Source organism: Vibrio sp. 11986-1-5, assembly GCF_963878025.1.
Lineage (GTDB): Bacteria > Pseudomonadota > Gammaproteobacteria > Enterobacterales > Vibrionaceae > Vibrio > Vibrio injensis.
On record NZ_CAWNVW010000053.1, the window covers coordinates 1 to 115,343 of the forward strand.

The 115,343-nt window shown below is 43.8% G+C and carries 108 protein-coding genes, 1 other RNA gene and 3 pseudogenes (1 of these 112 running past the window's edge); 41 read left to right on the forward strand and 71 right to left on the reverse strand.

The window, feature by feature from the left end:
- The first annotated feature begins 240 nt into the window (after positions 1–240).
- Entirely contained in the window at positions 241–1,038 is a 798-nt protein-coding gene (locus AACS00_RS15165; RefSeq protein WP_110167886.1) for an AraC family transcriptional regulator, read from the forward strand.
- A gap of 4 nt (positions 1,039–1,042) precedes the next feature.
- Here AACS00_RS15165 and AACS00_RS15170 read toward each other — a convergent pair whose 3' ends face one another.
- The 3 genes from AACS00_RS15170 to AACS00_RS15180 form a co-directional block, all read right to left on the reverse strand.
- Complete coding sequence (locus AACS00_RS15170; protein ID WP_110167887.1) at positions 1,043–1,765, reverse strand: sulfite exporter TauE/SafE family protein; 723 nt, start codon at positions 1,763–1,765, stop codon at positions 1,043–1,045.
- Positions 1,766–1,928: 163 nt separating this feature from the next.
- Positions 1,929–2,054, reverse strand: a complete 126-nt coding sequence (locus AACS00_RS15175; protein WP_258306877.1) for a hypothetical protein — start codon at positions 2,052–2,054, stop codon at positions 1,929–1,931.
- Between the two features lies 1 nt (position 2,055).
- Positions 2,056–2,961, reverse strand: coding sequence for an EamA family transporter (locus AACS00_RS15180; protein ID WP_110167888.1), 906 nt, complete (start codon positions 2,959–2,961; stop codon positions 2,056–2,058).
- Positions 2,962–3,108: 147 nt separating this feature from the next.
- Here AACS00_RS15180 and AACS00_RS15185 point away from each other — a divergent pair, with 147 nt between their 5' ends.
- The 3 genes from AACS00_RS15185 (at position 3,109) to AACS00_RS15195 (ending at position 6,566) form a co-directional block, all read left to right on the forward strand.
- Positions 3,109–3,588, forward strand: coding sequence for a MarR family winged helix-turn-helix transcriptional regulator (locus AACS00_RS15185; protein WP_110167979.1), 480 nt, complete (start codon positions 3,109–3,111; stop codon positions 3,586–3,588).
- Between the two features lie 290 nt (positions 3,589–3,878).
- Positions 3,879–5,636 carry an AMP-binding protein gene (locus tag AACS00_RS15190; RefSeq protein ID WP_110167889.1) on the forward strand — a complete coding sequence of 586 codons (1,758 nt, stop codon included), beginning with the start codon at positions 3,879–3,881 and terminating at the stop codon, positions 5,634–5,636.
- Between the two features lie 9 nt (positions 5,637–5,645).
- A complete protein-coding gene (locus AACS00_RS15195; protein ID WP_110167890.1) occupies positions 5,646–6,566 on the forward strand; it encodes a bile acid:sodium symporter family protein in 921 nt (306 codons plus the stop codon).
- Positions 6,567–6,995: 429 nt separating this feature from the next.
- Here AACS00_RS15195 and AACS00_RS15200 read toward each other — a convergent pair whose 3' ends face one another.
- Both AACS00_RS15200 and AACS00_RS15205 read right to left on the reverse strand, forming a co-directional pair.
- The gene (locus AACS00_RS15200) at positions 6,996–8,045 is read right to left on the reverse strand and encodes a methionine synthase (RefSeq protein WP_072669340.1); all 1,050 of its coding nucleotides are present in this window, start codon (positions 8,043–8,045) and stop codon (positions 6,996–6,998) included.
- 31 nt (positions 8,046–8,076) lie between these two features.
- Positions 8,077–9,051: a DUF1852 domain-containing protein gene (locus tag AACS00_RS15205; protein WP_072669341.1), complete on the reverse strand. Its 975-nt coding sequence runs from the start codon at positions 9,049–9,051 to the stop codon at positions 8,077–8,079.
- 231 nt (positions 9,052–9,282) lie between these two features.
- On the opposite strand from AACS00_RS15205, the pseudogene AACS00_RS16785 reads away from it, so the two are divergent.
- Positions 9,283–9,408, forward strand: a pseudogene (locus tag AACS00_RS16785) (IS6 family transposase); the annotation flags it as partial.
- Between the two features lie 108 nt (positions 9,409–9,516).
- On the opposite strand, the gene AACS00_RS15210 reads toward AACS00_RS16785, so the two are convergent.
- A complete protein-coding gene (locus AACS00_RS15210; protein WP_110167891.1) occupies positions 9,517–10,962 on the reverse strand; it encodes a hypothetical protein in 1,446 nt (481 codons plus the stop codon).
- A gap of 163 nt (positions 10,963–11,125) precedes the next feature.
- Here AACS00_RS15210 and AACS00_RS15215 point away from each other — a divergent pair.
- Positions 11,126–11,282: pseudogene (locus tag AACS00_RS15215) on the forward strand (IS1 family transposase); the annotation flags it as partial.
- 144 nt (positions 11,283–11,426) lie between these two features.
- Here AACS00_RS15215 and AACS00_RS15220 read toward each other — a convergent pair.
- The 3 genes and pseudogenes from AACS00_RS15220 to AACS00_RS15230 all read right to left on the reverse strand — a co-directional run bounded on the left by AACS00_RS15220 (position 11,427) and on the right by AACS00_RS15230 (position 12,759).
- Positions 11,427–11,699 (reverse strand): annotated as a pseudogene (locus AACS00_RS15220) (Fis family transcriptional regulator).
- 55 nt (positions 11,700–11,754) lie between these two features.
- Positions 11,755–11,851: signal recognition particle sRNA small type (ffs, locus tag AACS00_RS15225), an RNA gene on the reverse strand.
- Between the two features lie 164 nt (positions 11,852–12,015).
- A complete protein-coding gene (locus AACS00_RS15230; protein WP_110167893.1) occupies positions 12,016–12,759 on the reverse strand; it encodes a hypothetical protein in 744 nt (247 codons plus the stop codon).
- A gap of 52 nt (positions 12,760–12,811) precedes the next feature.
- On the opposite strand from AACS00_RS15230, the gene AACS00_RS15235 reads away from it, so the two are divergent.
- Both AACS00_RS15235 and tesB read left to right on the forward strand, forming a co-directional pair.
- A complete protein-coding gene (locus tag AACS00_RS15235; protein ID WP_110167894.1) occupies positions 12,812–13,114 on the forward strand; it encodes an MGMT family protein in 303 nt (100 codons plus the stop codon).
- Between the two features lie 194 nt (positions 13,115–13,308).
- Complete coding sequence (tesB, locus tag AACS00_RS15240) at positions 13,309–14,166, forward strand: acyl-CoA thioesterase II (protein WP_110167895.1); 858 nt, start codon at positions 13,309–13,311, stop codon at positions 14,164–14,166.
- Between the two features lie 16 nt (positions 14,167–14,182).
- Here tesB and AACS00_RS15245 read toward each other — a convergent pair whose 3' ends face one another.
- Positions 14,183–14,635 (reverse strand): Lrp/AsnC family transcriptional regulator, encoded by a 453-nt coding sequence (locus tag AACS00_RS15245; protein WP_072669352.1) that lies wholly within the window; start codon positions 14,633–14,635, stop codon positions 14,183–14,185.
- Between the two features lie 158 nt (positions 14,636–14,793).
- On the opposite strand from AACS00_RS15245, the gene AACS00_RS15250 reads away from it, so the two are divergent.
- Together AACS00_RS15250 and AACS00_RS15255 are read left to right on the forward strand one after the other, a co-directional pair.
- Positions 14,794–15,861 (forward strand): PLP-dependent cysteine synthase family protein, encoded by a 1,068-nt coding sequence (locus tag AACS00_RS15250; RefSeq protein ID WP_110167896.1) that lies wholly within the window; start codon positions 14,794–14,796, stop codon positions 15,859–15,861.
- Between the two features lie 274 nt (positions 15,862–16,135).
- Positions 16,136–16,627: a copper resistance protein NlpE gene (locus tag AACS00_RS15255; RefSeq protein ID WP_181397607.1), complete on the forward strand. Its 492-nt coding sequence runs from the start codon at positions 16,136–16,138 to the stop codon at positions 16,625–16,627.
- Positions 16,628–16,700: 73 nt separating this feature from the next.
- Here AACS00_RS15255 and AACS00_RS15260 read toward each other — a convergent pair whose 3' ends face one another.
- The gene (locus tag AACS00_RS15260; RefSeq protein WP_072669354.1) at positions 16,701–17,021 is read right to left on the reverse strand and encodes a DUF1244 domain-containing protein; all 321 of its coding nucleotides are present in this window, start codon (positions 17,019–17,021) and stop codon (positions 16,701–16,703) included.
- Positions 17,022–17,121: 100 nt separating this feature from the next.
- Positions 17,122–17,991, reverse strand: coding sequence for a Tim44 domain-containing protein (locus AACS00_RS15265; protein ID WP_110167898.1), 870 nt, complete (start codon positions 17,989–17,991; stop codon positions 17,122–17,124).
- A 198-nt stretch (positions 17,992–18,189) separates the two neighbouring features.
- Between AACS00_RS15265 and AACS00_RS15270 the strand changes: the two genes are divergently transcribed.
- Positions 18,190–18,780 (forward strand): TetR/AcrR family transcriptional regulator, encoded by a 591-nt coding sequence (locus AACS00_RS15270; protein WP_110167899.1) that lies wholly within the window; start codon positions 18,190–18,192, stop codon positions 18,778–18,780.
- Positions 18,781–18,796: 16 nt separating this feature from the next.
- Positions 18,797–20,668, forward strand: coding sequence for an MFS transporter (locus AACS00_RS15275; protein WP_110167900.1), 1,872 nt, complete (start codon positions 18,797–18,799; stop codon positions 20,666–20,668).
- 5 nt (positions 20,669–20,673) lie between these two features.
- On the opposite strand, the gene menE is transcribed toward AACS00_RS15275, so the two are convergent.
- From menE to AACS00_RS15305, 6 genes are all read right to left on the reverse strand, one after another.
- Positions 20,674–22,128: an o-succinylbenzoate--CoA ligase gene (gene menE / locus AACS00_RS15280; RefSeq protein ID WP_110167901.1), complete on the reverse strand. Its 1,455-nt coding sequence runs from the start codon at positions 22,126–22,128 to the stop codon at positions 20,674–20,676.
- Entirely contained in the window at positions 22,128–23,117 is a 990-nt protein-coding gene (gene menC, locus AACS00_RS15285; RefSeq protein WP_110167902.1) for an o-succinylbenzoate synthase, read from the reverse strand. The genes menE and menC overlap by 1 nt, the downstream gene beginning before the upstream one ends.
- Positions 23,118–23,206: 89 nt before the next feature.
- Complete coding sequence (gene menB / locus AACS00_RS15290) at positions 23,207–24,073, reverse strand: 1,4-dihydroxy-2-naphthoyl-CoA synthase (protein WP_110167903.1); 867 nt, start codon at positions 24,071–24,073, stop codon at positions 23,207–23,209.
- Positions 24,074–24,106: 33 nt separating this feature from the next.
- Entirely contained in the window at positions 24,107–24,922 is an 816-nt protein-coding gene (menH, locus tag AACS00_RS15295; protein ID WP_110167904.1) for a 2-succinyl-6-hydroxy-2,4-cyclohexadiene-1-carboxylate synthase, read from the reverse strand.
- Positions 24,912–26,624 carry a 2-succinyl-5-enolpyruvyl-6-hydroxy-3-cyclohexene-1-carboxylic-acid synthase gene (gene menD / locus AACS00_RS15300; RefSeq protein ID WP_110167905.1) on the reverse strand — a complete coding sequence of 571 codons (1,713 nt, stop codon included), beginning with the start codon at positions 26,622–26,624 and terminating at the stop codon, positions 24,912–24,914. The genes menH and menD overlap by 11 nt, the downstream gene beginning before the upstream one ends.
- The gene (locus AACS00_RS15305) at positions 26,621–27,931 is read right to left on the reverse strand and encodes an isochorismate synthase (RefSeq protein WP_110167981.1); all 1,311 of its coding nucleotides are present in this window, start codon (positions 27,929–27,931) and stop codon (positions 26,621–26,623) included. Before AACS00_RS15305 ends, menD begins: the two co-directional genes overlap by 4 nt.
- 301 nt (positions 27,932–28,232) lie before the next feature.
- Here AACS00_RS15305 and AACS00_RS15310 point away from each other — a divergent pair, with 301 nt between their 5' ends.
- Positions 28,233–29,447, forward strand: coding sequence for a pyridoxal phosphate-dependent aminotransferase (locus tag AACS00_RS15310; RefSeq protein WP_110167906.1), 1,215 nt, complete (start codon positions 28,233–28,235; stop codon positions 29,445–29,447).
- A gap of 63 nt (positions 29,448–29,510) precedes the next feature.
- Here AACS00_RS15310 and AACS00_RS15315 read toward each other — a convergent pair whose 3' ends face one another.
- From AACS00_RS15315 to AACS00_RS15335, 5 genes are all read right to left on the reverse strand, one after another.
- The gene (locus AACS00_RS15315) at positions 29,511–29,960 is read right to left on the reverse strand and encodes a PTS sugar transporter subunit IIA (RefSeq protein ID WP_181397604.1); all 450 of its coding nucleotides are present in this window, start codon (positions 29,958–29,960) and stop codon (positions 29,511–29,513) included.
- The gene (locus AACS00_RS15320) at positions 29,957–31,213 is read right to left on the reverse strand and encodes a PTS ascorbate transporter subunit IIC (RefSeq protein ID WP_072668521.1); all 1,257 of its coding nucleotides are present in this window, start codon (positions 31,211–31,213) and stop codon (positions 29,957–29,959) included. Before AACS00_RS15320 ends, AACS00_RS15315 begins: the two co-directional genes overlap by 4 nt.
- A gap of 13 nt (positions 31,214–31,226) precedes the next feature.
- On the reverse strand, positions 31,227–31,496 hold the full coding sequence (locus AACS00_RS15325) for a PTS sugar transporter subunit IIB (RefSeq protein ID WP_004395565.1): 270 nt from the start codon (positions 31,494–31,496) through the stop codon (positions 31,227–31,229).
- A gap of 255 nt (positions 31,497–31,751) precedes the next feature.
- Positions 31,752–32,237: a hypothetical protein gene (locus AACS00_RS15330; RefSeq protein WP_072668522.1), complete on the reverse strand. Its 486-nt coding sequence runs from the start codon at positions 32,235–32,237 to the stop codon at positions 31,752–31,754.
- Positions 32,238–32,478: 241 nt separating this feature from the next.
- Complete coding sequence (locus AACS00_RS15335; protein WP_181397605.1) at positions 32,479–33,378, reverse strand: LysR family transcriptional regulator; 900 nt, start codon at positions 33,376–33,378, stop codon at positions 32,479–32,481.
- Between the two features lie 109 nt (positions 33,379–33,487).
- On the opposite strand from AACS00_RS15335, the gene accD reads away from it, so the two are divergent.
- The 4 genes from accD to AACS00_RS15355 all read left to right on the forward strand — a co-directional run bounded on the left by accD (position 33,488) and on the right by AACS00_RS15355 (position 37,960).
- The gene (gene accD / locus AACS00_RS15340) at positions 33,488–34,363 is read left to right on the forward strand and encodes an acetyl-CoA carboxylase, carboxyltransferase subunit beta (RefSeq protein ID WP_110167909.1); all 876 of its coding nucleotides are present in this window, start codon (positions 33,488–33,490) and stop codon (positions 34,361–34,363) included.
- Between the two features lie 296 nt (positions 34,364–34,659).
- Entirely contained in the window at positions 34,660–35,682 is a 1,023-nt protein-coding gene (trpS, locus tag AACS00_RS15345; RefSeq protein WP_110167910.1) for a tryptophan--tRNA ligase, read from the forward strand.
- Between the two features lie 271 nt (positions 35,683–35,953).
- A complete protein-coding gene (yfbR, locus tag AACS00_RS15350; protein ID WP_004395571.1) occupies positions 35,954–36,538 on the forward strand; it encodes a 5'-deoxynucleotidase in 585 nt (194 codons plus the stop codon).
- Positions 36,539–36,634: 96 nt separating this feature from the next.
- A complete protein-coding gene (locus AACS00_RS15355; RefSeq protein WP_110167911.1) occupies positions 36,635–37,960 on the forward strand; it encodes an anti-phage deoxyguanosine triphosphatase in 1,326 nt (441 codons plus the stop codon).
- Between the two features lie 11 nt (positions 37,961–37,971).
- Here the strand turns inward: AACS00_RS15355 and AACS00_RS15360 are convergent, their stop codons facing one another.
- Positions 37,972–38,583, reverse strand: a complete 612-nt coding sequence (locus tag AACS00_RS15360; RefSeq protein WP_110167912.1) for a tRNA-uridine aminocarboxypropyltransferase — start codon at positions 38,581–38,583, stop codon at positions 37,972–37,974.
- Between AACS00_RS15360 and rrtA the strand changes: the two genes are divergently transcribed.
- A complete protein-coding gene (gene rrtA, locus AACS00_RS15365; protein WP_110167913.1) occupies positions 38,548–39,156 on the forward strand; it encodes a rhombosortase in 609 nt (202 codons plus the stop codon). The two genes, AACS00_RS15360 and rrtA, sit on opposite strands and share 36 nt — an antisense overlap.
- 20 nt (positions 39,157–39,176) lie before the next feature.
- Here rrtA and sohB read toward each other — a convergent pair whose 3' ends face one another.
- A complete protein-coding gene (gene sohB / locus AACS00_RS15370; RefSeq protein WP_040904869.1) occupies positions 39,177–40,238 on the reverse strand; it encodes a protease SohB in 1,062 nt (353 codons plus the stop codon).
- Between the two features lie 135 nt (positions 40,239–40,373).
- Between sohB and AACS00_RS15375 the strand changes: the two genes are divergently transcribed.
- The gene (locus tag AACS00_RS15375; RefSeq protein ID WP_110167914.1) at positions 40,374–41,114 is read left to right on the forward strand and encodes a YciK family oxidoreductase; all 741 of its coding nucleotides are present in this window, start codon (positions 40,374–40,376) and stop codon (positions 41,112–41,114) included.
- 90 nt (positions 41,115–41,204) lie between these two features.
- On the opposite strand, the gene AACS00_RS15380 is transcribed toward AACS00_RS15375, so the two are convergent.
- Positions 41,205–42,146 (reverse strand): chemotaxis protein CheV, encoded by a 942-nt coding sequence (locus AACS00_RS15380; protein WP_040904416.1) that lies wholly within the window; start codon positions 42,144–42,146, stop codon positions 41,205–41,207.
- Between the two features lie 126 nt (positions 42,147–42,272).
- The gene (gene mlc / locus AACS00_RS15385) at positions 42,273–43,490 is read right to left on the reverse strand and encodes a sugar metabolism global transcriptional regulator Mlc (RefSeq protein ID WP_004395578.1); all 1,218 of its coding nucleotides are present in this window, start codon (positions 43,488–43,490) and stop codon (positions 42,273–42,275) included.
- 273 nt (positions 43,491–43,763) lie between these two features.
- On the opposite strand from mlc, the gene pyk reads away from it, so the two are divergent.
- Positions 43,764–45,209: a pyruvate kinase gene (gene pyk / locus AACS00_RS15390; protein WP_110167915.1), complete on the forward strand. Its 1,446-nt coding sequence runs from the start codon at positions 43,764–43,766 to the stop codon at positions 45,207–45,209.
- Positions 45,210–45,296: 87 nt separating this feature from the next.
- On the opposite strand, the gene AACS00_RS15395 is transcribed toward pyk, so the two are convergent.
- Entirely contained in the window at positions 45,297–46,487 is a 1,191-nt protein-coding gene (locus AACS00_RS15395; RefSeq protein ID WP_110167916.1) for a patatin-like phospholipase family protein, read from the reverse strand.
- A gap of 18 nt (positions 46,488–46,505) precedes the next feature.
- Positions 46,506–46,595, reverse strand: coding sequence for a cytochrome bd-I oxidase subunit CydH (gene cydH, locus AACS00_RS15400; RefSeq protein ID WP_110167917.1), 90 nt, complete (start codon positions 46,593–46,595; stop codon positions 46,506–46,508).
- A 217-nt stretch (positions 46,596–46,812) separates the two neighbouring features.
- Between cydH and AACS00_RS15405 the strand changes: the two genes are divergently transcribed.
- The 3 genes from AACS00_RS15405 (at position 46,813) to AACS00_RS15415 (ending at position 49,607) form a co-directional block, all read left to right on the forward strand.
- On the forward strand, positions 46,813–47,415 hold the full coding sequence (locus AACS00_RS15405) for a porin family protein (RefSeq protein ID WP_110167918.1): 603 nt from the start codon (positions 46,813–46,815) through the stop codon (positions 47,413–47,415).
- A gap of 630 nt (positions 47,416–48,045) precedes the next feature.
- Entirely contained in the window at positions 48,046–49,506 is a 1,461-nt protein-coding gene (locus AACS00_RS15410; protein ID WP_110167919.1) for a sodium-dependent transporter, read from the forward strand.
- Positions 49,506–49,607, forward strand: a complete 102-nt coding sequence (locus AACS00_RS15415) for a MetS family NSS transporter small subunit (protein WP_110167920.1) — start codon at positions 49,506–49,508, stop codon at positions 49,605–49,607. The genes AACS00_RS15410 and AACS00_RS15415 overlap by 1 nt, the downstream gene beginning before the upstream one ends.
- Positions 49,608–49,658: 51 nt before the next feature.
- Here the strand turns inward: AACS00_RS15415 and AACS00_RS15420 are convergent, their stop codons facing one another.
- The 15 genes from AACS00_RS15420 to yceD all read right to left on the reverse strand — a co-directional run bounded on the left by AACS00_RS15420 (position 49,659) and on the right by yceD (position 62,871).
- Positions 49,659–50,063 carry a hypothetical protein gene (locus AACS00_RS15420; RefSeq protein ID WP_110167921.1) on the reverse strand — a complete coding sequence of 135 codons (405 nt, stop codon included), beginning with the start codon at positions 50,061–50,063 and terminating at the stop codon, positions 49,659–49,661.
- 328 nt (positions 50,064–50,391) lie between these two features.
- Positions 50,392–51,888 (reverse strand): PTS glucose transporter subunit IIBC, encoded by a 1,497-nt coding sequence (gene ptsG, locus AACS00_RS15425; RefSeq protein ID WP_110167922.1) that lies wholly within the window; start codon positions 51,886–51,888, stop codon positions 50,392–50,394.
- Between the two features lie 444 nt (positions 51,889–52,332).
- Positions 52,333–53,100: a TatD family hydrolase gene (locus tag AACS00_RS15430; protein ID WP_110167923.1), complete on the reverse strand. Its 768-nt coding sequence runs from the start codon at positions 53,098–53,100 to the stop codon at positions 52,333–52,335.
- Positions 53,091–54,056, reverse strand: coding sequence for a DNA polymerase III subunit delta' (gene holB / locus AACS00_RS15435; RefSeq protein ID WP_110167924.1), 966 nt, complete (start codon positions 54,054–54,056; stop codon positions 53,091–53,093). Before holB ends, AACS00_RS15430 begins: the two co-directional genes overlap by 10 nt.
- 2 nt (positions 54,057–54,058) lie before the next feature.
- Positions 54,059–54,694, reverse strand: coding sequence for a dTMP kinase (tmk, locus tag AACS00_RS15440; protein ID WP_004395587.1), 636 nt, complete (start codon positions 54,692–54,694; stop codon positions 54,059–54,061).
- Positions 54,691–55,710 (reverse strand): endolytic transglycosylase MltG, encoded by a 1,020-nt coding sequence (mltG, locus tag AACS00_RS15445; protein WP_110167925.1) that lies wholly within the window; start codon positions 55,708–55,710, stop codon positions 54,691–54,693. Before mltG ends, tmk begins: the two co-directional genes overlap by 4 nt.
- Complete coding sequence (gene pabC, locus AACS00_RS15450) at positions 55,707–56,510, reverse strand: aminodeoxychorismate lyase (RefSeq protein WP_110167926.1); 804 nt, start codon at positions 56,508–56,510, stop codon at positions 55,707–55,709. The genes mltG and pabC overlap by 4 nt, the downstream gene beginning before the upstream one ends.
- 78 nt (positions 56,511–56,588) lie before the next feature.
- A complete protein-coding gene (gene fabF / locus AACS00_RS15455) occupies positions 56,589–57,833 on the reverse strand; it encodes a beta-ketoacyl-ACP synthase II (RefSeq protein WP_040904872.1) in 1,245 nt (414 codons plus the stop codon).
- Positions 57,834–57,920: 87 nt separating this feature from the next.
- Positions 57,921–58,157: an acyl carrier protein gene (acpP, locus tag AACS00_RS15460; RefSeq protein ID WP_000065130.1), complete on the reverse strand. Its 237-nt coding sequence runs from the start codon at positions 58,155–58,157 to the stop codon at positions 57,921–57,923.
- A 233-nt stretch (positions 58,158–58,390) separates the two neighbouring features.
- A complete protein-coding gene (gene fabG, locus AACS00_RS15465; protein WP_040904873.1) occupies positions 58,391–59,125 on the reverse strand; it encodes a 3-oxoacyl-ACP reductase FabG in 735 nt (244 codons plus the stop codon).
- A gap of 26 nt (positions 59,126–59,151) precedes the next feature.
- The gene (gene fabD / locus AACS00_RS15470; RefSeq protein ID WP_110167927.1) at positions 59,152–60,075 is read right to left on the reverse strand and encodes an ACP S-malonyltransferase; all 924 of its coding nucleotides are present in this window, start codon (positions 60,073–60,075) and stop codon (positions 59,152–59,154) included.
- Positions 60,076–60,150: 75 nt separating this feature from the next.
- The gene (locus tag AACS00_RS15475) at positions 60,151–61,101 is read right to left on the reverse strand and encodes a beta-ketoacyl-ACP synthase III (protein ID WP_072668543.1); all 951 of its coding nucleotides are present in this window, start codon (positions 61,099–61,101) and stop codon (positions 60,151–60,153) included.
- A gap of 5 nt (positions 61,102–61,106) precedes the next feature.
- Complete coding sequence (gene plsX, locus AACS00_RS15480; protein ID WP_110167928.1) at positions 61,107–62,132, reverse strand: phosphate acyltransferase PlsX; 1,026 nt, start codon at positions 62,130–62,132, stop codon at positions 61,107–61,109.
- A gap of 9 nt (positions 62,133–62,141) precedes the next feature.
- A complete protein-coding gene (gene rpmF / locus AACS00_RS15485) occupies positions 62,142–62,312 on the reverse strand; it encodes a 50S ribosomal protein L32 (RefSeq protein ID WP_072668545.1) in 171 nt (56 codons plus the stop codon).
- Positions 62,313–62,343: 31 nt separating this feature from the next.
- Positions 62,344–62,871: a 23S rRNA accumulation protein YceD gene (yceD, locus tag AACS00_RS15490; RefSeq protein WP_072668546.1), complete on the reverse strand. Its 528-nt coding sequence runs from the start codon at positions 62,869–62,871 to the stop codon at positions 62,344–62,346.
- Positions 62,872–63,088: 217 nt separating this feature from the next.
- On the opposite strand from yceD, the gene AACS00_RS15495 reads away from it, so the two are divergent.
- Positions 63,089–63,670 (forward strand): Maf family protein, encoded by a 582-nt coding sequence (locus AACS00_RS15495; RefSeq protein ID WP_110167929.1) that lies wholly within the window; start codon positions 63,089–63,091, stop codon positions 63,668–63,670.
- Between the two features lie 53 nt (positions 63,671–63,723).
- On the opposite strand, the gene rluC is transcribed toward AACS00_RS15495, so the two are convergent.
- Positions 63,724–64,671, reverse strand: a complete 948-nt coding sequence (gene rluC / locus AACS00_RS15500) for a 23S rRNA pseudouridine(955/2504/2580) synthase RluC (protein ID WP_072668945.1) — start codon at positions 64,669–64,671, stop codon at positions 63,724–63,726.
- Positions 64,672–65,279: 608 nt separating this feature from the next.
- Here rluC and rne point away from each other — a divergent pair.
- Positions 65,280–68,411: a ribonuclease E gene (rne, locus tag AACS00_RS15505; protein ID WP_208604763.1), complete on the forward strand. Its 3,132-nt coding sequence runs from the start codon at positions 65,280–65,282 to the stop codon at positions 68,409–68,411.
- 88 nt (positions 68,412–68,499) lie between these two features.
- Here rne and AACS00_RS15510 read toward each other — a convergent pair whose 3' ends face one another.
- The 7 genes from AACS00_RS15510 to hinT all read right to left on the reverse strand — a co-directional run bounded on the left by AACS00_RS15510 (position 68,500) and on the right by hinT (position 73,682).
- Positions 68,500–69,255, reverse strand: coding sequence for a DUF481 domain-containing protein (locus tag AACS00_RS15510; protein ID WP_110167930.1), 756 nt, complete (start codon positions 69,253–69,255; stop codon positions 68,500–68,502).
- A gap of 132 nt (positions 69,256–69,387) precedes the next feature.
- A complete protein-coding gene (ycfP, locus tag AACS00_RS15515) occupies positions 69,388–69,927 on the reverse strand; it encodes an alpha/beta hydrolase YcfP (RefSeq protein ID WP_072668947.1) in 540 nt (179 codons plus the stop codon).
- Positions 69,928–70,013: 86 nt separating this feature from the next.
- Complete coding sequence (locus tag AACS00_RS15520) at positions 70,014–70,883, reverse strand: phosphotransferase (protein WP_072668549.1); 870 nt, start codon at positions 70,881–70,883, stop codon at positions 70,014–70,016.
- Between the two features lie 21 nt (positions 70,884–70,904).
- The gene (gene lpoB / locus AACS00_RS15525; RefSeq protein ID WP_072668550.1) at positions 70,905–71,495 is read right to left on the reverse strand and encodes a penicillin-binding protein activator LpoB; all 591 of its coding nucleotides are present in this window, start codon (positions 71,493–71,495) and stop codon (positions 70,905–70,907) included.
- 26 nt (positions 71,496–71,521) lie between these two features.
- Entirely contained in the window at positions 71,522–71,911 is a 390-nt protein-coding gene (locus AACS00_RS15530; protein ID WP_110167931.1) for a YcfL family protein, read from the reverse strand.
- Entirely contained in the window at positions 71,911–73,332 is a 1,422-nt protein-coding gene (locus AACS00_RS15535) for a COG3014 family protein (protein WP_258306878.1), read from the reverse strand. Before AACS00_RS15535 ends, AACS00_RS15530 begins: the two co-directional genes overlap by 1 nt.
- Positions 73,332–73,682, reverse strand: a complete 351-nt coding sequence (gene hinT / locus AACS00_RS15540) for a purine nucleoside phosphoramidase (protein ID WP_004395614.1) — start codon at positions 73,680–73,682, stop codon at positions 73,332–73,334. The genes AACS00_RS15535 and hinT overlap by 1 nt, the downstream gene beginning before the upstream one ends.
- Positions 73,683–74,043: 361 nt before the next feature.
- Here hinT and AACS00_RS15545 point away from each other — a divergent pair, with 361 nt between their 5' ends.
- Together AACS00_RS15545 and AACS00_RS15550 are read left to right on the forward strand one after the other, a co-directional pair.
- A complete protein-coding gene (locus AACS00_RS15545; RefSeq protein ID WP_072668553.1) occupies positions 74,044–76,035 on the forward strand; it encodes a methyl-accepting chemotaxis protein in 1,992 nt (663 codons plus the stop codon).
- 269 nt (positions 76,036–76,304) lie between these two features.
- Complete coding sequence (locus AACS00_RS15550; RefSeq protein WP_110167933.1) at positions 76,305–77,465, forward strand: DUF1887 family protein; 1,161 nt, start codon at positions 76,305–76,307, stop codon at positions 77,463–77,465.
- Positions 77,466–77,563: 98 nt separating this feature from the next.
- Here AACS00_RS15550 and fadR read toward each other — a convergent pair whose 3' ends face one another.
- Positions 77,564–78,403, reverse strand: a complete 840-nt coding sequence (fadR, locus tag AACS00_RS15555) for a fatty acid metabolism transcriptional regulator FadR (RefSeq protein ID WP_072668555.1) — start codon at positions 78,401–78,403, stop codon at positions 77,564–77,566.
- Between the two features lie 339 nt (positions 78,404–78,742).
- On the opposite strand from fadR, the gene nhaB reads away from it, so the two are divergent.
- Together nhaB and dsbB are read left to right on the forward strand one after the other, a co-directional pair.
- Positions 78,743–80,329 carry a Na(+)/H(+) antiporter NhaB gene (nhaB, locus tag AACS00_RS15560; RefSeq protein ID WP_072668556.1) on the forward strand — a complete coding sequence of 529 codons (1,587 nt, stop codon included), beginning with the start codon at positions 78,743–78,745 and terminating at the stop codon, positions 80,327–80,329.
- 97 nt (positions 80,330–80,426) lie between these two features.
- On the forward strand, positions 80,427–80,945 hold the full coding sequence (dsbB, locus tag AACS00_RS15565) for a disulfide bond formation protein DsbB (protein WP_040904492.1): 519 nt from the start codon (positions 80,427–80,429) through the stop codon (positions 80,943–80,945).
- 49 nt (positions 80,946–80,994) lie between these two features.
- Here dsbB and AACS00_RS15570 read toward each other — a convergent pair whose 3' ends face one another.
- Positions 80,995–81,999 (reverse strand): carbohydrate porin, encoded by a 1,005-nt coding sequence (locus AACS00_RS15570; protein WP_110167934.1) that lies wholly within the window; start codon positions 81,997–81,999, stop codon positions 80,995–80,997.
- Positions 82,000–82,960: 961 nt separating this feature from the next.
- Between AACS00_RS15570 and cyoA the strand changes: the two genes are divergently transcribed.
- The 8 genes from cyoA to AACS00_RS15610 are packed head-to-tail and all read left to right on the forward strand — an operon-like array spanning position 82,961 to position 89,493.
- Entirely contained in the window at positions 82,961–83,845 is an 885-nt protein-coding gene (gene cyoA, locus AACS00_RS15575; RefSeq protein ID WP_110167936.1) for a ubiquinol oxidase subunit II, read from the forward strand.
- Positions 83,835–85,895, forward strand: a complete 2,061-nt coding sequence (cyoB, locus tag AACS00_RS15580) for a cytochrome o ubiquinol oxidase subunit I (protein ID WP_110167937.1) — start codon at positions 83,835–83,837, stop codon at positions 85,893–85,895. Before cyoA ends, cyoB begins: the two co-directional genes overlap by 11 nt.
- 16 nt (positions 85,896–85,911) lie before the next feature.
- Entirely contained in the window at positions 85,912–86,520 is a 609-nt protein-coding gene (gene cyoC, locus AACS00_RS15585) for a cytochrome o ubiquinol oxidase subunit III (RefSeq protein WP_110167938.1), read from the forward strand.
- Positions 86,520–86,858 (forward strand): cytochrome o ubiquinol oxidase subunit IV, encoded by a 339-nt coding sequence (cyoD, locus tag AACS00_RS15590; protein WP_110167939.1) that lies wholly within the window; start codon positions 86,520–86,522, stop codon positions 86,856–86,858. Before cyoC ends, cyoD begins: the two co-directional genes overlap by 1 nt.
- 9 nt (positions 86,859–86,867) lie before the next feature.
- On the forward strand, positions 86,868–87,788 hold the full coding sequence (cyoE, locus tag AACS00_RS15595; RefSeq protein ID WP_258306879.1) for a heme o synthase: 921 nt from the start codon (positions 86,868–86,870) through the stop codon (positions 87,786–87,788).
- On the forward strand, positions 87,785–88,411 hold the full coding sequence (locus AACS00_RS15600) for an SCO family protein (RefSeq protein ID WP_072668564.1): 627 nt from the start codon (positions 87,785–87,787) through the stop codon (positions 88,409–88,411). Before cyoE ends, AACS00_RS15600 begins: the two co-directional genes overlap by 4 nt.
- A gap of 2 nt (positions 88,412–88,413) precedes the next feature.
- Complete coding sequence (locus AACS00_RS15605; RefSeq protein ID WP_110167940.1) at positions 88,414–88,947, forward strand: copper chaperone PCu(A)C; 534 nt, start codon at positions 88,414–88,416, stop codon at positions 88,945–88,947.
- Between the two features lie 18 nt (positions 88,948–88,965).
- Positions 88,966–89,493 (forward strand): hypothetical protein, encoded by a 528-nt coding sequence (locus AACS00_RS15610; RefSeq protein ID WP_240004025.1) that lies wholly within the window; start codon positions 88,966–88,968, stop codon positions 89,491–89,493.
- Positions 89,494–89,567: 74 nt separating this feature from the next.
- On the opposite strand, the gene AACS00_RS15615 is transcribed toward AACS00_RS15610, so the two are convergent.
- Positions 89,568–92,384: a DNA translocase FtsK gene (locus tag AACS00_RS15615; protein WP_110167941.1), complete on the reverse strand. Its 2,817-nt coding sequence runs from the start codon at positions 92,382–92,384 to the stop codon at positions 89,568–89,570.
- A gap of 187 nt (positions 92,385–92,571) precedes the next feature.
- Positions 92,572–93,066 (reverse strand): leucine-responsive transcriptional regulator Lrp, encoded by a 495-nt coding sequence (gene lrp / locus AACS00_RS15620; RefSeq protein WP_072668567.1) that lies wholly within the window; start codon positions 93,064–93,066, stop codon positions 92,572–92,574.
- Positions 93,067–93,221: 155 nt separating this feature from the next.
- Here lrp and ald point away from each other — a divergent pair, with 155 nt between their 5' ends.
- Positions 93,222–94,346 carry an alanine dehydrogenase gene (gene ald / locus AACS00_RS15625; protein ID WP_110167942.1) on the forward strand — a complete coding sequence of 375 codons (1,125 nt, stop codon included), beginning with the start codon at positions 93,222–93,224 and terminating at the stop codon, positions 94,344–94,346.
- Positions 94,347–94,385: 39 nt separating this feature from the next.
- Here the strand turns inward: ald and AACS00_RS15630 are convergent, their stop codons facing one another.
- Positions 94,386–95,642 (reverse strand): methyltransferase, encoded by a 1,257-nt coding sequence (locus tag AACS00_RS15630; protein WP_110167943.1) that lies wholly within the window; start codon positions 95,640–95,642, stop codon positions 94,386–94,388.
- Between the two features lie 238 nt (positions 95,643–95,880).
- Here AACS00_RS15630 and AACS00_RS15635 point away from each other — a divergent pair, with 238 nt between their 5' ends.
- Both AACS00_RS15635 and miaE read left to right on the forward strand, forming a co-directional pair.
- Entirely contained in the window at positions 95,881–96,645 is a 765-nt protein-coding gene (locus AACS00_RS15635) for a DNA repair protein (protein ID WP_072668570.1), read from the forward strand.
- 217 nt (positions 96,646–96,862) lie between these two features.
- Positions 96,863–97,636: a tRNA isopentenyl-2-thiomethyl-A-37 hydroxylase MiaE gene (gene miaE / locus AACS00_RS15640; protein ID WP_181397612.1), complete on the forward strand. Its 774-nt coding sequence runs from the start codon at positions 96,863–96,865 to the stop codon at positions 97,634–97,636.
- A 17-nt stretch (positions 97,637–97,653) separates the two neighbouring features.
- Here miaE and pyrF read toward each other — a convergent pair whose 3' ends face one another.
- From pyrF to AACS00_RS15710, 14 genes are all read right to left on the reverse strand, one after another.
- Positions 97,654–98,355 (reverse strand): orotidine-5'-phosphate decarboxylase, encoded by a 702-nt coding sequence (pyrF, locus tag AACS00_RS15645; protein WP_110167944.1) that lies wholly within the window; start codon positions 98,353–98,355, stop codon positions 97,654–97,656.
- A gap of 101 nt (positions 98,356–98,456) precedes the next feature.
- Complete coding sequence (gene lapB, locus AACS00_RS15650; RefSeq protein ID WP_110167945.1) at positions 98,457–99,626, reverse strand: lipopolysaccharide assembly protein LapB; 1,170 nt, start codon at positions 99,624–99,626, stop codon at positions 98,457–98,459.
- A 3-nt stretch (positions 99,627–99,629) separates the two neighbouring features.
- Positions 99,630–99,914, reverse strand: a complete 285-nt coding sequence (locus AACS00_RS15655) for a LapA family protein (protein WP_110167946.1) — start codon at positions 99,912–99,914, stop codon at positions 99,630–99,632.
- Positions 99,915–100,072: 158 nt separating this feature from the next.
- Positions 100,073–100,357 carry an integration host factor subunit beta gene (gene ihfB, locus AACS00_RS15660; protein WP_004395638.1) on the reverse strand — a complete coding sequence of 95 codons (285 nt, stop codon included), beginning with the start codon at positions 100,355–100,357 and terminating at the stop codon, positions 100,073–100,075.
- A 131-nt stretch (positions 100,358–100,488) separates the two neighbouring features.
- A complete protein-coding gene (rpsA, locus tag AACS00_RS15665; RefSeq protein WP_004395639.1) occupies positions 100,489–102,159 on the reverse strand; it encodes a 30S ribosomal protein S1 in 1,671 nt (556 codons plus the stop codon).
- Positions 102,160–102,263: 104 nt separating this feature from the next.
- A complete protein-coding gene (cmk, locus tag AACS00_RS15670) occupies positions 102,264–102,944 on the reverse strand; it encodes a (d)CMP kinase (protein ID WP_040904501.1) in 681 nt (226 codons plus the stop codon).
- A gap of 157 nt (positions 102,945–103,101) precedes the next feature.
- Entirely contained in the window at positions 103,102–103,395 is a 294-nt protein-coding gene (locus AACS00_RS15675) for a ComEA family DNA-binding protein (protein ID WP_072668575.1), read from the reverse strand.
- A gap of 237 nt (positions 103,396–103,632) precedes the next feature.
- Positions 103,633–105,492, reverse strand: coding sequence for a peptidylprolyl isomerase (gene ppiD / locus AACS00_RS15680; protein WP_072668950.1), 1,860 nt, complete (start codon positions 105,490–105,492; stop codon positions 103,633–103,635).
- A 153-nt stretch (positions 105,493–105,645) separates the two neighbouring features.
- Positions 105,646–105,918: an HU family DNA-binding protein gene (locus tag AACS00_RS15685; RefSeq protein ID WP_004395643.1), complete on the reverse strand. Its 273-nt coding sequence runs from the start codon at positions 105,916–105,918 to the stop codon at positions 105,646–105,648.
- Between the two features lie 194 nt (positions 105,919–106,112).
- Entirely contained in the window at positions 106,113–108,464 is a 2,352-nt protein-coding gene (gene lon / locus AACS00_RS15690; protein WP_072668576.1) for an endopeptidase La, read from the reverse strand.
- Between the two features lie 120 nt (positions 108,465–108,584).
- On the reverse strand, positions 108,585–109,865 hold the full coding sequence (gene clpX, locus AACS00_RS15695; protein WP_072668577.1) for an ATP-dependent protease ATP-binding subunit ClpX: 1,281 nt from the start codon (positions 109,863–109,865) through the stop codon (positions 108,585–108,587).
- Positions 109,866–109,948: 83 nt separating this feature from the next.
- On the reverse strand, positions 109,949–110,575 hold the full coding sequence (gene clpP, locus AACS00_RS15700; protein WP_072668578.1) for an ATP-dependent Clp endopeptidase proteolytic subunit ClpP: 627 nt from the start codon (positions 110,573–110,575) through the stop codon (positions 109,949–109,951).
- A 111-nt stretch (positions 110,576–110,686) separates the two neighbouring features.
- Positions 110,687–111,988, reverse strand: coding sequence for a trigger factor (tig, locus tag AACS00_RS15705; RefSeq protein WP_072668579.1), 1,302 nt, complete (start codon positions 111,986–111,988; stop codon positions 110,687–110,689).
- Positions 111,989–112,564: 576 nt separating this feature from the next.
- Positions 112,565–114,034, reverse strand: a complete 1,470-nt coding sequence (locus tag AACS00_RS15710; protein ID WP_072668580.1) for a protein adenylyltransferase SelO — start codon at positions 114,032–114,034, stop codon at positions 112,565–112,567.
- A gap of 330 nt (positions 114,035–114,364) precedes the next feature.
- On the opposite strand from AACS00_RS15710, the gene AACS00_RS15715 reads away from it, so the two are divergent.
- Positions 114,365–115,343: the 5' portion of an L-serine ammonia-lyase gene (locus tag AACS00_RS15715; RefSeq protein WP_110167947.1), read on the forward strand. It continues 389 nt past the right edge of the window; only the first 979 of its 1,368 coding nucleotides appear in the window; the start codon lies at positions 114,365–114,367; its stop codon lies beyond the right edge, outside the window.

The following is a 115,343-nucleotide window of genomic DNA, read 5'->3' on the forward strand; positions in this document are numbered from 1 at the left end:
AAAATATCGAGTTCGCACATCTTGTTGTCTGGTTATTGATTTTTGGCGAAACCATTTGATCATACGACAAGATGTGTATCTACCTTAACTTGATGATTTTTATCAAAATCATTAGGGGATTCCTCAGGGTTTCGTATTCATATAAAGTCCTCATTATGAATCACATTGGCGCGCAGTATAAATCGGACTATCATTTCCCTATTAACAATAAAAAAACCAAAAACATCAAAATTCGGACAAATGGCACTTATTAATCAAGAAACTCACTTCGATCCTGATAGCTTAAATTCTAGCGTTGTTGGCATAGCCGCTAACGTTGGTAAACACGACTCTGGTAGGCATCAACATAAAAAAGGGCAATTACTTTTTGCTCCGCAAGGGTGTATGAGCTTTGCTTTAGACAATGCGATATGTATTTTACCGCCGACAAAAGCGGTTTGGATTCCGCCATCAACGCCACACCGTGCGACGATGACGAATGTTGTCGCTTATCGTTCGTTATACTTCGATTGCACTGATTTTGAATATCCAAATGACATCACCATAATTGAAGTAAATGCACTGCTAAAAGCACTGATTAATAAAATGTCGTTATGGTCATGGGATAAATCTGAACATGAAATGAAGAATACGACAGCTCTATTTTGGGAGGAGTTTTACGCTGCAAAACGTCATGCATTTCAAATTCCTCTACCAGTAGATCGTCGATTTAATAAATTCCGTGAGCAATTGATGAATGAATTTTTTTTAGTGCCAAGTCTGACCTCCATTGCCATCTCTATCGGAGCAAGCAGCAAAACTGTCACTAGGCTATTTAAATCAGAAACAGGGATGTCTTACCAAGACTGGAAACAGCAATGGCGTTTATTAAAAGCTATTGAATTACTTTCTAGAGGAATACAAGTGAACGACGTTGCCCATTGGCTAGATTTTTCTTCGGATAGTGCTTTTATTGCCTTTTTTAAGAAACAAACCGGACAGACACCTTTAAATTTCATAAGAAATAATATTGAGCACTTTGATGAAGGCGGTAGATAAATGGTCAAAATAATCCATGCCATACTGCGGTTGCGCCGCTGACTAAACAAAGTACCAGCGCTGCAACGCGGATTTTTTCTTTCGGCAATGAATACGTGGTTTTACGGGCTAACACATAGCCTAACCAAGCAGCGGGGATCAACGGTAAAGTCAGCAGTACATGGTGCCACGTTAAAAAACCCGTCGGCCACTGCACCATTAACGAGATGATCGAACTAAATACAAAGAAAGCCGATAAATTACCGCGCAGTTGATTAGCTTCTTGATGCTGAAGCAACAGCGCCATCGGAGGGCCACCGATGCCACTACTGGTACCAAATACGCCAGAGAAAAATCCCGCGATGCCCATCCGAGTTGGATTTGGTTCAATACGCAGCGGCAGCAAACTCACTGCTACCGCAAACAGCACTAGCAAACCCAGCCACAGAGCCAAGGCCTGAGTAGAAATCCACATCAACAGTAAACCACCGACAATCGAACCCGGTATACGCCAAATTAAGGCCATTTTTAACCCACCAATCGAAATGCTCTCGCGATGTTTCATCGCATTAAGCACCGAAATAAATAGCGCGACCAAACAGATCGGCGCTGGCACATAATCTGGAGAAATCAGGAACAACAACGGCGATGCAACCACAGCTAGCCCAAAGCCGATCGCGGTCTGTACAAAGGAGCCTATGAAAACCAACATTATGGCCATCCACACACTCGCGTCTAAATATTCCATTTCGTTGCCTTGAACTATCATGTATCGAATGGCACTGACGGTATCAGTTCAGCAATATTTCGCAATAGAAACGTTTTGCCCAAATTGACCATGTCACGGTGCACAGACGAAAGCGCTGTCTCGTAGGCACTCAGTAATCACTATTCTGCCAGACACCTTCATTCTAAAACGGTAAATCCAGTATTTCGATCTGATTAAAATGTGGTTCTGCAAGGCCTTTTAAGTAGTTCGCCACATTCAAACTTTGTGAGTGTGCGCTTTGACTGCCAAAAATAACAATCAGTTTCATATCAATTTCTTTTTAAACTGAAAGCCAGTGTTGTTGAATAAGTGGTTGAGATAGAACGCGGGATAGCCAGCACGATCGAGATAAAAATCGCTCCTGCCCCGAGAATTTGCGTCCAAGTGAGTGCTTGATCGAGAATGACATAACCCAGTAAGCAAGCCGAGACACTGCTCAAAAAACCAAGAAAAGACACAGTGACCGTTGGCAGTTGCTCAATACCACGGAACCAGAGAAAGTAAGCCAGCATAGCGCCAACCACACTCAGGTATCCGTAACCGAGGTAGTTAAGCACAGTAATTTGCTCTGGTACGCCTTCAATCCACAGGGTCGTGGGCAGCAAAAACAGGCCACCAAACAATAATTGCCAGCCGGTAAATCCGAGTGTGGACATGCCTTGAGGACGCCCCCATTTTTTGGTCAGTACTACGCCAGAGGCCATACTGAATGTTCCCAAACAGGCGATCAATAAACCTTGTATGCTCAAAGATGCGGTTTGATTAAGCACTAATAGTCCAATCCCAATAACACCTATTCCCCCCGCAGCCCACTGCAAAGGGGTGATGCGTGTGCTCAGAAGAATCCAACTCATCATCATCACCAACATAGGTTGGAATGACATCACCAATGCCGCCATTCCTCCTGGTAATTCAGTCGCTGCAAAAAATAAGCAGTAAAAGAAGAAACCAATATTAAAAAAGCCCAATACAGGTAAACGCCACCACCCATTTCCAGTTGGTAAAGTTCGAGCAAACAGTACTAGCAATATCCCAGCAGGCAGAGCTCGTACTAAAGAAGCCATGAGTGGCGAATTTGGCGGTAGTACTTCGGTGGTTACGATATAAGTGCTGCCCCATACGATAGGTGCGATAGCAGTAAGCAGCATCGTCTTGATTCCTGACGTTGTATTCATTTTTGACCCTATTTAGTAGCGTTAACTCCCATAAAAGTATCTCTTAAAAAAGATACTTTTTAGAAAATAATAGAGAAATGGTTTTTAATCAAGTATCTTTTCAGAAAGATATATTCAGAGGGAGAGATCATGTCATCAGATAACACCATGCCAAATGACAAAGTGGATGCCATTCTTGCACAGTGGCACAATGTCAGACCGGATCTAGATTGTTCTTCGATGGGCGTTGTTGGCCGATTAAACCGCACTTATGGACTTTGGAAACCTCAATTAGATCAAGTCTTCCAACGCTTTGATTTAAGCTCAGTTGAGTTTGATATTCTGGCGACCATCCGTCGTAGCAATACCGCCATCACGCCTACTGAACTATACCAAACCTTGATGCTCTCTTCCGGTGCGATCAGTACACGCATTGAACAACTGGTGCAACGCGGCTTAGTGCAGCGTATTGCCAGCGATCAAGACAGACGAAGTTGTAAGGTGATGTTGACCGAACAAGGACAAAGGTTGATCGACCAAGCCTTGAATACCCATGTCGACAATATGAATCGCATGTTAGAAGTGCTCACGGAACAAGAACAAATACAGTTAGAGCAGCTCTTAAAAAGAATTCTGCTGGCAGAATAAAACCGAAAGAGCAAAACTGATTAAGAAGGTGCGTAGATAGCAGATAAATAAGACAAAGAATGATCGGTGAGTAAGCTGCCTACGCCGATCAATCCTGTCAATCCAAGAGTAAATTCAAAGATGGCTAACCCTCTTCAACCAACACGACCACTTCAAGTCGTTAGGATAAATCACACTTACGAAGATAGAAATTCAGAAATTGCTGACTAAAATCAGCACCTTCTGTGGTTTGTGCTATACGTTAATGAGTCAGATATCAAAACAACGATAACTTATTAAGTGAGCACTTCATGTCTAACGATGCGATTTATGACCAAGCCCCTTGGGCCAAACTTTACACTCCAGAGCAATTAGCTTTGCATCAAGGTCATGCTAAAGCCAGCCATGCTTGGCGCAGTATTCCTGAAATGCTCAGTGAAGCAGCGGCCAAATACCGCCAACGTAAAGCTTTTACCACCTGCATGCCCAATGGCATGAATGGCTGCCTTACGTTTGGACAGGTGGATGAGATGTCAACCGCTTTTGCTCATTACCTACGCGGCGAGCTTGGCTTGCAAGCCGGTGATCGCGTTGCGGTGCAAATGCCAAACTGTTTAAGCTTACCCGTTGCCGTGATGGGCGTGCTCAAATCTGGCTGCATCTTAACCAGCGTTAACCCACTGTACAGCCGACGTGAAATGAGACATCAGTTCAGTGACGCTGGGGTAAAAGCCATTGTCATTTGTGATATGTTCACCGATAAACTGCAAGACGTCATCGAACAGACGCCGATCCAGCATGTTATCGTGACCTCTTTAGCCCAATGGTTTCCTCCGGTGGTACGCGGCATTCTTAAGCTGGTCTTGAAATATTGGAATAAAGTGATCCCCCCACATCAGTTAACTCATCATTCCATCGATCAAGCGATTCACCTTGGCCGTCTACGCCAAACCAACGACAAGCTCAATGTGGAAGAATATTGGCAAGATTTAACTCGCGATGACACCGCGCTACTACAATACACGGGCGGCACCACCGGCGTTGCGAAAGGGGCGATGCTCAGTCATGGTAACTTACTCGGTAACGTAGAGCAGATGGATAGCTTGGTCCAAGGGCATATCACGAGCGGCCAAGAAACCGTACTCACTGCCCTACCGCTGTATCATATTTTTGCTTTCAGCGTTAACTTGTTGGAGTTTTGGCATCAAGGGGCGCATAACATTCTAGTGCCGAGCCCAAGGCCGATCCAAAACTGTCAGCGCGCGTTTGATAACTACCCTATCAGTTGGATGACTGGCGTGAATACCTTGTATAACGCGCTACTCAATGAAGAGTGGTTCACGACCTTTCCGCCTAAACACCTTAAAGCTGCTTTAGCCGGAGGCACCGCTTTACATGCTACGGTTGCCGAACGCTGGCAAAAAGCCATTCACTGTCCGCTAGTGGAAGGTTATGGCCTAACCGAAAGCTCGCCAGTGCTCTGTTTTAATCCCTTAACCGATCCACGTCCTGACTGTATCGGCATTCCAACGCCTGGTACTCAGTTACGCTTAGTGGATGATGACGGTCATACTGTCCCGCTTGGCGAGCCGGGAGAACTGATTGCTAAGGGTGTGCAAATTATGCAGGGCTATTGGCAGCAACCGGAAGAAACCGCTCATGCGCTGCGCGAGGGTTGGTTATACACTGGCGATATCGCCATCATGCATCCCGATGGTCGCTTACGCTTAGTCGATCGGAAAAAAGATTTGATCCTTGTCAGTGGTTTTAATGTCTACCCCAACGAAGTGGAAGAAGCGATCGCCGGCTTAGAGCAAGTGATGGAGTCAGCCGTCGTCGGCGTTCCCGACCCGCTCACGGGCGAACAAGTTCAAGCTTATGTGGTGTTGCGTGAGCAAGGATTAGATGAAACCAGCGTGAAAAAACACTGTAAAAAAGAACTCGCCGCTTACAAGGTTCCGAAAAAAGTGGTCTTTGTTGATGAACTACCGAAAACGCCCGTAGGCAAGGTTCTGCGCAAAGATGTTCGTGCCATGGCCCTTGGCCAACCCACCCGTTCTGATCATTAGGAGACCACCATGTTAAGCGCTTTTGAAGAAACCCTATTATCAGTGATGATGATCATCATAATGTTTGGCATGGGTGCAAGCCTAACCTTTCGTGATTTTCGTATCGCCTTTAAACACCCTAGGGCTATCGTTGTTGGATTCAGCTCTCAGTACGCACTGATGCCTTTTATTGCTTTTGCTTTATCTTGGCTACTTAACCTCACCCCGGCGCAAACGGTCGGCATGGTATTGATTGGTTGTATGCCAGGTGGCACCACCTCAAATATCTTTGCTTACTTTTCACGCAGTCTACTTAGTTTGAGCATTATGATGACCATCTGCTCAACAATAGCGGCTTTTGTAATGGTTCCGTTGCTGATGCAATTCTATACCCAAGGAATTGATGACTCACTGCGTATCCCACCCGATCAAATTGGTCGCTTATTGTTTGCGCTCCTTATCCCCACTCTGATTGGTATCTGGTTGCGGCGTAAAAATGCCAATATTGGCGCTGTGGTTGAACTAACGGGTGGCGTGTTAGGGGCATTGGTGATTATATTCTTGCTGGCCACTTGGGTGCCACGTAACTGGCAACTGCTACTCACCACTCATTGGACGGTTTATGTTGCCGTTATCATGGTCGGGTTGATTGGTTTTAATTTTGGCTATTTCTTCTCACGCTTGCTTGGCCTTAATCCACAAAAAGCGCGCACGGTATCATTAGAAACGGGGATTCAAAATGGGCCTCTCGCGGCTTTGGTGGTTAGCTTAAGTTTTGCCGGAGAATTACAGCAACAAATCTTGTTAATTCCAGTCATGTATTCGCTGTTTATTGTTATCAACTCCACAGTAGTGACTTTCTTTTACCGTAAGCGCACCTTTAGTGAAGAGCTAGCACGCGATCAAGCAAAAATCGAACCTGCTAGTAGTACTAGCTCATCAAGCCAGTAAATATGGTTCTCACCTCAGTTATCTCTATCAAGGCCGCTAAGCGGCCTTTTTTATAACGAATGGCATATAAAAACTAGATACTAAAATCAACAGCTCTAATCGCAGTATTGATTGATGCCCATGGGGATTTATCTGTGCTTACCAGCAACAGTAAGTGATTGATGATGCAAGAACTAAAAGGTAAGCTTTATTGATAAGAAAAAGGATTAAATAACCAAGCTTAATCTTGGTTACCCAATTGTTTATCACACCATTTTTCAATATTGGGTGCATAGAGAGCTAATAAACCAATGCTCATCGCAATACCACAAATAATGTAAATCGCTATCATGTTGTCTCTCCGCGTTGTGTCTGCAAACCTATAAGCTGGCTGCCCTAGCAGCATGTGACTAAAACGCTCAGCGGTTTATATTCTAGCTAAATATATGTCTATTGGCTAACACACGACAACTTCGCTAACAGTTCGTTACGTACAATTTCAGCGCCAGCACTTAATGAGTGAAGTTTCGCTCGTGCAACCGATCGAGACAAGGGCGCCATACCACAGTTTGTACATGGATAAAGCTTATCGGCATCGACGTATTTCAGAGCATTACGCAGGGTAGCAGCCACTGCTTCTGGCGTTTCAATATGGTTTGTTGCAACATCGATAGCACCGACCATCACTTTTTTGCCGCGTACCAGTTCTAGTAACTCCATTGGCACATGAGAGTTATGACACTCTAAAGAAATAATATCGATATTCGATTGTTGCAGTTTAGGAAAAACCTCTTCGTATTGACGCCACTCACTGCCTAAGGTTTTTTTCCAATCCGTATTGGCTTTGATCCCGTAACCATAACAAATATGTACCGCGGTTTCGCATTTTAACCCATCGATGGCTCGCTCAAGCGCCTCAATTCCCCAATCATTGACTTCATCAAAAAAAACGTTGAACGCCGGCTCATCAAATTGAATGATATCGACACCAGCCGCTTCTAGCTCTTTGGCTTCTTCATTAAGAATTTTCGCAAACTCAAACGCCAGCTCTTTACGAGATTGATAATAACCATCGTACAGAGTATCAACCATCGTCATCGGCCCAGGCAGTGCCCACTTGATGGGCTTATCCGTTTGAGAACGCAAAAATTTTGCATCTTCTACAAACACCGATTTTTGCCGCGATACAGGGCCGACAACGCTTGGCACGCTAGCATCGTAACGGTCACGGATTTTCACCGTTTGTCGATTTTCAAAATCAACGCCATGCAAATGTTCGATAAAGGTCGTCACAAAGTGCTGACGGGTTTGTTCGCCGTCACTGACAATGTCTACTCCTGAGATTAATTGTTCATGTAAGGCAATACGCAAAGCGTCATATTTACCGTCTATTAGCTCTTGTTGCTCTAATTTCCAAGGTGACCAAAGCACTTCTGGCTGAGCTAACCAAGTCGGTTTTGGCAGACTACCTGCCGTCGAAGTTGGGAGTAATTTTGTCATAATGTTGGCTATTCTACTGTTTAGTTGACGATTAAGCGCACTGAGCGACCCATTGTTCAAGAACCGATTGATAAGGTTTGATGAAGACTTCTTCCGCATACTTACCTTGTTTTATCGCCAGTTGGGTGCGCTCTTCGCGGTCATAGACAATATCCGTTAACGAGTGGGCATCGCTTTTCAAGTTCGCTTCATAACGTTCACCAGCTACCTGGTTGGCAAAGTAAATCTCAGGGCGATAAATCTTTTGAAAAGTTTCCATGGTGCTGATGGTGCTAATCAGTTCCAAATTGGTGTAATCGTTCAGCAGATCGCCAAAGAAGTAGAAGGCAAAAGGCGCAACACTGTTTTTCGGCATAAAGTAACGAGCTTTTAAGCCCATTTTCTGGAAATACTGTTCCGTTAACGATAAATCCGTCGGCTGGTATTCCACCCCCAATATTGGGTGTTGGTTATTGGTGCGGTGATAGACTTTGCTGTCTGACACACTCAAACAAATCACGGGTGGCTTGGTGAAGTTTTGTTGGTAACCTTCTGAGTTAATGAATGATTTAAATAAGTTACCATGCAAAAGACCAAAATCTTCTGGTACAGAGAATTGCGCTTTGCCTTTATTGTAATCCAGTAGACGCACACTAAAATCGTAATCACGAACATAAGAAGAGAAGTTATTGCCGACAATACCTTCAATCCGTTGCCCCGTTTTGCTATCCAAAATACTGGTTTTTAGCACTTCAATCGATGGAATGGTTTCGCTGCTATTTTCTACTTTGATATTGGCGGAAATAATGTCTAACTCGACCGAGTAACGATCACCTGTTGGGTTATCCCAACAAGCCAACTCATTAAAACGTTGGTCTATCATGCGTAATACGCTACGCAAGTTCTGTTGACGATGTTCACCACGCGCTAAGTTAGCAAAGTTCGTGGTGATACGAGTGTTGTCTGCTGGATGATAATTTTCATCAAGACGAGTCTTTTTAATGGTAAAAGTAAAATGTTGAGTCATCAGCGTAATCTTCCGTGTCAATCAGATGAAACCAAATGATCATCCGTTCAATTCATGACTCAGTTATAACTCGCCCATGATTAAGTTAACAATGTTGTTACTTAATGTTGATTGTGAAAAAAATTCATGTTTGATGTGCTTCAATAAAAAATAGTAAGGCAGAAGATGACGTTGGATCTGTCATCAAATCGCTCTGCAACAACCTCGCATCTGGTCTACAGGAAAACCGTTGGCGGCTTCAAAGTACGAAAGCGAACTTGGTCAACGATTCAAGGTTTCGAAGGAATACGGATATCGAATAAGAAGCAATTTGATTTTTGGTTACGTCGTGATGAGCTGAAATTGAGAGTGCAATAGAGCTTCGCCTTCCTGAATGAACCCTTCAATATTTTTGCAATTTATGCATAAAATGAGATGCTCAGATAAGCACCTCAGAAATATCTTCAAGTTTTGCAACAAGCTTCCCTATTTAGTGTAATAAATAGTATCACTTAAATCATTGATATCTAAAGATAGTGATTTGTGTTCTTGCTTAAGTTGGTTGACGATGTCGTTATGAACATTTTTGTAAGATGAGATCTCGTTGAAGGTCATCGGTTTAAGATATTTCCTTGCATAAGCTTGGACACGGTCGTATAAATCTGACGTTTGGAGAGCACTTTTGTTCGAAGGTACGAAGGGTTTTCCGTAACTCATTGCCTCACCAATTGGTACTACTTCATTGAATGTGTGGTATCCACCAAAATTCATGAATGCAGCAACGCCAAGAGTAAGTGGTATCACTTTATCTGTTTTTCCGTACATGGACTCGCCAGACAATATAGTAGCAGCTAATAGTATGTCACACATACCACCTGATTGTGCACCTGCATATGGTTTACCTTTATAGGAGCTTTCAAGTGCATGCATACCATATGGCTGCCAGCGGTTGATTCCCGTACCATGATGGAGTTTATGACGTGTAATACCATCATTAAGCCCCAGATCTTTATAACTTTGTGGCATTGATGTCATCTCGCTTTCAGACATCATGTATGGTCTGGTTAAATCTTGTATAGGAGCATTCTCTCGCGGGATACCATTTATATTCTTGTTTCCGTTGAGAGCGATTAACAGCTCCTTTTGCTCTAAAGAGTCTGTATTATTTACTTTTTGAACGACTTGACCGAACCCCAAGCCATACTTTGCGGCATCTTCGAACACCCCATCCACAGCTTTTAATACGCCATTTTCATCTTTGATCATTGGCATACGTTCCGATCTGGCTCGGGTTAACTCGTCATCAAAGAGTTTTGTTCTGGTTTTTTGAGAAAACTCTTTGAATAAAGGGAATATATCCTTCCCTAGTATTGACTTGAGAGTGTCGGAATTTTTTCTCTGGTTTGTGCTAAAGTCTTTATGAACATTACTTTCCGGTGGGTTTAGTAACTGCCAAACAGTAGTGCCAAACGTACTAATAGCTTTTATCTTGGTAAGCATACCAGTATGATTTTTTTCACCTGTAGGGATATTCAATTCTTTGATTAGCCAATCTTTTAACGGCTCTATAGACTCTTTGGGTTGGCGACCAATTTGGTCGGAGTTACTGCTCATAGGGGAAAATTGTTTTTCAAACAGCTCAGTAAGGGTTATTTCTTTGTTGTTAAAAACAACGGTATGCTTAGTTTCGTTACTAAATATTTTTTGTAAAACATCGGACAAACTTTTCGCATGGATATCAATTAGTGTTCCAGCAGAAGAAGGTTGATTCAGTATATTCATACTAACTCCCGCCTCAAACATTTTTGCACTTGTTAAAACTTGCTTCTTTGCATCTGAAAGAGAAATCCCTCTAGCAGAGCTGAGTACTTGGTTCGTTTCTGTGTTTTTAAATTCAGATATGTTTGTATTGGCTCGATGAACGTTTAACATGTTTAGAACTTCTAGTAGACTTTGGGTGTAACTAATTTAAGAACAGCACCCACAGATTTCTAATGAAAATATATTAAAAATCATGAAAATATTAATATCATAACTCAATTTTAATATTTTCATGGTTTTTTAGAGTCATGAGTTGCCTCATCCGCTATTTGTTGTAGGCAAAAGGTTTATTCATCGAATTGAGAGAACTGACCTGAAATTACGTTCAAAATTGAAGCGTCTTTGTCCACAAAATGATTAGCTTTTCAAAATCAGAGGATATACATGACAAAATGATAGGGACGTTTATCGAACTGAAGTTTTACTGGTAATTCAACTGGCTTTAGTCATAACCGAAGGGATCTGCGAATACGCTACGCATCACAAAATCCTACAACGTTAATACATTGATATCTAGTGACTTAATTTGAGGTGGAGGATGTGTTAGGGAGTTATTCTCAGGTTCTCTAACGCTTTTACTGAATATCGAACCTGATTTGCTTATCTGCGTTCTTTAGTTGTACTCCTACCTTATTAAACGCCTTTTGAATAGTGGTTGAGACATGCTGTCGGCCTTCTCCCAGTAAAAAGTTTGCTCTATGCTGATTGGTTTCAAATACGCACACTATTGCCAAGCTTTGTGGAAAAGAAGTGTATTTGACCGTATGAGTCACTCAAAGGAAACCATCGTAGTCTTTTAACGTGCTTTCACAAACTTTGATTAACACTTCTCTAATGAAATGTGGGATATTTTATACGTTTAAAAGAATGAGATTTGAATTTTAGCGCAAGCTAGATGGGTGGAAGCCCCAGCCACATCCCGGCACACACGTCATTCGCTGTGGCTGCTTCCTTCCGGACCTGACCAAGTTCACGAACTAGTGTTGCGGGAGGACCAGGGCCTCCATAGAGCACTTTAGCGCCTTGGCTAAAGAGTGCGAGGATTATCCGGCATCCACTTCACTATTGCAACCCTCAGCCCGCATAAAATCAATAAACCTTTGTTAACTGGGCAGTAATTAAACAATCTTATTCATCATCCACTGCTGATGCTGCTGTTTTGTTCTACTCTATCTGCTCTTCACTGCTTTTTAGTAGGTAGTCCGTCATCCATGCCGTCGCCAGTAGACACAACCAAACCACAAAGACAGGTTTGGGCACTTCGATAGTGGGAGCCAGCACGATGCCCATAAACGCCACCGACGGTAGCGTCCAGCACAATAACGTTGGCCAATGCTGTGCTCTTTGCTTCACCAGTTTATTGATGATGGCCATTAACCCAGTCACGCACAATGAAATAACAACCGCGAAGGTAAATTCAGCAATCCACAAAGGCAGCAACAATAATAATGCCCACCAGTGGCGAACCGATGAAGGCGTGTATTTCCAACTATTAACTGCCCACCATATTGCGCTCACCGAGAGTATTTGTAATACCGTCATCACCGGAGTGCCATCAAGCTTACCTGCTGACTGCGTGGTCATAATGCCGACTTGCAACGTCAGTAAAATTAAACCACAAATCACCATGACCCCTTTATGGCGAGGCGCAGAAAAAGCCACCATCAGTAATGGGAAGATAACCCACATACTAACAGATAACGCGGCTGGCTGATAAGACAGCGTGAAGCCATAGGTCAGTAAACCTATCAATAACACTAAACCAGCATTCCCGCTACGAGGTAACATCCATAATGCAGGCGCTAATAAAGCGATCAATGACCAGTTGCCTTCACTCAAACCTAGGGCTTGACCGCAGACAATCGCTAAGATTATGGTGATCATAAATTGCATAACCGACACTATCATACCCTCTCCTTATACCTATCCGTGGTAACCATTGAACTAGGGCTTTATGAGTATGGACCAATTTTCTCAACAAATCTTTGCCTTAGTGCACCAAATTCCTTTTGGTCGAGTAGCGACCTATGGACAAGTTGCCCATTTAGCGGGCTATCCGGGCTATGCTCGTCAGGTAGGAAAAGTGTTAAGCCGATTGCCGCAAGGCAGCAAACTGCCTTGGTTTAGAGTGATTAATAGCCGAGGTGAGTCATCGTTGAGCGGGGCCGATAAAGCGCGTCAACACGCTTTACTGCTTGCCGAACAGATTGTGATCAATTCATCTGGAAAAATTTCACTACGCCAGTATCAATGGCAGCCTTAGAGGTTTATCTCATCAGCAAAGGGGCGAGGTATCGTTTCAACATGTTTCATAAATCACATTCCCTCTTGACAAATATTTGACCTCTTTCACAAAATAGCAGCTAATACTTAAGTGAACTAATTTTAGTCTATACCCAAATAACTTGGATCTACAGGTAAGAAGGGTATACAAGCAACCATCATTAGGTGAGGGTCATGAGTAAACCACTAAGCGAATTATTACGCCTACTACAGCTTGAAAAGCTTGAAGAAGGTTTGTACCGAGGTGAAAGCGAGAACCTCGGTTTACCCCAAGTCTATGGCGGTCAAGTGATTGGGCAAGCGCTCTCAGCGGCCCGTTACACGGTAGACTCTGATCGCACCGTCCATTCCTTCCATAGCTACTTTTTGTATCCGGGCGATCCTGAAAAACCAATTATTTATGATGTAGAAAACCTACGTGATGGTCGTAGCTTTAGCACCCGTCGGGTCAAAGCGATTCAAAACGGTCGACCGATTTTTTATCTCACCGCTTCTTATCATGGTGAAGCGCCGGGCTTTGAACATCAAAATACAATGCCCAATATCCCTGGGCCTGAAAACTTTGCTTCAGAATCCGAGCTGGCGGCACAAATCGCCCATTTACTGCCAGAAAAAATTCGTAACGCGTTTTGCGGTGAGAAACCGATTGAGATCCGTCCTGTGACGGTGATTAACCCGTTAAAACCACAAAAAGAAGAGCCTAAACAATATTTATGGATTCGCGCGAATGGTGAAGTGCCTGATGATCAGTTAATTCATCAATACTTACTCGGTTATGCGTCAGATTGGGGATTTCTCGTTACCGCGCTGCATCCTCATCAAGTCTCACTGATGACACCGAATTTCCAAGTGGCAACGATCGATCATTCCATCTGGTTCCATCGCCCGTTTAAAATGGATGAATGGCTGCTTTATGCGATTGAAAGCCCCACCGCAAGCAATACCCGTGGTTTAGTGCGTGGTGAGATTTATAACCAGCAAGGGGCTTTGGTAGCGACAGCGGTACAAGAAGGGGTGATGCGTTTTAAATAAAGCATCCCCACTATCACTATAGTGGTAAGGCGGTGGTGTATTTCAAAGACTCCATCGCAAAAGTGGAAGTCACATTATTTAAACCATCGACGCTATTGACCAGTTTTTTATAGAACTGGTCAAAATTTTTCATGTCTTTGACCAGTACTTTCATCATGTAATCATACTCACCAGCCATGCGATAAAACTCCATCACTTCCGGAAAATCCTCCACCGTATTCACAAATCGCTGATACCACTCATGAGAATGATCACTGGTTTTCACCATCACAAAAGCAATAAAAGATAACCCTAAACGTTCTGGATCGAGCAGCGCCACGCGTTGGCTGATCACCCCCGACTCTTCAAGTTTTTTCAATCGCTTCCAACATGGTGTGCTGGTTAAATTGACCGCCTCGGCTAATTCATTGAGCGATAGCGTACTGTCTTTTTGCAACATCGCCAGTAGCTGTTTATCTATTCGATCCATCTCTCACCTTTTTGCTACAAAATTAGATAACAGGAGAAAATAATTCTCTTAAACTAGCAAATACAAAGCAAGATAACCAAGTTTTTCTCTCGAACACAACGTACATTATCGGCATTAACTCATGAGCTATTGCTCACCATGACTATGAGAACGCCACCATGTGTACCGACCATCAATGGATTAATAACGCGATTCGTAAAATCGAGGCCGATTTTCAACGCTCGGCTGATACCCATTTAATTAAGCTCGATCTCCCTAGCATTGCAGGAATTGATCTTTATCTTAAAGATGAGAGCACGCATCCAACCGGTTCACTCAAACACCGCTTAGCTCGCTCTTTGTTTTTGTATGCGATATGTAATGGCTGGGTTGGTCCAGATACGCCAATTATTGAAGCCTCTTCTGGCAGCACCGCGATTTCTGAGGCCTATTTTGCCCGCTTATTAGGGTTACCTTTTATTGCGGTGATGCCGAAATGCACAGCACCTAAGAAAATCGAACAAATTGAGTTTTATGGTGGCAAGGCACATTTAGTCGATCGCAGCGATCAAATTTATGCCGAGTCTCGCCGCTTAGCACAAGCGTTAAACGGTCATTATATGGATCAATTTACTTATGCTGAACGTGCTACCGATTGGCGCGGTAACAGTAATATCGCCGATAGTATTTTCCAGCAAATGCAACGAGAAGATCATCCTATTCCAAGTTGGATTGTGATGAGCCCAGGCACCGGCGGCACTTCCGCGACCATTGGCCGCTTTATCCGTTATCAACAACATAATACTAAGCTGTGCGTCGTCGACCCAGAAAACTCGGTATTCTTCGATTATTACCAAACGCGCAATAGTGAGTTAACGCTACAGTGCGGCAGTAAAATTGAAGGCATTGGCCGACCACGTGTCGAACCGAGTTTTATTCCTAATGTGGTTGATGAGATGAGACAAATCCCCGATGCGGCCAGTATCGCTACCATTCATTGGTTAGAAAAAATCTTGGGAAGAAAAGCAGGTGCATCAACCGGAACCAACCTTTATGGCGCACTTCAGTTAGCCAGTGAGATGAAACAGCGCGGTGAACAAGGCTCAATAGTGACCTTATTATGCGACAGTGGTGAGCGTTATTTGGATACTTATTACAACCCAGAGTGGCTAGCGCACAACATCGGTGACTTAGCACCTTACGCCGATAAATTAGAGACGTTTCAACAAATAGGCCAACTAGATTAAGCTATTTTTACGATACAAGATTAGAAGATAACTAAGGGCCGTTGCCCCCTAATCAAGTCGGCCATTTTTGTTCCAACGATGACTGTTCTCTGACAGCCAATGACAATAACATGACGCTTATCTGACGATTTTTACCTTAATTTGATGGATAATCGCCCTATTATTCACAAGCCAGATTGAAGATGTTGCCCTAAACGCATGTCTCTAGAGCAGTTGCAACTTCAGATATCAACATGGCTACTACAACGTCCGTTTCAAAAAGGTATTAACTATGATCAAAAAATCTCTTTTTACCGTCAGTGCACTAGCCCTAGTATTAGCTGGCTGTGACAATCAGCAGCAAACTTCGGCCCCTGTCGAGTCACAAACTACCGCTCCAGTCACTGTTGATGTCAATGATGATGAAGCCGTGATGGATGAAGCATTTAAGAGTGAGCATACCGCTTACAATAGCTTAGATTGGCAAGGGACCTATCAAGGCGTACTCCCTTGTGCGGATTGTGCAGGCATTGAGTATACCTTGGTCTTAAATGATGATCTGACCTATCAACTTACCCAAGTTTACCAAGGCAAAGAAGAGGCCGCTCCATTTGTCTCGCAAGGAACATTCCATTGGGAAAACAATGGCAGCGTCATCACCTTAGATGAGGAGTCGGATGCACCCAATCAATACTTTGTCGGTGAAAATATGTTGATGAAATTAGACATCAATGGCGAGAGAATCACTGGCGATTTAGCGTCTTTGTATAATCTTAAAAAACAATAGCCGTTGCTTCGATAAATTCTTTTCACTTATCCCCAACCACCTAAGAATAAAGTGTTTGGGGATAAAACCAAGATTAAGAATTTTGCTGGCGTGCAGCAAAAGCCGCCGCTTGCTCTGGTGTTGCCGGTAATTGATGGTTCGCTTTCCACTCATCGTAGCTCATGCCATAAACGCGTTCACGCGCTCTATCAATATCCATTTCAACCCCTATTGCCTCAGCTTCCGCTTGATACCATTTACAAAAACAATTACGACAAAAACCAGCCAAGATCATGAGATCAATATTCTGCACGTCCTTATTATTATCTAAATGCGCTAACAGACGACGAAAGACTGCCGCATCGATTTTATCTTGTTGTTCTTGAGTTAAGTGTTGAATGTTCGCTTCTGACATGATGTTTCCTTTTGAGTTATGAGTGGTAGCATTAGCTTATCTCAAGATAGCAAAACGCCCAAGCAAGCTTGGGCGTTCATCAATCATCCAACACGGATGATCAACCTTGGATACCAACAATTAGCCATGGCGCATTAGGTTGCGTTAAGTCACGCTCTAAATGCCAAATATCTAAAATTTCTTCTTCCGTTTCATCGCCTAAATCTCGGCAACGACCCGTAAATTGTAAACTGAGCTGCGCTTTACGATCATCGTAATCAGCACGAACAATCTCCGCGTCCACATACATCACTTCAGTTTGTGGCTGTTGATCCAGCTTTTCTCGCTCAGCTTTCAGATCAGCGAACAAACTTTCAGACACGTACTCCTGAATTGTTTCAAGTTGGTTGTGATTCCAAGCACCTTGCAAAATACGATAATGCTCACGTGAGCCATTAATGAAAGCGATTTTATCAAAACTCGGTGGATAGTTATGAGGGACATCACTGTACATGGTTGAACCAAAGCCCGAACTGGCTGCAGGTTTAAATTCCTGCTCAGGAGCTTGCTCAAAACTTTGACGATGGACATTGGTGTTATAAACGGGTTGCTGAGGATTCAAACTCCCCGGTTTACCGGCCAGAAAATGACGAGCAAGCTTAAAGAGTGCAAACCCTATCAGACCGAAGATCAAAATATCCATAAATTGGATACCTTCAAAGGCATCACCAAAAAACGCAGCCAGTAGGCCACCAGCCAGTAAGCCACCCATTAGGCCGCCCATTAAGCCTCCGCGACTGTTCGTCGCAGCAGGTTGCTGATTATTTTGCTGGCGCTGTGGAGCGGCTTGTTGCTGTTGGTGGTTTTGTGCTGGTGCCGTTCGATGGTTTTGACCAAACGATTTGCCACCGCCCATCCGTCGAGCTTCAGCATCAGGAATCACCATCACAGTGATCATCAGTAACGCCATAAAAGAAAACAAACGCTTCATATATTTCCTCAGGGGATTTTATTAGGTACAAAAGGCTTTTATTCTTTGTCATGATAGTCACTTCAAGACGCTAAGCAAACCTTTTGCCTGACTGACATGTATCAGAATATTGCAGCCTTATTGAGTTGACGCATAGTGTGACACTCTCTAGAATATCGAACATTGTTCTTTTTTGATTATGCGGTTTAACAACAACTTATGGCCAGACGCAACGATCATACTCGTGAAGAGTTGATCTCTCTTACCTTAAATGCCAGCAAAGCTTTCTTAAGCAAGCATTCTTATCATGAACTTAGCCTAAGAAAAATCGCCAGTATGATAGGTTATGTGCCAAGTACCTTAGTTAATGTGTTTGGTAGCTATAACTTGCTTCTTTTACATGTTGTTGCACAAACGCTCGATGAGCTGGCTTCAGAAGCGAAGTTAGCGGTAAAAAAATGCGCTGATCCTAAAAAAGCACTGTATAAATTGGCCTATTGTTATCATGACTTTGCCCAAAAACATCCCTACCGTTGGCAGTTGATTTTTGAACATAATATGAATGGCGAAGATCTCCCTGAATGGCAAGCGGAACGAATCAACGGCATGACTACCATGCTAGAGTCGCTGTTACAAATCATTGCCCCTCACCGTAGCGCACAAGAAGTATTACGCACGAGCCGAGTTTTATGGGCTGGTGTGCACGGGATAACGTTACTCAGTGTCGATGATAAATTTTTTACCGCTGAACCTGTCGATGGTAAAGCATTGATTGAAGATTTACTGAACCAATACTTGGCTAACTGGTAATCATTAAGGCAGAACCATGTACAGCTCTCAATCTTCATTGTTAACACAACGACGTTTTCTTCCTTATTTTATTACCCAGTTTTTTGGCGCATTTAACGATAATATCTTTAAAAACGTGTTGTTGCTGTTCGTTGCTTTTGCCGCTGCAGATACCTTATCCATCTCTAGCCACCTATTTATCAATCTTGCTGCTGGTCTGTTCGTGCTGCCGTTTTTCTTGTTCTCTGCTTCAGCGGGGGTATTAGCCGATAAATTCGAAAAATCATGGTTTATTCGCCGAGTAAAACTGTTTGAGATCGCTATTATGTGCATTGGTGCGCTGGGCTTTATGACTCAAAGCTACGCTTTATTGCTCATCATGCTGTTTTTAATGGGCACCCAATCGGCGTTTTTTGGTCCGGTCAAATACGCGCTGCTGCCTCAGCAACTCAAAACCAATGAGCTGGTTCCGGGCAATGCGTTAGTGGAAACCGGTACCTTTCTCGCCATATTATTGGGCACGATTGGCGCTGGCGTTATTGCTTCACTCGATCATGCCCATGATATTGCTGCTGGTGCAGTGATCTTTTTTGCCTTACTCGGCTATCTTGCTAGCCGATCTATTCCTATCGCTCCGGCGAGCGATCCTAACTTGGTGTTTACTTTTCGCCCTATTCATCATACTCGCACAACGCTGGCTATCGCCAAACAAGACAGAACCATTTTTCAATCCATCATGGCCATCAGCTGGTTTTGGTTTTTAGGCGCCACTTACCTCACCCAGTTTCCCAATTTTACGAAGCTCTTTCTTAATGGTACAGAAAGCGCGGTGTCATTTTTGCTCGCGCTTTTCTCAATAGGTATCGCTATTGGCTCTCTCGCCTGTGACAAACTCTCTAATCATCGTATCGAGGTTGGATTGGTGCCGCTCGGCAGTTTAGGTATTAGCTTGTTTGGCTATCTGATGGCGGCAAGCGTCCCAGAGAGCTTGCCCCAATTTAGTCAGTTTCACGATTTTATTAGCCATCAAGCCCTCTGGCCGCTGTTTATTTATCTGTTGTTATTAGGGGTTTCTGGCGGGATTTTTATTGTGCCCCTTTATGCCCTATTACAGCATCGAGCGAAAAGTACTGAACGGGCACAAGTCATTGCCGCGCTCAATATTTACAATGCGTTGTTTATGGTGGGCAGTGCTCTGCTCGGCATTATCTGCTTAAGCGTACTTGAATTAACCATAACGCAACTGTTTATTTTGCTTGCCGTGCTGAATGTGCTGATGACCACCTACTTGTTTTTACAAGTGCCTATTTTTGTCCTGCGTCTGGTGGTTTGGGCATTGACTCATACTATTTATCGGATGAAACATAAAAACTTGCATCATCTACCAGAGCACGGCGGCGCACTGATTGTCTGTAATCATGTCAGTTATATGGATGCCTTATTGCTCAGCGCGGTTTGCCCACGCTTGATCCGCTTCGTGATGGAAGAAGATTACGCGAACATTCCTATTTTACGACCGTTACTCAGTCGAGCTGGAGTGATTCCGATTTGTGCCAATAAACGCAGTTCGATTCGCCGCGCCTTTGCTGAAGTCGATCAAGCGCTGCAAGATGGTCATTTAGTGTGTATTTTCCCCGAAGGCCGCCTAACCAGTGATGGTGAGATCGCTCCTTTTATGCGCGGAATAGACGTGATTTTAAAACGTAGCCCAGTACCGGTGATCCCGATGGCAATTAAAGGCTTATGGGGCAGCTTCTTTAGTCGCTATAATGGTCGTGCTTGTCGTAGTCTACCTCGTAAATTACGCGGGAAAATCGAGATTGAAGCCGGTGAAGCGGTCAGCAGTGGACAGGCCAACACCGAGTTGATGCAACAAAAAGTCGCTCAACTACGTGGTGATTGGCGCTGATAGATCTAGTCTAGTGGTGTATAACGACTTTGCTGATCGGCAAACCAGTGTTTCACCGCTTGACGTGAAATCTTAATACCGCTCTCGGCCAGAGTGTCAGGCAACTGCCAGTAAGCGATGGGATGTTTAAATTTTTCTAGCTTATCCGCCAACCATGCGGCAAGTTGCGTTTGATCGGGCAAAGATTGGCAACGCAGCACGGCAATGCTGCGCGCGCCAAATTCGACGTCTTGCACTGGGACAACTATCGCTAACTCAATCTGCGGATGACGAGCTAACACGGTTTCAATCTCTTCACAGTGAATATTTTCTCCGCCGGAGATAAACAAGTTATCCGCGCGGCCAATAATGCACAGTTCATCGTTATACCAAGCCCCTAAATCACCACTATCAAACCAACCATCTTGATTGGTTAATGGCGTGAGTATCCCTTGTTGATAATAACCACTGGCTAGGGTTTCCCCTGCTATCCAAATCCGCTTATCGACTACTTTTACTTGCCGTTTCGGTAGCACTTGGCCAGCACTCGCTGTCTCATCTACCGGTTTGGCGGTCACCGTAGACGCCGCTTCCGTCATCCCATAACCAATCCAAGTTTCGATCCCTTGCTGAGCCGCTTGCTGAGCGAGGGTCAGTGGGATATGACTGCCACCCAGTAAAACATGGCTTAAGCTAAGGGGTTGTTGGCTGGCTAACAATCGTTGCAGTTGCGTCACCACCAAAGAAGCATGGCTGACCTGTTGAATATCATCGAGTAATTGACCCGTGCCCAGTTTTAAACAGCCGCCGACCGCGAGCCAGCGATACACGATGGCCAGACCAGAGACATGATAAAGGGGCAAACTGAGTAGCCAAGTATCTTGCTCGCTAAATGCAAACCGCTCTAATAAGCCCTTAGCAGAAGCAAAATGCTGACGATGGGTATGAGCGACCGCTTTCGGGACGCCCATGGAACCAGAGGTAAAAATAAGCGTCGCCAGATTATCCAGCGCATAAGCGGCAGAGCACGCAACTCCTCTATCTCTATCTAATACCGCGATTGAAGAACCCGCGCTTGAAAACACTTGATCGCTAGGCGATTCAATCATTTGCAATGGTGATGGATAAGATGCTTTCAATTCATCGCTCAAGGCGTTGAGTGATGGTGATAACCATAACCAAGCAGGCTGAGAGCCATACAGACGAGTGAGTTTTTCTGTCAGTTGCGCAGCGGGCTGCGGCATAGTGATGGCACACATCACCCCTTGTTGCATCGCCGCTACTAGCCACCATAATATTGATGGCTGATTTTTCCCAACCAAGGTAAGCACATCACCAGAACGCACTCCGTTTTGCTCGAGTGCGGCGGCGTAACGATTAACTTGCTCACTCAATTGCTGCCAAGTGAAGGTCTGCTGCTCTAGCTGCAACGCAATACGCTGTGGATCGCGCTGCTGCCATTGTCGCCACGGGGTATTCATTAAGCGGATTGCCACACAAGTGTTTGTTGATCTAAGCGGTGTATCGGTAAGGTGCAGCCCGGCCAAGGTGTTTCTAGCTGAGCTTTAAATAAGCCTATTGTATCCAAGCCAGGGACACTCTCTGGTAATAACCAATGAGATAAACGAGCGAGCTGAGTTAAGCCTAAGCTTGATTCTATACTTGAGCTGATCACCGCTTGAATCCCCAGACGGCGCGCTTTTTCAATTAACGCCTGACAAGTTTGCACTGAGCCAATCAGCGTGGGTTTAATCACGATCACTTTGGCTCCAGTTAACTCTTCTAACTGAAAGTCCGCTTGCTGCACCGCATGTTGTAAGGTTTCATCCCACGCGATGGCAATGCCGCTGTCAATGGCAAAAGCAAGGCTATCGCTTGGTGAGCGACAAGGCTCTTCTAAGAACGCTATCCTGCCGCGCACCGAAGGCGAGACATATTGGGCAAATTTAGCCGCTTTCTCTTTGCTCCATGCTTGATTGGCATCCAATCTTAACTGCAGATCTGGCATCGACTCTAAAAACAAATTCACCAACATGCCATCGCGGATCGGCTCATACAGGCCCACTTTAACCTTAGCGACTTTCTGACCTGGCATAGCGTTAAGTAACGGGATCAACTCATCAGGATCACCACTACATAATGGAGCGCAATGGTATTGCCCCTCGGAACTAAGCTCGCCTGTTAGCTCCATCTGCGCCATCGATAAACCAAAGGCAACTGAAGGAAAGTCATTGCCAATCTGAACCTCTTTACCTTGTACCCACAAGGCTAACTGCTCTTTCGCTAACGCTCCTGCTTCTTGCAGAGACTCACGGCTAAAGCCGGGCAATGGCGCAATCTCTCCGCGACCTACTTGCCCATCTTGCTCTAATTCAACAATAAATCCTTCACGTTGAGTCAATTTTTGCTCACGAAGGATCACGCCGCTATCCATGGGTAATTGGTATTGATAAAGCTTGGCACTGCGCATGATGGATCCTTTTGCTTAAATACGATGGAATGATTTATCTCTCACCGGATCAAACGTGACCGATAAGAGATAAAGTTTAAAGCGGTGAATTACGGGTTTCGGGGGAATTTATTAAAGTCTGGACGACGTTTTTCATTAAACGCGTTGCGTCCCTCCTGCCCTTCTTCGGTCATATAGAACAGCATAGTGGCATTGCCCGCTAACTCTTGCAGCCCCGCTTGTCCATCACAATCGGCATTCAACGCCGCTTTTAAGCAGCGCAGCGCCATTGGACTATGTTGCAGTACTTCACGACACCAACGTACGGTCTCTCTTTCTAAATCTTCAACCGCTACCACCGTGTTAACTAAGCCCATATCTAAGGCTTCTTGCGCATCGTAAAAACGGCATAAGAACCAAATTTCCCGAGCTTTCTTTTGCCCCACGATGCGCGCCATATACGAAGCGCCCCAGCCTCCATCAAACGAGCCGACTTTAGGACCGGTTTGACCAAACTGAGCATTGTCGGCAGCAATGGTTAAATCACACATCATATGTAATACATGACCACCACCGACAGCCCAACCGGCGACAGAAGCAATCACAGGCTTAGGGCAAGTGCGAATTTGACGCTGGAAATCCAGTACATTGAGATGATGAGTCCCACTATCATCTTGATAACCGCCGTAATCGCCACGAATTTTTTGATCGCCCCCAGAGCAAAATGCTTTTTCACCGAGGCCAGTTAAAATGATCACCCCAACACCCTCATCGTAGCGAGCATCGGCTAAAGCATGGATCATCTCTTTCACGGTCAGTGGGCGAAACGCATTACGCACCTGCGGACGTGCAATGGTAATTTTTGCAATGCCATCAGCCGATTTGTGATAGTGAATATCTTGATAATCGCCGCTGCAATCTTGCCATTCAACGGGAGCATAGAGTTCTTGTTCTGAAATGCCTACTGTTTTAGCCATGGTAATTTCCACTGTTATTGTCTAGGTTTATAATTAACGTTCAGCGTTGCTACATGCCATTAACTCAATCATCAGTTGAGCAAAAGCTTGCGGTTGTTCATGGTGAACATTGTGTCCAGCCTGCTCAACAACGTGGTAATGCAAACCACTGCGCTGAGCAAGTGAATAAAATTTAGCATCATTTTGTCCACATACGTAATGGACGCGAAACGGGACAAGGGATAACGACAAGCGCACATCCGCTTGCCTTGCCAACGAAGTAGCCAATAGCATTTTTGCAACCGCAGGACCAAGGTTATCACTACGTAACGTGACTAAGGTTTGTCTTTGCTCATGATTCAGTGAAGAAAATACCGCTTGCTGATACCAATCGGTGAGAACTTGAGCAATCGGTTGGTGAGCAAAGCGCGCGGCCCAATGTTGGTCGTGCTGCCAACGGGCGTTCTTCTCTTCCTCAGTGGTTAACCCAAAGTGGCCGCCTTCAATGACTAAGCCTTGAATATTGAGCGCGTCAAACCAGCCCTGAGTGCAACCCAGCATTGCCAATCTTGCCCCCAGTGAGTAGCCAACTAACCAGATAGGCGTTGTCGGAGGACAATGAGCGTTGACAACTTGAGCGACCCGCTGACAAGCATCAGCAAAATTACTGCAATCAAGATGGCGACTCTGACCGTGTCCCGGCAAATCAATCAATAGTAGTGAATACACTCCACGCAGCCGCTGGATAACCATTTGCCAATCTTGACTCGAGCCCAAAAAACCATGCAAAAAAACCACCACCGGCTGCACAGCGTTATTCTGTGCAGGTTGAGCCGGCTCAATCTTCGGTAACCACTGACTATAAAGCATGAATTTGTGACATCAGTTGCTTAAGATGTTCAGCGGCTTGTTGTGATGGGGTTATCACCTCAATCACTAACGTCCCTTTTCCGGCCTTTAAGTGCTGATCAATGGCTTGTTGATAAGCCACTAGAGTTTCCGGCGCTTGATAATCGAGGGCAAATTGCTTAGCCGCAAATTCAAAATTTAAGCCATGTGGCATCTGATATAACGCCGTTCGCTGCGCTTCGGGAACCGGTAATAAATCAAAAATCGCGCCGCCATCATTATTGATCACCACAATCACTAGCGGTTGTGGTGGCGTGCGTACTAAAGCTAACGAATTGAGATCATACAATAGTGAGGTATCACCGAGTAACATCAACATCGGCTTATTCAATGCTCGCTGAACCCCTGCAGCCGTCGCCACCAGTCCATCAATGCCTGATGCGCCGCGGTTGGAAAATACCTCACGCTGTTTGAGCTCACTGAACATATCCACTAAACGCACGATCAAACTATTACCAATAAACAGAGTACTGGCAGCGCCACGCTCAGTGAGATCCAAAGCCACCGCCACTTCACTTAACTGGGGTTGCGATAGATGCAGCTTTGCAAGCTGGGCAATGCTTGAGGCATACGCTTTCAGCTCATCTGCCCAACCAGCATGTAGCGTTTGTAATGCGTGCTGCTTAGCCAATTGATGCTCAACCCAAGATACCGCATCGCACAACCAATGCTGCTGCGCGGCATGGCTAGGGTTATTGCGCGCGACTTGGGGGCTAATGTAAGTGTAACCACAGCTCGCTTTTGTCAGTTGTTGTTCTAACCACTGGCTTAAACGTTTGGAAACGATTCGAGCGCCAAATTGAACCACATGCTGGCATTCACTCAGCAGGGCTCTTGCCGTGCTATTTTGTAGCCATAAATCGTAATGTGCCCATTCGCTGCTCACCCCAGATTGAGGATCGCACAGCACAGGCCAACCAAGTTGCTCGGCAAACGTTAACGCCGCTTGAGCTTGAACTAAGGGTAAAGAACCAATGATCACTAGCCCTTTTTGGCTTAACAACGCATTATCACTTGGCAATGGTGCGCTCAGGGTTTGATAACGTTGGCTGTAAGGCTGCTGATCTTGACGCCATGCGTCAACCGTCGCGAGATAGTCTGCGTACAATTCACGCCCATGACTAGAATAAAGTGGCTCTGGATAAGGGCAGTTAATATGAACTGAGCCGCCCAGCATCCTTTGTTGCTGCAAGGCATCGTCAACCGTGGTTAATAACCAAGATAATGGCAAGCGCAAGGTTGGGCTTGGTAAATCAATAGCTTGAGTCACATGCGAGCCATAAATATTATTTTGTACGATCGCCTGATTAGCCCCACAATCTACCAGCTCACGTGGCCGATCGGCGGTTAATACTATCAATTGTTCCCCGGTCAATTTCGACTCAGCAATCGCCGGTAGTAAATTAGCCACGGCGGTGCCGGAAGTAACAATCACCGCTACCGGTGTTTGGCTGGCTTTCGCTAAGCCTAAGGCTAAAAAGCCCAGACCACGCTCATCAAAGTGGGTATGGATTTGCAGTTGTTCATTCGCCGCGGCTTCTAAAGTCAGTGGCGTCGAACGTGAACCGGGCGCAATACATACATGACTCACGCCAAAACGAGTCAACTCTTCTAATAGGGTCTGTGACCAAATTCGATTTAATAAGGCTTGGTCTTGATTCATGAAGCCATCCCTAATAATGGTTTATCGGTGATCAAACTCAGCAAGGTAGACATTTTCTTATCCAGTTCTTGCCATTCATGCTCGGCAATCGACCCCGGAACAATGCCGGCACCCGCATAAAGCTGAACACAATTTTCCACCACTAGCGCGCTACGGATAGCCACGCAAAATTGCGCTTGCTGATGGCTAAAATAGCCCATGGAACCTGCGTACCAACCGCGGGCAAACGGCTCATGTTCAGTGATAAAATCTAATGCTGGCTGACGAGGTAAGCCAGCCACTGCAGCGGTAGGCTGTAGCGCACTCAATAGCTGCACACCATTGATGCTTGGCTTGAGCTGCGCAACAATATCACGCTTTAAATGCTGCACTTGACGCAGAGGAACTAACCGCGCCTCGCTTTCCACTTCGATGTGCTCAGCCACAGGAGTTAAACGTTCAATGATATCGTCCACCACATACTGGTTTTCATTGAGGTTTTTACCATCATGAATGAGCCAATCCGCCAGTTGTTGATCTTGCTCGGGCGTGTTGCCACGGCCAATAGTCCCGGCCAAAGCTTCCGTTTGTAACTCTTGCCCTTGGCGACAGTATAGACGCTCTGGTGTTGAGCCGATAAAACTGTGTTTACTATCTAGAGCGAATAAAAAATGAAAACTGCGTTGATTATCAGCAATACTGGCTTTGAGTAATTGCGCAGCGCTGATTGGATTATCAAGGGTTAAACGTGTTTGGCGAGCTAACACCACTTTTTTAAACTGCTGCTGCTCAATGCTGGTTAATGCTCGACTAACCAATTCACTCCAATGGCTTTGCTTGGGTAAATGCTCGACTGTCAAAACCTGACTATGCAAGCGCGATAGCGGAGCCACCTCGCGATGTAACTTCTCCAAGGTCGCTAACGTGCGCTGGCGATCTTGGGCGATAAAATTGGCAGCCAAGCTCCAACTCTGATCAAAACGGATAATTTCCACTTGCGGTAAGAAAAAAAACGATGACATGCAACGTCGGTTTTTATCCGTTTGCCCATCAAACGAGCGTCCCCCCCAAACACGCTGGTTATCGCCTAATATCGCATAAGCAGGGGCCGGTTCGGTAAAGGTATACAATTGACCGACAGCCACCACTTCTTCGCGTCCATCACGGCACTGCCAATAAAATTTGGGAAATATAGGCTGAGCTTCAAGCCAATCGATCAACGCAAAAGGCGGTGGGTCTATTAATGTTTGCACAAAACGAACGTCGTTATCCTTTGCGTTCTTGATTTGCTCTATCAACCGAGCAATGGCTTGATGAAAATGAGACAAAGCGACCTCGTCGACTATGAGATTCGATTTAACAGCGGCTACTCTATTGACAGCGTTAGCGTAAATCAAGGTTGCAACTGCTCTTTTTTGACCTTCTCCTGCCTCTAAGAGGATCTTTTTAACAATTTAACATGAGCAGGTACAATTAAAGTGCACTGAGTCATTTACCAAACGGATATCACTCATCTGCAACCAAAAAGAATATCGTCATGAAAACCGGTTAGCTATAGATTTATATTCTTAAAAAAGGCAATCTAGACTGGTTTAATAAAGTTTTTTAATAATTTTTAGGATTCTTACAATGCAAAATATCGGGATGTCGTCAAAACTCGATAATGTCTGCTACGACATTCGAGGACCTGTACTCAAACATGCTAAACGCATGGAAGAAGAAGGACATAAAATACTAAAGCTCAATATCGGCAACCCGGCCCCGTTTGGCTTCGATGCCCCAGATGAAATTTTAGTTGATGTGATCCGCAATCTACCCACCTCCCAAGGTTATTGCGATTCAAAAGGGATCTACTCTGCCCGTAAAGCGGTGGTTCAGTATTACCAAAAACGCGGTATTCGCAGCCTAGATGTCGAAGATGTCTACATTGGTAATGGCGCGTCTGAACTGATCGTTATGTCAATGCAAGCGTTACTCAACAACGGCGATGAAATGCTGGTGCCAGCTCCTGACTATCCATTATGGACCGCTGCGGTGGCTCTCTCTGGCGGTACTGCGGTGCACTATCTGTGTGATGAACAGGCGGATTGGTATCCGGATCTGGATGATATTAAAAAGAAAATCACCCCTAAAACTCGTGGTATTGTTCTCATCAACCCTAACAATCCGACTGGCGCGGTGTACGGCCGAGATTTCTTGCTGGAAGTGATTGAGATTGCTCGCCAACATAAATTGATGATTTTTGCTGATGAGATTTACGATAAAGTTCTCTACGATGGTGCGGTACACACTTCAGTCGCAACACTAACCGAAGATGTATTAGTGGTAACATTCAACGGCTTATCAAAAGCTTATCGTGTATGTGGCTTTCGTGGCGGCTGGATGTTCTTAACCGGTCCTAAACATCAAGCCGAAGGCTATATCGCCGGCCTTGATATGCTTGCCTCCATGCGTTTGTGCGCTAACGTACCAATGCAGCATGCGATTCAAACCGCCCTTGGTGGTTATCAAAGTATTAATGAGCTGATCTTACCCGGTGGCCGTTTGTTAGAACAGCGCGATCGCGCTTGGGAACTGATCAACCAAATCCCTGGTGTCTCGTGTGTGAAACCCAAAGGGGCGATGTACTTATTCCCGAAAATTGATACCAAAAAATACAGTATCAAAGACGATCAAAAAATGATTTTAGACTTCTTGATCCAAGAGAAAGTACTACTGGTGCAAGGCACTGGCTTTAACTGGCCAAAGCCGGATCATTTCCGCATCGTTACCTTACCTCACGTTGAGGATTTGGAGGTCGCCATCGGCCGCTTCGAACGTTTTTTAAGTACTTATAGTCAATAAATCTTATTTAAATAGAAGCCCTCAAGTTATTGAGGGCTTATTTGATGCAATATTTATAAAAAGTTAATATTTCTTCAGAATCTTCACAATATCATCTTTGCTTTCTGCAGAAATGATTGCATTTATGTCATCATCATTTTGGAATAATTCAGATAAAGCGACAATGGTTTGAATATGACTGTCTGAATCTACTGCTGCTAGAGTTACAGATAAATAAACATCGCCATTATCTTCCGATTCTAGATCTACACCATGTTTAAATATCGTTACTTGCAAACAAGCTTCATTAACCCCATCTTCTGGTCGAGCATGTGGCATGGCAATTTTAGGTGCTAATACATAATATGCACCAATTTCTTTATGTTTTTCTTTGATCGCATCTAGATAGCTTTTATTAATTTTACCTTGAGCGATGAGTGTCGAACAGGCGAGTTCTAATGCAGCATCAACAGTTAAGTTTTTTTCGTTTGAAATAACAATTCCGTTGTCGCCAATTAAATTAAAAATACTCATGAGACAATCCATCCAAGAATCAAGCCTACAACACCGAAATCGAAGTCTGCAAACGTTGTTGCTTCAAGACCCAAACCACCCAGTACAGGTAACAGCATCATCGGCAGGAACGAAATACATAAACCCTGAGTAAAAGAACCAAGGATTGCACCACGCAAACCTCCCATTGCATTGCCGTACACGCCTGCTGCACCGCCAACAAAGAAATGAGGTACTACACCTGCAACAATGATTGTCCAGTCAAGTGCACCCTGTACTGCCATTGCGACAAGGCCAGCAGCAAATGAGGACAAGAAACCAATTAATACCGCATTAGGTGCTACAGGGAATACCATTGGACAATCGAGAGCAGGACGAGCACCCGGCACTAACTTATCAGAAATGCCTTTAAATGCTGGTACGATTTCAGCAATAAGCATCTTGACACCTTGCAGTACAATATAAACACCACCAGCAAATATTAGCGATTGAATAAAAGTAAATACTATCCAGTGTTGACCACCTGAAACGATTTCTACAAATTCACCACCTGCAAAAATAGAAGAAATCATAAAAAATAGCGACATTGTTACCGCTACTGCAACTGGCGTATCACGTAAAAACATTAAACTTTTAGGAACATTCAAGTCTTCTGTTGACCTTGATTTGTCTCCAAACTTAGAGCCAATAAAACCAGCGATAATATAAGAGAATGTCGAGAAATGGCCCATAGCAAGCTGATCAGTATTCATGACCTTTTCTGTATACTTCTGTACCAGTGCAGGCATAATTACCATTAACGACCCAACAATAACTGAGCCGATTGCTACTAACAATGCGCCTTTGATTTCCGCAGTAGATAGGATGACCGCAACCAACATTGACATAAACATGGTGTGGTGGCCGGTTAGGAAAATAAACTTTAATGGTGTAAAGCGTGCTAACAAAATGTTCACCATGAAAGCAAAGAACATAATCAATGCCATTTCATAACCAAAAGCTTCTTGTGCTAGAGCCACAATCGCCTCGTTATTTGGAATAACACCACTTACACCAAACGCTTCAATAAAAACGGTTGAGAAGTTATTGAGAGCCCCCACAAGAGCACCAGCACCAAAACCTAAAATCAAAAAACCCATTACGGTTTTTATTGTCCCTTTTAGGATGGTCGAAATATCAGACTTTTGTGCCACTAAGCCGATAAAGGCAATAAGACCGACCATGATCGCTGGCTCTTTTAACAAGCCAAGCATAAATTCAAAGAAATTTTCCATAGACCATAATTCCTTATATGAATTTTTTTAATTGTTCTTCGATTGAATTTTTATCGAAAATATTTGCTAGGCTTACTATATTTTCTTTACCTTGATCTTTTAATTGATTAGCAATATCCGTTGCTGCTACCCAAATATCCGCTTTGCTTGATGAGGCAGAAGATAAATCTTCATGGTCGATCTCTGCATCTAGACTCATTTTAGCGACGACCTCTTTCACTGCCATTTCCATCATTAATGATGTGCCAAGGCCATTACCACATACAACCATAATTTTTTTCATAATATTATTTCTCTGTAGAGTTAATTAAGAATATTTTTTCATTCCCATTACTGGATGAAAAAATAATAACCAAATGACAAAAAAATAAAATGACAACCATCACAAAGTCAAATTGACCTCGTGATGTAGATCACTAAATAACAAAGTATTTTATCGATAAAACTCGACACGAAATATCAACATAAAAGATGTGATCGAGAGCTAGTGATTTTTTATGAATAGGGTAAAGCCCCTAAAGAGTACGATAAGATGCTACTATTTACCGTAATCAGAAAGCATCTTTTTGAGTAAGCTATTAACATCTTTAGTTTTTTTACTTCGCTTAGTTAAAGCAGTTAATGATGTGGGTAATTTAACGGGTTGCTGTGATGGATCCAGTGATTCACTACTCTCTCGAAGTTTTTGTACCGCAGCCATGATCATACGCACTTGCTCGCCTGCGCTATTTTCGAGAACCACAATATTCTCAGACTCAACTTGTACAACCGTGAGAGTACCGTGTTTTACCGATTCAATTTTTTCACCCACCATTGAAGATTGAGGGGGAACTGAACGATCAAAAACTTGACCATTGCGCAACTTAGCCGCTGTAATTGACCGAATATTTCCTGTATTTTCAAAAGCGACAATGACTGTATGGGTATTGTAGTACTCAACAACAACAACATAGCCATGCTTTTTAGTTTCAAATCTCGCACCAACTTGCATATCATGGGGTGCATCCATTTTTTTAATTAACATCCTAAATTCCTAATACTACCTTTGCCACTTTCGTATCGAGACAAAGAAGTGGCTCGTTCAAAGTATATATGCTCTACAGCTTGAGAGAAACGATTAGGTTCTATTGCTAGTCATTTAGCCTCGTTAATGAGAATGCAAAAGTAAGATAATGCCATAGCGGCTCCTAATCATGATCCGCTTTTTATGTTCTGTGACGTCTTTGCTGGTTGAGAAATTGAGTTTATGGATCCTTGTAGACATCTCAAGCAACGAGACTGGCGTGATATTTTAGATGTTCAATGAAGATCGGAATTTTTTTCGCTAAATGCCGGCGGGAAGCATAAAAAGCATACAGCACGAGATCGTCAGGCTGATATTCCATCTCGATGACCTCTAACATGCCAGCTTGTATCTCTGCTTGGCAAAATGCCCTAGGTAATATCGCAAAACCTAAACCAGAAATAGCCGCTGTTTTTGCAAGATGTCCGCTGTTGATCTTAAACGAAGACGCTACTTTCTGCGTAATCAACTGACCTTTAGCATTTTTAAATATCCACGGATTGCCATGTAATACGGTAAAGCTATTGATACAGGGAACCTGTTTCAAATCGGCAAGCTGAAAAGGTCTGGGAAAACGTTGTAGGATTTTTGGTGATGCCACCACAACACTCGGCCAACGTTGAATTTCCCTAGCTACCCAACTATTGTCTTCAAGTTTTCCCCGCTGAAAACTTAGCACAATATCAAAGCCATCCAATAAATCCTCTTTAGGATTGATGCTGGTATCGCAACATAATGAAACTGACGGATATTGGTTACAAAAAGAAACCACGGCCTCGGCTAAAGCCGGTGAATCTGGCATTAAAATCTTCAATTCTCCCACAACGGCATGAGAATGCTGAGCGGCCTCTTCAAGAGCCTGATTAAGCTTATCCAGCAATGGCTGCGTACACAAATAAAGATGCTCTCCAGCATCTGTTGAAGCAATTCGGCGTGTGGTTCTGGTAAATAATCGAGTATCTAATCGCTCCTCTAATAACGCAATATGACGGCTGACGTTGGATGTCGGTAACCCTAGAAATTCTGCTGCCCGTTTAAAGCTGTTGTTTTCATAAACACAGTGAAAACTGGTTAACCACTGTGGATCAATCTTATCAAGCATCGCACTTAGTCCCATAAAGTGGGATTGTAAAACCAATAATCAACACTTTATTACCAGAAATAGGCTTATACAATACCCTTCATTAAAGTTAACTGGATTACAGTTTCCCATGAGTTGGTTAGAAAGGCTGTTAGACAAGAAGAATAGAATTAGTAATCGCAAGACATCCATTCCCGAGGGAATATGGACGAAATGTCCGGCTTGCGAACAGATCTTATACCGAATTGCACTGGAGGAAAATTTGGCAGTGTGTCCCAAATGTGATCACCATATGAGAATGACTGCCCGTCAACGTTTGGATCATTTTTTGGATAGTGAAGATCGGATTGAAATTGGCAGCGAATATGAACCTAAAGATGTGCTCAATTTTAAGGATCTACAGCGCTACAAAACACGCCTTGCTCTCGCTCAGAAAAATAGCGGAGAAAAAGATGCACTGGTGGCAATGAAAGGGAAACTAATGGGTTTACCTATTGTTGTCTGTGCCTTCGAATTCTCTTTTATGGCTGGCTCAATGGGCTCGGTGGTGGGAGCACGTTTCGTGCGGGCAGTTGACACAGCGATTGATAACCAGTGTGGATTGGTATGTTTTTCTGCTTGTGGTGGCGCTCGAATGCAAGAGTCACTTACCGCTTTGATGCAAATGGCCAAAACCAGCGCGGCTCTCAGACAACTGGCCATGGCTAAATTACCCTATATCTCGGTCCTAACCGATCAAACTTATGGTGGTGTCTCTGCAAGCTTAGCAATGCTGGGTGATATTAATATTGGCGAACCAAAAGCCAGAATCGGATTTGCAGGGCGCCGAGTGATAGAGCAAACCGTGCGCGAAAAATTACCTGAAAATTTTCAGCAAAGTGAGTTTCTCTTAGCACATGGCGCGCTAGATATGATTGTCGATAGACGTGATATGCGCCAAAGAGTCGGCAGCTTAATTGCGAAGATGACCAATGTAACCGTACGCCTACCGCAAAAACGAGACTAGCCATCAGAGTAAAAACAGAACCAGCGTTATTGATATTCATCATACAGATCGTAAATCAACTAAAACCGCTTTTTCAATTCAATAGAAAGTAACCATTGTTTAGATTGTCTTTCAAAAGAATTGTTGATAAGTTGCAAAAATGAAAAACACTTCCAAACCTTCATCATTATTTTTCTGGTGGCGCTCTATTTAGAGCGGCACGGAATTTTTACATTCTTAAGCTGCTGGAAGGTAGCTAAGACTGTAATTTCTCTTGTATCTCCAGTAGCAATCTATTTTTACTAGGAGATCTATCAATGAATACAAGTCAATACACTAAAAAATCGGAAGTCATTTTAACTGGCGATAGAGCTACTGGCCCATTGCACTTGGGGCATTATGTCGGCTCTTTAAAACAACGGGTCGCTTTACAAGATATTCACGAGCAAACTGTTCTTGTTGCTGATATGCAAGGTCTTACAGACAATGCTCACAATCCGAACAAAGTATCATCTAATATTCTGAATGTTGTCGCGGATTATCTTGCCGTTGGTATCGACCCCTGTAAAACGACAATTTGCCTTCAATCACAACTTCCTGCTCTTGCTGAATTGACTATGTATTACAGCAATCTTGTGACAATCAGTCGATTAGAGAGAAACCCAACGGTCAAAAGTGAAATACAAAGCAAAGGCTTTGAACGATCAATTCCTGCAGGCTTTTTAACCTACCCTATATCTCAAGCAGCTGATATTACTGGCTTTAACGCAACATTGGTTCCAGTTGGGGATGACCAGTTGCCAATGCTTGAACAAACTAATGAGATAGTTAGAAAGATTAATTTATTAGCAGGACGAATCGTTTTGAACGAGTGTAGGCCCTTGTTAAGCAACGCATCACGTTTACCTAGCATAGATGGTAAAAATAAGATGTCTAAGACAATGGGAACTACCATTAATCTTGGCGCGACTGAAAAAGAGATCTCCGCAGCAGTGAAATCTATGTATACCGACCCTAACCACCTCAGAATCCAAGATCCTGGTACTATTAAAGGCAATATTGTATTTACGTACCTCGATGCGTTTCACCCCGATCAAAACTATATCAACCAGCTAAAAGATCATTATCAACGTGGTGGGCTCGGAGATGGCACGACAAAAAAAGTATTAGAGGAATGTTTACAAGATATGCTCAGACCAATAAGGACAAGAAGAGCTGAATTTTTAAGTGATAAGGCTCAATTAATTGATATATTGGCGAAAGGTAGCCAAGTATCTAGAGAAAAGACGGAAAAAGTACTTTTTGTTGTAAAAGATATCTTTGGACTAAATATTTTCTGAATAACTTAACGTTTCAGCTACGCATCCTGTGATATGACCAATCTATCGAGCAAACTTTTACGCCGCGCTAGGCTAACCTTTGGTGAGAGCCATCAATGGCTCTCATATCCCCATAAACATAAAAACACGTTACCCTGGTGAACGAATGTCACTCTACTCACTGCCGCTGCAAGTTTGTCGCGGCAAAGTGGTAACTTCAAGTCATAGAGAGATAACGTTATACTCAGTTGACGAGATCCATCAATCCCATTAAGCAAGGATGTCTATTGCTATGAAAGAGAGCCACTTTTTTGCTCACCTCGCACGGATGAAATTAATTCAACGCTGGCCGCTGATGCGTTCTATCTCCAAAGAAAACGTTTCTGAACACAGTCTGCAAGTGGCGTTTGTTGCTCATGCGCTGGCAGTGATAAAAAACAAGAAGTTTGCCGGGCAACTCAACCCTGAGCGTATCGCGTTATTGGCCATGTATCACGACAGTAGTGAAGTGTTAACTGGCGATTTGCCCACACCCGTTAAATACTTTAACCCTGATATTGCTAAAGAATATAAAAAAATTGAAGCCGCCGCTGAACAGCGCCTACTGGCCATGTTGCCGGAAGAGTTTCAAGACGATTTTAAACCTTTTCTACTCACTGAAGCGGCTCACAGTGAAGATGCCACCATCGTCAAACAAGCCGACAGTTTGTGCGCCTATCTGAAATGTTTGGAAGAGCTGAGTGCTGGTAACCATGAATACGCTCTGGCTAAAAAGCGCTTGGATGTCACACTAAAAGAGCGTCAGACCCCAGAAATGGTCTACTTTCTGCAAACTTTTGCTCCAAGCTTTGAATTAACACTCGACGAAATAAGCTAATCTACCTGTAGCTAAACAACTTATGTACCCAAACAACTTGGAGTTGCAGGTAGAAAGGGTATCAGTTTTATAAACATCCTTTAGGAGTCGCTCAGTATGCAGATCACCCTTCCAGCAGAATGGCACGCGCGTAATGATGATGAACATAAGATTCGCCGTGATGATCATCGCAGCCCTTTTCAGCGCGACCGAGCGCGGATCCTCCACTCGGCGGCTTTTCGGCGTTTACAAGCCAAAACTCAAGTTCATGGCACCTACTTAAATGATTTTCACCGCACGCGTTTAACCCATTCTTTAGAAGCCGCGCAAATTGGTACTGGCATTGTGGCTCAGCTGAAACTTAAACAACCGGAATTTCGTAGTCTGTTACCTTCTGACAGTTTGATTGATGCGTTATGCCTTGCTCACGATATTGGCCATCCGCCTTATGGGCATGGCGGTGAAGTGGCGCTCAATTATATGATGCGTGAGCATGGCGGGTTTGAAGGCAATGCGCAGACGTTTCGGATTGTCACCAGTTTAGAGCCTTATACAGAGCATCATGGGATGAATCTGTCACGTCGTACTCTGCTGGGGCTATTAAAATATCCCGCACTATTAAGTCAGACTCGCGCTGAGAAAATTCCTGAAGCCGTGCCCCACCAGCGACAACTAAAAGCCAAAGCTTGGTCTCCGGCTAAGGGCATTTATGACGGTGATCAGATAGGGTTTGAGTGGGTTCTCTCACCGCTGAGTGAACAAGATAGGCAACAACTGAGTGAAATGCGCGACCAAGTCAGCGCCCCTTATCAGCATAAGAAAACCCGTTTTAAATCGATAGATTGCTCGATTATGGAGCTGGCCGATGACATTGCTTACGGAGTGCATGATTTAGAAGATGCGATTGTGCTTGGTTTAGTCACCAAAGCGCAGTGGCAGCAAGCAGCGGAAATCCCACTGCTTAACAGTGGCGACGCTTGGTTTGCAGAACATGCTCATACGCTCACTGACATGCTCTTTTCCGGCCAGCATCATATTCGTAAAGATGCGATAGGCGGCATGGTCAACGCGCTATTAACCAGTATCAGCATTCATCCGGTCGATCATCCATTTGCAAGCCCATTGCTGGCGTTTAATGCTTATCTACAGCCAGCGATGGCCGATGCGTTGGAAGTCTTAAAGTCATTTGTCAGCCAATATGTCATTCAAGTGCCACAAGTTCAGCGTTTTGAATATAAAGGCCAACAAATTATTATGGATTTATTTGAAGCGCTGGCCGCCGACCCTGAACGTTTATTGCCTCATGGAACACAAGAAAAATGGCAAAGCGCAGAGCAGCATCTCGGTGGTGGGATGCGGGTGATTTGTGACTATATTGCCGCCATGACCGACGGCTATGCACAACGGATGCATCAAGAGCTGTTTTCCGCCCATAGCTTGTGAGTTCGGCGTTTTTATTGATCTTGAAGATAGTGCTTAGCAAAAATCTCTGGCGGCATGTGCTGAATCTGGGTATCGATCATCTGTGAAAACACCGTCAGTAGTGGTGAATAATCCTGCTCTGGTTGCGCCAACTGCAATAGGTGGTAACCCGCTTCAACGGTCGATAAGCTATTTTCACTGGGCGCTTTACGAATCCGGTAATTACCTTCGAGATCCGTGGGCAAATGCAAACACGGTAACCCATGCAAATTGGTCGATAGCTGCCACATTTTATACGCTTTCTTCCAAGTACCATCGAGTAAAATGACCCGTAGTTTATGAGACCGACCAACCCATGGTTTGCTTGAAGCGCAGATTGATTGCTGGCTAGGATACAACACCATATGCTGTACCTCTTCCTCAGCCAATAGACAATTAAGCTCGGGGTGTGTCGTGAAATCCTCGCCGATCAATAAACGGCTATTAGGGAGCGATAAGGCTAAAATGCACGCGGTGCCTAATGGGCGATTCTGCTCGGTAGGATGCTGGAGTATGATAAGCTCAATGGCTGAATCTAAACGCACGATAGCAGAGCAAAAACAAACTTTATGAGCTTTACCACATTGAGAACAATATCGAGACATAGCGTGAATATCTACCTAGGGTTAATTTTGCTGAGCTTAGCCTGTTTGGGCTTGCAATTCCCGCCTTTTTCCGAGCTCAGCGCTTGGCAACTAACGTCGATTGAGCAGGGACAGTGGTGGCGGATCCTAACAGGAAATTTCACTCATACCAACTTTGCTCATTTAGGTATGAACCTCGCCGGTCTCTGGGTCATCGTCTTTTTATTTATGCCTAGCATCAAGTCACTATTCTTCGCCTTAATTATGCTGAGTTTATCGGTCGGGATAAGTATCTTTTTTACCGAGATGACGCTGTATGTCGGCTTGTCTGGCGTATTGCACGGTTTGTTTGCTTACTTTGCTCTACTAGAGTGGCTAAACGGCCGCCGCAGTAGCTTATGGCTAGTGCTTGGCGTCATCGCTAAAGTCGCTTGGGAGCAGTGGTTCGGAGCATCCATGATGACCGCTGAATTGATTCAAGCCCGAGTCGCCACCGAAGCCCATTTAGCAGGCACCCTAGGTGGACTGACGTTAGGTTTGATTCAGTTTCTGCTGATAAAAAAACGCCGCAACTTAAGTCGCGGCGCGGATTAGAAAACCAAGTTCTCTTTATATTACATCAAAGGACGCTGCCCACGGCTGAGCAATTTCAGCAGTACCGCATCCGCTGCTTGACTGGCCGTTCCGGCGAGCTTATCGGCAAGCTTTTTCTTACGCACATAACGCACTGCAAGAACCGTTTTTTCCTTGCATGCGTTGACGATCAAATCATCTGACGTGGCAATCTCATCCACTAAGCCTAATGCTTTGGCTTGACTGCCAAACCAATGCTCACCAGTGGCAACTTTGTCTAGATCAAGTGCTGGGCGGTGGTCACGGATAAAGTCTTTAAACAAACCATGGGTTTCTTCCAGCTCTTGCTTAAATTTCTCACGGGCTTTATCGGTGTTTTCACCAAACATCGTCAAGGTTCGTTTGTATTCGCCAGCGGTAAGCTGTTCAAATTCAATATCATTGCGTTTAAGTAATTTATGAAAATTAGGGATTTGAGCAATCACCCCAATTGACCCGACAATCGCGAACGGCGCGGCAACAATTTTATCGGCGATACAAGCCATCATATAACCGCCACTGGCGGCCACTTTATCGACGGCAATCGTTAAAGGAAGCTGAGCGGCTTTGAGGCGATCAAGCTGTGATGAGGCCAGTCCGTAACCATGAACCATGCCACCACCGGTTTCTAACCGAACCAGCACTTCATCGCCTGGTTGAGCCACGGCCAAAATTGCGGTCACTTCTTCACGTAATGAACTGACTTCTTTGGCGTCAATACTGCCATGAAAATCGAGCACGAATAGATGCGGCTCGCGTTTAGAGTCTAGCTCACCCTCTTTCTCTGCCTGTTTGAGTGCTTTTTGCTTGGCTTTTTTCTGCTCTTTTTCCGTTTTCTTCTCTGCTTTATCGCGTGCTTTCAAAAACGCTTCATCATGCAGATAAGATTCTAAACGCTCTACGGTTGCTTTATGTTGCTCGGTTAAGTCGGTGATTTCTAGCTCGCCTTTATTGGCGCCTGATTTACCACCACCCGATTTTATCATCACCAAGATCACGACTAACGCCACTAACACAGTGACAATCTTGGCTAGAAACAGCCCGTAATCTAATAAAAATTCCAAAGTGCTCATCCTCTTTAATACGAATTGGTGTATTGTAACCACCTTGTCACAAAGACTTAAAGTAAAACCTCATCTCGGACGGTTGAACTGCCAAAGTTGGATTAGATTCGAGATTATAACCAAAAGGAATCTGACGTGAATTACTCTGTTGCTGTTGATGCTTTACAAGATAAGGTTATTTTAGTCACCGGTGCCAGTGATGGTATTGGCAAACAAGCGGCTATCACTTACGCCGCCCATGGAGCAAGGGTCATTTTACTCGGCCGCAGCGAAGATAAACTGCAGCAAACCTACGATGAAATTATCAACGCTGGCTACCCACAAGCCTTAGCGATCCCCTTAGATATGCAACATGCCAGCAAAAACGATTATCAAGCCTTGATGCGCAAGATAGAGCAACAATGTGGTCAATTAGATGGTTTACTGCATAGCGCTGGGTTATTAGGCGACATCAGCCCGTTTGAAGCGATTAGCGAACACACTTACGATCAGGTAATGCAAGTCAATGTCAAAGCTCAACTTTTACTTACCCAAGCGGCTTTACCCTTGATTAAACGCTCGCCACAAGGCCGAGTTGTCTTTACCAGCTCGACGGTGGGTCACAGTGGCCGTTCAGGTTGGGCCAGCTATTCTATTTCAAAATTTGCTACTGAAGGGATGATGCAGATCCTAGCCGATGAGCTACGTGATACCCCATTACGAGTCAACGCGATTAATCCTGGTGGAACACGCACCGCCATGCGCGCCAAGGCGTATCCACAAGAAGATGCTAACCGCTTGAAAACACCGCAAGAGATCATGCCGCTTTATCTCTATTTAATGGCCAGAGAGAGCCAACACGTGCATGGCCAATGTATTGACGCACAACCGAAATAATCCACTTCAAACACATTCATTCGGAAAATAGAAACCCCGTCGCTAATTCGATATCAACGACGGGGTTTTTAGTCATTCATTATGCGCGGATCATAAGGTATCACGTAATCGGTCTTGTACCGCTTGCACCAGTAAATCAGGCTGGAATTTGGAGATGAATTTATCACAACCGACCTTTTGTACCATCGCCTCATTAAAGCTACCACTGAGTGAGGTATTCAGCGTAATGTACAAACTCGCCATGCGCGGGTCGTTACGCACTTCATAAGTAAGCTTATAACCATCCATTTCTGGCATTTCGGCATCGGTGATCATCATCAACAGCTCTTGATTGATATCTTTACCTTCATCACACCATGATTTTAGTAACTTCAAGGCTTCTAAACCATCCCAACACTCGATAATATTTAAGCCAAGTTGAGATAAAGTATCTTTAATTTGCTTACGGGCAGTGGAAGAGTCGTCAACAATCAAAATGTTACGCCCAACCATTTCACCTAATATGTCATGATCTAACACATGTTCAGAAATCGAGACATCATAGTCGATGATTTCAGCGAGCACTTTCTCTACGTCAATCACTTCAACAATATGGTTTTGATTTTGCTCTTTAATGTGCGTAATCGCGGTCAGGTAGTTTGAACGCCCAACCGACTTTGGTGGTGGCTGAATCTCGGTCCATGCGGTATTAATGATATTGCGTACCTGGCCAACCAAAAAACCCTGCACGGTACGGTTGTATTCGGTAATGATTAAGTTGTGCTCTTGATTGTCCAGCTTGGTTTCAGGAAAACCAATCGCTCGACGAAGATCAATGATCGGAACCGCAACACCTCGTAGAGAAGCAACCCCCATAATGTTCGGATGAGAACCGGGCATTTTAGTCGTTGGCGGTACCTTGATTACTTCACGTACCTTAAATACGTTGATCGCAAAAATCTGTCGACTATTTAAACTAAACAGCAACAGTTCTAGGCGGTTCTCTCCCACCAAATTGGTACGCTGATCGACCGTATTTAAGATACTCGACATAGAAAATCCCGCTAATAGAAAAGCACCATCGTTTACAGTATATACCTAAATTTCTGTGAGGCACTTGGGTAGATCATTAATTTAGGCGAACAATGTAAACTGTCGTGCAAAAAAAACGAAGAAAAATTATCCTTCAACCACTTTCATTAATAATAAACCATCGTAGAGCGCTTGCTTGATTAAAGCCGCTCCTGGCATTGTGGCTTGTTTATAAAAACGGGATTCAACCAACTGCAGATGTTGGTGATAGGCAGGAAGGCTTTGCTCTTCAATACAGCGCTGAATCGCAGGATACAACACCGTTTTTGCTTGATTCATCACCCCACCAATTAACACTTTGTCAGGGTTAAACAAATTGATCACTATCGCAATCGCAGCGCCTAAATAACGTCCGAGTTGCTCAATCACGTCTACGGCGAGCGGATCACCATTGGCAGCCGCCAAGCAAACGTCCTCAATCGAAATCGTCTCTTGTTCTGCTAATGACGACGGTTCTCCTTGAGCAATTCGTAACGACACCTGATCGCGAATCGCTTGCGAGCTCGCCACCGTTTCAAGACAGCCAATATTGCCGCAATGACAACGTTTACCTTGAGGATCAATTTGAATGTGCCCAAGCTCACCAATATTGCCATAGCGGCCTTGTAATACCCGACCATCAACGATAATCCCGGCCCCTAATCCGTGGTGAATAGAAATCAATATCGAATTATCGACATCTTGAGAGTGACCGAATAATTTTTCTGCCAAGGCCCAAGCTCGAGTATCATTCGCAACAAATACCGGCAACCCAGTAGCTTTATAAATCTCAGGACCTAACGCCAAGTTTTTCACATTATAATGGGGCATTTGTAATACCATGCCCTGCTGTGAATTGACTAAACCCGGCAGAGTAATCGCAATGCTTGTCACCCGATCTAATTGGGCGGCGTAGGTTTGAAAAAACTCTTCTATTTCAAATAATAATCGCGCCAAAACATCATCTTGATCGATTTCATGAATATCAATTTTGGTGTCAATCAATACCTCACCACCCAACTCATGCAACGCAATCGTCAGATAGCCTCGTCCCAAGCGCATGGAAAGAAATTGCCAGCCTTGATTATTGGTTTGCAGACCAACGGCAGGTCTGCCACGACTGATCGCTTCTTGAACCGTCGTTTCATGGATCAAGTGGGCATCAATTAATTCGCGAGTAATTTTAGTAATACTTGCCGGAGCTAATTCACTCTCTTTAGAAAGGTCAATGCGCGATATAGGGCCTTTTTGATCTATCAATTTATATACACGACCAGCATTGACCTGTTTAATATGATCAATATGGCCTGGTTGAGCCATATACATGGTGCACTCCAGATTTCAATAACCTGCCAATTTTTTTACTTTGCGAACTAATTGTGAAGCAACTTGATGTATAGCCGTGACAGCCATCACGCATATAAATTTGAGTTTGTGTTTTTAACCCCAAAACCACAGATTTCACCACCAAAAGACCCAAGATGGGTGTTGGATCGAGAAATCGTCATTTTTTTTCTAAACCCTCTATTTTTAGAGACTTAGGTCTATACTGAGATCCAATAGGTTGCACTTATTGGCCGGACTTTCAAGGAGAAAAATATGACCGCAGCGTTAAGAAGAACAAAAATTGTCGCTACATTAGGTCCATCAACGGATCAAGGTAGTGTGTTAGAAACGATTATTCGCTGTGGGGTGAATGTAGTCAGAATGAATTTTTCCCATGGCTCGGCAGATGATCACCGTTTACGAGCGGAAAAAGTTCGCGAAATTGCTCAACGATTAGGTCGACACGTAGCGATATTAGGTGACCTGCAAGGTCCTAAAATTCGAGTATCGACCTTCAAAGAAGACAAGGTTTTTCTCAATGAAGGCGACAGTTTCATTTTAGATGCCGAGCTCGGACTCGGTGAAGGCACACAGCACACCGTCGGCATTGATTACAAAGCTTTGCCAAATGACGTTGTGGCAGAAGACATTTTATTACTCGACGATGGCAGAGTTCAGTTGCAAGTCACCGCTGTACAAGGAAGTAAAATCCACACTACCGTTCTTATCGGCGGACCATTATCCAATAATAAAGGCATTAATAAAAAAGGCGGTGGCCTTTCTGCTGAAGCCTTAACAGAAAAAGATAAGCGAGATATTGTGCTGGCAGCTGACATTGGCGTCGATTATTTAGCGATCTCTTTTCCACGCAATGGGAAAGATATGGATTATGCTCGGCGTTTAGCTCGCGAAGCCGGACTGAATGCCAGATTGGTGGCCAAAGTTGAGCGCGCAGAGACCGTCTCTTGTGATGAAAATATCGATGATATTATTCGCGCCTCTGACGTCATCATGGTTGCACGAGGCGATCTTGGAGTAGAAATTGGCGATCCAGAATTAATCGCGGTGCAAAAGAAACTGATTCGTCGTTCTAAAGAGCTCAATCGCATCGTCATTACAGCCACACAGATGATGGAATCGATGATAACCAACCCGATGCCAACTCGGGCAGAAGTGATGGACGTAGCAAACGCAGTACTCGATGGCACTGATGCGGTCATGCTTTCAGGGGAAACAGCCGCAGGTAAATACCCAGTAGAGACCGTCAAAGCTATGGCCGAAGTCTGTGTCGGCGCAGAAAAAATGATTGAAGCCAGCCAACAAAATTATCGTATCGATCGCGCTTTCCAAACCGAAGAAGAAACAATAGCGATGTCGACCATTTATGCCGCCAATCATCTTGAAGGAGTCACAGCGATGGTCACGTTAACGGAGTCAGGGCGAACTGCGCTAATGACCTCACGCCTTAACTCGATATTACCTATCTTCGCCATGTCTCGTAATGAGCATGCTCTGAACCGTTGCGCGCTCTATCGAGGGGTAACGCCATTCTATTTTGATAGCAACCATGGTCAGGGAGCGGAGGTGGCTCAAGCCGCCCTACAAGCCCTAAAAGACAAAAAGCTCCTCGAGTTTGGCGATCTGGTGATCATTACTCAAGGTGATATTATGGATGTAGAAGGAACCACCAACTGTATGCGGATCTTGCCGGTATTTTAATCTGAGCGGTAGGTACAGGGAACGTACCTACCCGAATGACATTGAGTTTTATATGGGGAAAAAAAATACCAATAAATCACTCTCCTCCTATTGATCGCCATAAAAAGGATCAATGACAGGAGGATTAGCACGCTGAGTCACGAGTCGCTTAGCCTGTTCAAAGGTTTCAATAAATCGGTAGCCAGCTTGTAGACCTAACTCGTAGTCATAAAGCAACGCTTCCTGACTACTGAGTAAGGAACTTGATTTCAGTGGCTCACTTGGCACAATTTGTAAAATAAATGCATCATCTGGTGGTGTATGAAGAAAGTCACTGGTCAATGAATAGGTTTGATAATGGACCATCAACATATCTGCGAGCCCCGCATCGAATTTATTGCCTAATAAATGACTTAACCGATAAATATTGTCAGCCCCAAACAGCCAGCGTCCTCCATTTAACACATCGAGATGTTTTTGCTCTTTCTTGAGCTGTTGAGCCTTGGCGATTTGTTGTTGAAGAAAACCACTCCAATCTTGCTTCCACTGCAACATTTTATTTTGCCAATGTTGCTGGATATGATTCACCGATTCACGTAACCATTTAACCTGAGAATCAGACTCTTGCTCTGCTAATGCATTTTGTTGGTCTTCTTCCTCTAACGTTTCAGTCCGAATGACCGTGATAAAACGTGCTTCTTGACGCCAAGCCTGTTGAACGGGGATGGATGCTGACACTCCACCATCAATATAGCAATGTTGACCTAATGAGACCTCTTGAGTATATAAGCCTGGAATCGCGCAGGTAGCGATAAGCACTTCTCGCCAATCGTCACCCAACATCGGAAAATAAGCATCGGTTAATGACTGAGCCTCCGTCACCGCAGCAAAAGCTTGGCGCTGGCCCAAGACATGTCGCCCCATGTCCAAATCTAAACGATAAGGATAATCGCTGATTTTATCGAGCGCCCAGTCTAAATTCATGTATTGTTTACGTCGAATATAACTGAATAAATGAAAAAATTGCGGATCGGTGGTTAGCTCGAGAATGAAAGCTTTACCTAAACCGTGCTGACGACATAGATAGGAACAAAGATTTAACGCGCCCGCTGACGTACCATAAAATTCATCAAACGGGTCAAAATTAGACAGCATAAAAGCATCTAATACACCTGCAGTAAAAATCCCCCGCTGCCCTCCACCTTGGGCGACTAAGCTATTTTTACCAGTCAGAAACTTCGAGAGCCGAACAGTGTCGACTCTCGATTCTAGCCCTGAGACTGTTCCACTGTTCACCATAAGCAGAACCTCTAGCTTTTAATTGGCGATAGTAATTAAACCATATCCGATAAGAACAGCAAATATTGCCGCGGTAATCATTAATGCGTGTTTAAGATCGCGTTCCATACACCTCTCCTTGAGAATCACTGAATGACAACATAAGCATACACTAATCCTTTATACTGTCGTTTTTTTCCACACAAATATCAAGTGATTATCACATTTATCCTCGCAGAACGAGCAGCAAACAAAGCTTTTACTCTTAGTTATCGGAGCAGTGAGAGTCTTCACTCACTATCCTATCCTATAGTAGGATAGATAATTGTACTTAAGGAGTATCACAATGCGACATCATGGATTGCTATTCTACCCCCAGTTTATGCTACCCCTACTATTGAGCTTACTCGCCTTCCCAGTAAAAAGTGAACTGTATGTGACGCCTTACTTTGGCTATACCTTGGGTGGCAAAGTGGAAGATCAGCAGCAACGTCACTACGACATCAAACCATCGGAAAATATCGCATTAGCCATCGAAACCTCCTTTCAAACCGGACGCATCGGTTTTTTCTATAGCCATCAATCATCACAAGTTGAACAAATCGATAATCAAGCCACCATGCATTATCTGCACTTCCAAAGTAGTATTTATTACCCTCTAGAATCCAAAAGTTCTGCGTTTATTGGTGTAGGACTGGGTGGCTCATACGCTGATGTTGACTGGGTTAATAATAAATATGGCTTCTCGTCCAGCGTGTTTGCAGGTATAGACTACAAGATTGCCTCGAACCTCACCATTACATCGCATTTCCGATGGCTTGGCACTATGGTTGACAACGATACCAGTGCTATTTGTCAACTTGAGCAAAATAATGGCTGTGTGATTGGCTTTCGCTCCAACTGGATGAATCAATTTGCTTTTAATTTAGGGCTCAGCTTACGTTTTTAAGCTGTTCATCACTGATTAGTATGGAAATGGCTTTATCGTCTCCCTGATTGCGAATCATAGATATCAAGCCGTTTATCTCAAACCAAATTTAACCTTGCAAGATCAGCCTCAGCTAGAAGCACTGACCACTAACTGCTGTTTTTTTGGTCAAGCACTCTGTTGTTAAATACAGTTTTATCAATGGACAATGACTTTTAATAGAGTGGATTGATTCAGTTAACGACCAAAAGCACAAATATATCCCTAGATTTGTGCTTTAATAACTTGAATGCCGCTATCTATCACTAACAACAAACCGTTTACATTGTATTGCCATTTTTAAAAGTTCTCTGTAGTCTCTCAATTAATGCGCAGCTGATTATTTCAGATTACGCAAACACACATCGACAACAACAGAATAATATTCCAACAAATAACAACATAGACCACAGGTAAATCTACGTTTTTACACTTTCATGGATGATGGAACAATATTTTAACAATTAGACCTATACTCATACGATGATCTTTTCGGCAGTCTACTCTGGCAAAAGTGAGCGGTAACGGGAAGGCTTGCTTCCACATCTCAATGAATGAGTAAACAAGGTCTAATGAGGCTTCATACCTCAGGGAATGATTAAGGAGAAATAAATGAAGCGAGAACAATGGGGATCCCGTACCGGATTCATTTTAGCCGCAGTAGGTTCTGCGATTGGCCTAGGTAACATTTGGCGTTTTCCCTACATGGCTTATGAGAATGGAGGGGGCGCTTTTTTCATCCCTTATCTATTTGCCATGCTAACAGCCGGCATTCCTTTTATGATCCTTGAATTCAGTATGGGTCAAAAACATCGCGGCTCTGCACCAACGACTCTTGCCAAAATTAACACAAAATTTGAATGGCTTGGTTGGTTTCAAGTGGGTATCGCGGCAACCATTGGGGTGTACTATGTAGCCGTGATTGGCTGGGCAATCTCCTACTTCGGCATGTCATTTACCCAAAGTTGGGGAACGGATACCAATAGCTTTTTCTTTAGCGAGTACTTAGGTCTGGGTGATAACTCGCCGACTAACCTTGGATCGATTCAGTGGAAAATTGCTTTTACGATGGCGATTGCTTGGGCAATAACTTATGCGGCTATCGTTGGCGGAGTTAAATCTGGTATTGAACGTGCTTCTAAAGTCATGATGCCGGTATTGTTTATCATGGTACTACTCCTAATTGCACGCATGATTTTCTTACCGGGTGCATTAGATGGCGTCAACTATATGTTTGAGCCTGATTTTAGTAAGATTTGGGATGTTAAAGTCTGGGCAGCCGCTTATGGGCAAATCTTCTTTACGCTCAGTATTGGCTTTGCGATTATGCTGGCCTATTCAAGCTACCTACCACAGAAATCTGACATCACCAATAATGCTTTTATGACCGTCTTGATCAACTGCGGTTTTTCAATTCTCGCTGGTATCATGATTTTCTCAGTTCTTGGTTACATGGCTCAAGAACAAGGCAAACCGCTGACTGAAGTCGTTTCTGCTGGCGTTGGTTTAGCTTTTGTCACTATCCCTGCGGCTATTAACCTACTTCCAATCCCTTACATTCTAGGCCCGCTATTTTTCTTAGCGTTAGTGGTCGCTGGACTAAGCTCACACATCTCGATCTTAGAAGCCGTCACCTCCGCGGTGATTGACAAACTGGGTTGGAGCCGTAAGAAAGCAGCTAATATCGTTATCGGCTCAGGCTTTATTATTTCTATGGCATTTGCGACCAATGGTGGCTTACTGCTACTCGATTTAGTCGATCACTTTGCGAACAACGTCGGAATTATGGCGAGTTGCTTGGTTGAGCTTATTCTTATGACTTGGCTGCTGAAAATTTCTGACGTGCGTAAGTATGTGAACTCTATTTCTGATTTTACGATTGGAGTATGGTTCGACATTTGTTTGCGCTTCGTTTCCCCTGTCGTGTTGGCAATCATTGTCGTAACTAAATTACGTGCACTACTTACTGAAGGGTATGGTGGCTATAATTTAACTTTAGGTTGGACGATTATTATCGCATTGCTGGTGATGGGTGCCATCGTGAACTTAACGAATCGTAAGGAAGCAAACTAATGACTACTGGTGCTATTATTATGATGATTATCGGTCTTGGGCTCACTTGGGGCGGTGCAGCCATCTGCATTAAAAAAGCTATGGCGAAACAAGAAGAATAATCTCCTCTTAATAAGGCCACGAGCAGCTAATCTGCTGTGGCCTTATCGATTTTAGAAGCGATAAGTGATCCCTAACGCCGCACCCAATTGCAAATTGACACCTGAATGGAGGTTTAACTCTGGATGAACTTGACCATAGACATCAATATTACTGTTAATTGGCCAGTTAACCCCTAATGGTACGCGCGGACCAAAATCACCATCCCATTCTCCCCAAGCACCAATCCCAACGTACCAATCCAAAGGAACGTCAGCTCGATCAAAATTGCCACGGCGCATCAAATAATCAAAAGCGGCACCTTCATTACCAAGAATAAAACGATATTGCTCATCAACCTCAATGACTGCACTCAACTGTTGATCTACGGCCATACCTACTTTTAAACTCGGCTCTTGTTGAGCATAAACACTTACTGGTACGCTGAATAACATCGCCACTGCAGCTATTTTTTTCATAAGTCACTTATCCTATATCGTCTGGTATTTACTCAAATGTCTAAGATTGAGAAATAAACTCCCCGATGATGTCCAATTGCAGCAAAGTCGGCTCCGTCAGAAGAAAGAATAAACATGACACGCATAATCCAACCAAGTGCAAAATAAAATCAAAGGAAATAACGGCAGTCTAACGAGGAGTGTACTGAGCAATGTCAGCAAAGAGGTAAAGATAGGTTAAGATAGAGTATAGGTAGAGGCTAAAACATCATTGATAATGAGCGCTTTCAGCAAACCGATAAAAAGGAGACCGAAGTCTCCTTATTTATAGGGGAAGAAAGAATGAGAATTAACCGTGGTTGCGAATCCACTCATCCATTTCTGTTTTTAAGTTATCTGATTTAGTACCAAAAATAGCTTGTACACCACCAGACACCACAACAACGCCAGCAGCACCGAGTTGTTTTAGTTTCGCTTGATCAACCAACTCTGTCTCTGCAACCGATACGCGTAGGCGAGTAATACAAGCATCTAAGTTAGTGATATTTTCTTTACCACCAAATGCCGCTACTAATTCACCTGCTAACTCTGACCCTGTTGAAGTATTCGCATCAGCGGATTCATCTTCACGGCCCGGTGTTTTCAGATTCAAGGTACGAATAACAAACGTAAATACCACATAGTAAAGCACAGCATAAGCAATACCTAAGCCTACCAGTAGCAACATGTTTTCTGCACGAGGAGATTGAACAACAAAGTCAATAAAGCCATTAGAGAACGTGTGGCCATGAACAATGCCTAGCGAGTTGGTTAGGACATACGCCAAGCCAGCAAGTACCGCGTGAACCGCGTAAAGTACAGGAGCAATGAATAGGAAAGAGAATTCAATTGGCTCAGTAATACCGGTTAGGAAAGAAGTTAATGCCGCAGAAGCCATGATACCCATGATTTTTGCACGGTTCTCAGGTTTAGCACAATGCGCAATCGCAAAAGCCGCTGCAGGAAGACCAAACATTTTAAATAGGTAACCACCGGCTAACTGACCAAAACCATTACCCGCTTCGCGAGTCACATCATTCGCAGTCAAGAAACAAGTCATAATACCATTAACCGTTTGACCCGCACTATTGACACATTCACCAGCTTGATAGAAGAAAGGTACATTCCAGATATGATGCAAACCAAATGGAATCAATGCGCGCTCTACAACCCCGTAGATACCAAATGCGGTTACTGGGTTCTGATTTGCTGCCCAATCAGAGAAAGAAGCGATCTGAGCGCCCACTGGTGGCCAAATAAAAGAAAGAATGATACCTAATGCAATAGCTAAGAAACCAGTAATAATCGGTACTGCACGCTTACCAGCAAAGAAGCCCAAATATTCTGGTAGTTGAATTTTGTAAAAGCGATTAAATGCCCAAGCAGCAACACCACCCGCAAGAATCCCACCAAGAACACCCGTTTCATACTTTCTTCTGATAGCTTCAATAGCTGAATCATCAAGTGTTTGCCCAATGGCCAGCAACGCATCTTTTGCCTGATCAATTTCAACATCAGCTAAAACCTTCAGCGTAGCAACCATGATGCCATAGCCGACAATAGCAGAAAGTCCTGATACACCATCGTTATTGGTAAAGCCTAGGGCGACACCAACGGCAAACAAGAGTGCCATTTGACCAAATACCGAGCCACCAGCTTGTTCCATTAAATGGGATACGACTTCTGGCAGCCAACTAAAGTTTGCCGCCCCAACACCAAGCAAAATACCTGCAACAGGTAAGACTGATACTGGAAGCATCAGTGCTTTACCTACTTTTTGCAGGTTAGCAAAAGCGTTCTTTAACATGTTTATGCTCCTGATTAAGTTATTAGAATTTTTCGGGTTCCAACGGCACACCCCCGTAGCCTAAATGTTAGCACCCAATGAAAATGTAACCACAAATGTATTATATTTTCCGCCTCTAAATATATCTTGATGCCCCTCAAACTTTCCAGTTCGTAAAGAAATTTAGTTTCAAAGTAATAGACAGATCACACAGCCATCACTTGTCGACAAGGCAACAGAAGCATTCTATCCTATTGTTTATATTAATAATAATTTTCCATCAATTAATTTTACTTGGTAAATTAAATTGATGAGGTTGTTATTTTTAGTAACAAAATTACCAATTGATTAGTTTAGACTAAATATTCAACACATTAAGTAAACAAGGCTAATTCTTGATGATAATTTGAAGTAAAGCACGTAAAACAGCCATTCCAGGCGTCTTACACCTATAAACTTTGATTTTCATCGCAAAAAAAGATCTTGGAAGTTTTTGCTGGTTTTTTCTGCAACTTCGCCCAAAGAAAGCCCTTTAAGTTGAGCAATATAAGCCGCAACCTCAACCACATAAGCCGGCTGATTCTCTTTACCTCGATGAGGTACTGGCGCTAAATAAGGCGAATCGGTTTCAATCAACAACCTATCTAATGGCAGTGCCTTTACCACGGCTTTGAGCTCTGTTGCTTGGCGAAACGTAACGATCCCAGAGATCGAAATATAGAAGCCTAAATCCATTGCCGCCTGCGCAAAAGCCCAATCTTCAGTAAAACAGTGTATAACCCCGCCACAACGCTCTGCGTGATGTGCTTTGAGTATAGCTAAAGTATCTTCTCGCGCTTGACGAGTATGAATAATCAATGGCTTATTGAGTTCAACGGCAGTATCAATATGCTGAATAAAACGCTGTTGTTGTAATTCCGCCATTTCTGGCTGATAGTGATAATCGAGCCCAGTTTCACCAATCGCAACCACTTTAGGGTCACGAGCATAAGTGTGAAAACGCTCTAGATCAAAATCACTTTGCACGTCGAGAGGATGAACACCACAAGAAGCATGAATATTATCGAAGGGAGTAATCATCGCTAACATATTGGGAAATGAGTCTAACGTCACACCCACAGAAAGTAATTGTGTCACTTTAGCCCGTTCGGCTTTAGCAAGAACATCGCTGATATCTTGGTGTAAATCTTGATAGTTCAGTTTATCAAGATGACAATGTGAATCTACAAACATGTTTCCTCATTAAATTTAAATAACCAATCAGCAATTAAAAGTTCACTATTTAACCCACTAAATCCCTGTAATTGATTGATCAACTGCGCCAATGAATCCGTTTGTTGTTGTAATAAAGACAAAGAACGAGCTTGAGCAAGCCACTGACTTTGCGGAGTAAAGTAAGGCTGCCATACCCCAAAAGCGGTTTTTTGGGCGTCAGTCAAGAGATACCAAAGCCAACGTAGTCCACTGAGAGGCTGGCCACTGATCGTTTTCGCACAATTTAATAATGCCGAAATGTCGCCTTGTAATGCCTGAACAAATTGCTGCTCAATCGCCAAATAATTTTGGAGTTCACCTTGTAAAATAAACGCTCGAGTCAGTAATGGAGCATTACCATGAATATGAGCAGCAAAAGCAGGAATCGATTGTTGACACTGTTCGGTTAACCACGGCATAACGGCTTGTGGCTGCGGTTCTGGAATAATAATTTGTTGGCAACGACTGACGATTGTCGCCAGTAAACGGCTCACTTGATGAGTCAGTAAAATGAAAACACATTTTTCTGCGGGCTCTTCAAGCGTTTTCAGTAAAGCATTCGCTGCTGATTCATTCATTGCTTCGGCAGGCTCAATCACGATCAACCGAAAGCCTGAGAGCTGTGAAGACTCTTGTGCTAATCGATTCGCTATACGAATTTGCTCAACCGTAATCGACTTGCCCTCTTTTTCAGGACGAACAAGATGATAATCCGGATGCGTGGCCGATAGCATTAACTCACAGCCATGACAAAATCCACAGGGCTCACTACGCTGTGTAGTACACATTAATGCCTGCGAGAATTTCTCAATCAACTGCTCTGCGCCTACTCCGTGTGGGGCATTGATTAAGGTTGCTGAAGCAAAGCGCTGATGCTCAAGCTGTTGTTTCCAACGCTCCCATGCCTCGCTTAACCAAGGATATACTGCGTTCATCATTAACCTTTATGTTGATTTAACCAGTTTAATAACGCTTGCTGAATATCTTGTGTCACCGCTTGTAAGGTTTGCTGCGCGTTAATAATCGTGACTGATGGATTGTCCTTAGCCAGTTCTAGATAACGCTGTCGTGTACGTTCAAAAAAACTCAAGTCCATTCTCTCAATACGATCCAACTCCCCTCGCCCACGAGCTCGCTCTAATCCGACTCGCGGATCGATATCTAAGTATAAAGTAAAATCTGGGCTAAACGCCCCTAACGCTAACTGCTTAAGCTGCTGCATCGTCGCAGGGCTAATCTGCCGTCCGCCGCCTTGATAAGCTTGCGAAGACATGTCATGGCGATCGCCCACGACCCAGCATCCTGCCGCCAATGCAGGTTTAATGACGTTTTCCACAAGTTGTACCCGTGCGGCGTACATTAGCAGCACTTCCGTCACATCTTGTAAAACTTCACCAGGGTGATCTTCTTTGACTAAAGCACGCATTTTTTCAGCCAATACCGTGCCACCGGGCTCACGAGTCTGGGTAATTGACTCAATACCAAAAGCTTGTAACGTATCGATCACAACCTGAATAGCCGTGCTTTTTCCTGCGCCTTCTAGCCCTTCTACTACGATAAATTTTGCGTTCATTGTCGACTTCTGATCACTTGTAAATAGGCGCGAACCGCGCGATTATGTTCTGCTAATGTTTTTGAAAACACGTGATCACCATGACCACTGGCCACAAAATAAAGGTAATCACTCTGTTCCGGATTTAAAGCGGCCTTAATCGAAGCGGGGCCAGCCATCGCGATCGGCGTCGGAGGGAGTCCATTGATCACGTAAGTATTATATTCTGTCGCTTCACGCAAATCAGCACGGCGAATCCGCCCTTGATAACGATCACCCATTCCATAAATAACCGTAGGGTCCGTTTGTAAACGCATTCGCTTGTTTAATCGATTAATAAACACCGAAGAGACTCGCTCCCGCTCCGCATCGATCGCCGTTTCTTTTTCAATAATCGACGCCAAAATAAGGGCTTCGTAAGGAGTTTTCAATGGCAAATCAGGCTGACGATGCTCCCATTCATGCTCAAGCAGACGATTGAGCTTACGATGCGCTCGACGAAGGATATCAATATCCTTCTCCCCTTTAGTAAAATGGTAGGTTTCCGCCAAAAATAAGCCTTCTAACTTTGCATTATCGATGCCTAATAATTGGGCGATGTCTGCCTCTGAATGCTCAGTCAGCGTTTGTTGTAAGTTAGGATTTTGCGCTAAGCTAGCACGCCATTCAGAAAAACGGCTTCCTTCAATAAAGGTGATCGAAAACTGAAATTCTCGCCCAGAAACCAATAACGCTAAACTATCTTGTAGCGATAACCCGGGCTGTAATTGATACGTTCCCGCTCTAATCGGCGTTAATTCAGGGTAGAAACGACGTAATAACTTCGAGGCCAAAGGATCATCAACTAACCAAGCTTGATCGGTCATTAACGCCAACGCTCTGTTTAAACTCGTCCCACCATGAATAGTGATCAACTGCGGTTCAGTGATCAATAACGGCTGCTCGAGGTAATCATTGGTCTTTTTAACTGCATAAAAGTAGCTTGCAGTAGCAAAAACAATGATGACTAAAATTAAGGCCAGTAATTTTTTAATCACGAATTAAAACTCTCCTGAAAATCTCGTACATAACGGCCGATGGTATACAAATGATGCGCAATACCGATGACAGGCGCGACTTCAATGATGGCATTAGAAATAAAAACCTCATCAGCAGCAATTAAATGCTCCATTGGAAACTGACCAATTTCCACGGTCAACCCGAATGATGTTGCCGATTGTAAAATCATCCGCCGCGCGACACCAGCAACACCAGCATTATCAAGACTCGGCGTATATAAGGTGCCATTTTTCACCCAGAACAAATTTGCCATCGTTGTTTCAACGATATGATGATTAAGATCCAAACAAACGCCATCGTCATACCCTGCACGATCCATTTCACCACGCAGTAAAACTTGCTCTAAGCGGTTATTATGTTTATGTCCCGCCAGCAATGGGTTGAGTCCCATGCGCTGCTCACAGACGCCTAATCTGATCCCTTGACGTTGCCATTGATGATAATGAACTGGAAAATCAAAATGACTCAATGTAATTCTTGATGAATGTTGTTGGCTTGGACTATAACCTCGTCCTCCTTCGCCACGGCTAATATGCAGTTTCATTCCCGCCAGTGGCTTACCTATCGCCGCTTGATTCAACGCAAGTTCTATTTTTAACCAATCAGGAGATGGAATCGCCAAGCGCTGTAAGCAAGCCTCCATTCGCTCTTGATGATAATCCCAGAGCTGAATTTTACCTTGTTTAATCAATAGAGTACTAAAGCAGCCATCGCCATATTGGAAAGAACGATCACTGGCGGTAATTAGGGGCTCGTTGAATCCATTTTGCCCAATCATGCTTGACTCCCTGAAAAAATAAACGGCCTAATGCAAAGCACCAAGCCGTTTAAACTCAAACTCAATCAGATAGATTAATTATACGCGTTTAAAAATCAGTGAACCGTTGGTACCACCGAAGCCAAACGAGTTACATATCGCATAATCCATACCTGATACTTTACGCGCCGTATGGGGCACTAAGTCTATCTCTAACCCTTCTTCTGGGTTATCAAGGTTAATGGTTGGTGGAACAATTTGGTCAACCAACGACATGATGGTAATGATCGCTTCAACAGAACCTGCTGCACCGAGCAAGTGACCCGTCATTGATTTGGTTGAAGAGACTAATACTTGTTTAGCGCCTTCTTCACCTAATGCTCGTTTGATGCCTTTTACTTCCGCGACATCACCGGCCGGAGTTGACGTTCCGTGAGCATTAACATAACCAATTTGAGTTCCTGTGACTCCAGCATCACGCATCGCGGCTTCCATCGCTAGAGCGCCACCAGAACCGTCTTCACTTGGTGAAGTCATGTGATAAGCATCACCTGACATACCAAAACCGACCAACTCAGCATAAATTTTAGCACCACGAGCTTTAGCGTGTTCATACTCTTCAAGCACAATCACACCAGCACCATCACCCAATACAAAACCATCACGATCTTTATCCCAAGGGCGTGAAGCTTTTTGTGGTTCATCATTGCGAGTGGATAACGCTTTCGCAGCACCAAAACCAGCCATACCTAAAGGTGTGGAGGCTTTTTCTGCACCACCCGCAACCATGGCATCGGCATCACCGTAAGCAATCATCCGTGCGGCATGACCAATATTGTGCAATCCAGTGGTACAAGCGGTTGAAATTGCAAGATTTGGACCACGTAAACCACGCATAATAGAAAGGTTACCTGCAACCATGTTAACAATGGTTGAGGGAACGAAAAATGGGCTAACCTTACGTGGACCTTTTTCGATTAATGCCTGATGGCCAGATTCAATTAACTCAAGACCACCAATTCCCGAACCAATGGCGACACCAACACGTGGCGCATTAGCTTGCGTAATTTGCAGACCGGAATCGTCTAGAGCTTGAATACCCGCAGCAATGCCATATTGGATAAAAAGATCCATTTTTCTGGCATCTTTTTTAGACATATACTCTTCGCAATTAAAGTCTTTGACTAGACCTGCGAAACGAGTTGAGAAATTTGTAGTATCAAAGTGCTCAATATTAACAATACCACTTTGACCAGCTAGCAGGGCTTTCCAAGAAGATTCTACAGTGTTGCCTACTGGTGACAACATACCCATGCCAGTGACAACGACACGACGCTTGGACACGATCATATTCTCCGGGATAGAAACATTCTATGAGAGGGATAGATGACTAAAAAACTCAGGCGGCCAGAGGGCCGCCTGGGGAGAACATTACTGAGCGTTGCTGGTCACGTAATCAATCGCAGCTTGAACAGTAGTGATTTTCTCTGCTTCTTCATCAGGAATCTCAGTATCAAATTCCTCTTCAAGAGCCATAACTAATTCAACAGTGTCTAGAGAATCTGCACCTAGATCTTCAACGAAAGAAGATTCATTTTTTACTTCTGCTTCGTCTACACCTAGCTGTTCAACGATGATTTTCTTTACGCGTTCTTCAATGTTGCTCATGTTTTCTTTTCCTTTACAGATTTCGCCTAATGCGATGATTCCGTAGTTTATTCGAACTAGTGAAAGTTGCAAGGGGGACCTTGCTGGTCAAACCACAAATTTACCGATTTTAACCGAAATTCACACCATTTTTGACATAAATCATGCACAAATGTTGCGCACCTAAAAACCAACTGTTAAGAAAAGTCAGCATTTATTGACGACTGTCGCTTAACTTCTCCAAACACTTGGCATTAAACCATGTACATTCCGCCGTTGACGTGCAGAGTCTCACCCGTAATGTAAGCTGCTTCATTGGACGCTAAAAAAGCCACTGCAGAAGCAATTTCATGAGGTTCACCCAGACGACCCGCTGGAACTTGCGCTAGTGTAGCAGCACGTTGCTCATCATTCAGCGCTTTTGTCATATCTGTGGCGATAAAACCTGGTGCAACTGTGTTCACAGTCACACCACGGGATGCAACTTCACGTGCCATCGACTTGGTAAAGCCAATTACGCCCGCTTTTGCCGCTGCATAGTTAGTTTGTCCAGCATTACCCATGGTACCAACAACCGAACCAACATTAATGATTCGACCATGGCGTTTTTTCATCATGCCACGTAATACCGCTTTCGATAAGCGGAAAATCGACGTTAAGTTGGTATCTAAGATATCCATCCACTCTTCGTCTTTCATACGCATCAATAGGTTATCACGTGTGATACCGGCATTATTCACTAAAATGTCGATGCTGCCAAACTGTTCATTGATCGCTTTGAGTACCGATTCGATCGATGCAGGGTCAGTCACATTCAAAGCAAACCCTTTACCCTTCTCGCCTAGATAAGTACTGATTGCATCTGCGCCACTATCGCTGGTTGCTGTTCCAATCACGGTTGCACCGCGTGCGACAAGCACTTCTGCGATTGAGCGGCCAATCCCACGACTTGCTCCCGTGACTAGAGCGACTTTACCTTCAAGGCTCATGAATTCATTCATGTTTGATTCCTACTTTATTGCACAGCTTCGAATGAAGCGCTATCGTTTACGGCTACCGCATCCAGTGTTTTCACTATGCGTTTGGTTAATCCAGTTAACACTTTACCTGGACCAACTTCAATAAGTTTTTCAATCCCTTGGTCACTCATGCTTTGTACCGCTTCTGTCCAACGTACCGGATTATAAAGCTGACGCACAAGGGCATCTTTAATTTTTGCAGGATCCGTTTCAGCCAGCACATCAACGTTATTAATGACCGGAATTGATGGGCTATTAAACTGAAGTCCAGCGAGCGCAATGGCTAATTTTTCTGCGGCGGGTTTCATTAATGCACAATGCGATGGCACTGACACTGGCAAGGGTAATGCTCGCTTGGCACCCGCTTCTTTGCACAGTACACCAGCACGCTCAACAGCCTCTTTCTGCCCAGCAATCACGACCTGACCTGGGGAGTTAAAGTTTACCGGAGAAACAATTTGACCTTGAGCGGCTTGTTGGCACGCGTTGGCAATCGCCTCATCATCAAGACCAATGATCGCATACATTGCTCCCGTGCCAGCAGGTACAGCCTCTTGCATTAATCGACCACGTAATTCAACTAAGCTGATCGCCTGCTGAAAATCAATCACCCCCGAGCATACTAACGCAGAGTATTCACCTAAACTGTGTCCTGCTAAGACTTCAGGTTGAGGCAAGTTCAATGACTGCCACACACGCCAAATAGCAACCGATGCAGCAAGGATAGCGGGTTGCGTACGATGAGTTTGGTTAAGATCTTCTGCTGGGCCTTGTTGAACTAATGCCCATAAGTCATAACCTAATACTTCAGAAGCTTGGCTAAACGTCTGTTTTACAACATCATACTGTTCACCAAGCTCCGCAAGCATACCGATTGCTTGTGAACCTTGGCCTGGGAATACAATAGCAAACTTGCTCATGTTCTTTCCTTAACCTAATAAAATGGATAAAGAGTCAAGCGACTCTTCAACGTCAAATAAGTGATTGGGGAGCAATCAGAATTTAACCAAGGCAGAGCCCCAAGTAAAACCACCACCAAACGCTTCTAACAGCAATAACTGGCCACGTTGAATGCGTCCATCGCGCACCGCTTCATCTAATGCGGTTGGTACCGTTGCAGCTGAAGTATTACCGTGTCTATCTAAGGTCATGACAACTTGATCTAATGACATGGAAAGTTTCTTTGCAGTAGCAGAAATAATCCGATAATTGGCTTGATGCGGCACTAACCAATCTAATTGTGATTTATGCAAATTATTCGCTGCTAAGGTATCTTTAACTAATTTAGACAATTGAGTAACGGCAACTTTAAATACTTCGTTACCTGCCATGTGCAACCACTTATCAGCATTACCACCACGCTCAGGCACTTCAAGGCTGAGTAATTCACCAAACTCACCATCTGCATAAATATGGGTAGATAAAATGCCCGGTTCCTGACTTGCACCAATCACCACGGCTCCAGCTGCATCACCAAATAAAATAATGGTCGAACGATCCGTTGGATCACACGTTTTCGAGAGTGCATCCGCACCAATTACCAATACTTTTTTACACATACCAGATTTAATGTGCTGATCAGCAACGGACAATGCATACACAAAACCAGAGCATGCTGCTGCTAAGTCAAAGGCCGGACAACCTTTAATTCCCAATTTCGCTTGAACCTGACATGCAGAAGAGGGAAAAGTATGACTGCCACTTGTCGTAGCAACGATGATCAGATCAATTTCATTTTTATCAATTTGTGCCATTTCGATGGCTTTTTCAGCAGCATAAAATGCCATATCGGCGACGGTTTCGTTATCAGCGGCAATTCGACGTTCACGAATCCCCGTCCGGGTCACAATCCATTCATCATTGGTGTCTACCATTTTCTCTAAATCTGCGTTAGTACGCACCTGAGATGGCAAGTAGCTACCAGTACCTAAAATTTTGCTATACATGAAGACTAATAATGCCTCTCGAGTAAAACCGCTTCCAAACGATCGCTTATGCGGCTGGGGACTTGTCGTTTCACTTCATGAACCGCTTCACCTATCGCATTGACGACTGCGGATACATCGGCACTTCCATGACTTTTAATGACTATGCCGCGTAATCCTAACAAACTTGCGCCGTTATACTGGTCGGGGTTCAAGGTTTTTAATTCATAAAACAGCTCAGAAAACACTTTTCGAGCAATCCAACCCTTTATGGATGAGGCTAAAAAAAGATTTTTTAACTTATCAATAAAGAGTTGTGCTGTCCCTTCACAGGTTTTTAAACAAACATTACCGACAAATCCATCACACACCACAACGTCGGCGGCATCCATCAATAACTGATTCCCTTCAATATAGCCAATAAAATTCACGGCTTGAGTTTGCTTGAGCAACTGTGCACAACCTTTAACGAGATCATTGCCTTTTATCTCTTCTGCACCGATATTTAAAATTGCCACACGAGGTGAACGTTGTAAATGTTGCTCTGCTAACGCAGCCCCCATAACCGCAAATTGAAACAGTGAGTCTGCATCACTAGAGACATTTGCACCAAGATCTAATAACCACGTCTTTCCCCCTGATACCGTGGGTAAGGCCGTCACTAATGCTGGGCGTTCTATCCCCGGGAGAAGCTTTAAACGAAAACGGGACAGTGCCATCAACGCGCCGGTATTACCAGCACTGACACAAGCATCGGCCTGCTGCTGAGCAACCAGGTCTATAGCTAAACCCATCGAGCTATCGTGGCTATGGCGTAACGCTAATGAAGGTTTTTCTGAGTTAGCAATGACTCGGTCACTATGCACAATACTCAGACGAGAATTGGTTTGGTAACCTAGCAAAGATAATTGTTGAGTGATAGCGGTATGATCACCCACTAAAATCACTTTTAGCTCTGGGAAATGCGACAGTGCCTGCACGGCGGCAGGCACTGTTACGCGAGGACCGAAATCCCCGCCCATTGCATCAAGTGCAACGGTTAAATTTTGCAAAGGTCAACCTTACTTGTTGATAACCTTTTTGCCACGGTAGTAGCCTTCAGCGGTCACATTGTGACGTAGGTGAGTTTCACCTGAAGTTGCATCTACAGATAATGCAGCTGAAGTTAGCGCATCATGTGAACGACGCATGCCACGCTTAGAACGTGTTTTACGGTTTTGTTGTACGGCCATGGACCCTACTCCTATGTTAATGTTTAAAGATTTACTTCTTTAAACTTTTTAAAACATCGAATGGATTCGGCTTGTCTTCCAACAAGGCTTCTTCTGGAAGTTCACCAAATACCAAATTGTTTGATTGAACGCTACAATCCGCTTCATCATGCATCGCTACTTGGGGTAAACCAAGAATGAACTCGTCTTCAACTAACTGTATTAAATCAACTTCACCGTATTCGTTAGGATCTACCAAATCGTACTCATCCGGTGCATCTTGTTCACTTTTTTCACTATAATAAGGAGTGTAAGTGAACTGAACTTCACACTCATGTGCGAAGGTTTCATTACAGCGTTGACACTCTAAATCAACTTCGATGTTAGCTTTACCAGAGATAACAACCAGTTGCTGTTCATCCATCCCAAATGACAATGAGACTTGAGCGTCGCGTTTTACGCCATCGACTGACTCTTCTAAGCGTTTTAAAAGACTGGCTTGGATGATACCATCATAATCCAATCGTTTTTGAGCAGCTTTCGCAGGGTCAATCGTCCGCGGTATTTTTACCTTTTGCATAGGGCGCGAATATTATCTTCCAAAATTGTTTTAGTCAAAGAAAAAGGCAAAAAAGTTGCTATGCCTTATTTCGCTATTGGCTTAAGAAGCACGTTACGGTGTTATGCTAAACAGAAGATTAACCGTTCGTAATGTGTATCCTATCGCTCACTTTGCTTGAGACGATCGGCCAGTTTCCGGTATGCTATTCATACACTGGAGATAATTGTAAATCAAAATGCAACATTACCAACTAGTTTTGGCTTCAACCTCACTTTATCGGCAACAATTGCTAGAAAAACTTGCGATCCCTTTTATTACGGCAACGCCTGATTGTGATGAAACACCTTTAACGGATGAAACACCTGAACAACTGGTGATGCGCTTAGCAACGAACAAAGCACGCTCTTGCCACTTATTAGCACCAAGCTTAGTGATTGGCTCTGATCAAGTATGCGTCATCAATGGTCAGATCATTGGTAAACCCTACAACCGAGAAACGGCAATTCATCAGCTATTGCAACAAAGTGGTCAAACCATCACTTTTTATACCGGTCTCGCATTACACAATACTCAAACCAAACAGACTCAAGTCACAATCGATACTTTTAAAGTACACTTTCGTTCGCTTACACCAGAGATGGTGGCTCGATACGTTGATAAAGAACAGCCTTTTTACTGTGCTGGTAGTTTTAAAAGCGAAGGACTTGGCATTGCTCTCTTTGAACGTTTGGAAGGTGATGACCCCAATTCATTAATCGGCTTGCCACTGATTAAGCTGATTCAACTCTTAGAGAAAGAACAGGTTAACGTCATTTAACGAACGAATGAATCTCATCAGTAAAAACTAAAAAGATTCATCCATAGCAATCATCAAGCTTGACGCATTTGTCCTAATGCCCGCTCTAACGAAGTCTCTAGTGGAGCACTGATGTCCATTTTATCCCCTGTTGCTGGATGGATAAATTGGATATTGGCGGCATGCAAAAATAGGCGATTTATAGCAAATTGACTCACATACGCGTCAAATCGGCGGTCACCATATCGGTCATCCCAAGCAATGGGGTGACCTGCGTATTGAGTATGCACACGTATTTGATGTGTTCGCCCCGTAATCGGACTGGCTTGAACTAGAGTCGCTTGCGCAAATTGTTCGAGCACTCTAAAACGAGTTTCTGATGGTTTACCATTAGGATTAACCCGAACAATACTATTAACTTCATTTTTAAGTAATGGTGCATTAACGACTTTAACCTCGCTCGGCCAGTGTCCCATCACTAACGCAAAATAGTATTTTTGTACCGTTTTCTCACGAAACTGTGCCTGTAAATGACGCAAAGCCGAACGCTTCTTAGCAACTAATAAGATGCCAGATGTGTCTCGGTCGATACGATGTACCAGCTCTAAAAAACGCGCTTGTGGACGCAAAGCTCGTAACGCTTCGATCGCACCAAACTTTAAACCGCTACCGCCATGCACTGCCGTCCCAGAAGGTTTGTTAAGAACCAAAAGATGGTCGTCTTCGTAAACGATACACGCTTCTAATTCAGCAACGCGATTCAGCTTCACACTCGGTGCGGCCTGCTCTGATTCATCCACCTCCATAGTTACGGGAGGAATGCGGATACTATCTCCTGCTGCCAGTTTATATTCAGCTTTAACGCGCTTTTTATTAACTCGCACCTCTCCCTTGCGCAAGATTCGATAAACCACGCTCTTAGGAATACTTTTTAATTGGTTACGCAGAAAGTTATCAATGCGTTGGCCAGCCATATCTTCGTCGATATCGACGAACTGGACTTGGGTTTTAATTTCGCTCATACCCGCCATTTTAACCTTAATTGACGGAAAATCATCTTTTTCTTCACAGAAAAACCACGTTTACAATGAATGCCGCCTCAAGCTGGTGAAAATAACAGCAAATCTTCGTTACACCTTGAAACACCTATGACAGACAATCAAAGAATCACAAAGTTATTGACGTTTTTCGTAACGCTGACCTAGTGAACTGTGATCTTTTTGTACAGACCGTTAAAAAAATAAGGAGTTTCTTACAATGCCGATTGCTGAGTTTCGCAGTCACTGCTATAGTTCACAGCTGCAAAGTATGAAAGGTTTGGCATGTTGTTTAACCTTTTATCCCGCGCAAAAATGTGAGTAGTTCTCTGACTATTGATGTGCAGCATATGGCGTAAGACACGATTGATAGCGGTTTTCTTGTTGTTCTACTCCTCGCCTTTTCATGTTGAGTATCTACCGCCACTGTGCGGTTCACAAGCAATCGTATGCTTGTGGTGACTGAAGTGCCCTCAGAGCATCCCCTCCAGCCGGGAGGCTGCAATCAATAAGCCATGGGATCTGGCACCGTGAAAACGAAATACAACAACAAGAATAATAATCAAAACAAAGAAAAGATAACGAGATTTTAAATGAAAAGAATGTTAATTAACGCAACTCAAAAAGAAGAGTTGCGTGTCGCTTTGGTTGATGGCCAGCGACTGTTTGATTTAGATATTGAAAGTCCTGGGCACGAATCCAAAAAAGCCAATATCTACAAAGGCCGTATCACTCGTATTGAACCAAGTCTCGAAGCTGCTTTCGTTGACTACGGTGCAGAAAGACACGGTTTCCTCCCTCTTAAAGAAATTTCCCGCGATTATTTTCCTGAAGGTTATACCTACCAAGGCCGCCCAAGCATTAAAGAAGTGCTTCGTGAAGGCCAAGAAGTAATTGTACAGGTCGAGAAAGAAGAGCGTGGTAGCAAAGGCGCAGCCTTAACCACCTTCATATCATTGGCCGGAAGCTATTTAGTCCTTATGCCAAACAACCCTCGTGCTGGTGGAATTTCTCGCCGAATCGAAGGCGATGAGCGTACGGATCTCAAAACCGCATTAAGTACTTTAGTGTTACCACAAGGCATGGGACTTATCGTCCGTACGGCTGGAGTCGGTAAAAGTGCTGAAGAACTAGAATGGGATTTAAATGTACTTCTTAATCATTGGAGTGCGATTAAACAGGCTTCGGAATCGAACCCTGCTCCATTTTTAATTCACCAAGAAAGTAACGTCATTGTCCGTGCAATTCGTGATTACTTACGTCGTGATATTGGTGAAATTCTCATTGACAGTAATACTATTTATGAACGAGCGCTTGAACATATTCGTCTCATTCGTCCAGATTTTGCCAGCCGCGTAAAGAAATACGATGGCGATGTGCCTCTATTTAGTCACTTCCAAATAGAGAGCCAAATTGAGTCCGCTTTCCAACGCGAAGTCCGTTTGCCTTCTGGTGGTTCTATTGTAATCGACCCAACTGAAGCCTTAACGTCAATCGATATCAACTCTGCTCGTGCAACCAAAGGCAGTGATATTGAAGAGACAGCGTTAAATACCAACTTAGAAGCTGCAGATGAAATTGCCCGTCAATTACGTCTTCGTGACTTAGGTGGTCTGGTGGTGATCGACTTTATCGATATGACCCCAGTTCGCCATCAACGTGAAGTTGAAAACCGTTTACGTGAAGCGGTGCGTTTAGATCGCGCGCGCGTACAAATTGGGCGTATCTCTCGTTTTGGTCTGTTAGAGATGTCTCGCCAACGTTTAAGTCCTTCTCTGGCAGAAGCAAGCCATCATATTTGCCCACGTTGCTCAGGCACAGGCGTGATTCGTGATAACGAATCATTGGCATTATCGGTACTGCGTCTTATCGAAGAAGAAGCGCTAAAAGACAATACCGTGCAAGTTCTTGCCGTGGTACCCGTTTCTATCGCATCTTATTTGCTGAATGAAAAGCGCCGTTCAATTAACCACATTGAGCGTAATCAAGAAGTAAGAATCACCATTGTCCCTAACTCGGATATGGAAACGCCACATTTTGAAGTATTGCGTGTTCGTGAAGGTGAAGAACAAGAAATTCTCTCTTATTTAATCCCGAATAAGCTTGAAGCCATGAGAGAAGCCGAAGGGAAAGAGCTCACTGACGCTGAAATCAAACCTAAACGTATTGAAGAACCAGTTCTGAAAGGCTTTGCTTCCCCAGCTCAAAATGCACCAGCACCTAAAGCTCAAGTAGAAACACCGCCAACGACGCCTGTAGAAAAACAACCGACCCTTGTCGGTCGCTTCTTTAAAGCGTTAGCCGCGCTATTTAGCTCAACACCTGAAGAAGCTAAAGAGCCCGTTACGCCAGCCAAAGTGGAAACAAAACCATCACAGCCCCGTCGCGAGCGTAATGAACGTCGCCGTAACCCACGTGATAAACACAATAAACGTAAAACGGATGAAGTGGTTGAAAAGGTAGAGAAAGAAACAACAACGCCTACCACACGTAAGCAACAGGATCGCAAACCTGTCCAAGAGCGTACTGAACAACCTCGTCGTAATAAACCACAACGTGACAATAGCCAATCGCTCAAACTTCAAGAGCAAGGCCGTCAGTTAGCTGAAGAAGCACAAAAAGAGGTGATTCCATCTCGTGCCGAGAAAGCCGCCTCAGTAGAAGCTCAAGAGGTCAAACCTGCCGTTGTCAAAGAACGTCGTCAGCGCCGTAAATTGGAAAAATCGATCCGAGTTAAAGATCAACAAACGTCAAATACTGTTATTGAGGAAGCGGTATTACCACTAGTGGAAGCTGAGCAAGCGATAACCAAAGTTGACTCAACCCCATTAGCAACGGTCGACAACCTCGTTAATCAAGAGCAAAACAACCCTACCGATGCTCAAGATCAAGACGAACAAAAACAACGACGTAATCGCCGTTCACCTCGCCACTTGCGTGCCAGTGGACAACGTCGTCGCCGTGGTCGCGATCGCCGCCCAAATCCTTTCCGACTACGTAAAGGAGGAGTGGCATCGCCTGAGATGGCAATGGGTAAAGTCATGCCTCGTTATGATCTTGCTAAACCACATGGACAACAGCAGCCAGTGATCGCAACGCCAACTGAGGTCACGACTCATCAACCATCTGTTGAGGCTAATACTGATATTTCGCCAGCGACATCAAATGTCGTACTCGGTGGATTTGCCTTCCCAGAAATGGCCATGGGTAAAGTGATCATTCGTCGCACTGAAACAGAAGTTGCATCACAAGATACGGCAGTCGCAGCCGTTGATAGCCAGCACAATGTTGTTGAGCCTATGGCGAGTGAAGTAACGCCTAATACAGAAGTACAGCCTATCGTCGCTAACGAGTCTATAGAGACTGCGGTAGAAACCATTGAAAATAATGCTCTACAATCGGAGACACAAGATGAAACTGTTGAAGAGCTGCAAGAGCCATTGGTGATCAGCGATACGGATGTTGAACCTGTGATCGTTGAAACCGATGATTTATTACCTGAAGAAGCACCGATTGTCATTAACGCTCCTGCGTTAACCAATCATGCTCGTAAACAAGGTTATGCATTTGCTCCAATGGCTAAAGCTCCGGGTTCAGCGGACTTAAAAGAGATCAATGTTGTAGCAGCTCCAGCCCGTGACCAACGTTATCAGCCTCAAGGTGCTGGCAGTCAAGCAGCACGTACACAAGCGGGCGCAGGCATGACTAAACCTCAGTCCTTCTAGTCAATCATTATGATTAAAAAGGCGTCCTTAATAAGGACGCCTTTTTTATTACTCAACTAACCACTAGTAAATCAATCTCGACAACAAACTAAAAGGCATAGCTTAAACTAAGCGTACTATAAATTTCATCACGGCTCTTTCCTTTAGCAACCGTGCTGTTATTGATGTACTCGGTATCAAAAACCAAGGCTAGGCGTTCAGCCAATTTATTGGATAACGAACCTTTTATACTCGTCGTTGTATTGCTATCACCATAATCAACTCGAGCTGACGCACCAACCGCTAAATTTTGGCTAATCGTACTTTGTGCTTGTACAAATGCATTTGCAATCCATTCATTATCACTACGTGAACCCTGCACTGCCGAAGAAGGCTGGCGGACCGAATGACGAAAACCGGGACCTAAACCTAGGTCCACTTTAGTGGTTTCTGTATCCAGTAATGTCGCCCCAAGTCCTCCAACCGCTAAGGCTTGATGACGATAGGTCGCGTACTGATCATGCTCATACTTGCTATTACCAAACACGAATAGATGCTGGCTGACATCGTGTTTAATATCGTAAATAAGACGATATTTATTTGTACCATCATCGTTGCTATTAGATTTATAGGAATAAAACGTTGCTAATGCTAACTGCTGCCGCCATTGCTCCTGTTGATATTTAACCAGTGCACCTGAATTTACCGAAACTGTTGATGCACTATTTTTAGAATAAATAAACCCAAGCTTAGCATCGCCACTCCAAGGACTTTTTGCCTCGGTAGCATCTGCCATCGCAAAACTAGAAGTCAACAATCCGATCCAAAGTGTACTCAACGAAAATGGGATCGCGTATTTCATCATCTCTATCCATTTATAATCAAAATAACCGTTACTCTAACAAACGCACTTAATATTTAAGTAAGATCTTTGTTAAAATCGAACGCATAAAAAAAGCAGCCCGACTACTGGCTGCTCAATCATGACCGTGAACAATTAAGTGTTTTTGAACATTTTAATAGCTTGCAAATGTTGAGAGATCTTCTTGAACTTGTGTGGTTGCTCTTCATCCCATACAATCGAATAATAGGCTTTTAACTGCTGCTCCGTTTGCTGGTTATCTAAAACTGCATCCTGGCGTGATAAGAAGACTAGACAACGGTCTTTATTTTTCATGCGATATTGCTCAACACATTTCGTGGCTATATCTTCATACTCTTCTGGCCTATCAATTTTACCTTGCATATTGCGTTCTGGGTGCAAGTTGGGGTTAAACATTACTTGCTTAATACCACACAGAAAACCTATTCGCTCAGCCCAGTATCCGCCTAACCCAACACCGCAAATCAGTGGATGAGGATCATCTGAACGTTCAATCGCACGATGCACTTCTTTCAATAAATGCTGCATATCATGCTTAGGATGTTGTGTGCTATAACTGATAAAACGAACATCGTCATCAATAAATTGCAGCTGTAAAATTTTCTCGTGATTGCCCGGACTGGTTGAATCAAATCCATGTAAATAAATAATCATATACATCCCCCACTGCTTTGAATGTTTAATCTACCACGAAAACTAGGGATTAAAACGTTATCTACGACATTATTCATGACTTCGATTCAAGCTTGCTGAGAAAAAACCGCTAACGCTTGTTGTAATTTAACCGCTTGCTGTAAATAAGAGTCATCGCCCCAAAGTTGAAAAGCTAACAAATACCACAGCATCGCCATCAGTTGACAGCGAGGTTGCCACATTTTTACGCCAGCGATCCATTCGTCAACCTGATCGATCTGACGATAGTGGCAATAACGAAATACAGATTCCAATAGTGGCAGCTCACTCGCTTCAATCATCAAAGCAAGATCCAAACGAGGATCAGCAAGAGTTGCATATTCCCAATCGATTACTCGATAGCCTATATGGGTTTGGATAATATTGTAACCAGCAAAATCGAAATGACACAAACTCACAGGTATTGACGGACAGTTTGGTGCCGTTCGCCATTGCTGATAAAGAGTTTCATACTCCGCACTCTTCAATTCATCGGGTAACTGCAACCAATAGTGATCAACACGTGCCGTGTAATTAAAAGGGGCAACAGGGAGACGAGTAACCGAGGTCTGATGGATCTTGGCGAGTAATGGAATTAGTGAGTCTGAGGCCATCCCCTCCATCAATGCCTGGCCGGCTATCCATTCAACCAATAGCCCTTGATCATTAACCGTAATGGCTTTAGGTCCAAGTTGGGTATGTTCGATCGCTTTAAGAATTTGATACTCTTGAAAACGAGAAATAGCAAACGCTTTAGTGATCGCGGTCACCGGACGCCATACATAGTGCTCATCAGCAGAGTGTTCAATCCGCCAACACCGATTGGTTAAACCACCGACCAAGGTTTGTGCGTACTCAGGAGGGGAAGAAAAAAAGTGAGTTAATGACGCTAACGTTGCATCAAGTCGGCATGCTTCACGCCATGACATTTTCGCCATTACTCACCTCGTTTTATGTGCTTACCAACCAAATAAGCTTCTAGACTGCTGCTTACGTATTTCGGTTTCATCAGCCCACTCAATCAAACCCGTTCTTAGGTCCATTAAGCGCATAGTCATTTTGTAATAGACATCTTTGTCATTACCGGCACTCTTCACAATACTGGATAAGTTACCGTACAGCATGTATTGCGCACCGACCATTTGTCCAAATTGAATCGCCGAACGTTGATCGACTAACTCATCAGTATTTTGGAAATTCAGTTGCTTACGCACCGCTTCGACACGATCCATATCGACAAACCGGAATTTACCTGAATTAAGCATTTTTGTACTAATGGTGTCAGTGATCGACTCAGTATCAATATGCTCACTGGTTTTATTCTTAATCCGTTCCACAAAAACGATTGGACGTGCATCACGAGTAATCGCGGCTACCGAACCCGACATCATCATGCTATCAACCATCTCCGCTGCAATTTTTTGTAAATCGGTAGAGCCAAAGTCGACAGTCACGGTTTCTACTGCTTGTGCATCACCGTAACTGACTCGGTTCGAACATCCGCCTAATAAAACCGCGACACCAAGCAGTGCAATTACACTCTTTCTCATGTTGTTTCCTCAATTCATCTGATCAATTAATTATTTAACTCACGGATTTGCAATCGAAACTGCGTTCCTTGCGGATTCACCGACACTTCCGACATGGTGCGTTGTTCACCGCCACGTAGCATCAGTGCTTGCCAAGTCCCTGGCTGTGGGTTCACTTCAAGCCCATTATCGTCATACCAATAAAAACGGTATTGAAAATGTTGATCCCCGCGATAACGGCTCAGTACCTGTACCACGCCTCGAGTATGGCCATGAGCTTGAATCGTTTTAATGTCTTCTATTTGTACTCTTCCCGCTAGAACATTATCGGCAAATAATACGCGCTGACTCATACCATCAACTCGCATACCGGCGGTATTACTGGCACAAGCGGTCAAAAAAAAGAGCGCCAATACACTTACTATGATTGTTTTCATCATAACCTTCCTAGTTGTCGGTGCCAGATGGTGGCTTTATTCCCCTGTCGCGAGACCCACACCAGGGTGGTTCCTCCATCTGGTACATTAAAGGTATAGCTTAGACCATCGAAAGTCAGAGTTTGCTCACCTGATTGTACTTTATGATGCGTTGCATAAACTCGCCCCGGCAAAGTTATCCAACTTCGCGTATCCGGTTGCTCTGTTAAGGTATTAAACACATTCAACAAAAGGCTACTCACGCCATCACCTTGTGTACTCTCTTTACGAATTTGATCTTTGGCGACCACTCGCAATGCTTGACGAATCACCATACTCGGCATGCGTTCAGAGAGATCATGCCGCGCCATCAAATTAACATCGGTCAGTAAATCACTTGATAACACTTGTTGATTTAATAGTAGTGGAGAAAAACGCGTCGGCGCGACTGTTGGATAATAAGGCAATGCCAAAGAGTATAATACCGTATTACCCCGTCGATCTGAGAGAGGAAGAGTGAGTCGCCAACTCTGTCGCACATCGACAACATCCTGCTCTTCAATAATGATCACTTGACCTTGTTGAGCATGAAGTGCGGTTCTTTCACCATAACGTTGCGTCAGTTGAGATAGATGTTCACTCATCCCTAAGCGCTTCGCGACCCGCATCGTACCATCAATAACGGCCCGATTAGATGGCACTACGGCTAAGGCTCGTCGGTAATCAACATAAGCGCTGTTTAGGTCATCCGCAGCTTCGTACAACAAGGCTGACACGTACAACAGATAACCACTCTGCACCGCTTGTAAGGTCTCTCCTGCATCAGGGTATTGCGCTAAAATACTGCCTATATTCGGTGTAACACCGCTCGAACGTAATTGTTTTTGCGCTTTTTCTAATTGCGCTTGGCGGTTTTTACGAGTTTGCTCTTGCACCTGATTCGCACGGCGCATCTCAACCAATGCACTTTCTAGTTGATTAGCATGCAGATAGTTCAGCCCTAGATAAAGGTGTAGAAAACCAAGTTCATAATCCGCAGGCGTATATTCTTGCAAATTATCATTAATCGCCAATGCACCAGCACTGGTTGCTGTCGCGCTCAATGAAACCACGGCCTGATCTTGCTGACGTTGAATAGCAGCATCAGATAACGCAAACGCCGAACGACTCTGTTCAAACCGCTCGGCAAGTAAATAGACTCTCCCTCTCTCAAGATTATCTAAAATATCACCAGCCACATAATCCGATAATGTGGTGCGAGCTTGAGCATAATCGCCCTCTTTTACGGTCTGGTATAACCGAGCGTTTTGCGCACTGTAATGACTAAATAAGTTACCAGCCGTAAAACTGGCACAAGCACTCAATAATAGACAAACCGAGAGTAGGCCGCTGCGCAGCAGATAAACGTTCACTCGGTGCTTTCTCCCCCGCAAAGTCAGCATCAACTCATCAACAACGGGCCTAAAGGTCGACCACCAACCAAATGCATGTGGATATGGTAAACCTCTTGGCCTCCGTGGGCATTACAGTTGACAATAAGACGATAGCCGTCGGCTGCGATACCTTCTTGCTTGGCTATTTTTTTCGCCACGGTAAAAAGGCGTCCCAAAGCGAGTTCATCCTCATCGGTCACATCATTCACAGTCGCAATCAAACGGTTAGGGATAATTAAAATATGGCTTGGTGCACGTGGGTTAATATCGCGAAATGCGGTAACCAGTTCGTCTTGATAAAGAATATCAGCAGGGATTTCTTTACGGATGATTTTGCTAAATAGGGTTTCTTCAGCCATGACATACTCCATTAATCGAGATGAATAAAATCGTTTCCGTTGAGTATGCGACAAGGGACAATAAAGCTCAATACAAAACACGGTCCACTTAACAGAATAGCTTTCAACTACTTACGCAACCGACGTTTTGTTGTGCGGATCATGAAATGCGTTTGTCATTATCAATACAATACTGACTAATTTGTTAATTTTTTATGACTGCCATTCAAACCATTTATTCTCGCTAGTCAACCTCCAGAAACATCGCCCAATTGACCATGTTCAATGGTGCCAAGGAGCAACGAATTTCGCGAGTGGCGCAACCTCAAATGGAATGAATTTTGTTGAGTCATTTTGCTAAAAGTACTTCATGGAGAGAAATATGCAAGGTTCTGTTATTCGGCGAATGTACGCTGGGTTTACGCTGATCATCATTATGTTTGCCATTACCGTTACCATCATGATGGACAGTATGCGTCAAATCCATCACAACTTTGAAACGGTGACAAGTTCGGTTTTACCACTGGTTTCCTTATCTAATCAAACCAGTGTCCAACTCCTTTCTGCAGACAAATCGTTTAAAGATTTTTTGACCACTCAGAATGTTGAACTGATGAATGAACGACGTCAGGAATTTACCCAAGCACAAAGTGAATTTCAGCTTTTGATTGATAAGCTGGCCGCAGCGAGTACGCAACATTCGGCACTCGAAGAGCGAATCAACGAATTAAGAACACTTGAACAACGCTACTTTAACGAAGCGTACTTAGCGATGACTAATTATCAAGCGATGTTTGATGCACAAGCCAAAGTGCAGCAATCAACTCGTGAGTTTCAACGTCTGCATTCATCGCTCAGTGTTGGCATGAGAGAATTGGTTGATCAACAAACCAGCGTATCAATAAAGATGATGGCAAATGGCTATTTTATGCGCTTAAGGGATGCAGAGTTAATCACCTCTGACGCACTGGCAAGTTCAGATCGAGAGTTTGTCGATAAATCTCTCGCCAGAAACCGACGCGCAGTCTCTCAATTAAATGATGCATTTAGAGGCTTAGCGGCTCAATTACCAGAGCTTAACCGAAATTTTAGCGAGTCGATTCAACAATTCACCCTAGACGTGGGCCATAAAGGAGGCGTGCTTGATCAGCATAATGAATATCTACAAGCCCGCTATGCTCTGTATGACAATATTGCCAACCTAGCGAAGGATGTCGATAACGCAATGGTCATTTTAGATACCTTTAACCAAGCAGCAACGCAAGATTTAAATTACGCCTTGTATGATGCTGGAGAAGTGTATGACTCTGGCGTCTATCGAGCGATTGCGATCGGTTTATTGGTCACGCTACTGGCAGCAGGAATTGGTTATCATATTGCTCACAGTGTAAGAAGCCCACTTAAATATATCCTCACAACCTTAGAAAGCTTAACTCAAGGGGACATGACCAAACGCATTAAAGTTCGCCATAATAATGAATTTGCTCGAGTTAGCTCGCACATTAACTCTTTAGCCGATAATCTGCATGATATTCTAATGAAACTCAACACCGCGTCTGACGAGCTCACTCTGACTGCGAATACTAACCAATCCACATCACAACGAGCACAAAGTCAGCTGAATAGTCAACGTGAGCAAACCGCGAATGTTGCAACAGCGATGACCGAAATGGCGCATTCCGTGCAAGAAGTCGCGAATAATGCCCAAAACTCTTTGCACATGGTCCAGCAAGTAGAAAGTGCCTCCGAGTCTGGCCGACAGATCATGAATGACAATATCACCACCATCAACCAACTTGAATCTCGCTTGACCGATTCAGTCAGTGCGGTTAGTGAACTGCATAAAATGAGCAGTAAAATCGGTTCGATTTTAGATGTGATTCGCAATATCGCCGAGCAAACGAATCTGCTCGCATTAAATGCCGCTATCGAAGCGGCACGTGCAGGAGAACAAGGACGAGGCTTTGCGGTGGTTGCAGATGAAGTACGAGTACTGGCGCAACGTACTACACAATCGACATCTGAAATCGAAACCATGATCAGCAACTTACAATCCAGTTCAAATACGGCCAGTAAGGTGATCGAGAGCTGCATGCAAGAGATGGATCAATCGGTCGAAAAAGCCTCAACAGCCAATAGTGCTATGGAAGAAATCCAAGCTCTGATCATCGAGATTAGTCAAATGAGCACCCACATTTCTCAAGCAGCGCTTGAACAGAGTGAAACCACGAACTCAATGGCACGTAGTATCGAAGATATTAATCATATTGCCGATGCAAGTTATCAAGCGATGAACGAAATCGCCCAAACCAGTGCAAATTTAACTCGTCTCGCCGAGCAACAAGGACAATTAGTACACCGTTTTACCTTATAATTTATCCAACCATTATGCCCTGAGTAATCAGGAGCAATACCAAGCCCCATGACCATAGATACAGCTTGTGAATGGGGCACTCACTCCTCCCTCAGCCACATCTATTGTTCTCCAGCTTTGGGTTAGCTCTGTGTCAAAACTGCACATCTCAGGTACTTTTATTCACTCTTCTGGTTGTTTTTTCACTGCCTCACCGTTATATCAACACAAAGGCTTGCACACTTCCTATTTCCCCTCTCCACTTTGCAAGCCAAACATGAGGATTATCTATGGCCGTTCATGTTGGCATTATTGACCAAGACCCAGTGCGTTTAGTCACTCCCCTACTCGACAATCGCACTATCAGTCGTCACATTGTATTTATTGGTGATGACTCTCAGCGCAGCCTATTTTCTCGCTTAAGTGCTGTGCTAGATCGGCGTAAGATCACGTCAGAATTTTTTGAAATCCCTGCTGGCGCTGAAATTGCCAAAATAAAAGCCGCGATTCGACAACTGGCTGAAAAGCTCAAAAGCCGCAAAGAGGAAGTTAAACTGAATGCCAGTTGCGGACTTCGTCATCGCTTATTAGCGGTATACGAGGTATTTCGCACTCATCACTGGCCTATTTTTGTCGTTGAACCAAGTAGCGATCGACTTTGCTGGCTTTATCCAGATGACGCTGGCGATACGCAACTGCAAGACAATATTACCATTGCTGATTATCTGACTATTTTCGGTGCCCGAGGTGAGTTTAGTGAGTATCACTTGTCTCCTCAGCTTGATCAAAAACTCCATGCACTAGGACAGCGCTGGGCAAGTCATGCACTGGAACTCGGTCCTGGATTAGCTACGCTCAATTATCTGGCAACCACTTGCCGAAAAGAGCAACGCTTAGAGGTTGAATTATCCGAAAAACAACAAGGTTATCGAGAGTTGAACTTATTGATCGATGATTTGGTTGACAGCGGGATTGCCACTTATCAACAAGGAGTATTGACCTTTGCGAACGAAGATGCGCGCCGCTTTGCCAATGGCGAGTGGTTAGAAACCTTAGTCCACAGTACAGTAAAACAGATCCAAAACGACCTACCGACCATTCAAGACTGCTCTCTTAATGTACAAGTCTATCGTCAGCTTGGTGAGCGAGAGGTTCGTAATGAGCTGGACGTCGCCACCGTAGTTAACAACAAACTGCACATCATTGAATGCAAAACGAAAGGCATGCGCGATGATGGTGATGACACCCTTTATAAACTGGAATCTTTGCGTGATTTACTTGGCGGCTTACAAGCGAGAGCGATGTTGGTGAGTTTTCGTCCGTTACGCCATAACGATATTACTCGAGCAGAGGATTTAGGCTTGGCTCTTATCGGCCCGGATGAATTAAAAGACTTGAAAACTCATCTTACTCGCTGGTTTAAAGCCGCAGGTGGTGGAGAAGCGGTGTAACCATATTATCGATGATGATCAATGAACCGTCAGGTACATCAACTCCTCGTTCAATAGTGCATCATGAACGATTGAACGAGGAAAAGGATAGCTAATAGCTAGTGATCATCTTCGGTAAAGTTCGATGGCAACGTCATCTTCATTTGATTCCAAATCTGCGCACTCGCAATACCATAGTGGCGGATCACATGAGGTAATTGCTCAAAGTTTTCAGTCTGACACACATCCAGCAACTCACGATAAAACGCAAGGGCCAGTTGACGAGCCTCAGGATTAGAAAAATAGTAGCTACCAACACGGTCATACAGCTTCTTAACCCCATTAAAGATCAAGCCATAAATTTGATTACCCGAATGGAAGGCTAAACGTTGAAAAAGCATGTAATCATAGAAGTTGAACGTTTTAGCGATCAAGGCATCTTGGCGTTTTTCTTCATCTTTCTCACTATCTTCTTTGACGTGCTGTTTTATTTTTTCAGCATAAGGCGAAGAAGCAATAAACGCATCCCAACTCTCAGCATTCAGCAGTGCTTCAGTGCACTCAATCACATTACTGATGGTTCTTGCCGAGCTCTCTTGATTATTTTTAAATGCGTAACGCATAAAAATTGGACTAATATTCGTCCGAGCGGCTAACAGATCCTCAACGATACTGGTGGCATTTTCCGCATCCAATGTCATCAAGGTATCTAATATATGCAAACCTGAGGTTTCCATAAATTGATTCACTTTGGTCGGCTTGCCATGTTGAATGGTTAACCATCCATCACGAGCCAAACGCTGTAATACTTCACGTAAAGTGGTTCGAGTAACGCCGATAAGTTCTGATAATTCACGTTCTGCGGGTAAAATTGACCCAGGAGCAAAGCGGCCATTCCAAATGCTTTCGATGATGTATTTTTCTGCAAAACCCGCTGGGCTTTTTGCCTTGATAACCATTAACTACTTATCCAGTGTCTGTTGATTTACGTCGAATAGCACTCATCATACCACCAGTTGTCATTCAGCGGAAACAAACCCTCAGTAAAGTTATGTGAGCTTTTTGTTGGAGTGATTACTCTATTTTTGGCGAGATTTTACTCGTCTCATCATATAACTACGATTTTTTCAATGTAACTTACCAAAAACAAAGCGTTAAAAGCCGTGCTACTATATTTACTCTCCCATCCCCATCCTCTACTCTTATCCGTCTCTATCCTCAACGACTGAGGAAGCCAGTAGCAGAGCTGCGGCTCATCTCATGTCATCAAGGTCGCTAACTAACTGAGAGAAATAACCATGCCGATGTCACTCGGAAGTGCCTTTATCAAAAACTTCTTAGGCAAAGCGCCTGATTGGTACAAAGTTGCCATTATTACCTTCCTTATTATCAATCCTATCGTTTTCTTTTTCATCGATCCTTTTGTTGCCGGATGGTTGTTAGTCGCGGAATTCATTTTCACTTTAGCTATGGCGCTGAAGTGTTATCCTCTCCAGCCCGGTGGATTACTAGCGATTGAAGCGATTGCGATAGGCATGACCAGCCCAGAACAGGTCAAACACGAGTTGGTCGCTAATATTGAGGTGCTACTTTTATTAATGTTTATGGTCGCAGGGATCTATTTTATGAAGAACTTGCTCCTATTCATTTTTACCAAAATCTTACTCGGCATCCGCTCCAAAATACTATTATCTGTCGCCTTTTGCCTGACTGCCGCCTTTCTTTCCGCTTTCCTTGATGCGTTAACCGTCATTGCCGTGATCATCAGTGTCGCGGTCGGGTTCTATGCCATTTATCATAAAGTGGCTTCTGGGCAGCCCATTCTCGCTACACACGATCATACTCACGATGGACAAATCTCAGAATTGACTCGCGATGACTTAGAAGATTATCGCGCCTTTCTCCGTTCATTATTAATGCACGCCGGTGTTGGTACTGCCTTAGGGGGCGTGATGACCATGGTTGGTGAGCCGCAAAATCTTATTATTGCTGATCACGCGGGTTGGCTATTTGGTGAGTTTTTCATCCGTATGGCGCCTATCACCGTTCCTGTCTTGCTTTGCGGTATTTTAACCTGCGTGATAATAGAAAAATTTCAGGTATTCGGCTACGGCGCTCCTCTGCCCGTCAATGTGCGACAAATACTCATGGATTTTGATAGTCAAGCTCGTCAAAACCGAACCAAGCAAGATATCGCTAAACTTTGGGTGCAAGCCTTGATCGCCGTTTGGCTGATTATTGGTTTAGCTTTACACCTTGCTGCGGTTGGTTTGATCGGTTTATCGGTGATCATTCTCGCCACCAGCTTTTCAGGTATCGTTGAAGAGCATGCAATGGGTAAAGCCTTTGAAGAAGCGCTACCCTTTACCGCGTTATTGGCGGTTTTTTTCTCGATTGTCGCTGTGATCATTGATCAGCAATTGTTTACACCTATTATCGATGCGGTGCTGCATATTGATGACAAAGGAAGTCAACTTGCTCTGTTTTATGTTGCCAATGGCTTGCTATCAATGGTTTCTGATAACGTATTTGTCGGTACGGTCTACATTAGCGAGGTTCAAGCAGCGTTGACTCACGGTATTATCTCAAGAGATCAATTCGATCTACTGGCCGTCGCTATTAATACTGGGACTAACCTACCTTCCGTAGCGACACCCAATGGCCAAGCCGCTTTCTTATTTTTACTCACTTCAGCGCTAGCACCATTAATTCGCTTATCGTATGGGCGCATGGTGTTGATGGCACTACCCTATACTATTGTCATGACCTTAGTCGGGTTAGTCGGTGTGATTGTCTTCCTAGAACCAATGACTGGCTATTTTTATGATATTGGTTGGATCACTCACCATAGTCTCAAAGCCGGAGCCATACTCAGCGGCCATTAAAAATTGTATTGAATAAGAAACCAATCCAAGCTAAAAAGCTCTAATCGACGACGAAATGACTATTTCGTCGTCATGTTAATTTAGCAAGGACAGTCATGTGAACTTTATCTTTCAACTTCAACGCTTTTCCCGCTCTCGTCTATCATGGGCTTTACTGCTTGGCTTAGTGATTTTTTTTGAACTTTGCGCACTTTACTTCCAGCATGTCATGCTGCTTGCTCCCTGCGTAATGTGTATCTATGAACGTATCGCTATGCTCGGCATTGTCGGTGCCGCAGGTATCGGCTTAATTAACCCACAACGCGCTCTGTTAAGATGGCTTGGTTTTGCCGGATGGGGTTATAGCGCTTATCAAGGCTTAAGACTGTCGATCCAACATGTGGATTATCAGTTGAATCCTTCCCCGTTCAACACCTGCGATCTGTTTGTTACTTTTCCAAGCTGGGCACCACTCAATCAATGGATGCCGTGGATGTTTGAAGCCTATGGTGATTGTAGCCAAATCTCTTGGCAATTATTCAGCCTATCGATGCCGCAATGGTTAATAGTGATTTTTGCTGGTAATTTACTTGCGTTAAGCCTGATGGTGGCTGTGCAGTTTGTAAAACAGAAATAATAAAAATGCCCACCATCAGGTGGGCAAAATCAGCAGTGCGATTAATTACTTAGAAGAAATATTTGAAACGAACGCGAACACCTACATCTTGATCATCGGCAGCATTGTCAACTTTCGAGAAGTAAGAACCCAAATAGATAGAGAAATCTTGTACATCCATTACGTTAGCAATTTCATAAGATGCCCAAGTTGTATTCATTTTCTCTTTGCTGCCAGTGTCTGCTTGTGAATAGATATGACCTAAACCAAAGCGTTTATACTGAATCACTGCACCAATGGATGTATCTTCTTTGGTACCAGTGACATCAAAATCACGGTAGGCGTAACTCAAATCAAGGCTAAAGTCTTGTACTGAGTAGTTAACCGTTGCGCCGTAACCAAGATAATCATTAGCTGCATCGGCTTTATCTGCCGTTAAGTTTGCTTCCAATGCTGCAGCAAAACGTAAGTTATCTGTAGCTTGGAAAGCGACCACTGGGCGAACAAAGACTGCGTTTTTGTCAGCGCCATCATTTTGTTTAAACAGCGAGCCTAATTCAAAATAAAGACTATCGATCGATTTTGCATAGCTCACTTGACCATAGTCACCACGGCCACGAGCGTCTTTCATACGGTAAGGTTCAATAACGTCACCCGCGACATTAGTACGAGCAAAATCCAGCATCGTATCTTGACCAACAGGGAACATATCAAAGCCTTCAAAGCGACCAATTTTTAATTCCCAGTCGGCTTGGCGACCAATAGCGAAGAAAGCATCATCCAGATCCACATCACCACTGGATTTTAGTAGCGGCTGAACTTGCACTCTTAGATAGTGATCATTGGCGACTTCACGTTCTGCAGCAATCTGCACCAAAATACGGCCACTTTGACTAAAGTCTTGAGTGCCTTGATTGTTTCTATCTTTATCGACGAAGTTAAGATCATACTCAACATCACCGCCAATCGTAAATAAACCCTGTTCATTTTCAACGCTGATCCCTGCATTCGCAGCCAGTGCAGCAGAGACCAAAACAGAAGCAAGCGAAAGTTTACCAAAGGTATTAAATTTCATTATTATCTCCATTGGCCTTAAGGCCATTGTGTTGATTTTATTAGTTTAGTGCTGTCCTTTGCTTTACCCAGACCCCAAGTGTGCGATTAGGGGGTACATCGTTTTCATGTGGTTATCGTTTTGAAGTCCGAGGTCAGTGACCACTGTGCATAAGAATCCCTTCGTGCCGCTGACGAGCTGAGTGTACATTCACCAAATACATAGAAACCATGAATCTGATCACAATGAAAACCGTTCCCAATTAATAAATTATGAATAATTTCCGTTTCGTCACGCTTATCAAATTAATTTGGATACGAAATTAATTACTGGCATGATTTTTAATGTTAATTTTTTTACTGAAAAAATTAATTAAGCTTAAGAATGTTATTGATTTGATAAAATAGGCAGAAATAGGCGAAGAAAAAATGATGAATGATGTAGACGAGAATGATATCGCTTATATGTGCATGATAGTGTTGGATGCTAAATAATAGTCCCCTTCTCTCTGTCTGAAAATAATCTTACTTCTACCTCGAAATGATTAAGCTTGTCGTTAATTAAACCACACCATTCTTGGGCCGGTTACCGCTAACTGACCAAAGTGACCATGGTAAACCGCCCTCAGCCAGCAATAAAAATTGCGCGCCATAGCAATGTGAAAAATAAATATAAAAATCCCCATGATCGAACCACACCCAGTATTCGTAAACCAGCTTAACTGGCAGCGAATTAATCGTTTTGGCACTTTTATTTGTTGACAAAATGAAAAACCGCAGTGAATCCGGTAGCTTTGTTGTGACGTAGAATGCCAAATGGCTACTTAGTTGTAACATAAGTGTATAATGTGTTGCAGACTGCTTTGTTTTCTTTAGAATAATGTGCCGAAGCAAACTAGTTGATAAATAATCCCTCATCACTGACTTAGTTTTGAAGTTTATTTATCCATTACATAAGACTCTATGGTTTCCTGGGAGGAAAAATGAAAACCAAAAGTAACATTAAAGTTACTTTGATATTGTTAGGGGTTGCGGTTTTAGGTCTTATTGGCACTATCTTCAGCACTAATATGGTGTTGTTTGATCCTAAAGGCCCGATTGGTGAAGCACAAAAATCACTGATCATTACCGCCGTATTACTCATGGCAATTATCATTATCCCGGTCTTGTTTATGGCAATTTACTTTCCTTATAAGTATCGTCATAACAACACCAAGGCTGAGTACAAACCCAAGTGGGAACATTCAACGAAGATTGAAATCATCGTTTGGACGATTCCATGCTTGATCATTCTCGCGTTGGGCCGCATCACTTATCTTACTGCTTTTTCACTCGATCCGAGGCAAGCAATAGAGTCAGATAAGCCGCCATTGACCATTCAGGTCGTCGCGATGAACTGGAAATGGCTATTCATCTACCCAGAGAAAGGAATCGCCACCATCAACGAAATTTCATTTCCCGTTGATCGCCCAGTGCAGTTTCTCGTGACTTCAGATACGACGATGAACTCTTTCTTTATCCCGCAATTAGGTAGTCAAATCTATGCGATGGCAGGGATGGAAAACCGTTTGAGTTTAATGGCCTCTGAAGAGGGTGTTTATCGTGGTGTTTCAGCAAACTACAGTGGCTTAGGTTTTTCCAATATGCATTTTAAAGCTCATGCGGTCACTGATGAGCAGTTTGAGCAATGGGTTAACCAAGTGAAAAGCTCAGGCAACGTGCTTGATGATGCTAGCTACCAGGCGCTAGTGGATAATTCCCACGAGCAGATTCGAACTCAGCACCCGATTACCTACTTCTCTACGGTTAATCCTCTGCAATTTAAAGACATCATTGAGAAATATTCAGGAGTCCAAAATGGCTTATAAAGGCGATGTTTATGCCGAGCCGAATGCAGTCTTCGGTAAACTGAACTGGGATGTAATCCCGTATCATGATCCGGTTATTCTACCCGTCATGCTTGCGGTTGTTCTCGGCGGTTTAGCACTGCTCGGTTATATTACTTACGCAAAAAAATGGGCTTACTTATGGCACGAATGGTTTACTTCTGTCGACCATAAGAAGATTGGTCTGATGTACATCATCGTTGCTGGTGTGATGATGTTTCGTGGATTTGCTGATGCAGTCATGATGCGTTCGCATCAAGCAGCAGAAAGCGTCGGTCTTGGATACCTTCCACCAGAACATTATGACCAAGTCTTTACCGCTCACGGCGTGATCATGATTTTCTTTGTTGCGATGCCCTTTATCGTCGGCTTAATGAATATCATTGTTCCACTGCAGATCGGTGCTCGAGATGTTGCCTTTCCTTTCCTTAACTCCTTGAGTTTTTGGTTGTTTGTCTCTGGGGCAATTCTTGTCAATATCTCATTGTTTGTCGGTGAATTTGCGGCAACAGGTTGGTTGGCTTATCCCCCCCTTTCTGGCAGTGAATATAACCCTTGGGTCGGGGTCGACTACTGGCTATGGGCTCTGCAGATCTCCGGGATAGGTACCTTGTTAACTGGGGTAAACTTCATCGCGACGATATTACGTATGCGAGCACCTGGAATGAAGCTGATGCAGATGCCGGTATTTACTTGGACATCGCTGTGCGCGAACGCTTTGATTGTCGTGGCATTCCCGATTCTAACCGTCACCATTACCCTACTTACCCTTGACCGTTATATCGGCACTCACTTCTTTACGAGTGATATGGGTGGTAACCCAATGATGTACGTAAACTTGATTTGGGCTTGGGGTCACCCTGAAGTTTATATCTTGATCTTACCTGCATTTGGTATTTTCTCAGAAGTAGTAGCGACGTTCTCACGCAAACGTCTTTTCGGTTATACATCGTTAGTTCTTGCTACCGCCGTAATCATGCTGCTCTCTTTTGTCGTTTGGTTACACCATTTCTTCACTATGGGTGCTGGTGCGAGCGTCAATGCCTTCTTTGGTATTGCGACCATGATTATTTCCATTCCAACTGGGGTGAAAATATTTAACTGGCTATTTACCATGTATAAGGGACGAGTCGAGTTTTCAGCCAGTATGTGGTGGACCTGTTCGTTTCTTATCACCTTTACTATTGGTGGCATGACGGGGGTTATGTTGGCCGTTCCTGCGGCTAACTTTGTCCTACACAATAGCTTATTTGTTATCGCTCACTTCCATAACGTGATTATTGGTGGCGCGCTGTTCGGCTACTTTGCAGGCTTAACCTACTGGTTCCCGAAAGCAACCGGCTTTAAGCTCAACGAAAAGTGGGGCAAAATCTCTTGTGTCCTATGGAGTGTTGGCTTCTTCGTTGCCTTTATGCCTGTCTATGTTTTGGGCTTTAACGGCATGACTCGTCGCTTATCGAGCATAGAAAACCCAGAATGGGCACCGCTGTTGTGGATTGCTGCTGCGGGCGTTGGCCTAATTGCTCTTGGCGTGGCTGCGCAAGTATGGCAAATCTTCATCAGTATCCGTGATCGCAAAGATAATTTAGACACCACAGGTGATCCTTGGAATGGCCGCACTCTTGAGTGGGCAACCTCGTCACCACCGCCATTCTATAACTTTGCAACATTACCAAAAATTCACGACCGTGATGAGCATCACTACCGTAAAGAACATGGTATGGCATACGTGAAACCTGAGCGTTACAAACAGATCCACATGCCAAAAAATACTTGGGCTGGCGTCGTTATCAGTGCCTTCTCATTGGTGTTCGGATTCGCTTTTGTTTGGCATATCTGGTGGATGGTGATTGTTGGCTTCGTGGGTATGATTGGTGCGTGGATTGCTTACAGCTTCGACCGCAACAAAGATTACTATGTGCCAGTATCGGAAGTTGAAGCGATTGAAACTCCGCATCTAGAGCGCGTTTATCAAGACCATCCGCATTTCAACTCTCAACCAGAGCTTTCTGGCTCTAAACAAATGGTATGAGGATTGAGGAGTAATAATGAGCACAAATACTCAAATTAATGACTTGCATGATCATCATGATCATCATGATACCGCCGGTGACGATCTCTTTGGTTTTTGGGTTTACATCCTAAGTGACTGTTTGTTATTCGGTACTCTATTCGCTGTTTTTGCTGTTTTTTCGAACAGCTTTGCTGGAATGGTTGAACCGAGCGCTCTGTTTGACCTTTGGTTTGTTGCTGGTACAACAGCTTTACTATTGCTAAGTAGCTTGACCTTCGGGATGGCAATGCTGAAACAAAATGCCCATGATATGAAAGGCATGGCGACTTGGTTAGGCATTACTTTCGCGCTAGGCTTTGGCTTCTTGATCATGGAGCTCTATGAGTTCCATCATCTTAGCCTTGCTGGAGCGACCTTTAGCACGAGTGCGTATTGGTCATCCTTCTACGCACTCGTAGCCACTCACGGTCTACACGTGTTTGCCGGTTTAATTTGGATGATCGTGTTATTTTTCCATTTTAAACGTGATGGTTTTACCACGGCGAACAAGACTCGCTTAGCACTACTCAGCTTGTTCTGGCACTTCTTAGATATTATCTGGATCTGCGTATTCAGCGTGGTGTACTTAATGGGGGTAATGTAATGGAACACTCTTACGAACAGAACCATGGTGGTCAAGCGCACGGTAGCGTGAAAGAGTACTTACTGGGTTTCTTGTATTCGGTACTCCTGACCTTAATCCCATTTGCGATGGTGATGGCAGATATTGGATCGCCAACCACCAAAGTTGTGGTCATTCTGATCTGTGCCGTGGCTCAGATCCTAGTACAACTTGTGTTCTTTCTACATATGAACACCTCATCAGAGCAAGCTTGGAATGTGATTACCGCCGTCTTTTCTGTGGTAATTGTCGCTATCGTCTTAGTTGGCTCGATGTGGATCATGCAGCATCTTAACCACAATATGCTGATGGGACACTAACTGGAAGTAATGATGTTCAAGCACTATTTACAACTTACTAAACCAGGCATCATCCGCGGCAACCTTGTTGCCGCGGCGGGTGGTTTCTTTCTGGCCTCACAAGGCCAGATAGACTGGCAACTTTTTATTGCTGTTTGCCTTGGCACCAGTCTGGTCGTGGCTTCTGGCTGTGTCTTTAATAACTATATTGACATAGATATTGATGCAAAAATGCAGCGCACACGTAACCGTGAACTGGTACAAAAAATCGTGCCTGTTTCACACGCGCTGATGCAAGCTTGCTTACTGGGACTAGCTGGTTTTGCAATTTTGTATTTTTTCACTTCAATACTTGCCTTTGCCTTTGGTCTCCTTGGCTTTGTCGTTTATGTCGGTTTTTACAGCCTTTATTATAAACGCCACTCTGTGCATGGTACTTTGATTGGTGGTTTATCTGGTGCTTGCCCTCCTGTTATTGGTTACTTTGCCGTCACTCATCAGCTCGATATTGGTGGCGCTATTTTATTTTTAACCTTCTGTATTTGGCAAATCCCCCATTCTTATGCGATTGCCATCTATCGATTTAATGATTACAAGGCAGCCAACATTCCCGTCCTTCCTATTCAAGAAGGTATTGCTAAAGCACGTTATCATATCATTGGCTATATTATTGCCTTTGCTGTGGCATGCTGGGCATTAACGTACCACGGTTATGCTGGAAGCTGGTTCGCTTTAGGTATGGGATTAATTAGCCTTTATTGGTTATATATCGCTAAGGTTGGCTTTCAAAAAATGCCAACTGAGCAATGGGGTAAACAATTAATGTTGTTGTCTATTGCTTGCATCATGCTGTTCTGCTTATTAATTTCAGTAGATTTTACCCATGTAACAGCGCATAACGATATCCAAGCGGCCCTGCCAACATTCAGTTTAGAAGGCCTATTTTCATGAGTTCAAAAGCGATTAAATATACCTTGATGACTGGGGCGATTTTTATCGCCATTGTTATTGGTTTGTATATTAACTATTCAACGGTTCCGATTGGAGAGCGCCCAGTACAACCTAATCAAATTGGCGGCAACTTTAGTCTTCATACCGCATTAGGTGATATTAATTTAGAGGATTATCAAGGAAAAGTCGTGGTACTTTACTTCGGTTATCTGAGCTGTGCCGAGGTATGCCCTGCATCAATGGGCGTCATGTCAGCGGCTTTTCGCATGCTGCCTGATGAGGTCGGTGATAATGTACAAGGGCTATTCATCAGCGTCGATCCCTCGCGTGATGATCTAACATCGTTGCACCAATTCGCACAGCATTTTGATCCTAGAATCAAAGGAGCAACAGGCAGTGCAGAAGACATTAATAAAATTACTAACCAATACGGTGTCTACTATGACATGGTTAATATGCAAAATTCAGCATTAAGTTACACCGTTGATCATGTCTCTCGATTTTTTGTGATTGCGCCTACAGGACAGTTTGTTACGTCGATGAGCTACAGCACAACACCGACAGAACTGGCTGCTCGTATCGAACGCACACTACAACGCTACCAAGAAACTAAACAAGGTTAATTATGAATCGTATTGTCCAACTTCTTATTGGAGTTCTATTGCTACTCGTATTAGCAACCATTGTTCGACATTTTACTGCTGACAGTGATTCTTCTGAGCATCACCATGCTCATCATCCTCTAAAAGATGAGCAACTGATCACTATCGGTGAAGGCTTATTGATCGCAGAGCCTAAAGCCAAAGCCACGATTCCTGGAACCAAAGTCAGTGCAGGCTATCTATCGCTGGTTAACCATTCTGATTCTGATATGGTTTTCGTTGCGGCACGTAGTGATGTGGCTGCACACACTGAGTTACATCATATGGTGATGGAAAACAGTCGTATGTCAATGCGTCAAGTTGACAGCATTACGGTACCAGCACATGGCCAGTTTGATCTGACTCCAGGTGGATACCATATTATGTTTATGGATATTGTCGCCCCCTTCGTTGCTGGACAAACCATTACTGTCGAATTGATTGATGAGGCACAACGTGCTTATCCTGTAGAGCTACTAGTGGTAGATATGAGCAGTAATCACTCTCACGCCCACTAACCATCTCGGGAGAAAACAGTGCTTACCACTGCAAAAAAACTATCTGTTATTGCTCTAGCCAGTGCCATCTCTTACAGCGTAATGGCTGAGTCACCCACAAGACCGAGCACCTCAATGGATATTATTGCTGGGCAGCAAACACTGCCTTGCGAGAGCATGCTCACTGAGTTTGCGGCAGAAGTACTAAAACTCAATCCCCACCGGATGTTAGAGCAGATAACCCCTATCAGCGGTGATCAGTTATTTCATGCTTTTACCGTCACTGATTACCGAGATAGAGCAAGTCATATCACTTTTCATGCGGTAGAAAATGCAGCAGGACAATGTCAAGCAACCGCGATCGAAAGTTACTTGTTACAAACCAATTGTGCAGATGCAAGACACGAAGCGTTCAGTAAATGGACATTTCAAGGTAAATTGAATCAAGAAACAATGGTCCTCACTAGCGATCGTATTGTAGGTAAACAAGCTTTTCTGACTGATCAGAGCCCCGCCGTTTGCTTGGTGACGACCCGCTATCAAGTGATAAAACCAGCCAGTCACTAACCTTCTGTTTCTGCTTATAAAAAGGCCCTGTATGATTACAGGGCCTTTTTCTGTTCATGCATGTGATGGGTAGGCTAATCGCGACTGGGTGAAGGAGCCAACACCTCACGGTTACCATTATGACCTGGCGCACTGACAATACCTTGAGCCTCAAGCTGTTCAACAATCCTTGCCGCCCGATTATAGCCAATTTTAAATCGACGCTGGACTCCTGAGACCGAACCACGACGAGTTTCTACTACGTGTTCGACAACTTGATCGAATAGCGGATCCATGTCCTCATCATCGTCCATTTTTTCACCCGGTAGCAGCGACTCTGGACCTTGATCTCCCGCGATAATATCACTGATATAGTTAGGCTTACCGCGAGCTTTCCAGTTGTTGACCACAGCATGCACATCATCATCTGACGCAAAAGCACCATGGACACGAATCGTATGACTTGAACCAGGGGGAAGATAGAGCATATCTCCCATTCCAAGTAACGATTCTGCACCACTTTGATCAAGAATAGTTCGAGAATCCGTTTTAGTTGATACGGTAAACGCTACTCGGGTTGGAATATTCGCTTTAATTAATCCGGTGATCACGTCCACAGAGGGGCGTTGAGTAGCAAGAATAAGGTGTATACCTGCCGCTCGCGCTTTTTGTGCTAAGCGAGCGATCAGCTCTTCTACTTTTTTACCAACCACCATCATTAAGTCTGCAAACTCATCCACGACAACAACAATATAAGGCAGTTTTTCTAAACGTGGGGGAGCGGTATCCATACTATCCCCTTCTCTCCAAAGTGGATCGTGGATCGGATGCCCAGCTTCCGCCGCCATTTTCAGTTTATCGTTAAATCCCTTAATGTTACGCACACCAAGTACCGACATTAATTTATAACGACGCTCCATCTCACCAACACACCAACGCAATGCATTAGAGGCATCTTTCATATCGGTCACGACCTCAGACAATAAATGCGGGATGCCTTCATATACCGATAACTCAAGCATTTTAGGGTCAATCATGATGAATCGGACATCTTCTGGGGTCGATTTGTAAAGCATACTGAGGATCATCACGTTCACCCCAACTGATTTACCGGAACCCGTGGTTCCTGCCACCAACACGTGTGGCATTTTGGCAAGATCCACGACAACAGCTTCACCAGCAATATCTTGTCCAAGAACCATGGTAGTCGGCGATTTCGCCTCTTTAAATTGTGCACTACTGACAACATCGGACAAAAACACCGTTTGCCGACTCATATTCGGCAGCTCTAGACCAACATAAGGTTTACCTGGGATAACCTCTACCACTCGTACAGCCATTGCAGATAAGGAACGAGCTAAATCCATCGATAAACTCGATATTCGGCTTACTTTAACTCCGGGGGCTAAATCTAATTCAAAGCGCGTGATAACTGGTCCAGGAAAAATCCCCACAACTTGAGCTTGGATTTTATAATCAGCCAATTTTGATTCGACTAGGCGAGCGATCTCTTCTAGTGCTTCTCGATCTATAAAGTTTTCACGCTTTTCAGGGTGGTACAGTAACTCCAAGGTTGGCATGGGTTCCGTGGGCTTTGGCAAATTGACGCTTTGCTGCATCAAAAATGGATTTTGAGTCGCCGCCATGTTAGCTTGAGCATCAGACACCATCGCTTGAAACGCCTGTACATCATCATCAAAGGGTGATGACTCATCATCCTCAGCACTTATTTCTATCGCCTGATCCAATGTATCGCTCGGCCCCGATGATGGGGTATGGCTTAATGAGGGAGACTGCACCTCTTCTTCAACAATATCTAAACGAGAGATTGCAGGTTGAATAGCAGGCTCATCCCATTCTGTTTCCTCTAACGTTTGAGGATTAAAGATAGGCTCATCATCGGTCAACGCTTCACTCTGCACAGGTTCTATCTGTTCGGCTGGCTGATCATGATGATGTTGTTGATGGGGGAAATGGAAATCCGATGCTTCGGCAAAGTCATCGTATTGACGAGCCTGCTGCTCTAATTCTTCTATCGTGGCATCCAGCAAGACTTTTCGCTCAGGTTTCTCTGTGTTTTGGTTATCCGGAATGTGGATATTGAAACGTCGTGGGGTTTTCTCTTCTGCTATCGACTGGTGTTCAACCGTCTTATTAGTCGTATCAACCATACTATCAGAAAGCGGATTGCCCGATGACGTACTTTCCAGCGTCACATCAGGTGATATCGGTTCAAGACGCTGGGGCTGAATTAACTCATCTTTGTCGCCACGGATACGGTTCATCAGCCATTGACAACCACGAATGCAATTACTACCAAGCCACTCGACTATCGTTAACCAAGAGATCCCTGTTAATAGCGTTAGTCCTGCTCCCCATAAGAAGAGTAGCACTAAGGTGGTACCGAGTAAGTTTAAGGTAGGGAGGGCCAAACTGGTTAGGACGTCACCAATGACACCACCGGAAGAAAAATACCAAATATCATCAAAATTGATATCAGCTAAGCCACAACTGGTCAGGATCAAAATAACCAAACCGAGTAAACGGGTCCCCCACAGCATCAAATCGATACTTTCTTGCTCACCACGGCGACGTAATGTTACCCATGCCATGGCGGTAAAAATAATCGGTAATAGATAAGCTAGCGATCCAAAGACAAAAAAGAGTGTATCCGCGACCCAAGCGCCAACCATTCCTCCTGCATTTTGAATATCAGAGCCCCAAGCGGTTTGTGACCAAGAAGGATCCGCTGGATGAAAGGTCAGTAAAGCCACCGCAAGTAACACGGAACAGAGAACTGCTAAAATAAGCCCACACTCCTTTAAACGCTGCTTACCATTTAAACGAGAAGGCGGTAACTGCTCGGTGGTTTTGATGATCGTTTCGACTTTATTGTTACTGTGTTTGAACATATACCAACTTGACTATGATGATAATGGCCAATATGAACAATACTATAACTCATATTGGAGAGGAGAAAACAGTCTGAGCGGCCATCGCCGCTCAGACTGTTAGTAGATTTAACCATATCAAGGTAAAAAACCCAATGCATCAACGTCAGAATGTGGTAAGAAGTCTCTTCTTCACACCCTTATAGGTTTAGCGCGTTTTTATTACCAGTTGGTTAGTTTGTTTCACTTCTTCCATGACCACGTAGGTGCGCGTATCGTTAACGCCAGGCAATCGTAACAAAGTATCACCCAGAAGCTTACGATAAGCTCCCATATCGGATACTCGTGTTTTCAACAAATAATCGAAGTCCCCTGAAACGAGATGGCACTCTTGTATATCATCGAGTTTTTGCACTGCGACATTAAATTGCTCAAATACATCTGGCGCGCCACGATTAAGAGTTATCTCAACAAACACGAGCAATGAAGCATCAAGATACTGGGGGTTTAACAGGGCTGTATACCCTGTAATGTACCCTTGACGTTCAAGCCGTCTCACCCGCTCCAAACAGGGGGTCGGTGAAAGACCAACCCGTTTGGATAATTCTACATTCGAAATACGACCATCTTTTTGCAACTCATTTAAGATATTGCGATCAATACGGTCAAGATCCTTGGAGGGCCTTTTATAGTTCTCTGCCATTTTTTATTCCACCTTATTACTTCCTTGCAAAAAAATATATTACAACTTCTTCATATTCAGCATCAAACTTTATATACGCACAACTATACTAGTCATAAACTCGACACAAAATTCCAACAAAAAACCAACATGAATGAGTCATGTAAGGAGTTAGAATGATTATTGGTGTACCTAAAGAGATCAAAAACCACGAATATCGCGTGGGCATGACTCCTGCCAGTGTAAGAGAGCTCACCTCACATGGCCACCAAGTGATTGTCGAAACCGAAGCAGGATCCGGTATCGGCTTTTCAGACGATGATTATATCGCTGCAGGGGCATCCATTGTTCCTAATGCAGCAAACGTATACTCGCAAGCCGAAATGATCGTTAAGGTCAAAGAACCTCAAGCCACAGAACGCGCTATGCTTAAAGAAGGGCAAATTTTATTTGCCTATTTACATCTTGCCCCAGATTTTCCACAAACTGAAGCACTTATCAAGAGTAATGCTATCTGTATTGCCTATGAAACTGTAACAGATAGTATGGGTCGATTACCACTATTAGCACCAATGTCAGAGGTCGCTGGCAGAATGTCAATCCAAGCCGGGGCTCGTATGTTAGAAAAGTCCCACGCAGGAATGGGAATGCTCCTAGGTGGTGTGCCCGGTGTCGCGCCAGCCAATGTATTGATATTGGGTGGTGGGGTTGTTGGCGCTAGCGCAGCAAGAATCGCCATAGGTTTACGGGCTAATGTCACCCTCCTTGACCGTAACCTAGACACTTTGCGCAAATTAGATGAAGAGTTCCAAGGGCGAGCAACTTTACTCTACTCCACTGCAGAAGTTATTGAACAGCAAATTATTCATGCCGACCTAGTGATTGGTGCTGTTTTGATCCCTGGAGCCAGCGCACCAAAACTGGTCAATGAACAGCACATCAAACGCATGAAACCCGGAGCGGTGGTCGTTGATGTCGCCATCGATCAAGGGGGATGCTTTGCTACTTCTCATCCAACTACCCACGATCAACCCAGTTATGTTCTACATGACGTCGTTCACTACTGTGTCGCGAATATGCCAGGAGCCGTGGCACGAACCTCTACTTTTGCACTTAATAATGCCACCCTTCCCTACATTGTCAAACTCGCTAATCTTGGTTATCAACGAGCGCTGATCGAGGACGCAGGATTACGAGCTGGACTGAATATCATTAAAGGACAAGTAACTTGTAAAGAAGTCGCAGACAACTTTCACTTACCTTATATCCAAGCCATAGAGGCACTAAACCCTGCAGATTGAGCTTCAAGTTTCCTAAACTAACTAACACAACGGTAGTGTCTACTTGATACTACCACTTTCATCAACCACAGATACCTGCTTGGCATGAATGAGTAAATTTCTTGGCGTCACCTCTCGCGAACAAAATTCACTGACTGACACTTGATAGCCTTGCTCTTCTAAGAACAAAGCCTTATCGCAAACGAGCCACATTTCTAATAAGCGTTTAAAGCCTTGTTGAACAAGGCTCAATTTTTCCATACGCCAATAACGAGCTAACCCTTGCTGTTCATAGTACTCAAAATTAATCTTATCTAACGCCAACAAAAAGCCTTTTTGCTCTGCAGCCCAAAGACAAAACGCTTTAAACCCTTCAGAGAGCTGTGATTTTTTAATGCTTGGTGTCGGTTGATAGTCCATTAAACCTAATTCCGCTTTAAGTAACTCATCCCAGCCTAAACGGTAGCTCATCTCCTGTTGACGATGACGTTTCACTCGTTCACCTCCAGTAACCGTCTCTTGAACTGGGATACGTAACTCTTGACGGGTGAGATGTAAACTAGACTGTTTCCCTAAACTCGATAGTGGCTGGTAGTGCTCCGCTTCGATAAGGTGATAACAGCAAGGCGCAACACTCATTGCACGCACCGAAGCTTGCGCAGCGTATTGCATTAGCCGTACATGTAAATCGCCACAAGCGTGTAAAGCAACTGCATGTTGACAAGGTTTAAACAACTTTTGGCTACTCGGTTTAAAAGCATCGCCTTGCACAAACATCATCGCTAATTGGCGTTGATCCGCTTCAGCTTGTCCTTGCAGACATAAAGCCTCTTGATATTCAAAACTGAGCACTGGACTATCAGAATACGTTGCTAAAAAACGCCCCAGATAACCTTTACCCGCACACCACTCTAACCATGATTCACCTTGATGCTGGCGGATCAACTTCTGGCCTAACCGCTTAATTTGCTCAACTTTTCGCCCAGGCACTCCGCTATAAAGTGCATGACTCTCCTGAGTATTCTCTTTCACAGATAATGATAAACACACAGGTTGCAGTGTAATATGATCGTGAACCGAAGTTATCATCTCAGCTAACCCTTGAATATATTGCGACAAATGATAAAACAAATCGTCCGGTTGCTGTTTAAGTTGCACAATTTGCTCTGGCGATAAAGAATTTAGCCAGTCATCTAGATCAGAGTTGATATGCTGCCAATGCTCAACGTTATCGGCACTGCAGTGAAAAGGCTCAAAACGCCAAAATGACTCCGTTTGAATAAGAAAAGTGTTTAGCTGAGTAAAAAGAGTCTGCATTACGCCCCCGAATAAAGCGCTATTTTAGGGTCAAGTCGATTAGTAAGAAAGAAGACCGTTGGCCAAAAAAGCGTACTATACTGCCAATATATCGCCTATTCTCATCTAAAATGACGGCTCGGTTACACTTTTTTATGCGTAACACATAAATAATTAAGATTGTCTATTTGTTGGTGATGTCGATACAGGTAGGATAGTGTATCCTTTATTATCGGGCTCTAAAAAAGATACGGATTTTATGAATATAGGTTTACTTATCGCTCTCGGAGTCGTGCTTCTGGTTTTGATCTTAGGCTACAACATTATGTTGCAGTATCGATTGAAAATAGAAACGGCCAAGAAACAAGAATCTGCACGTTATCTGACGATTATTGATGCTACCGAAGATTTGATCGGTAACGCTCATCATATGCCATTTAGCAAAGATCTGCTGGTTTGTTTAAATAACCGCATTCTTGATGCTCTACAGAATATGCTTGATTTGGATCCCAAGAATAAACAATTGGCACAGCGTGTCGAAAATATGCAAGCACAAATTAAACACCTAAAAGAAAATCATCCTGGTGGAGAAAGTACCCCATTCAAGGTTCCAAGTAGTGATAAGCAAGCCATCGTTATGCTCAAACTGGTCAAACGGCTTAGAGATACCATACGCAGCGAACACAACAAAGGACGTTTTGATACGCAAGCTTTTGTGGCAGAAAATGCTCGGCTGGAAACCATTCAAATTCGAATTAACATTGAGAACGTGATTAAACGTGCCAATGATTCTATTGTTCGTGGGCAACCAGGTACCGCACTACAGCTCCTACGCAAAGGAATTGATGTGCTAAATACCAAAAACGACAGCTATTCCACTCAAGCAAGAGAAAAGCTACAAACCATGCATGATGATATTGAACAACGCCGCCAAACTAAGAGCGCTGCTGATATCCAACAAATGGAAGAAAAAGAGCGCAATAGCGATATGGAAGCATTATTTGGTGAAAAGAAAAAGTGGTAACTACCCCCACTCGATACTTTTTCTACTTCAATTCTCGCCTCAGCTCAAATGCCACATAAAAAGCAGCCTCATTAAAGGCCTTTTACCCCGAAAAGGTAGCCAGATAGAGCATTATCATCGTTCCCCATGAATATCGACCAATGATATGATTGGGGTTCCACGTCAAGTTCATCTTATCACCACTAACCCGACTGATCATTTAGGCCGATACTTTTTAATGACTATGATACAGACAGCCATTCAACCATTACTCGCTCCCATTGAGCAATTCCTACTCTGCCCAACACCCGATTCATGGATAGATCAAGCCAAAAAACCTGAAAATTTAAACGTTATTTTACGAGATCATTTATTGTGTGAGCTAAAGGCTGCACAAAGCGCCATCTTTTTACTCAAACGCTATGTGCTCACTGACGAGGCAGCTCAACAACTGACCGCCTTAATTCAACCTTATGAACGCTTTGCTTATCAATGCCAAGGCGATTTACTCGCCTTGAAAGGAACCGGCCAGTTATCAAAATCTATTCGTGCGAGAAACGACTGTGCCTATGGCGAAGAAATGATTGATAAAATGGTTTTATTGATCAAAGAAGAGTTGCATCATTTTTATCAAGTAGCTGAAATTATTGAACGACAAGATTTAGAATATCATCCAATCAATGCAAGTCGTTATGCCAAAGGCATGCTTAAACACGTTAAAACGTTCGAACCAGATGCCTTGATTGATAAATTGATCATCGGTGCGTTTATCGAGGCTCGCTCTTGCGAACGCTTTGCTAAGTTAGCCCCTCACTTACCGGAAGAGATTGGACGATTCTATCTCTCATTATTACGATCTGAAGCTCGACACTATCAAGATTACCTAGCATTAGCGGAACAAATTGCAGCGAATGATATCCGTCAACGTATCAACGATTTTGCAACGATTGAAGCTGAGCTTATACAGAGCCCAGATGATGATTTTAAATTTCATAGCGGTGCGCCTATTTAGTAGGCGCACTCTCAATACTAAACAGGCATTAAGGAAGCATTAATCTCAGCGAGAACTTGATCAGGATTATTAGCTTGTGTGATAGGTCGTCCAATCACCAAATAATCTGAACCTGCTTCTAGAGCTTGAACTGGCGTCATAATACGTTTTTGATCGCCAATCGCTGATCCAACAGGGCGAATTCCCGGCGTCACCAATTTAAACGATGAGCCTAAATGCTGTTTTAATACAGAGGCTTCTTGAGCAGAGCAGACCACCCCATCTAAGCCAGCATTTTTAGTTAAGGTCGCTAAACGTAGCACATGCTGCTCTGGTGCAAGGTTAATCCCTATCCCTGCCAGATCGACCTGCTCCATACTGGTTAGTACCGTCACCGCTATCAGTAACGGACGTTCGTTACCATAAGGTTCGAGTATTTCACGAGCGGCCAACATCATTCGCTCACCGCCACTAGCATGGACATTTACCATCCATACGCCGAGCTCTGCCGCTGCGCGAACCGCTTTCGCACAAGTATTCGGAATATCATGGAACTTTAAATCAAGAAAGACAGAAAAATCACGGCGATGCAATTCACGTATGAACTCTGGGCCAAAGAGGGTAAACATTTCCTTGCCTACTTTCAATCGACAACTCGATGGGTCAATTTTATCAACAAAGGCAAGCGCCTCTGAACGGGTATCATAATCCAAGGCAACAATGACTTTTTGGTCGTTCATTTTTACTCCTAATAGTGACCTATCGTTTTTACACTTAACCTTTATTCCATTTGATGCAGACCGCTACACCACCCATTTATCGCTAAACACCAATAAGAGAACTACTCACCATCCAAACCACGAATTGGCTTAATTGTTCCCCATCCCTTACATGATGGACAATGCCAATACAGCGAGTGAGTGGAAAATCCACAATGGCGACAACGATAGTGCGGTTTCGCTTTTAGCTGTTCTCCAACCAATTTTTGTAAGGTAGAAAGACTGGCTTTCGCTCTGCCTTCTTCCGCTTCAGCAATGTGATAACCAATTAAGCGATAAAAACCTTTCATGGTTGGATTTTTGACTAATTGACGAGTTAACAGCTCTTGAGCGCTGGCCACACCATCATGTTGAGCAACCAACTGCGCAAGCATTAATTCTGCAGAAACTCCAGCATTGTTATCAATACATTGGCGCAAAAACTCAACCAGAGCATCTTCTTGACCAAGGTGATGATAACATTCAGCCAAGGTCGGTAATACTTCACCAATGAAGTCAATATCTTGGTTTAGAACACGCTCTAAGTGACTGATCGTCTGCTGATATTGCTGATTAGCGAGGCACAGCTTACCCAGCGAAATGCTGGCGCGGACACATTTAGGATCTTCATGTAATGCACGTTTAAAAAACTGCATCGCTTTATTATCTTGGCCGTCTGATTGCTCTAGCATTGCCAACTCACACCAAAAATGAGCGATGCTATTTTTCATCCGCTTGCGCCCCAACTTCACTAACGCTTGTGCAGACTCAATCGCTTTATGCCATTCGCGTGTTTGTTGGTAAATCGCCGTTAATTGTTGCAAAGCAGATTCCCGGTGCTCAGGTTCATCAATCAATTGTTCAAATATTTTTTCTGCTCGATCGAGAAAGCCTGCCACCATATAGTCTTTGGCAAGTTGTTGTAGTGCTAGATTTTTTTGATCAATCGTTAAGCCTGATCGAGAAATAAGATTCTGGTGGATACGAATGGCGCGATCAACTTCACCACGGGAGCGAAACAGATTACCTAACGCGAGATGAGTATCAATCGTTTCATTATCAACTTGAAGTAATTCAATAAAATGGTCAACGGCTTTATCCGATTGATCAGAAAGTAATAAGTTCAACCCCGTAACGTATTGACGGGAGATTTGATGAGAGTGCTTCTGCTTGTCTTGCTGAGCGCTACGATTACCCATATACCATCCGTAAGCGGCAGCAATGGGCAAGAGCAAGAAGAGAAGTTCTAACATTAATTATTCCAGATTAGCTTTTGGCTTGATTGGTGTTTGTGGCACAACTTGCTTGGCTATTTTACGATTAAGCTTACGTATCTCAAGCTTAGCTTTAAGGTATAAACTACCAAATAGAACCCAAGCCACTAAAAAACCTGTCACAAATACGCTACCCAATAAGGTTGATAAGTGAAACTCACCTTGGGCAAGCAGATAGTTAAACGTCACGATCGCTTGATTTTGAGCACCTAACGCTAACGCGATAAGAAATAAGGCCAATAACACGATAATTTTTATTATTTTCATAATACCTATCCTATTTAGGTTCATATTCACCAATTCGCTTGCTGATTATGCAGTAAATTCGTCTGACAAACCATGCTCAATCTAATAATCCAGCGACTTTTGAGACACAAAAAAGCGGCATACTGAAAAAGCATGCCGCTGATGTACTGGTCGTATTACTAAATGTTCTGATTAACCCGCTCACGTAATTCTTTACCCGGCTTAAAGTGAGGTACATATTTTCCCTCTAACTCTACTTTTTCGCCAGTCTTCGGATTACGCCCAATGCGAGGCTCACGATAGTGTAAAGAGAAACTACCGAAACCACGAATTTCGATTCTCTCTCCGTCTTCTAACGTTTTTGACATGTGTTCAAGAACATCTTTTACGGCATCTTCAATTTCTTTGGCTGACAGATGCGTTTGTACTGCACACAGCCTTTCTATCAATTCAGACTTAGTCATAGTTTCCCTCATTGAGTTTTTACCTTGATTATAGTCAGTAATAGCAGTTCCAACAAACACTTGCTTAATTTTGTAGAGAAAAGGCAAAAAAAAGGAACCTATACAGGTTCCTTTCTATTTACGAATTTAACTTATTCGCCTTTAGCAGCTTTGAAAGCGTCAGCCATTGCATTACCAAAAGCAGCTTCGTCTTGCTTGTTGATAGTTGCCATTGCTTCTTGCTCATCAGCTTCATCTTTCGCTTTGATAGATAGGTTGATTACGCGGTTTTTACGGTCAACACCAGTAAATTTCGCTTCAACTTTATCACCAACGCTTAGAAGAAGAGAGGCATCTTCAATGCGGTCACGAGCAATTTCAGAAGCGCGGATATAACCTTCTACGCCATCTTCAAGAGTGATCGTTGCGCCTTTAGCATCAACGGCCGTTACTGTACCGTTAACTAGAGTGCCTTTCTTGTTGTCTGCAACGTAAGCATTGAATGGGTCATTTTCCATTTGCTTAACGCCTAGAGAGATGCGCTCACGCTCTGCATCTACAGCTAGAACAACTGCTGAGATCTCATCGCCTTTCTTGTAATCACGTACCGCTTCTTCTCCAGGAACGTTCCAAGAGATGTCAGATAGGTGAACAAGACCGTCGATACCACCGTCAAGACCGATAAAGATACCGAAATCAGTGATAGACTTGATCTTACCAGTTACTTTGTCGCCTTTAGCTTGCGCTTCAGCGAATGACTGCCAAGGGTTAGCTTTACACTGTTTTAGACCTAGAGAGATACGACGACGCTCTTCATCGATATCAAGAACCATCACATCTACTTCGTCGCCAACATTAACAACTTTAGATGGGTGGATGTTCTTGTTAGTCCAATCCATTTCTGAAACGTGTACTAGACCTTCAACGCCTTCTTCGATTTCTACGAAGCAGCCGTAATCTGTTAGGTTAGTAACACGACCAGTTAGTCGGTGACCTTCTGGGTAACGCTTAGCGATAGCTACCCATGGATCTTCGCCTAGCTGTTTTAGACCTAGTGATACACGAGTGCGGTCACGGTCAAACTTAAGAACTTTAACTAGGATTTCGTCACCAACGTTAACGATCTCTGATGGGTGCTTAACACGTTTCCACGCCATATCTGTGATATGTAGTAGACCATCAACACCGCCAAGATCAACGAATGCACCGTAATCAGTAAGGTTCTTAACGATACCTTTAACTTCAGTACCTTCTTGTAGAGTTTCAAGAAGTTCGTCACGCTCAACACTGCTTTCTGATTCGATAACAGCACGACGAGAAACAACAACGTTGTTACGCTTCTGGTCTAGCTTGATAACTTTGAACTCTAGCTCTTTGTTTTCTAGGTGAGCAGTATCACGGATAGGACGTACGTCAACTAGAGAGCCTGGAAGGAATGCACGAATACCGTTCAATTCAACAGTGAAGCCACCTTTAACTTTACCATTGATGATACCGATAACCGTTTCAGCTTCTTCGTAAGCTTTCTCAAGAACGATCCAAGCTTCGTGACGCTTAGCTTTCTCACGAGAAAGTTGAGTTTCACCGAAACCGTCTTCAACAGCGTCAAGTGCTACGTCAACTTCTGAACCAACTTCTACTTCTAGTTCGCCCGCAGCGTTTTTGAACTGTTCTGCTGGAATAGCAGACTCAGACTTAAGGCCAGCATCAACAAGTACATAGCCATTTTCAATCGCAACTACAGTACCTTTAACGATAGTACCTTGTTGAAATTGGGTTTCGTTTAGAAACTCTTCAAAGAGTTGAGCAAAAGATTCAGTCATGTATTTAATCTTCAATAATTAAACGTCCACGGGTATCCTACCGCATGGGGTTGTTAAAATCGCCAGTCATCATCCTTGCGACCAACGTTCTTAGCTAACGTGGTTTATTCCGCTAACTTCGATTCGATGTATTGTAATGCTTGAGCCACAACCTCGTCGATAGACAAAGTCGTTGAATCTAATAATAGCGAACCTTCCGCTGGACGCAGTGGCGCCACTGAACGATTCCGATCTCTATCGTCACGTTCTTGAATTTCGCTTAAAAGGGCGTCAAATTTAACATCAAGGCCCTTCAGTTGCAACTGCTTATAGCGTCTACGCGCACGCTCTTCTGCACTTGCATCAAGAAAAATTTTCACCGCAGCTTCAGGAAAGACCACCGTTCCCATATCTCGCCCATCAGCCACTAAGCCTTTACCTTGCTCGAACGCACGCTGTCTACGCAATAATGCCTCACGGACACGAGGCAAAGCGGCAATTTTTGAGGCGGCCATACCCGTTTCTTCTTTACGTAAGGCCTTAGAAACGTCTTCACCTTCTAAAATTACTTTAACCAAGTCGCCTTCAGCAATGAACTCAACATCAAGGTGTGTGGCTAGAGGAACTAGTGCCTCTTCAGAATCAGGATCAACGCCATGATGAATTGCGGCTAAGGCGAGCACACGATAGATTGCCCCCGAATCCAGCAGTTGAAAACCGAGCTTTTTCGCCAACAACATACACAGAGTGCCTTTACCAGCACCACTGGGTCCATCCACGGTTATTACCGTTGTTTGCAAGGACATGCTTTACTCCATTCGTTTGGTTCACGACTCATCGCGTGATTGGTCAACGCTGAATTATATACTGAACTGGCAATAAGATGCGAGTTTCAGACTAGGAGTTCCCCTCATAAAAAACTCAGGACTTAGCCTGAGTTTTATCCTCTAAAGGTTATTCACTTCATAACAAAATACGTTTATCGTTTCTTGTCACAATTGCTGGCCCAATCCCCTTTACTTTGGTTAGGTCTTCTTTTGTTAAAAACTGACCATTTATTTCACGATATTCAACAATCGCCTGAGCTTTTTGCAAACCAATGCCTTGTAACAACGTCGCGATCTCTTCTGCAGAGGCGGTATTAACATTCACTGTGATCTCAAAGCCCTGATTGATGCTAACTGTTTCTTTGCTCATTGCTTGGCTAACGGGCAGACTTAAGCCCAACAACAGAGCAAGGAAATAATTCTTAACCATTGTTTCCTTCCTTATTTAAGTATTTATCACATCTCTATACCACCAGATAGCACAGGGTTCACCAGGCAAATAAACCTAGTTTTAGTGAACAACAACCTTGTGCTCTCTTATAGTACAGGGGTTAGACAAGACGATAATAAAGGATCAGTGGTATCGACTATTTGAGGGAAATAGGAAAATAAAATGGGCTGCAAATGCAGCCCAAAATGATAAACATGTTATTTACATAACAAGGAATTATTGCTCTAAACCATAATATTGGATTTTCGTATTTTGACGTAATACACCCAAAATACCTTCAACATTTTGTTGTAACCCAATGCGAGATAACTGAGCGCCAATTTGCTGATTTAACTGTGGGTCAACCTCTGTCGTTACAGCGGCCAGAGCGATAACAACAACATTGCCTTGTGCATCTTTGCCATGTGCATAAACATGGTGCTCACCTTCTGGCTTCGGCATAGAAAAGACGATTTCAGCCAATGGAGAACTTCTATCCATACGCTGAACCTCACTAAAGGCTAATTGATGAGCGTCTAATAAACTATTATCGCCAGCGTTTAAAGCAGTCACTAAATCATTCGCCAACTGCAGTGCTTGCTGTTCCGCTTTTAAACGCGATAACGTGGCAACGATTTGCTCACGTACCTCAGCTAATGGCAAAATAATTTCTGGTCGGGTTTGCTCAACACGGACAACCACAACATGTTCAGGGGCAATTTCAATCGCATCCGAGTTCAGTTGATCTTCTTTCACTTCTGGCTGGCGCAGCGCTTGTATAACCGCAGGAGCACTCAATACATCAGGTAATTCTGCAACCGAAGTAAAATCCGTGTGTTGAATAACTACGCCAATGGCCTTAGCGGCTTCATCTAGCGAGTCTGGTGACTCAAAAGCGATACGTTCTAGCTCAGTTTGTAGTTGATAAAACTGATCAACCGCTTGCTGATCTTGTAGCTCCGCTTTTATCTCAGCAGCAACTTGCTCATAAGGCTTAATCACCGGAGCCTTGAGTTCATCAAGTTTAATAATATGGTAGCCGAAATCCGATTTTACCAGTCCGCTAATTTCACCGACTTGTTGAAGAGCAAAAGCGGCACTTTCAAAAGCAGCGTCCATCGTATCACGTTCAATCCAACCTAGCTCACCACCTTCTTGTGAGCTACCAATGTCTTGTGATTTCTCTTTCGCCAATTGAGCAAAGTCCGCCCCATTGTGCAATTGTTCTAAAATCGCTTGAGCTGCTTGTTCATCATCCCCTTGGATCATGATATGACTCACTTTACGCTGTTCTTTAGAAGCATATTTATCTTGATGTGCAGCATAGAATGCTTTGCTCTGCTCATCAGTGATAGTGATAGCTTCTTTCAACTGCTGAGCTGACAACTCGATATAAGAAAGTCTCATCTGTTCCGGACGAGTATATCGATCATCATTTTGTTGATAATATTGCTCAATCTCTTGATCCGTTAGCTGAACCTCTTTTGCGAAATCGGCAGTCGGTAGCGTGATGGTCCGTACCTCCCTCGTTTGAGCCACTAAAGCACTCAGCGCTTCGACTTCACCAGGCAAAGTAAACTCGCTGGTCTGTAAAGCCGCAACCAATTGATCACGAACCAAACTACGACGCATATATTCCGCAAATGCATCAGGGGTAAACCCTGCGCGACGCAGAGCCGATTGATAAATATTTTGATCAAATTGACCAGCCGACTGAAACTCTGGCATGGCAATAATGGCTTGACGAACTTGATTATCACTCACACGTAAACCAAGCGACTGTGCATGCTGTTCAATTAAAATATCATTGATCATGCTATCAAGCACTGAACGTCGTAGTGAAGCGACATAAGTAGGGTCTGCTAGTAATGTAGAAAAGTAATCGCCGAGTTGTGACTGCATGCGATTACGTTCATTTTGATACGCCTGTTCAAATTCGCCACGACTGATCTCTGTCTTGCCGACTTTAGCTGCTGCATTATTGCCACCGCCAACGATATAGTTACCCACGCCTGCAAAGATAAACGATAGGATGATGAGTCCTAGGATAATTTTCACCGCGATGCTGTTCACGCCTTCGCGTAATCGTTCCATCATAGTTGTACTGCTCTCCAGGTTTGAAGCTAGACGCTTCAGCCAAAAATTGAATAGCGCGATAATATCAGAAAAAGAAATGCGCATCAGTAGGATGCGCATAATTTCAAAAGGTTCGAATTATTTTTGCGTTAAAACGGCAAAAAACACCTTGTATTAGTTACAAGCGTCTTTTAAAGCTTTGCCAGCCTTAAACGCGGGTACTTTAGCTTCAGCAATTTGGATCTCTTCACCCGTTTTAGGGTTACGACCAGTACGAGCAGCGCGTGAGCGGACAGAGAAAGTACCGAAACCCACTAATGCTACTTGATCACCAGATTGAAGTGTATCAGTCACTGCTTCAATAAATGCATCCAATGCGCGACCTGCAGATGCTTTTGAGATATCCGCATTTTCTGCGATTTTTTCTACTAGTTGTGTCTTATTCACTGTAATTCCCCTTTGGTCACCAAGTTATTGTTTTGTTCGGTGCCGATTTCGTTCCATTAAGATTAAAAACAGGCTTAATGCCTTATTACAACAGGGCTTAAGCCATAGTTGGTAACGTTAGCTCCCAAAAAAAACGCTGACAAGCCTTTTTCGACCTATCAGCGTAATCTTTTAGTTATTTTTGCTACACATCACTATTTTACAACAGCAAAACTAACCCCGGCAGGGTCGTTCTCTAGAGCAAGCTGTAATACTTCATCGATCCACTGGACAGGGATCACTTGCAGATCCGCGATGACATTATCTGGGATCTCTTCCAAATCACGTTCATTGTCTTTTGGAATTAACACCATTTTTATGCCACCACGATGCGCGGCTAACAACTTCTCTTTTAAGCCGCCGATTGGAAGAACTTCACCACGCAAAGTGATTTCTCCTGTCATTGCAACTTCAGCTTTAACAGGGTTACCCGTTAAGCTAGATACCAGTGCGGTACACATTGCAATACCCGCACTTGGCCCATCCTTCGGAGTGGCACCTTCAGGAACATGGACATGAATATCTTTTTTCTCGTAGAAATCGCTATTGATGCCTAATTTATCGGCTCGAGAACGAACAACGGTCATGGCGGCCTGAATCGATTCTTGCATTACATCGCCAAGCGAGCCTGTTTGAGTTAACTTACCCTTACCAGGCATCGATTGAGTCTCAATCGTCAGTAAGTCACCACCAACTTCTGTCCACGCTAATCCTGTCACCTGACCAATACGGTTGCTATCATCGGCTTTACCGTAATCAAACCGCTGTACCCCTAAAAACTCTTTTAAGTTTTCTTGGTTAACCGTAACGGTTTTCACCGAGGCATTAAGCAAGATCTTTTTCACCGCTTTACGACAAATTGTCGAAATTTCGCGTTCCAATCCACGTACACCAGCTTCACGTGTGTAATAACGTATGATGCCGATGATGGCTGAATCTTCGATGATGATCTCGCTGGGTTTTAATCCATTGCGCTCAATTTGCTTATTCACCAAATGGCGCTTAGCAATATTGAGTTTTTCATCTTCGGTATAGCCAGATAAACGAATCACTTCCATACGATCCAACAGGGGTCCAGGAATGTTCATCGAGTTTGATGTCGCCACAAACATTACGTCAGATAAGTCGTAATCCACTTCCAAATAATGATCATTAAACGAATTGTTCTGCTCTGGATCTAAGACTTCTAATAGCGCAGAAGCGGGATCGCCGCGCATATCTGAAGACATTTTATCAATCTCATCCAACAGGAAGAGTGGGTTTTTCACCCCAACCTTAGCCATTTTCTGGATTAATTTACCCGGCAGTGAACCAATGTAAGTACGACGGTGACCACGAATCTCCGCTTCATCACGTACTCCACCTAATGCCATACGCACATACTGGCGTCCCGTTGCAGATGCAATAGAACGACCTAATGACGTTTTACCAACCCCTGGAGGTCCAACCAAACACAGGATAGGGCCTTTGAGTTTATTGATCCGAGTTTGCACCGCAAGATACTCTAAGATGCGCTCTTTAACCCGTTTTAAGCCGTAATGATCAGCATTAAGAATCTCTTCAGCTTTGGCGAGATCTTTTTTAACCTTAGAACGTTTAGTCCAAGGCACGCTGACCATCCAATCGATATAACTACGCACCACTGTGGCTTCGGCAGACATCGGTGACATCATTTTGAGTTTGTGTAGCTCTTGCTGGGTTTTATCGCGAGCTTCTTTAGGCATTTTTGAATCATCGATTTTCTTTTGCAGAGTTTCGAATTCATCCGGTGTGTCATCCATCTCACCGAGCTCTTTTTGAATGGCTTTCATTTGCTCATTCAAGTAATACTCACGCTGAGATTTCTCCATCTGCTTTTTCACTCGAGTGCGAATACGCTTCTCAACCTGTAACAGATCGATCTCTGACTCCATTTGCCCCATTAAAAACTCTAAACGCTCAGAGATGTCTAAAATTTCTAATACTTTTTGCTTATCCACCAATTTTAAAGGCATGTGGGCCGCGATGGTATCAGCTAAGCGAGCCGCTTCATCAATCCCATTCAACGAAGTAAGTACTTCAGGTGGGATTTTCTTATTCAGTTTGATAAAACCTTCAAATTGATTGATCGCACTGCGAACAATCACTTCTTGTTCTTTTTCATCCAACTCTGATGTCAGCAGATACTCAGCCTCTGCTGAGAAAAAATCACCCTCATGAAATTGATTGATTTTTGCGCGCTGCTGACCTTCAACTAACACCTTGACCGTACCGTCTGGCAGTTTTAATAGTTGAAGAATGGTCGCTACCGTTCCCACTGTAAATAGATCGGAAACTTTAGGCTCATCGGTTTCAGCTTGTTTTTGAGCAACCAAGAGCACTTGTTTGTTGTTATCCATCGCTGCTTCTAAACATTGGATGGATTTTTCACGGCCAACAAACAGAGGAATGACCATATGTGGGTATACCACCACATCGCGCAGAGGTAGTACTGGGATCTCGATACGCTCGGAACGTTCCAAGTTCATATTATTCTCTCTTCCGCTTTTATGTATATCGGAGTATATGGGGCCTAACTAACTGGATTCAATGACGGAATTAAAAAAAGGAGGTATGACTACCTCCTTTTAAAAATGGTTGAACACTTTTTACTCAGCGCCTGCAGCCTGACTCTCATTTCCAGAGTAAATAAGTAGCGGCTCTGACTCACCATTAATCACTGACTCATCAATGACGACTTTTTCAACATCTGACATTGAAGGAAGTTCATACATGGTTTCTAACAATACATTTTCAAGAATTGAACGTAAACCACGTGCACCCGTTTTACGTTTCATCGCTTTAGCCGCGATAGCCCGTAAAGCATCTTCACGAAATTCAAGTTCTGTTTTCTCAAGCTCAAAAAGAGCCGCGTACTGTTTAGTCAATGCGTTTTTAGGTTCACATAAGATTTGAATTAAGGCTTTCTCATCCAGCTCAGTCAGGGTGGCTGTCACTGGTAAACGGCCAATGAACTCTGGAATCAAACCGTATTTAACCAAATCTTCTGGCTCAACTTGGGTGAATAATTCACTCAATGATTTACTGCTGTCTTTTGAACGGACTTCAGCACCAAAACCAATTCCAGTGCCTTTGGCCACACGTTGCTCAATGACTTTATCTAAACCAGAGAAAGCACCACCACAAATGAAGAGGATTTTTGAGGTATCAACCTGTAAAAACTCTTGTTGAGGATGCTTACGTCCACCTTGTGGCGGCACAGAAGCAACGGTACCTTCGACCAGTTTCAGCAGTGCTTGTTGAACGCCTTCACCAGAGACATCTCGAGTGATCGACGGATTTTCTGCTTTGCGTGAAATCTTATCGATTTCATCGATATACACGATCCCGCGCTCGGCTTTTGCCACGTCGTAATCGCATTTCTGTAGCAATTTTTGAATGATGTTTTCAACATCTTCGCCCACATAGCCTGCTTCAGTCAGGGTGGTAGCGTCGGCCATGGTAAATGGCACATCCAAAAAGCGAGCTAACGTTTCTGCCAACAGTGTTTTACCACTACCGGTTGGACCAATCAGTAGAATATTACTTTTACCGAGTTCCACACCGTCACTGGTTGTATCACCATTACGTAAACGCTTATAGTGGTTATATACCGCAACAGCGAGCACTTTTTTCGCGTGTTCTTGGCCAATCACATAGTCATCAAGATGTTCACGAATTTCACGCGGTGTTGGTAACGCCAACGACTCTTTCTTCGGTAATACATCTTTGATCTCTTCACGAATAATATCGTTACAAAGATCGACACATTCATCACAAATGTAGACTGAAGGACCTGCGATTAGCTTGCGAACTTCGTGCTGGCTTTTGCCACAGAAAGAGCAGTACAGTAGCTTACTGCTACTACCCTCTTTGCTTTTATCTGTCATTCGCTAACCTCTTAGCCTTTACTCTTGATAATTTGAGTGTATAACAATTTACCTCAAATTGCGTTAATCAATTATTACGATTGTTATTCACCGCGATGGGTCAGTATCGCGTCAACAAGACCGTAATCGACCGCTTGCTGAGCTGACATAAAGTTATCACGATCAGTATCACGTTCGATGACTTCTAATGGCTGTCCAGTATGCTCTGCAAGCAGTGTATTTAATTTGTTTTTGATGCTCAGAATTTCTTGTGCATGAATCTGAATATCCGATGCTTGTCCTTGGAATCCACCGAGTGGTTGGTGAATCATGACTCGTGAGTTAGGCAGAACGTAACGTTTACCTGGTGCTCCTCCTGCCAATAAAAACGCGCCCATAGAACAAGCTTGTCCAACGCACAGAGTGCTTACGTTTGGTTTAATAAACTGCATCGTGTCATAAATTGACATGCCTGCGGTTACGCTACCACCGGGTGAGTTGATGTACAGAAAAATATCTTTATCTGGGTTTTCAGATTCTAAGAAAAGCAGTTGAGCCACGACAAGATTTGCCATGTGATCTTCCACTTGACCCGTTAGAAAAATCACCCGGTCTTTCAATAAGCGAGAATAGATGTCGTATGAGCGCTCACCACGAGAAGTTTGTTCCACCACCATGGGTACTAGCGCGTCAATAATTGGCGACATTGCATTTTTTTCTTGGTAGCTCATAGTCTTTTTATATCCCTAAAATAAATGGCCCGAATGATGGGCATCACACGGACCATTGTTAGCAGAAGAGTCAAGGTTTCGTCAACCCTTCTTGCTGATCACCGACTAAAATTAAGCCGCTTCTGGGTTCATTAGCTCATTAAAGCTAACGGTTTTTTCAGTCACTTGTGCTTTAGCAATGATGGCATCGATCGCTTGCTCTTCTAGAGCAACATTGCGCATATTGTTCATCATTTGCTCATTTTGTTGATAGTAAGCAATCACTTCACTTGGGTCTTCATAAGCGGTTGCCATCTCTTCGATGATCGCTTTTACTTTCTCTTCATCCGCTTTCAGCTCTTGAGTACGGATCACTTCACCAAGTAGTAGACCAACAACAACACGGCGTTTCGCTTGTTCTTCAAATAGCTCACGTGGAAGTTGGTTAGCCGCTTCAGTGTTACCGCCAAAACGTTGTGCAGCTTGTTGACGTAGCACGTTGATCTCTTGATCAACCAAAGCAGAAGGAACCAGTAGTTCATTCTCTTTCACTAAACCTTCAATCGCTTGCTCTTTTACACGGTTTTTAATCGCTTGCTTTAGCTCACGTTCCATGTTTTTACGTACTTCAGCTTTAAGACCTTCAAGGCCGCCATCTGCAACGCCAAATTTAGCAACGAATTCATCGTTTAATTCTGGTAGCTCGCGCGCTTCAACTTTATTTACTTTGATAGCAAACTTGGCCGCTTTACCCTTTAGATTCTCCGCATGGTAATCTTCTGGGAAAGTCACGTCGATTTCAAATTCCATACCCTTAGTTTTGCCAGCAATACCGTCTTCAAAACCAGGGATCATACGGCCTGCGCCCATTTCTAGTGGGAAGTTTTCAGCTTTGCCACCTTCAAACTCTTCACCGTCAATCGAACCGATGAAATCGATAGAAACACGCTTACCTTCTTCAGCCGCTTCATCAACTTCTACCCAGCTCGCTTGCTGCTTACGAAGCGTTTCTAGCATTTCAGCGACATCAGCATCGGTCACTTCTGCGGCTGGTTTTTCTACTGTAATATTTTCTAGGCCTTTCAACTCAACTTCTGGATAAACTTCAAAAGTTGCAGTGAACACCAAATCTTGGCCTTCTTCCATTGAAACAGGAGCAAACGTTGGTGCGCCCGCTGGGTTGATTTTTTCTTTTACGATAGCTTCAATAAAGTGACGGTGCATCACTTCACCAAGCATATCTTGACGTACTGCTTTGCCGTACATCTTAGCAACCATCTTCATTGGCACTTTGCCTTTACGGAAACCATCGAAACGACGGTTTTTCGCGATGTTGCGTAGTTCCGCTGTCACCGCATCTTCGATGTTTGCAGCTGGAACAGTAATATTGAGACGGCGCTCTAGGCCTTCTAGCGTTTCAACAGTAACTTGCATTATTTATAAACCTCAAAACTGGCTCAGTATTACTGAGCATCATGAGCCAATACATTGACTGGCTGCATCCTTGTGTGGTGCTCGATTGAACACTTAGCGATAAAACATTGAGCATCGGCGTATCCAGTTAACTCACCTTCACGCCGGACTAATGAGTGATATCTTTGCCGATTTGCGCCGAATAAAGGTATCTCTGATTAGTCTCAGGACCAAAATTTAGACGCGACATTCTACCGACCCAAGCTTTTGCTGTCGAGTTAAACCCCAAGCCGGAATCTGTCAATCTAATAAAAACTCGCCTAAGTGCTAAAAAATTCATCACATCGTTTCAATGCGCTGTAATCGAAATGGGGACAATAAAGGCTTTTTCAAGAGAATCGAGGGCTTTTTTTCTCCAAATCAATAAAAAGAGATCTTGCTCTTACTTTTATACTTTAAAAAATCCAATACCCGACGGAGATCTCTCACGATGATAAATCTTAAGGTCACAAGACATTGTCGACATGAGATGAGAGTGGGATAAAGGTCCGACGTTGAAAGGCCCTATCGCAACGTCGAGGTGCAAGAAAACATCGTCTAAGAGGAGCAGCTTATCGACAGCGTCTTTCCCCAATCGGGAGGTAACTGAGCGTAATGCTCGTTCTCAACTTGTTCTGAAAAAGGATCGCGTAACACGTTGGTTAAGCGCTCCAGTTCACGATAGTCCCCCTGCTCAGCGCGTTCAATCGCAATCTGTGCCAAGTAATTTCGTAAAATGTATTTCGGATTATGCTTACGCATGGTTACACAACGCTCAGAAGCTGAGAGCGAATAGCCCTGAGCATCTCTCTCTTGCTGACAACGCTGCAAGTAACGCTCTAGCCACCGCTGACCAGCGTCTCTATCGGCAACGAGATCGATAACGCTTTGTTCATCAGCATGATCTAAACACGATAACTGACGCATAAAACGCGTGTAGTCGACTCGGTGTTTCGAAAGTAACGTAAATAGCTGTTCGAATAACTCTCTGTCCCCAGGTTGTGCCATCAATAAACCTAATTTTTGACGCATTAGCTCGCTAAAATATTGATTAAGTAATGGTTCATAACGGCTCAATGCTTGTTCTAAATCGGCACGATCAATAAGCGGTGATAAAGCGTGTGCTAAAGCAGATAGATTCCATAAACCTATTCTTGGTTGCTGATTAAACGCATAACGGCCTTGATAATCCGAGTGGTTACAAATAAAACTTGGGTCATAATCATCTAAAAACCCAAAAGGACCATAATCAAACGTTTGTCCAAGAATAGACATATTATCCGTATTCATTACCCCATGAGCAAAACCGACCGCTTGCCATTGAGCAATCATCTTTGCGGTTCGCTCAACAACCTGGGCAAACCAATCAGCATAAGGGTGCTCCGTTTGCAGACATTGTGGATAATGCCACTCGATAACCTTATCGGCTAATAAACGTAGTTCATTGATTTGATTAGTATAAAAGAAATGCTCAAAGTGGCCAAAACGCACATGGCTTTGGCTCATCCTGACTAATAAAGCGCCTTTTTCTGCTTGCTCACGATAGACTAATGTATCGCTTGCTATCATCCCCAAAGCTCGAGTAGTGGCCATGCCTAACCCAGCCATGGCTTCACTACATAAATATTCACGGATGGTCGAACGTAAGACCGCTCGCCCATCGCCCATCCGTGAATAAGGAGTAAGCCCAGCACCTTTTAAATGCAGATCAAAGACTTCCCCTGAGAGACTGGTTATTTCAGCTAATAGCAAACCTCGCCCATCGCCTAAATCTGGATTATAAACCCCGAATTGATGACCCGCGTATTTCATTGCCAGTGGTTTAAAACTCTCCGGCATCTGTTGCCCCGAGAAACAAACAAGCAGTTCTTGATCGGGTGTATCGGGTAAACCGAACTGAGTAGCAAACTTAGCATTCCATGCTACCCACTGCGGATTATCGAGTGGCTCAGGCGTAACTTCTCGATAAAAAACCTTGGGTAACGCATGGTAACGATTGGTCAGTGTCGTGTTTTGCCAGATGGACATCAATGCTGCTCTTTTGGTGGTATTTTGCGAAAAAATAGCAAATACCTGAGTAAAATACTAGGTTTTATATTATCCTCTGCGTACTCGGTTTTCGATAAATCATCGACTCATCCAAACCGTCTTTCACTGATTGCCACGTCGCTTTCGTACAACAAGAAAAAAAGTACTATCTCCTTAATGATTAGGAGGGCTGCGAGGTAGCAAATCCGTGAATCCTCATAACGATAAATTAGGATGAACAAACGCTGTCAATAGCGCAGTAGCTTCACACCGGAAGGGTATATACTTAATCAACCTAGCCAAATGCATTACACCAATAAAGGAAACATTATGTTGTCGATATTTGATATTTTTAAAGTTGGTGTCGGGCCATCCAGCTCTCATACCAACGGACCGATGATCGCTGGCTTTCAATTTTTATCCTTAATTGAAGATGTATCATTGGTGACAAGAATCCAGATTGATCTGTATGGCTCATTAGCACTCACAGGAAAAGGTCACCATACCGATCGCGCGGTATTGCTCGGACTACTCGGTAATCAGCCAGATACTATTGATATAACACAAGCGAAGGCGGACTTACACACCATCCACCAAACCGCTACATTAAATTTAGCAGGTAAAAAAAATATCCCTTTTTCTCCTCAAGATGATCTCCTTTTCCATCCACAGAGCTTACCTTTACATGAAAATGGCCTAACGTTTAGCGCGTTTGATCAGCAACATCGTCTTATCGCTTTTGAAACTTACTACTCAATCGGTGGGGGATTTATTGCGACCGCCGCGCAACTTGAACACGGTCACGCCGCTTCTCCCATTAACGTTGAATTTCCCTTTACCTGCGCCGATGATTTGCTCAATAAAGCGCAGCGTAACGGGCTTAGTCTCGCTGGCCTTGTTCTTCGTAATGAGCTTGCTTTGCGTGATGGGCAAGAGATCGACCGAAAATCAGAACAGATTTGGCAAGTGATGTCCTCTTGCATGGAACGAGGATTTGAAACCGAAGGCATTTTAGAAGGCGGACTCAATGTGACTCGCCGAGCACCTGCGCTCTTGAAAAAACTCGAAGCTAATGCCTCCATAGAACAAGATCCATTAGAAGTTATGGATTGGATTAACTTATTTGCTTTTGCTGTCAGTGAAGAAAATGCGGCTGGAGGACAAGTCGTTACTTCCCCAACCAATGGCGCAGCTGGAGTGATACCCGCAGTGCTGATGTATTATCATCGCTTTATTCGCCCTTTGGATCTTAAACAGATTAAAGATTTTCTCGCCGTCGCGGGAGCAATTGGTATGCTGTATAAAATGA

Excerpts from the sequence above, each read along its gene's own strand:
- AACS00_RS15165 (WP_110167886.1), top strand. The coding sequence starts at position 241 with ATGGCACTTATTAATCAAGAAACTCACTTCGATCCTGATAGCTTAAAT.
- AACS00_RS15170 (WP_110167887.1), bottom strand. The coding sequence starts at position 1,765 with ATGGAATATTTAGACGCGAGTGTGTGGATGGCCATAATGTTGGTTTTC.
- AACS00_RS15175 (WP_258306877.1), bottom strand. The coding sequence starts at position 2,054 with ATGAAACTGATTGTTATTTTTGGCAGTCAAAGCGCACACTCACAAAGT.
- AACS00_RS15180 (WP_110167888.1), bottom strand. The coding sequence starts at position 2,961 with ATGAATACAACGTCAGGAATCAAGACGATGCTGCTTACTGCTATCGCA.
- AACS00_RS15185 (WP_110167979.1), top strand. The coding sequence starts at position 3,109 with ATGCCAAATGACAAAGTGGATGCCATTCTTGCACAGTGGCACAATGTC.
- AACS00_RS15190 (WP_110167889.1), top strand. The coding sequence starts at position 3,879 with ATGTCTAACGATGCGATTTATGACCAAGCCCCTTGGGCCAAACTTTAC.
- AACS00_RS15195 (WP_110167890.1), top strand. The coding sequence starts at position 5,646 with ATGTTAAGCGCTTTTGAAGAAACCCTATTATCAGTGATGATGATCATC.
- AACS00_RS15200 (WP_072669340.1), bottom strand. The coding sequence starts at position 8,045 with ATGACAAAATTACTCCCAACTTCGACGGCAGGTAGTCTGCCAAAACCG.
- AACS00_RS15205 (WP_072669341.1), bottom strand. The coding sequence starts at position 9,051 with ATGACTCAACATTTTACTTTTACCATTAAAAAGACTCGTCTTGATGAA.
- AACS00_RS15210 (WP_110167891.1), bottom strand. The coding sequence starts at position 10,962 with ATGTTAAACGTTCATCGAGCCAATACAAACATATCTGAATTTAAAAAC.
- AACS00_RS15230 (WP_110167893.1), bottom strand. The coding sequence starts at position 12,759 with ATGATAGTGTCGGTTATGCAATTTATGATCACCATAATCTTAGCGATT.
- AACS00_RS15235 (WP_110167894.1), top strand. The coding sequence starts at position 12,812 with ATGGACCAATTTTCTCAACAAATCTTTGCCTTAGTGCACCAAATTCCT.
- tesB (WP_110167895.1), top strand. The coding sequence starts at position 13,309 with ATGAGTAAACCACTAAGCGAATTATTACGCCTACTACAGCTTGAAAAG.
- AACS00_RS15245 (WP_072669352.1), bottom strand. The coding sequence starts at position 14,635 with ATGGATCGAATAGATAAACAGCTACTGGCGATGTTGCAAAAAGACAGT.
- AACS00_RS15250 (WP_110167896.1), top strand. The coding sequence starts at position 14,794 with ATGTGTACCGACCATCAATGGATTAATAACGCGATTCGTAAAATCGAG.
- AACS00_RS15260 (WP_072669354.1), bottom strand. The coding sequence starts at position 17,021 with ATGTCAGAAGCGAACATTCAACACTTAACTCAAGAACAACAAGATAAA.
- AACS00_RS15265 (WP_110167898.1), bottom strand. The coding sequence starts at position 17,991 with ATGAAGCGTTTGTTTTCTTTTATGGCGTTACTGATGATCACTGTGATG.
- AACS00_RS15270 (WP_110167899.1), top strand. The coding sequence starts at position 18,190 with ATGGCCAGACGCAACGATCATACTCGTGAAGAGTTGATCTCTCTTACC.
- AACS00_RS15275 (WP_110167900.1), top strand. The coding sequence starts at position 18,797 with ATGTACAGCTCTCAATCTTCATTGTTAACACAACGACGTTTTCTTCCT.
- menE (WP_110167901.1), bottom strand. The coding sequence starts at position 22,128 with ATGAATACCCCGTGGCGACAATGGCAGCAGCGCGATCCACAGCGTATT.
- menC (WP_110167902.1), bottom strand. The coding sequence starts at position 23,117 with ATGCGCAGTGCCAAGCTTTATCAATACCAATTACCCATGGATAGCGGC.
- menB (WP_110167903.1), bottom strand. The coding sequence starts at position 24,073 with ATGGCTAAAACAGTAGGCATTTCAGAACAAGAACTCTATGCTCCCGTT.
- menH (WP_110167904.1), bottom strand. The coding sequence starts at position 24,922 with ATGCTTTATAGTCAGTGGTTACCGAAGATTGAGCCGGCTCAACCTGCA.
- menD (WP_110167905.1), bottom strand. The coding sequence starts at position 26,624 with ATGAATCAAGACCAAGCCTTATTAAATCGAATTTGGTCACAGACCCTA.
- AACS00_RS15310 (WP_110167906.1), top strand. The coding sequence starts at position 28,233 with ATGCAAAATATCGGGATGTCGTCAAAACTCGATAATGTCTGCTACGAC.
- AACS00_RS15315 (WP_181397604.1), bottom strand. The coding sequence starts at position 29,960 with ATGAGTATTTTTAATTTAATTGGCGACAACGGAATTGTTATTTCAAAC.
- AACS00_RS15320 (WP_072668521.1), bottom strand. The coding sequence starts at position 31,213 with ATGGAAAATTTCTTTGAATTTATGCTTGGCTTGTTAAAAGAGCCAGCG.
- AACS00_RS15325 (WP_004395565.1), bottom strand. The coding sequence starts at position 31,496 with ATGAAAAAAATTATGGTTGTATGTGGTAATGGCCTTGGCACATCATTA.
- AACS00_RS15330 (WP_072668522.1), bottom strand. The coding sequence starts at position 32,237 with ATGTTAATTAAAAAAATGGATGCACCCCATGATATGCAAGTTGGTGCG.
- AACS00_RS15335 (WP_181397605.1), bottom strand. The coding sequence starts at position 33,378 with ATGCTTGATAAGATTGATCCACAGTGGTTAACCAGTTTTCACTGTGTT.
- accD (WP_110167909.1), top strand. The coding sequence starts at position 33,488 with ATGAGTTGGTTAGAAAGGCTGTTAGACAAGAAGAATAGAATTAGTAAT.
- trpS (WP_110167910.1), top strand. The coding sequence starts at position 34,660 with ATGAATACAAGTCAATACACTAAAAAATCGGAAGTCATTTTAACTGGC.
- yfbR (WP_004395571.1), top strand. The coding sequence starts at position 35,954 with ATGAAAGAGAGCCACTTTTTTGCTCACCTCGCACGGATGAAATTAATT.
- AACS00_RS15355 (WP_110167911.1), top strand. The coding sequence starts at position 36,635 with ATGCAGATCACCCTTCCAGCAGAATGGCACGCGCGTAATGATGATGAA.
- rrtA (WP_110167913.1), top strand. The coding sequence starts at position 38,548 with ATGAGCTTTACCACATTGAGAACAATATCGAGACATAGCGTGAATATC.
- AACS00_RS15360 (WP_110167912.1), bottom strand. The coding sequence starts at position 38,583 with ATGTCTCGATATTGTTCTCAATGTGGTAAAGCTCATAAAGTTTGTTTT.
- AACS00_RS15380 (WP_040904416.1), bottom strand. The coding sequence starts at position 42,146 with ATGTCGAGTATCTTAAATACGGTCGATCAGCGTACCAATTTGGTGGGA.
- mlc (WP_004395578.1), bottom strand. The coding sequence starts at position 43,490 with ATGTATATGGCTCAACCAGGCCATATTGATCATATTAAACAGGTCAAT.
- pyk (WP_110167915.1), top strand. The coding sequence starts at position 43,764 with ATGACCGCAGCGTTAAGAAGAACAAAAATTGTCGCTACATTAGGTCCA.
- AACS00_RS15395 (WP_110167916.1), bottom strand. The coding sequence starts at position 46,487 with ATGGTGAACAGTGGAACAGTCTCAGGGCTAGAATCGAGAGTCGACACT.
- cydH (WP_110167917.1), bottom strand. The coding sequence starts at position 46,595 with ATGGAACGCGATCTTAAACACGCATTAATGATTACCGCGGCAATATTT.
- AACS00_RS15405 (WP_110167918.1), top strand. The coding sequence starts at position 46,813 with ATGCGACATCATGGATTGCTATTCTACCCCCAGTTTATGCTACCCCTA.
- AACS00_RS15410 (WP_110167919.1), top strand. The coding sequence starts at position 48,046 with ATGAAGCGAGAACAATGGGGATCCCGTACCGGATTCATTTTAGCCGCA.
- AACS00_RS15415 (WP_110167920.1), top strand. The coding sequence starts at position 49,506 with ATGACTACTGGTGCTATTATTATGATGATTATCGGTCTTGGGCTCACT.
- AACS00_RS15420 (WP_110167921.1), bottom strand. The coding sequence starts at position 50,063 with ATGAAAAAAATAGCTGCAGTGGCGATGTTATTCAGCGTACCAGTAAGT.
- ptsG (WP_110167922.1), bottom strand. The coding sequence starts at position 51,888 with ATGTTAAAGAACGCTTTTGCTAACCTGCAAAAAGTAGGTAAAGCACTG.
- AACS00_RS15430 (WP_110167923.1), bottom strand. The coding sequence starts at position 53,100 with ATGTTTGTAGATTCACATTGTCATCTTGATAAACTGAACTATCAAGAT.
- holB (WP_110167924.1), bottom strand. The coding sequence starts at position 54,056 with ATGAACGCAGTATATCCTTGGTTAAGCGAGGCATGGGAGCGTTGGAAA.
- tmk (WP_004395587.1), bottom strand. The coding sequence starts at position 54,694 with ATGAACGCAAAATTTATCGTAGTAGAAGGGCTAGAAGGCGCAGGAAAA.
- pabC (WP_110167926.1), bottom strand. The coding sequence starts at position 56,510 with ATGATTGGGCAAAATGGATTCAACGAGCCCCTAATTACCGCCAGTGAT.
- acpP (WP_000065130.1), bottom strand. The coding sequence starts at position 58,157 with ATGAGCAACATTGAAGAACGCGTAAAGAAAATCATCGTTGAACAGCTA.
- fabG (WP_040904873.1), bottom strand. The coding sequence starts at position 59,125 with ATGAGCCTTGAAGGTAAAGTCGCTCTAGTCACGGGAGCAAGTCGTGGG.
- fabD (WP_110167927.1), bottom strand. The coding sequence starts at position 60,075 with ATGAGCAAGTTTGCTATTGTATTCCCAGGCCAAGGTTCACAAGCAATC.
- AACS00_RS15475 (WP_072668543.1), bottom strand. The coding sequence starts at position 61,101 with ATGTATAGCAAAATTTTAGGTACTGGTAGCTACTTGCCATCTCAGGTG.
- rpmF (WP_072668545.1), bottom strand. The coding sequence starts at position 62,312 with ATGGCCGTACAACAAAACCGTAAAACACGTTCTAAGCGTGGCATGCGT.
- yceD (WP_072668546.1), bottom strand. The coding sequence starts at position 62,871 with ATGCAAAAGGTAAAAATACCGCGGACGATTGACCCTGCGAAAGCTGCT.
- AACS00_RS15495 (WP_110167929.1), top strand. The coding sequence starts at position 63,089 with ATGCAACATTACCAACTAGTTTTGGCTTCAACCTCACTTTATCGGCAA.
- rluC (WP_072668945.1), bottom strand. The coding sequence starts at position 64,671 with ATGAGCGAAATTAAAACCCAAGTCCAGTTCGTCGATATCGACGAAGAT.
- rne (WP_208604763.1), top strand. The coding sequence starts at position 65,280 with ATGAAAAGAATGTTAATTAACGCAACTCAAAAAGAAGAGTTGCGTGTC.
- AACS00_RS15510 (WP_110167930.1), bottom strand. The coding sequence starts at position 69,255 with ATGATGAAATACGCGATCCCATTTTCGTTGAGTACACTTTGGATCGGA.
- ycfP (WP_072668947.1), bottom strand. The coding sequence starts at position 69,927 with ATGATTATTTATTTACATGGATTTGATTCAACCAGTCCGGGCAATCAC.
- AACS00_RS15520 (WP_072668549.1), bottom strand. The coding sequence starts at position 70,883 with ATGGCGAAAATGTCATGGCGTGAAGCATGCCGACTTGATGCAACGTTA.
- lpoB (WP_072668550.1), bottom strand. The coding sequence starts at position 71,495 with ATGAGAAAGAGTGTAATTGCACTGCTTGGTGTCGCGGTTTTATTAGGC.
- AACS00_RS15530 (WP_110167931.1), bottom strand. The coding sequence starts at position 71,911 with ATGAAAACAATCATAGTAAGTGTATTGGCGCTCTTTTTTTTGACCGCT.
- AACS00_RS15535 (WP_258306878.1), bottom strand. The coding sequence starts at position 73,332 with ATGCTGACTTTGCGGGGGAGAAAGCACCGAGTGAACGTTTATCTGCTG.
- hinT (WP_004395614.1), bottom strand. The coding sequence starts at position 73,682 with ATGGCTGAAGAAACCCTATTTAGCAAAATCATCCGTAAAGAAATCCCT.
- AACS00_RS15545 (WP_072668553.1), top strand. The coding sequence starts at position 74,044 with ATGCAAGGTTCTGTTATTCGGCGAATGTACGCTGGGTTTACGCTGATC.
- AACS00_RS15550 (WP_110167933.1), top strand. The coding sequence starts at position 76,305 with ATGGCCGTTCATGTTGGCATTATTGACCAAGACCCAGTGCGTTTAGTC.
- fadR (WP_072668555.1), bottom strand. The coding sequence starts at position 78,403 with ATGGTTATCAAGGCAAAAAGCCCAGCGGGTTTTGCAGAAAAATACATC.
- nhaB (WP_072668556.1), top strand. The coding sequence starts at position 78,743 with ATGCCGATGTCACTCGGAAGTGCCTTTATCAAAAACTTCTTAGGCAAA.
- AACS00_RS15570 (WP_110167934.1), bottom strand. The coding sequence starts at position 81,999 with ATGAAATTTAATACCTTTGGTAAACTTTCGCTTGCTTCTGTTTTGGTC.
- cyoA (WP_110167936.1), top strand. The coding sequence starts at position 82,961 with ATGAAAACCAAAAGTAACATTAAAGTTACTTTGATATTGTTAGGGGTT.
- cyoB (WP_110167937.1), top strand. The coding sequence starts at position 83,835 with ATGGCTTATAAAGGCGATGTTTATGCCGAGCCGAATGCAGTCTTCGGT.
- cyoC (WP_110167938.1), top strand. The coding sequence starts at position 85,912 with ATGAGCACAAATACTCAAATTAATGACTTGCATGATCATCATGATCAT.
- cyoD (WP_110167939.1), top strand. The coding sequence starts at position 86,520 with ATGGAACACTCTTACGAACAGAACCATGGTGGTCAAGCGCACGGTAGC.
- cyoE (WP_258306879.1), top strand. The coding sequence starts at position 86,868 with ATGATGTTCAAGCACTATTTACAACTTACTAAACCAGGCATCATCCGC.
- AACS00_RS15600 (WP_072668564.1), top strand. The coding sequence starts at position 87,785 with ATGAGTTCAAAAGCGATTAAATATACCTTGATGACTGGGGCGATTTTT.
- AACS00_RS15605 (WP_110167940.1), top strand. The coding sequence starts at position 88,414 with ATGAATCGTATTGTCCAACTTCTTATTGGAGTTCTATTGCTACTCGTA.
- AACS00_RS15615 (WP_110167941.1), bottom strand. The coding sequence starts at position 92,384 with ATGTTCAAACACAGTAACAATAAAGTCGAAACGATCATCAAAACCACC.
- lrp (WP_072668567.1), bottom strand. The coding sequence starts at position 93,066 with ATGGCAGAGAACTATAAAAGGCCCTCCAAGGATCTTGACCGTATTGAT.
- ald (WP_110167942.1), top strand. The coding sequence starts at position 93,222 with ATGATTATTGGTGTACCTAAAGAGATCAAAAACCACGAATATCGCGTG.
- AACS00_RS15630 (WP_110167943.1), bottom strand. The coding sequence starts at position 95,642 with ATGCAGACTCTTTTTACTCAGCTAAACACTTTTCTTATTCAAACGGAG.
- AACS00_RS15635 (WP_072668570.1), top strand. The coding sequence starts at position 95,881 with ATGAATATAGGTTTACTTATCGCTCTCGGAGTCGTGCTTCTGGTTTTG.
- miaE (WP_181397612.1), top strand. The coding sequence starts at position 96,863 with ATGACTATGATACAGACAGCCATTCAACCATTACTCGCTCCCATTGAG.
- pyrF (WP_110167944.1), bottom strand. The coding sequence starts at position 98,355 with ATGAACGACCAAAAAGTCATTGTTGCCTTGGATTATGATACCCGTTCA.
- lapB (WP_110167945.1), bottom strand. The coding sequence starts at position 99,626 with ATGTTAGAACTTCTCTTCTTGCTCTTGCCCATTGCTGCCGCTTACGGA.
- AACS00_RS15655 (WP_110167946.1), bottom strand. The coding sequence starts at position 99,914 with ATGAAAATAATAAAAATTATCGTGTTATTGGCCTTATTTCTTATCGCG.
- ihfB (WP_004395638.1), bottom strand. The coding sequence starts at position 100,357 with ATGACTAAGTCTGAATTGATAGAAAGGCTGTGTGCAGTACAAACGCAT.
- rpsA (WP_004395639.1), bottom strand. The coding sequence starts at position 102,159 with ATGACTGAATCTTTTGCTCAACTCTTTGAAGAGTTTCTAAACGAAACC.
- cmk (WP_040904501.1), bottom strand. The coding sequence starts at position 102,944 with ATGTCCTTGCAAACAACGGTAATAACCGTGGATGGACCCAGTGGTGCT.
- AACS00_RS15675 (WP_072668575.1), bottom strand. The coding sequence starts at position 103,395 with ATGGTTAAGAATTATTTCCTTGCTCTGTTGTTGGGCTTAAGTCTGCCC.
- ppiD (WP_072668950.1), bottom strand. The coding sequence starts at position 105,492 with ATGATGGAACGATTACGCGAAGGCGTGAACAGCATCGCGGTGAAAATT.
- lon (WP_072668576.1), bottom strand. The coding sequence starts at position 108,464 with ATGAACTTGGAACGTTCCGAGCGTATCGAGATCCCAGTACTACCTCTG.
- clpX (WP_072668577.1), bottom strand. The coding sequence starts at position 109,865 with ATGACAGATAAAAGCAAAGAGGGTAGTAGCAGTAAGCTACTGTACTGC.
- clpP (WP_072668578.1), bottom strand. The coding sequence starts at position 110,575 with ATGAGCTACCAAGAAAAAAATGCAATGTCGCCAATTATTGACGCGCTA.
- tig (WP_072668579.1), bottom strand. The coding sequence starts at position 111,988 with ATGCAAGTTACTGTTGAAACGCTAGAAGGCCTAGAGCGCCGTCTCAAT.
- AACS00_RS15710 (WP_072668580.1), bottom strand. The coding sequence starts at position 114,034 with ATGTCCATCTGGCAAAACACGACACTGACCAATCGTTACCATGCGTTA.